The organism is Streptomyces sp. NPDC002886 (genome assembly GCF_042888445.1).
Classification (GTDB): domain Bacteria; phylum Actinomycetota; class Actinomycetes; order Streptomycetales; family Streptomycetaceae; genus Streptomyces.
In genome coordinates this window covers 924,336-1,008,141 of record NZ_JBIAPV010000003.1, presented here as the reverse complement: position 1 = coordinate 1,008,141, position 83,806 = coordinate 924,336, and the positions used below count along the sequence as shown (strand labels likewise).

Sequence of the window (83,806 nt, the reverse complement as noted above, 5' to 3'; positions counted from 1 at the left end):
GCGCGGGCGGCCCGCACAGCCCCCCCCCCCCCCCCCCCCCCCCCCCCCCCCCCCCCGGCACCGACCCCCACCCGCAGCAAGCCCCACACCGCCCCACCCCAGCCCCGCCGGAGCCACGGGATTTCGGGGCCTCGGGGATGCCCCGAGGGGCTCGAACAGGCTGCCAAGGCTGCGAAACCAGCGGCGCGTATTGGCACTCCGCTTGACCGAGTGCTAATCCCCGGAATAGTCTCGCGTCTGGCACTCGCCCCTGGTGAGTGCCAACACGGCGACAGACGGATCCGGCACCCGCGACGACGGATCGACATGGTCGCCACCTCAGACAATTAACCCCGGATCTCCGAAGCGGAAGGTCAGATCGTGACGACCACCAGCTCCAAGGTTGCCATCAAGCCGCTCGAGGACCGCATTGTGGTCCAGCCGCTCGACGCCGAGCAGACCACGGCCTCTGGCCTGGTCATCCCGGACACCGCGAAGGAGAAGCCCCAGGAGGGCGTCGTCCTCGCCGTGGGTCCGGGTCGCTTCGAGGACGGCCAGCGTCTCCCGCTGGACGTCACCGTCGGCGACGTCGTCCTGTACTCCAAGTACGGCGGCACCGAAGTGAAGTACAACGGCGAGGAGTACCTCGTCCTCTCGGCCCGCGACGTGCTCGCGATCGTCGAGAAGTAATCACTTCTCCAGTTTTGCTTTGAGCTACGCCCCTGGTCACCCCTGCTGATGCCGGGCGGCGAGGGGCGTAGTTCGTTCTAGACAGGCGGTCGCGGTGAGCGGCCGGGGATAGCAACGAGAGGGCTGAACCGCTCCCATGCCGAAGATTCTCAAGTTTGACGAGGACGCCCGTCGCGCCCTTGAGCGTGGCGTCAACAAGCTCGCCGACACCGTCAAGGTGACGATCGGCCCCAAGGGCCGCAACGTCGTCATCGACAAGAAGTTCGGCGCTCCCACCATCACGAACGACGGCGTCACCATCGCCCGTGAGGTCGAGCTCGACGACCCGTACGAGAACCTTGGCGCGCAGCTCGTCAAGGAGGTCGCGACCAAGACCAACGACGTCGCGGGTGACGGCACCACCACCGCCACCGTCCTGGCGCAGGCGCTGGTCCGCGAGGGTCTGCGCAACGTCGCCGCGGGTGCTTCCCCGGCCGCCCTGAAGAAGGGCATCGACGCCGCGGTCAAGGCCGTGTCCGAGGAGCTCCTCGCGACCGCCCGTCCGATCGAGGACAAGTCCGACATCGCCGCCGTGGCCGCGCTCTCCGCGCAGGACCAGCAGGTCGGTGACCTCATCGCCGAGGCGATGGACAAGGTCGGCAAGGACGGTGTCATCACCGTCGAGGAGTCCAACGCCTTCGGCCTGGAGCTCGAGTTCACCGAGGGCATGGCCTTCGACAAGGGCTACCTGTCCCCGTACATGGTCTCCGACCAGGAGCGTATGGAGGCCATCCTCGATGACCCGTACATCCTGATCAACCAGGGCAAGATCTCCTCCATCCAGGACCTCCTGCCGCTGCTCGAGAAGGTCATCCAGGCCGGCGCCTCCAAGCCGCTCCTGATCATCGCCGAGGACGTCGAGGGCGAGGCGCTCTCCACCCTCGTCGTCAACAAGATCCGTGGCACCTTCAACGCCGTCGCCGTCAAGGCGCCCGGCTTCGGTGACCGCCGCAAGGCGATGCTCCAGGACATGGCCACCCTCACCGGTGCCACCGTCATCGCCGAGGAGGTCGGCCTCAAGCTCGACCAGGCCGGTCTGGACGTACTGGGCTCCGCCCGCCGCGTCACGATCTCCAAGGACAGCACCACCATCGTCGACGGTGGCGGCTCTTCCGACGAGGTCCTCGGCCGCGTCAACCAGATCAAGGCCGAGATCGAGTCGACCGACTCGGACTGGGACCGCGAGAAGCTGCAGGAGCGCCTGGCGAAGCTCGCCGGCGGCGTCTGCGTCATCAAGGTCGGCGCCGCCACCGAGGTGGAGCTCAAGGAGAAGAAGCACCGTCTCGAGGACGCCATCTCGGCGACCCGCGCCGCGGTCGAGGAGGGCATCGTCTCCGGCGGTGGCTCCGCTCTCGTCCACGCCGTGAAGGTGCTGGAAGGCAACCTCGGCCTGTCGGGCGACGAGGCCACCGGTGTCGCGGTCGTGCGCCGCGCCGCCGTCGAGCCGCTGCGCTGGATCGCGGAGAACGCCGGCCTCGAGGGCTACGTCATCACCGCGAAGGTCGCCGAGCTCGAGAAGGGCCAGGGCTTCAACGCCGCCACCGGCGAGTACGGCGACCTGGTCAAGGCCGGCGTCATCGACCCGGTCAAGGTCACCCGCTCCGCGCTGGAGAACGCCGCTTCCATCGCGTCGCTGCTGCTCACGACCGAGACCCTGGTCGTCGAGAAGCCGGCCGACGACGAGGGCGACGCCGGTCACGGCCACGGTGGCCACGGCCACAGCCACTGACCTCGTCAGTGAGCGCGGCCGGTAAGAACGGTCGGTAAGTACGGGAAAGCCCCGGTCACCACTGCCAAGCGGTGGTGACCGGGGCTTTCCCGTCTGCTGTCCGGGGCTGTCCGCTGCTATCCGGGCATCATGCCCATCTGGCGCATCAGGCCCGGTGCGTCGTAGTACCACCAGTCCTCGGCGATCTGGCCGTTCTCGATCCGGCAGGTCGTACAACCCGACATGGTGAATTCCTTGCCGGTCGGCGCGACCCCCATGAACTCGCCCTTGTGGGTGCCCTTCCAGTCCCACAGGGTGGTGACGCAGTCGCCTTCGGCGACCTGGCGCGTCATGTCGAAGGTCATGTCGAAGGCGCTCCGCCACATGCCGACGGTCTTGCGGATGCCCTCGCGGCCGCCGCCCTCGCCCGCCTTCTCCATGATGTCGTGGGTCATGTAGTCGGCGGCGATGCACTCCTCGATGACGTCGAAGTTGCCCTTGCCCACGACCTCCTCGAGGAAGCGGTTCACGACGAGCTTGTTGAGGTACTCGTCACGGACCACGTCGAGGTTCATGAACTTCGGCATGCCTTCGCAGAGCGCCACCATCTCCTGGAACATCCGGTCGGTTTCCGGGAGCGAGGAGTTCCTCATGGCCTCTTCGTACGAGGGGAATTCGACGAGGTCCACGTAGTGGGTCTTGGAGTCGCGATCCCTGCCGATGAGCGTGTGGGTGACCGTGCGCTTGCCGGCGGTCTGCTCGGCATAGCGGTCGATGAGACTGTTCATCTCGTCGAAGCGCTTGGTCTCGTAGTCGATCACTTGTACGAATGTCATCGCGTCGCCTCCCGCGCTGGATGGGACACATCCAGTCTAGGGAGATTTCACCCATATGCCCCGTTTACCCACAGGTCACCACGGGATGCGGGATTCGCGCCCCGACTATTGCGGCCCGTATTTGCGCCCCGTGCGCGAGGACACCCCGCCCAGCAGCCCCCGCGGGGTCAGCTTCACCACGCCCATCAGCGCCTTGTACCGCGGATCCGGGATCGACACCGTCTTGCCCCGCGCCAGATCGGCCAGCGCCGCGGCCACCAGCTTGTCGGCGTCGAGCCACATCCAGCCGGGGATGTTGTCCGTGCCCATGCCGGCCCGCTCGTGGAACTCGGTGCGCACGAAGCCCGGGCACAGCGCCATCATCCGTACGCCCGAGCCCGTCAGGTCCTTGGCCGCGCCCTGGGTGAACTGCACGACCCAGGCCTTGCTCGCCCCGTACGTGCCGCGCGGCAGGAAGGCGGCCACCGAGGCCACGTTGATCACGCCGCCGCGCCCGCGCGAGCGCATCGGCTCCACGGCCGCCGAGGTCAGCCGCAGCACGGCCTCGATGTGGACCTTCAGCATGGTCAGCTCGTCGGCCATGGACACTTCGAGGTAGCGGCCCTTGTTGCCGAAGCCCGCGTTGTTCACCAGCAGGTCCACGGGGTGCTTGCGGTCGGCGAGGCGCTCCTCGACCGCCGCGATGCCCTCCTCGGTGGAGAGGTCGGCGGCCAGCACCTCGGCCTCGATGCCGTGCCGGTCGTGCAGCTCGGTGGCCTGCTCCCCGAGGCGCTTGGTGTCCCGCGCCACCAGGACGAGGTTGTTCCCCTGGGCGGCGAGCCGCCGGGCGAAGGCGGCGCCGATGCCCGCCGTGGATCCCGTAATCAACGCAGTCGTCATAGGCGCAACCTAGTCGCCCGGCTTCCCGTACTTCTCCACGTGGGCCAGCGCCTTGTCCCGGGCTCCCGGCTCCAGCGCGTCACCCGCCGCCAGCGTGTGCGGCAGCAGCTCCCGCTGGGTGGTGAAGGCGCGGAACCAGAACGCCACCGTCACCTCGTGGTCGGGGCGGTGCACGACCTCGATGGTGTCCCCGGGGGAGACCGAGCCTTCCCGCAGGACCCGCAGGTAGGCGCCCGGCCGGGCCTCCTGGGTGAACCGCTTGACCCAGGCCCTCTCGCCGAGGATCCCCTGGAAGGTCCGGCACGGGATGCGGGCCGAGGCCACCTCCAGGATCAGGTCGGGGCCGACCCGCCAGCGCTCGCCGAGCAGCGCGCCGTTCACGTCGAGTCCGGAGGTGGTGAAGTTCTCGCCGAAGGTCCCGCCGGGCAGTTCGCGGCCGAGCTCCCGCTCCCACCATTCCAGGTCCTCGCGGGCGTACGCGTACACGGCCTGGTGGTCACCGCCGTGATGGCGCAGGTGACAGACGTCGTCCCCTTCGACGCCGCTCGCGCCGACGCCCTTGGGGCCCGGAGCGAAGACCCGTACGGGGCCCGGCGCGGGGATCTTGCCGTGACCGGTCAGCCCGTCCGGGGCGTCGGTGTAGTCGACGGCCGTCGCGCGGCCGAGGTTCACGGAGATCAGATGCATGGCACCACGCTAGCCGATCACCTCAAAGGCGGCCGGGGGTATTCGCGCCGAGATCAAAGCACCCCTTATGCTCGAAGGGTGATCGAGGCACGTCATCTCCGAGTTCTGCGCGCTGTCGCCGGAACCGGGTCCTTCTCCGCCGCCGCCCGCGAGCTCGGCTGCACCCAGCCGGCCGTCTCCCAGCAGATGAAGGCGCTGGAGCAGTCCGCCGGCACCCCGCTGCTGATCCGCACCGGGCGCGAGATGCGCCTCACCCAGGCCGGTGAGGCGCTGGTCCGGCATGCCGCCGGGATCCTCGCCGGACTGACGGCCGCGGAGGAGGAGGTGGCGGCCATCGCCGGGCTGCGCGCCGGGCGGGTCCGGCTGGTCTCCTTCCCCAGCGGCAGTTCCACGCTGGTGCCGACCGCCCTCGCGGCGATGCGCGCCGAGCATCCGGGGACCCGGATCTCGCTGGTCGAGGCGGAGCCGCCGCGCTCGGTGGAGATGCTGCGCGAGGGGGACTGCGATCTGGCGCTGGCCTTCCGCTACGGCGGCGCCTCGGGATCGGCGGCCGAGTGGGAGGACCTCGTGGTCCGACCGCTGCTGACCGACCGGCTCGTCGGACTGGTTCCCGAAGGGCACCGGCTGGCGGGAGCGGAGCGGGTGGGCATGGCGGAGCTGGCCGACGAGCCCTGGATCGCGGGCTGTCCGCGCTGCCGCCGCCATCTGGTGGAGGTGTGCGAGGCGGTCGGTTTCACCCCGCGCATCGACTTCGCCACCGACGACTACCCGGCCGTGGTCGGCCTGGTCGGGGCCGGGCTCGGGGTCGCGGTGCTGCCGGAGCTCGCGGTGGAGTCCGTACGGGCCAAGGGCGTGAGCACCCTCGTCGTGGAACCGGCCGTCGAGCGGGAGGTCGTCGCGCTGACCCTGCCCGATCTGGCCAGGGTGCCGGCGGTGGCCGCGACCCTGGTCCAGCTGGAGCGGGCCGCCCGGCGCTGACGGCCGGGCACGCTCGGTCCGGGCGCCCGCGGCCGGCCGGCCCGGGCGCCGATGGGCCGGGTGGCCGGATCCCGCGGCGGACGGGGCCGCCACGCGAAGGACCGTACGGCGGTACGGCCGGTCGGGTGGCAGCCCGGTCCGGTGCGCGGCACACCCGTGCGCGTCGGTGCTGCGTGTGCCGGTGCTGCGTGTGCCGATCAGATCGGCGAAACGTTCCTTCGGTCGTTTCGTGTGGAGCCCGGTCAGTGCGGGGCGATCGGCGCGCTCGGCCCGATCGCGGTGGTCGCCGGGATCAGGCGATGGCGGGCGCGGCCCATCAGTTCTTCGCGTTCGTCCTCGGTGAGGCCGCCCCACACCCCGTAGGGCTCACGGACGGCGAGTGCGTGCGCGGCGCATTCAGAACGCACCGGGCATCGCATGCAGACCTCTTTAGCCGAGGTCTCGCGCGCGCTCCTGGCCGCGCCCCGCTCGCCTTCCGGGTGGAAGAAGAGGGAGCTGTCGACCCCGCGGCAGGCAGCCAGCAGCTGCCAGTCCCAGAGGTCGGCGTTCGGTCCGGGGAGGCGGGAGAAATCTGCCATTGGTAGTCCTCTTGGTGCCGGTACTGAGGCGGATACGGTCCATGTCTCCACACCTACTGTCGTAGTAGATGTAAATATGACTCATTGGGAATCTAGCCTCAGACATGCGCCAAACGGAAGGAAAGCCGCCAAATAGGGCATACCGTCATCTGGAGGACACGCGGCGAGTGGCTCCTGCCTTGTGTTCGCTTCCTCACGTAGAGTGCCGAAGGTGTCCGTCCGACCCGTAACTCTTTCGAGTGACCATCGTTGAGAGTGCGAAGGCGGTTGAACCAAGAAGTTCTCGGACATGTGTCCGGGGGCATCGACCGCACAGGTGACGATACGTACCAGCCTGGAGGCTCAAGGTGACGCGCATCAGCAGCTGCGGAGGGCGGTCATGACATCCGTCCTCGTCTGCGACGACTCCCCGCTTGCCCGAGAGGCGCTCCGTCGCGCGGTTGCCACCGTGCCCGGCGTCGAGCGTGTGACGACGGCTGCCAACGGCGAGGAAGTCCTCCGCCGCTGGGGTGCCGACCGTTCCGACCTGATTCTGATGGATGTACGGATGCCCGGGCTCGGCGGTGTGGAGACGGTGCGCCGGCTGCTCTCGGCCGATCCCGGGGCCCGCATCATCATGCTGACGGTCGCCGAGGACCTGGACGGCGTGGCCCTCGCGGTCGCCGCCGGCGCCCGGGGCTACCTGCACAAGGACGCCTCGCGCGCCGAACTGCGGGCCACGGTCACCCAGGCCCTCGCCGACCCGACCTGGAGGCTGGCCCCGCGCCGGCTCCGTTCGGCCGAGATGGGCGCCGCGCCCACGCTCACCGCACGCGAGATCCAGGTGCTGGAGGGCATGAGTCACGGCCGGTCCAACGCGGAGATCGGGCGCGAGCTCTTCCTCTCCGAGGACACGGTCAAGACCCACGCCCGCCGGTTGTTCAAGAAGCTGGGTGCGTCCGACCGGGCGCACGCCGTGGCGCTCGGGTTCCGCTGGGGCCTGGTCCGCTGACCGCAGGTCCGCCGGCCCTCACCGGCCGGCGGTGCCGCCGGCGGCCGGCCCGTCCGGCCCCCGGCCCACCCCGGACCCGCGGTCCCGGCCGCCCTCCGGAATCTCCCGCCGTCCGATCCGCCGCACCCTGGTGCGCGCGGGGGATTGACGGTGCACAATCCGGGGGACGTGTCGCTTCGGGCGCGATGCCGCATGCTTGAGGGTGTGGCGCATCCTGGAGATGTCGCCGCGGGGACGATTCGGCCGAGCGGGAGGGGAGGGCCAGACCATGAGTTCCGGTGCACCCACCCCGCACGACCCGTCGACGCATAACGCTTCGACGCACAACACGGGCCGCGGTGCCGCGAATGCCCCGGCGCCAAGGCACCATGGATTGATGCGCGACGACGAGGCCCCGGGGTCACCCGCGACCACAGGGGGCCGCGGCGCCTCCCGGAACAGCGGCGACGGCACCGTGAGCGCGCTCGTACGCCGTGCGGTGGAGGGCGACGAGCAGGCCACCCACGATCTGCTGGCCTTCGTGCACCCCCTCGCCATCCGCTACTGCCGCTCCCGCCTGTCGCGACTTCCGGGTGACGCTCGTCACTTCGTGGAGGACCTGGCGCAGGAGGTCTGCGTCGCCGTCCTGATGGCCCTGCCGCGCTACCGCGACACCGGACGCCCCTTCGAGGCCTTCGTCTTCGCCATCGCCGCGCACAAGGTCGCCGATCTCCAGCGGGCCGCCATGCGCCATCCGGGCAGTACGGCCGTGCCCTCCGACGAGATGCCGGAGCGGCCCGACGACTCCCTGGGGCCGGAGGAGCGCGCACTGCTGAGCAGTGACGCCGCCTGGGCCAAGAAGCTGCTCGCCAACCTTCCGGAGAACCAGCGCGAGCTCCTCGTCCTGCGCGTGGCCGTAGGGCTGACCGCCGAAGAGACCGGGCAGATGCTCGGAATGTCCCCCGGGGCGGTGCGCGTCGCCCAGCACCGGGCGCTGAGCCGGCTCCGCGCGCTCGCCGAGCAGTAGGCCGTACGGGTCTTCTCGTAGGCGCTGCGAGGTTTTCCCGTAGGCCGTACGGGCCTTTCCTCGTAGGAAGATACGAATCTTGGCATCGATCTTCGTCGTGGAATGAGAGGCGTCGGGATCCCGTTAGCATGGACATCCGCGCTGAGCAAGACCATCTTGGAAGGTGTCATGACTGTGAACGCCGACGGAGTGCCCGACAAATTCGCCACGCTCGGCCTCACTTATGACGACGTGCTCCTGCTCCCGGGCTCCTCGGACATGTCACCGGACGCCATTGACACGTCCTCGCTCATCTCCCGCAACGTGCGCGTGAACGTCCCGCTGCTCTCCGCCGCCATGGACAAGGTCACCGAGGCCCGGATGGCCATCGCGATGGCCCGCCAGGGCGGCGTCGGCGTCCTGCACCGCAACCTCTCCATCGCCGACCAGGCCAACCAGGTCGACCTGGTCAAGCGCTCCGAGTCCGGCATGGTCACCGACCCCATCACGGTGCACCCGGACGCGACCCTGCGCGAAGCCGACGAGCTCTGCGCGAAGTTCCGCATCTCCGGCGTCCCGGTCACGGACCCGGCGGGCAAGCTGCTCGGCATCGTCACCAACCGCGACATGGCCTTCGAGTCGGACCGCAGCCGCCAGGTGCGCGAGGTCATGACCCCGATGCCGCTGGTCACGGGCAAGGTGGGCATCTCCGGCGTGGACGCCATGGAGCTGCTGCGCCGCCACAAGATCGAGAAGCTGCCGCTCGTCGACGAGGCCGGCCTGCTCAAGGGCCTCATCACGGTCAAGGACTTCGTCAAGGCCGAGAAGTACCCGAACGCCGCCAAGGACAAGGACGGCCGGCTGCTCGTCGGCGCGGCCGTCGGCGTCGCGGGCGACGCGTACGAGCGGGCCCAGGCCCTGATCGAGGCGGGCGCCGACTTCATCGTCGTCGACACCGCCCACGGTCACTCCCGCCTCGTCGGCGACATGGTCTCCAAGATCAAGTCGAACTCGACGGTCGACGTCATCGGCGGCAACATCGCCACCCGCGACGGTGCCCAGGCCCTCATCGACGCCGGCTGCGACGGCATCAAGGTCGGCGTCGGCCCCGGCTCCATCTGCACCACCCGCGTCGTCGCCGGCATCGGCGTCCCACAGGTCACCGCCATCTACGAGGCCTCGCTCGCCGCCAAGGCGGCCGGAGTGCCGGTCATCGGCGACGGCGGCCTGCAGTACTCCGGCGACATCGCCAAGGCCCTCGTGGCGGGCGCCGACACCGTGATGCTCGGCTCGCTGCTCGCGGGCTGCGAGGAGTCCCCGGGCGAGCTGCTCTTCATCAACGGCAAGCAGTTCAAGTCGTACCGCGGCATGGGCTCGCTCGGCGCGATGCAGTCCCGCGGAGACCGCAAGTCCTTCTCCAAGGACCGCTACTTCCAGGAGGGCGTGGGCGGCGACGACAAGCTCATCCCCGAGGGCATCGAGGGCCAGGTCCCGTACCGAGGTCCGCTCTCCGCGGTCGTGCACCAGCTCGTCGGCGGCCTGCGCCAGTCGATGTTCTACGTCGGCGGCCGTACGGTGCCGGAGCTCCAGGACCGGGGCCGGTTCGTCCGGATCACCTCGGCGGGGCTCAAGGAGAGCCACCCGCACGACATCCAGATGACGGTCGAGGCGCCGAACTACAGCCGCAAGGGCTGATCGGAGCGGCATCCACGCAGTACCGGAGGGGCGGGCCCGCGCGGGCCCGCCCCTCCGGCGTGCCCGGTGCGTGCGTCCGTACAGCGGTCACCGGAACGCGGCGCGCCGGGGTTCGGGGATACTGGACGGGCAGACCCACAGGAAAGGCCACCACACGTGACTGAGATCGAGATCGGGCGCGGCAAGCGCGGCCGCAGGGCGTACGCGTTCGATGACATCGCCATCGTCCCCAGCCGCCGTACCCGGGACCCGAAGGAGGTCTCGATCGCCTGGCAGATCGACGCCTACCGCTTCGAGCTCCCGTTCCTGGCCGCCCCCATGGACTCGGTCGTCTCCCCGCAGACCGCCATCCGCATCGGCGAGCTCGGCGGCCTCGGCGTGCTGAACCTCGAAGGTCTGTGGACCCGGTACGAGGACCCGCAGCCGCTGCTCGACGAGATCGCGGAGCTGGACGAGGAGACCGCCACCCGCCGTCTCCAGGAGATCTACTCCGCTCCCATCCAGGCGGACCTGATCCGTCAGCGGATCAAGGAGGTGCGCGACTCCGGAGTCGTCACCGCCGCCGCCCTCTCCCCGCAGCGCACGGCCGAGTTCTCCAAGGCCGTCGTCGACGCGGGCGTGGACATCTTCGTGATCCGCGGCACCACCGTGTCGGCGGAGCACGTCTCCGGCGCCGCCGAGCCGCTGAACCTCAAGCAGTTCATCTACGAGCTCGACGTCCCGGTCATCGTGGGCGGCTGCGCCACCTACACCGCGGCCCTGCACCTGATGCGCACCGGCGCGGCCGGTGTCCTGGTCGGCTTCGGCGGCGGCGCCGCGCACACCACGCGCAACGTGCTCGGCATCCAGGTCCCGATGGCCACCGCCGTCGCCGACGTGGCCGCGGCCCGCCGCGACTACATGGACGAGTCCGGCGGCCGCTACGTGCACGTCATCGCCGACGGCGGCGTGGGCTGGTCCGGCGACATCCCGAAGGCCGTCGCCTGCGGCGCCGACGCCGTGATGATGGGCTCCCCGCTGGCCCGTGCCACGGACGCGCCCGGCAAGGGCTTCCACTGGGGCATGGAGGCCGTCCACGAGGACGTGCCGCGCGGCAAGAAGGTCGACCTCGGTACGGTCGGCACCACCGAGGAGATCCTCACCGGCCCGTCGCACTCCCCGGACGGCTCCATGAACATCTTCGGCGCGCTGCGCCGCTCGATGGCCACCACCGGCTACAGCGAGCTCAAGGAGTTCCAGCGGGTCGAGGTCACCATCGCGGACTCGCAGCACAGCCGCTGAGGCCCGTCTCGTACCGCACGCGCCTGAGGCCCGGCTCCCCTTCGGGGGAGCCGGGCCTCAGGCGTTGCGTGGGGAGCCCCGGTGGGTACGGGGAACCGGGGGTCGCCTCAGCCGGCGATCTTCTTGGCGGCGCTGAACCCGGTGAAGGCGCCGAGGGCCAGGACGAGGATGCCCTTGACGTCGGTCCCCTCCTTCCAGACGTCGACCAGGCCGGAGACGCCGAGCGTGTCCAGCACGTCGCCCAGGCCGATGCCGGTGGCCCCGGCGAGCGCGAGCGCGTAGTAGAAGAGCTCGCCCAGGAAGACGGAGACGACCGCGAGGACCGCGCCGACGACCGGCAGGATCGGGTTGCGGCCACCGAGCTTGCCCGCGGCGAAGCCGACCAGCGCGCCGACGCCGACCGCGGCGTAGATGAGCTCGCGCCCGATGGCGTTCATGATGCCGCCGTACGCGGCGGCGGCGGCCAGGGCGGCGACGAGCGCCGCGGCGATCCCGAGGCCCACGTTGGCGGGGCGCGCCGGGGCCGGTGCCTGGGCCTGGAGGAAGTCGGCGCCGGACGGGCCCGGGTAGCGGTGGTCGGCCGGTGCGGCGGTGCTGTCGGCCGCGGGCGTCGAGGCGTCGGGTGCGGGCGGCTGGGACTGCTGGCTCATGGAGAAATCCCCCCCAGGGATTTTGGGCACACGAGGCCCGCACGGCTGACGTGGGGGTGTATGCGCGAGATAAGTCGCCGCAGGCTAGCAGCAGGCTGCGACATCCGCGGAGGGGTTTGTGAGGGGGCGGCCCGGCCCTACAGGCGGTGCGCCGCGCCCGCCGGGCTGGCTCCCCGGGTGTCCAGGAGCAACTGGGCCTTCACCGCGAGGCCTTGCAGGTCATAGGTGCGGTGGTGCTGGAGCAGGATCGTCAGATCGGCGTTGGCGGCGGCCTCGTACAACGATTCGGCGCGGGGGATCGGCTGGTCCCTGACGCGCCATCCGGCGATGTACGGGTCGTGGTAGCTGATCAGGGCGCCGAGGTCGAGGAGGCGGCTGGCGATCTCGCGGGCCGGGGAGCCCTCCTGGTCGGCGAGGTCCGGCTTGTAGGTGACGCCCAGGAGGAGGACGCGGGCGCCGCGCGCGGACTTGCCGTGCTCGTTGAGCAGGGTGGCGCTGCGCTGGATGACGTACTGCGGCATCCGGTCGTTGATCTCCTGCGCCAGACCGATCATGCGCAGCGGGTGGCCCGGGGTGCGGGTGGTGTGGGGGAGGTAGTTGGGGTCGAGGGGGACTCCGTGGCCGCCGACTCCGGGGCCGGGGCGGAAGGCCTGGAACCCGTACGGCTTGGTCTCGGCGCACCGGATGACGTCCCACAGGTCCACGCCCAGGTCGTGGCAGAGCACGGCCATCTCGTTCATGAGGGCGATGTTGACGTGCCGGTAGTTCGTTTCGAGGAGCTGGACCGTCTCGGCCTCGCGCAGGCCGCGGGCACGGACCACCTTGTCGGTGAGCCGGGCGTAGAAGGCGTGCGCGGACTCGGTGCAGGCGGGGGTGAGGCCGCCGATGACCTTGGGGGTGTTGGCGATGCCGTGCGTGCGGTTGCCGGGGTCGAGGCGGCTGGGGGAGTAGGCCAGGTGGAAGTCCCGGCCGGCGCGCAGGCGGGAGCCCGATTCGAGGATCGGGCGCAGGTAGTCCTCGGTGACGCCGGGGTGGACCGCCGATTCGAGGATGACGGTGGTGTGCGGACGCAGCCGGGCGGCGAGCGTGCGGCCCGCCTCGCCGATCGCGGACAGGTCGAGCGCGCGGTCGGCCCCGAGCTGGGTGGGGGCGCAGATGACGGCCGTGCGGACCCGGCCCAGTTCGGCGGAGTTGGTGGTGACCCGGAAGCCGGCCGCCGACATGCGGCGGATCTCGGCGGCGGTGAGGGTGGAGTCCGTCGCCGGACCGCTGTCGTAGCCGACCGTCTCGATCCCGGCGGCCACGGCTGCCTGGGCGAGCGGGAGGCCGAGATGGCCGAGTCCGATGACGGCGAGATCTGCGGGCATGGGGGTGCCGTCCCTTCCCTTCCCTGACATGCATGAGGGGGCGGAGCGCGCAAGTCCTGTGGAGGAGGAGAGCTGGCGCAATGTCAGACTAGGCGTATATATGACAGATATGTCGTATTCAGGGGTCTTGGTCGCCTCCGTGTTATCCACAGGCGGTGGCTGATGTGGGTGCGGCCGGTGAGAATCATGAACGGGCGATGTGAGCGGGATCACCCACGACAGGTGGGATGGCCGCACAGGACGGACGGGGCGACCCGCGTCAACGGGAGGCAGGCAGCCGTGAGCACTGGGACAGGGGCAGGGACGGGCGCAGGGGCGGGTGCGGGGACGGGAGCCAGGACGGCTGCCGGGACGGGGGCGGGGATGGGTGCCGGGATGGGCGGAGGTGGTGGGCGGGCCTCGCTGGGGCCCGTGCAGCGCGCCGAGGCGCTTGCCCGGATGGCCGAGCGGGAGCTGGACGTGCTGGTGGTCGGTGCGGGCGTGGTGGGCGCCGGTACCGCCCTCGACGCCGTGACCAGGGGCCTGGCGACCGGGCTGGTGGAGGCGAGGGACTGGGCCTCGGGCACCTCCAGCCGTTCCAGCAAGCTCATCCACGGCGGGCTCAGATACCTGGAGATGCTCGACTTCGCCCTCGTGCGGGAGGCGCTCAAGGAGCGCGGCCTGCTGCTGGGGCGGCTCGCCCCGCACCTGGTGAAGCCGGTGCCGTTCCTCTACCCGTTGCAGCACAAGGGATGGGAGCGGTTCTATGCCGGCTCCGGCGTCGCGCTCTACGACGCCATGTCGCTCTCCAGCGGCCACGGGCGCGGGCTGCCCACCCACCGCCACCTCTCGCGTAAGCGCGCCCTGCGGATCGCGCCGGCGCTGCGCAAGGACGCGCTGGTGGGCGCCCTGCAGTACTACGACGCCCAGATGGACGACGCGCGGTACGTGGCCACCTTGGTCCGGACGGCCGCCGCGTACGGGGCACAGTGCGCCAACCGGGCGAGGGTCGTCGGCTTCCTGCGGGAGGGCGAGCGGGTCGTGGGTGCGCGGGTCCAGGACGTGGAGGGCGGCGGGGAGTACGAGATCCGGGCGAAGCAGATCGTCAATGCCACGGGGGTGTGGACGGACGACACCCAGGCGCTGATCGGGGAGCGCGGCCAGTTCCACGTACGGGCCTCGAAGGGCATCCACCTCGTCGTTCCCAAGGACCGGATCCACTCCTCGACCGGGCTGATCCTGCGGACCGAGAAGTCGGTGCTCTTCGTCATCCCGTGGGGCCGGCACTGGATCGTGGGCACCACCGACACCGACTGGGACCTCGACAAGGCGCACCCGGCTGCGTCGAGCGCGGACATCGACTACCTGCTGGAGCACGTCAACTCGGTGCTGGCGGTCCCGCTCACCCGGGACGACGTCCAGGGTGTCTACGCGGGCCTGCGGCCGCTGCTGGCCGGGGAGTCGGACGCGACGAGCAAGCTCTCGCGCGAACACACGGTGGCGCACCCGGTGCCGGGGCTGGTGGTCGTGGCCGGCGGCAAGTACACGACGTACCGGGTGATGGCCAAGGACGCGGTGGACGAGGCGGTGCACGGCCTCGACCAGCGGGTCGCGCCGTGCGTGACGGAGGACGTGCCGCTGGTCGGGGCCGAGGGGTACCGGGCCCTGTGGAACGGCCGGGCGCGGATCGCCGCGCGGACCGGACTCCATGTGGTGCGGGTGGAGCACCTTTTGAACCGGTACGGCTCGCTGACGGAGGAACTGCTGGCCCTGATCGCGGAGGACCCCTCGCTCGGGGAGCCGCTGACGGGAGCCGACGACTACCTCCGCGCCGAGGTGGTCTACGCGGCCTCGCACGAGGGGGCGCGACACCTGGACGACGTGCTGACCCGGCGGACGCGGATCTCGATCGAGACCTTCGATCGGGGGACGCGATCGGCGCGCGAATGCGCGGAGTTGATGGCTCCGGTGCTGGGCTGGGACGAGCAGCAGATCGAGAAGGAAGTGGAGCACTACGAGAAGAGGGTGCAGGCGGAACGGGAATCGCAGCGCCAGCCGGACGACCAGACGGCGGACGCCGCACGGCTGGGGGCGCCGGACATCGTCCCGTTGTAACTCCGTCACTTCGCGGGCGGAACCGTGGACCCGGGGCTCCCGTCCGTTGCGGAGTAAGGGACAATGAGGGTTCTGCCGGGGCGGGTTACCGGGCACCCCGGCCGCTGCCAGGGCAACCGGAGCAGGCGGCACGAACGCAGAGGGGACGCATGTCGAAGCCGGAGCACACCGAGTCGCCGGAGCCGTCTGTCGGGACGGGATCGCCGGTGCCTCCGGCCGCACCCCCGACGGACCCGAAGCCGCCGGCCGAGCCGCCCGCGGCGGGAGCCGCGAAGCGGGCCGCCGCGGCGAAGCCCGCCGGGGCGGGGTCCGCGAAGGCCGCGCCGGCCGCCGTGGACGCGGTGTCCCCGGCCGCGGCCGAGGCCGCCGAGGAGGCCGGGCCGCAGGACGCGAAGCCCGGCGCTTCCGCGGCGAAGGCGAAGCCCGAGCTGCGGAAGGCGGAGCTCCGGAAGCCGGCTGCGGCGAAGGCCGCCGCCGTGGCCGTGGCCGAGCCCGAGGACGCGAAGCCCGCGGCTGAGGGCGCCGGTCCCGAGGACGCGAAGCCTGTCGGTGTGAAGGGCGGTCCCGAGGACGCGAAGCCTGTCGGTGTGAAGGGCGGTCCCGAGGACGCGAAGCCCGTCGGTGTGAAGGGCGAGCCCGAGGACGCCAAGCCGGGTGTGCCCGAGGAGGCGAAGCCTGTCCGCGGGGCGTCCGCGTCCGAGGGCGCGAAGCCCGTTGGTGTGAAGGGCGAGCCCGCGGACGCGCCGAAGTCCGCCGTGGTGAGCAAGGCCGACGAGGTGGCCGCCGCCGTCAAGGCCGCCGCGGCCAAGGCGGAAGAGGGCCCGCACGACGAGGGCCGGCTGCTCGCGGGCCGGTACCGGCTCGGCGACGTCCTCGGCAAGGGCGGCATGGGCACCGTCTGGCGCGCCGAGGACGAGACCCTCGGCCGCACCGTCGCCGTCAAGGAACTCCGCTTCGGCAGCGGCGTCGACGACGACGAGAAGCGCCGCCTCATCACCCGCACCCTGCGCGAGGCCAAGGCCATCGCCCGGATCCGCAGCGGCGGCGCCGTGACCGTCTACGACGTCGTCGACGAGGACGGCCGGCCCTGGATCGTCATGGAGCTCATCGAGGGCCCCTCGCTCGCGGAGTTCATCCGTGAAAGCGGCCCGCTGACGCCCCGCCGCGCCGCGGAAGTCGGCCTCGCCGTGCTCGACGTCCTGCGTGCCGCCCACCGCCAGGGCATCCTGCACCGGGACGTGAAGCCCTCCAACGTGCTGCTCGCCGACCATGGCAACGGCCGCGTGATCCTCACCGACTTCGGCATCGCCCAGGTCGAGGGCGACCCCTCCGTCACCTCCACCGGCATGCTCGTCGGCGCGCCCTCGTACATCTCGCCCGAGCGGGCCCGCGGCCAGCGGCCCGGCCCGCCGGCGGACATGTGGTCGCTCGGCGGCCTGCTGTACGCCGCCGTCGAGGGTGTTCCCCCGTACGACAAGGGGTCGGCCCTCGCGACGCTGACCGCCGTGATGACCGAGCCCGTCGAACCGCCGAAGAACGCGGGTCCGCTGACCGAGGTCATCTACGGACTCCTCGTCAAGGACCCCGCCCACCGGCTCGACGACGACCGCGCGCGGGCCCTGCTCACCGCCGTGATCGACGCGCCCGAGCCGCCGGCCCCCGTAGTCGGTCCGAGCCCCGAGGAAACCCGGCAGATATCGCTCGCCGAGGCCCATGACGCCGCCGAGCAGGCGGCGGCCGACAAGGCGGCCAAGGCCGCGGAGAAGGCGGAGAAGAAGGAACGCGAGCGCCGTGAGCGCGAGCAGCGGGAGCGTGCCCGCGCGGCGTTGAAGTCGGCCCGCAAGGCGGCGGCCGCCAGCGCCGCCGCCGCGGCCGCCACGGCCGCGACCGCCGCCGAGGCCCCGTCGCCGCGCCCGTCTCCCGTCGCGGCCCCGATCACCGACGTCCTGCCGCGCCGCACCATCGCGCTCGCGATAGCCGGCGTGGTCGTGGCGCTCGCGGTCATCGGCTCGGTCATCGCGTACGTCGTCAACGGTGACGACGACAAGGGCGGCTCCCCGAAGGACGGCAAGGGCGGCGGCAAGACCGCCGCGTCGAGCCCCGCGCCCGGTTCGTCGACCCCTCCTCCGGCTTCGCCCACGCCCTCGCCCTCTCCTTCGCCGAAGAGCGGCGAGTCGCCCGGCTCGGGGGCGGTTTCGCCGGACCCGGGCCAGTCGCCCGGCTCGGGGACCAATCCCGGCCAGGGTCAGGGCGCCACGCCCGGAGGAGCCCTGCCCGGGCTGCCGCCGGGGTACGCCCAGGTCAACGACCCCGGCTTCCACTTCGCGATGGGCATGCCCGAGGGCTTCAAGCAGACCGGAGTGATAGGGAAGAAGAACGGCGTCATCTACAGCCGGGACGGCGGATTCCCGCGGATCCAGATCGACTTCAACAGTTCGCCGAGGGACGACGCCCGCGCCGCCTGGCTGGAACTGGCTCCGAGCGTGGCGGGCAGCAGCAGCAACTACAAGCTGCTGCGCCTCGAAAAGGTCGAGTACCGCGGGTACCCGACCGTCGCGGACTGGGAGTTCGAGCGGGACCAGAAGGGCTCGCGGGTCCGGGTGCTCGACCGCGGGTTCCGGATGGACGCGACGCACGGCTACGCCATCATGATCACCTGCCTCGCGGACCAGTGGGACGCGCCGGAGTGCACGCAGCTGCGCACCACGGCGTTCGACACGTTTCAGCCACTGGGCTGACCCGCGTACCCAGCGGGCTCGGGTCAGCCTCGCCAGGGCCGGGACGCGGGCGCCCTGGGCGTCGTATCGTGTCAGCGGGGCCTGGGGGACGGGTCCGCAGCTCTCGGGGGAGGCGATGTGGAGGACTACGCGGGCCGGATCCTGGCCGAGCGCTACCGTCTGCCGTTGCCGCCGTCCGACGCCTACGAACTGATCGAGACCCGGGCCTTCGACACGCGCAGCGGCCAGGAAGTCCTCGTACGGCAGGTGCCGTTGCCCGAGGTCGTCGACGCGGAGCTGCTGGACGGCACGCGGGGCGGTCCGCCGCCCGTGGCCGGGGGCCGGCGCGTCCCGCACGGTGAACTGCCCGCCGTGCGCCGGGCGATCGAGGCCGCGCAGGCGGCGGCGTCCGTGCCGGACCATCCGCGGCTGGACCAGGTCTTCGACGTGTTCGCGGAGGGCGGGTCGCTGTGGATCGTGAGCGAACTCGTCCCGGCCCGACCGCTGGCGGCGCTGATCGCCGACGAACCGCTGAGCCCGTACCGGGCGGCGGAGGTGGCGGCGGACGTGCTGACCGCGCTGCGGGTGCTGCACGCCCACGGGTGGACGCACCGGAACATCACCATGCGGACGGTGCTGATCTGCGAGGACGGGCGGGTCGTCCTGACGGGACTGGCGGCGGGGGCGGCGGAGGACGCCCTGTGCGGGTACGACCCGGTCCCGCCGCAGGACGGTACGGACCCTTCCGCGGAGCCCTGGCCCTGGCCGGGCGCTGAACCGGGCGGCCCGGGGTTCGCGGCGGGTCCGCCCGGGAACGCCGGCGGGTACGGGCGCGCCGCCCTGGCCGGGCCGGAGGCGGGTGCGGACGCGGGCTACGGCGCTGCCCCGGGGGGCTCCTGGAGCGGGCCGGGGACGGACGCGGGGTACCAGCCGGGGGCCGGGCACGGTGCGGGCCTCGCCGGCGGGCAGCGGGGCGGGGAGCTCGGGGAGCTCGGCGACCGGTACGACGGCCTGTACGGGGGCGGGCCCGGGGAGCGTTCCGGGCGCGACCACGGCGGGGCCGGTGCGGGCACGGCCGGCGTCCAGCGGGGCGGGGACGCGGCGCAGTACGCGCCGCTCGTGGCTCCGGGCTACGACACCGGGCCGCGCTACCGGGACCACATAAGCCCCGGTACCGGGAGCGGCCCCGACGGCGCCGGTAGGTCCGGTACCCCCGGTGGCCCTGACGCGGCCGGTCCCTATGGCGTGCCCGGAGGCCCTGGCGCGGCCGACACCCCTGGCGCCCCCGGCGCCCTCGCACCGGCCGGTAGCCCCGGCACCCCCGGCACCCCGGGGACTTCCTCCACCCCGGGCGGCGCCGGGGAGCGGCCCGATCTGAAGGCCGCCGCGCGGGCCGGGGCCATCGCCGCGTACCGGGCCGGGGCCCAGGCCGCCGCGCGGATCACCGAGCAGCGCAAGGCCGGGGCCGAGCCCGCGCCGGAGCCCGCGCCCGAGGCGGAGCCGAGGCCGGAGGGGTCGAAGCTGCCGCAGGGGTACTCGTACCCGTACGGCGGCCCGGACAGCGGAGCGACCTGGCACGGCGCCACCCCGCGCCGCCAGGCCCTGCCGCCGGCCGAAGCGGAGCCGTCGGCCCGTGCGGCGCTGCCGGCGCAGCTTGCTCTTCCCCAGGGCTACCACCAGGCGGACACCCCGGACGACGGCACGCCCCGGCTCTCGCCCGACGGCCAGGCGCATCCGCAGGAGGGCGGGGAGCACGGGCCGGGCCACGGGCCGACCCAGCCGGGACCGGGCCACTCGGGACCGGGCCACCCGGCCCAGGATCAGGCGGGCCTCGGCCGGCCCGTCGCCGGGTACGCCGGGCAACTCCAGCTCGAGCCGGGCCGCCCCGATCCGGCGGGCCCGGACCAGGGCGGCCCCCAGAGCACCGCCGGGTACGCGGCAGCTTCGGGGGCCGGTGGCTACGGGCAGCCCGGCCCGCAGACCGGCGCCGGGTACGCGACGGATCCCGCGGCCCACGAGTACGGCCAGGCCCGCCCGCAGTCCGGTCCGCACGGCGGCGCCGGGTATCCGGTGGTGCCCGGCGCCCGTGGCCCCGGCCAGGCGGGTCCGCAGGGCGGGCCGCAGGGGGCTCCCGGGTACGCGGTCGCCCCCGGGGCCGGGCAGCGCGCGGGTTCGGCCGTCGGGTGGGGGAGCGGGCCCCGGAGCGGGCTCGATGCCGAGCGGGCCCGGCAGACGCGGATGGCCGTCGTCGGGGCCGTCACCGAGCGGTGGGCTCCCGAGCAGGCGCAGGCCGTGCACGGGCCGTGGCAGTTGGCCGCGCCCGTCGGGCCGGCCACCGACCTCTGGGGGCTCGGCGCACTGCTGTACCGGGCCGTACAGGGCCATGCCCCGTACCCCGAGGACAGCGTCGCCGAGCTCGTGGAGATGGTCTGCTCGGAGCCTCCCGCCTTCGCCGAGGAGTGTGGCCCGCTGCGCCCGATCGTGGAGTCCCTGCTCCGTCAGGACCCGACCGAGCGCCCCGACTTCGAGGAGCTCCGCGGCTGGCTCCGCTCCCTCGTGCGCTCCGCCCCGGAGCCCGACGGCGGCTTCGCCATGCTGCCGCCGGTGGTGGAGGATCCGGCCAGGCTCCCCGTCGCCCGGCGGCGAGCCGACCTGCACGGCCGGCACCGCAGCGCCGAGCATCCCCGCAAGCCGCGCTCGCTGGGCCGTTCCCTGTTACTGGGGATCCTCGTCCTGCTCTCGGGAGCCGTGGCCTACGCCCTGTTCTTCATGCCCCGCTCCGCCGATCCGCAGGGCGGCGGGCAGAAGGCGGCCGGAATGAAGCCGCCCGCCGCGACCCAGCCGCAGAACCCGAAGCAGAGCCCGAAGCCGAGCCCGAAGCCGAGCGGGTCCGGCCAGGGCCCGAGCCCCTCCGCGAACCCGAGCCCGCCCGAGTCCAAGCCGGCCCCGCAGCCGGGCGTCTCCGCTCCGTCCGGGTACACCGCCCAGCAGGACGCCGAGCACTTCTCGATCAACGTTCCGAACGGCTGGGAGCGCCGCGGAATGAACGAGTCCGGTCAGGTCCGCTACACGGAGGGGGACTTCGTCCTGACCGTCGTCCCCGGCCGGGACAAGGTCCAGGGCAACCCCGACCCGGCCACCTACCAGAAGGACAAGGAGCCCGAGCTGGCTCCGTACCGCTCCTCCACCTGGTCCAGCGTGAGCGACATCAGGTCCACGAAGGTCGGCAACCAGCTCCGCGTCACCGGCCGGTACACCTGGATCGACGGCAACGGCCGTTCCGTCGTGGCCCGCAACTTCGTCGTGGCGCTCGGAGGTTCCTACCACGTCGTGATGGTCACCGGCCCGCAGGACCAGGAGGGCAAGGTCACCGAGACCTTCGAGCAGGCGACGGCGAGCTACAGGAGCGGCGGCTGACGCGCTATCAGTACGGCGATTGCGTCACAGTGCGGCCGAACCGCCTCCGAGTGGTTCCGTCGTCACCCGCGATCTCCGTAGTCTGACCGGAAGTGCACAGAGCGGCGGCGGGGATTCGTGGAACAGCAGACAGGTGCGGGTGCGGTGCTCGCGGGCCGGTACCGGCTCGTGGAGCCCATCGGCAGGGGCGGCATGGGCAAGGTGTGGCGCGCGCACGATGAGCTGCTGCACCGGACGGTCGCCGTCAAGGAACTGACGGCGGGGCTGTACGTCGCCCAGGCGGACCGGGACGTCCTGCACCAGCGGACGCAGAAGGAGGCCCGGGCCGCGGCCCGGATCCAGCATCCGGCGGTCGTCACGGTCCACGACGTACTGGAACACGACGACCGGCCCTGGATCGTCATGGAGTACATCGACGGTCCCTCCCTCGCGGACGCGGCGAAGACGGCGGGCCGCATCGAGCCGCGGGAGGCGGCCCGGATCGGGCTGCACGTGCTCGGCGCGCTGCGCGCCGCGCACGCGGTCGGGGTACTGCACCGGGACGTGAAGCCGGGCAACGTGATGCTCGCCAAGGACGGGCGGGTGATGCTCGCCGACTTCGGCATCGCCGCGATCGAGGGCGACTCCTCCATCACGCGCACCGGTGAACTCATCGGCTCCATCGACTACCTGGCCCCCGAACGGGTCACCGGCGGTTCCCCTGATCCGGCCTCCGACCTGTGGTCGCTCGGCGCGACCCTGTACACGGCCGTCGAGGCCCGCTCGCCCTTCCGCCGCACCTCGCCCATCTCCAGCCTGCAGGCCGTGGTGAACGAGGAGCCGCCCGCCCCGACGCACGCGGGCGCCCTGGCCCCGGTCATCACGGCGCTGCTGCGCAAGGACCCGGCGCAGCGGCCGTCGGCGGACGAGGCCGAGCAGATGCTGCTGCAGGCGATGGAGGGCCGGGAGCCGAAGTCGGCGCAGGCGTACGTACCCACGCGCGCGATGGGCTCCGAGGAGCTGGGCGCCGCCCGGAGCGAGCCGGCGGACGGTGCGGTGCCGCCCGGTGAAGGGGACCAGGGGCGGAGCCGGGAGGCGGAGCCGGCGCCGCAGCCGGTGTTCGCCACGCGTTCCGAGGCCGGACCGGGCGGGCGGGGCGGCCGTGACACCGGAGCCCCCGGCCGGATCAGGCGGGTCGCGGCCGTGGCGGTGGTGGCGGCGCTGCTCGGCGGCGGCGGGGTGTTCGGGATCCTGAAGTACACCAGCGACTCGACCACGGACGGCGGGATCCCGGGCCGGACGGCCGGTACGCAGGACGCGTCGGCCGGTGGTTCGTCCTCAGGTGCCTCGTCCGGCTCCGGGGACACCAAGGGGCAGGCGCAGAAGGCTCCGCCGGCGGGCTGGGTGAAGGCGGTCGACAAGGAGGGCTTCTCCCTCTTCGTCCCGGACGGCTGGAAGCGCCGCGAGGACGGGACGCAGATCGACTACACCCGGGACGACGGCAAGCACTTCATCCGGATCGCGGTGGACCGCGACCCGAAGTTCAAGGACCCGTACGCGCACCTGCTCGATCTGGAGAAGCAGGTGCAGAAGCGCTCCGACTACGTGCGCCTGACCCTGCACCCGAACACCTTCCGGGGGCAGGTCAAGGCCGCCCTGTGGGAGTTCGTCTGGACGGAGAAGACGGGGGCCTTCACCGGGCCGCGCAAGGCCATCGAGCAGATGTACTACGCGCCGGACGGCACCGAGTACGCGGTGTACATGTCGGGTCCGGTCGCGGACTGGGACACCACCCGGGAACAGTTCGACATCGTGCTCAGCGGCTGGCAGCCGGCCCCGGCCTCCTGAGGCAGCCGGCCCCGCAAGGCGCTCGAGGCTTTCCGGTGCCGCCCCGAGACCCCCCGGTGCCCGGATTTCCGCCATCCCGCCAGTGATCACTGGCAGAAATGGCAAAATCCGGTTACCGGCGGGTACCCAAAGCACCCCCGGGCGGAATACGCTCACGCCCATGACGGACACGCAGGCCCCGGCCCCCCTCCGCAGCGCCCCGCAGCCCACCAACCCGGTCGCCCCCGCCCCGGCCGGCGCCCGGAGCGCCGCCGACGTGGTGACCCCCGAACTGGTCGCCCGGCTGACCCGCGGAGTGGCCGGCTCCGGCCGCACCGCCAACCACAGCCCCTTCACCGGGGACCGGCTCGCGGAGCTTCCCGAGGCCACCCCCGAGGACGTGGAGGCGGCCTTCGCCGCCGCCCGCGCCGCGCAGCCCGCCTGGGCCGCCGTGCCCGTCCGCGCGCGGGCCGCCGTACTGCTGCGCTTCCACGACCTGGTCCTGTCCCGGCAGGCCGAGGTGCTCGACTTGATCCAGCTGGAGACCGGCAAGGCCCGTCTGCACGCCCACGAGGAGGTCCAGGCCGTCTCGATCGCGGCCCGGCACTACGGCCGCAAGGCCCCCTCGTACCTGCGCCCCAAGGGCCACACGGGCGCCATGCCCACCCTCACCAAGGTCACCGAGCTGCGCCAGCCGCGCGGGGTCATCGGCCAGATCGCCCCCTGGAACTACCCCCTCGAACTGTCCATCGGGGACGCCCTGCCCGCCTTCGTCGCGGGCAACGCCGTCGTGATGAAGCCCGACACCGAGACCGCGCTGACCGCCCTGTGGGCCCGCGACCTGATGATCGAGGCGGGTCTGCCGGCCGAGGTGTTCCAGATCGTGCTCGGCGAGGGCCCGGTCGTCGGCCCCGAGCTGGTCCGCCGCGCCGACTACGTTTCGTTCACCGGCTCCACGCGTACCGGCCGCGAGGTCGCCCAGGGCGCGGCCGCCCGCCTGATCGGGGTCTCCCTCGAGCTCGGCGGCAAGAACGCCATGCTCGTCCTGCGCGACGCCGACGTGGAGAAGGCCGCCGCCGGCGCCGTCCGCGCCTGCTTCTCCTCCGCGGGCCAGCTCTGCATCTCCATCGAGCGGCTCTACGTGCACGCCTCGATCGCCGACGAGTTCGTCGCCCGGTTCGCCGCCCGTACGAAGGCCATGCGCCTCGGTGCCTCCCTCGCCTACGGCGCCGACATGGGCTCCCTGGCCGGCGAGCGCCAGCTGGAGGCCGTCCAGCGCCACGTGGACGACGCCGTCGCCAAGGGCGCCACCCTCGTCACCGGCGGCATCGCCCGCCCCGACATCGGCCCGCTGTTCTACGAGCCGACCATCCTCGACGGCGTCGAGTCCGCGATGGCGGTGTGCGGGGAGGAGACCTTCGGTCCGGTCGTCTCCATCTACCGCTTCACCGACGAGGACGAGGTCATCGAGGAGGCCAACGGCACCGCCTACGGCCTGAACTCCAGCGTGTGGACGAAGGACGCCCGCCGCGGCCACGCCGTCTCGGCCCGCCTGCGCACCGGCACCGTCAACATCAACGAGGGTTACGCCCCGGCCTACGGCAGCGCCCAGGCCCCCATGGGCGGCATGAAGGAATCCGGCCTCGGGCGCCGCCACGGCTCCGAGGGCATCCTCAAGTACACCGAGGCCCAGACCGTCGCCCACCAGCGGCTGCTGCCGATGGGCCCCTCGCTGGGGATGGACGACGAGAAGTACGCGGCGTTCATGACCCGCAGCCTCCAGGTCATGAAGGCGTTCCGACTCCGCTAGTCAGTTGCGTCCCATCCGTTCCATCCGTTCCATCCGTTCTGTTCTGTTCGGGGAGGCACCGCAGTGTCGTACGACCACGACTTCGACTACGACGTCATCGTCATCGGATCGGGTTTCGGAGGGTCGGTCTCGGCGCTGCGGCTCTCCGAGAAGGGGTACCGGGTCGGCGTCCTGGAGGCGGGGCGCCGCTTCACCCGCGAGAGCCTGCCGAAGAACAGCTGGGACCTGCGCAACTACCTGTGGGCCCCGGCCCTCGGGCTGTACGGGATCCAGCGCATCCACCTCCTCGGCAACGTGATGGTCCTCGCGGGCGCCGGCGTCGGCGGCGGCTCCCTCAACTACGCCAACACCCTCTACGTGCCGCCCACCGCCTTCTTCGAGGACCGGCAGTGGGCGTCCATCACGGACTGGCGGGACGAGCTCGCCCCCTACTACGACCAGGCCAAGCGCATGCTCGGGGTCCGGCTCAACCCGACGACGACCCCCTCCGACGTCCACCTCAAGGCGGCCGCCGCCAAGATGGGCGTCGCGGACTCCTTCCACATGGCCCCGGTCGGCGTCTTCTTCGGGGACGGGGAGGATGCGGCCGGCCAGGGAAAGGTCCGCCCCGGTGACGAGGTCGCCGACCCGTACTTCGGTGGCGCCGGCCCCTCCCGCAAGGCCTGCACCGAGTGCGGCGAGTGCATGACCGGCTGCCGGCACGGCGCGAAGAACACCCTGAACGAGAACTACCTGCACCTCGCCGAGCGGGCCGGCGCCGTCATCCACCCCATGACCACGGTCACGGCCCTCTCCGACCACCCCGAGGGCGGCTACCGCGTCCGCACCGTCCCCACCGAGGGCCGCCGCCGCGCCGAGGCCAAGGTCCTGCGCGCCCGCTACGTGGTCGTCGCGGCGGGTACCTACGGCACCCAGACCCTCCTGCACACGATGAAGGACCTCGGAGAGCTGCCCCGCCTCTCGGACCGCCTCGGCGATCTGACCCGGACCAACTCCGAAGGCCTCGTAGGGGCTCAGACCGATGACCGCCGCTACCGCAAGCGGCACGGCAAGGACAAGCGCGCGGACTTCACGCGGGGCGTGGCCATCACCTCCTCGGTGCACCCGAACGCCGACACGCACATCGAGCCGGTGCGCTACGGCAAGGGCTCCAACGCGATGGGGTTCATGACGATCCTCCAGGTGCCCTACTCCGCCCACCGGGTCCGCGCCTGGCTCGGGCGCACCGCCCGTCACCCGGTCCAGCTGCTGCGGTCCCTCTCCAACCGGCGCTGGTCGGAGCGGACCATCATCGGCCTGGTCATGCAGTCCCTCGACAACTCCCTGACCACCTACCGCAAGCCCGGCGGCTTGGGGAAGGGGCTGCTCACCGCCCGGCAGGGCCACGGCGCGCCCAACCCCGTGCAGATCGCCGAGGCCACGCGGGCGGCGACCCTGCTGGCCGAGGAGATCAACGGGTTCCCGGGCAGCAACATCGGCGAGCTGATGGGCACCCCGCTGACGGCGCACTTCCTCGGCGGCTGCCCGATCGGCGCCTCGCCCGAGGAGGGCGTGGTCGACCCGTACCACCGGCTCTACGGGCACCCGGGCATCTCGGTGGTCGACGGCTCGGCGGTCTCCGCGAACCTCGGGGTCAACCCGTCGCTGACGATCACCGCGCAGGCGGAACGGGCTATGTCCTACTGGCCGAACAACGGCGAGCGCGACCCGCGCCCGGAGCAGGGGGCGGCCTACACCCGCCTGGCGGCCGTGGAACCGGCCCGTCCGGCGGTGCCGAAGGAGGCCTTCGGGGCGCTGCGCCTGCCGTTCCTGGCGGTACCGGAGGTCCCGCCGCGGGCGGCGTCGCCCGCCGAATAGCCGCCGGCAGCCGAAGTCGGCCGGCACGGCACCGCCGCCGAACGACTTCGGCGGGCACCGCACTCCCCCTCCGAGCGCGGTACCCGCCGAACTACATAGATGACAGCCGTGGGGCCCGGATGGTTGTAGCCGAATCCGGTGACGTACGTGTGGTGTGCGTCACAGGGTGAGGGGAGCAACCAGGGAGGGTCCTCGGTGGTCAAGGACGGCATGAGAAAGCGCATCTCCCTGCTGGCGGCAGCCGGCCTGGTGGCCGTCGGCCTGGCCGCCACCCCCGCGAACGCGGCGGACCCGGTATTCACGCTCACCAGCCCGGAGGAGATCGGCCTGCACCCGCACCCGGGGGACGCCGGGAAGGCGCGGGCGACCACGGTCGGATTCGTCGTCGAGAACGAGACGGGCAAGGACTTCGGCGAGCACGCCACCTACACGATCGACCTGACCCCCCTCAAGGGCGTCGCCGACGTGAAGCTCACCCCGGAGCGTTCCAACGACTGCACCCTCACGGCGACGAAGGTCACCTGCACGGACTGGGCGGTCTGGACGTTCGGCAGCGAGGTCGTGTCCCTGGACCTCACCGCCGCCAAGGGCAGCAAGAACGGCACGGTCGCCGACCTGACGATGACCGGCGCGGCGCAGGGCGCCACCTTCAAGCCCACCACCACCAAGGTCCGGGTCGGCGGCCCGGACCTGGTCCTGGAAAAGGCCAAGCTGAAGTCGAAGCTGGTCCCGGGTGAGACCCAGCCGCTCCCGGTCGTCTTCGCCAACGCGGGCACCGAGCCGGTCGAGGGCGTGGCGCTGGAGATGATCACCACGCACGGCATGGGCCTGGTCGAGCAGTACGACAACTGCGCCTTCAACCAGGACGACGGCACAGGCCAGCCCTGGAACGTGGGCTGGGGCGTGACGGTCTGCACCTTCGACAACGAGATCAAGCCGGGCGAGGTCTGGGAGATCGCCGGCGCGCTGACCCTCAAGGCCGCTCCGCACGCCTTCATGGACGAGCTGATCTACGGGGTGCACGAGGCCGGCTCCCAGCCGAAGTCCACGCAGAAGTTCAGCACGCCCCGCACGGGCAAGAAGCTGGGCCTCAAGACGCGCTCGGCCAAGGCCACGCCGCGCGGGGTGGACCTGGACCCGTGGAACAACCAGCACGAGTTCGGCTTCTCGGTGAAGAACACCGCCGACCTGGTGGCCGAGCCCCTCTCCGTGAAGGGCAAGGCGGGCGAGACGGTCAAGGCCGCCATCGGCTTCCGCAACGACGGCCCCGCGTGGGTCGCCTACCTCCGCTCGGGCGAGGACGTCGCCATGGCGGACATCGTGATCCCGGCGGGCGCGAAGGTCACCAAGGCGCCCAAGTTCTGCAGGGCCGTCACGGCCTCGGGGGGCTACCGCGAGGGTCTGCTGGGCGCACCGCGCTACTTCTGCCCGACCTCGCACGTCATCGGGGAGAAGGAGAAGTTCAGCTTCCCGTTCGAGCTGAAGATCGAGAAGGTCATCGCGGAGGCCACCGGGTCCGTCACCGTCGGCAGCTGGTCGCCCGACGGCGCCGCGCCGATCAGCTGGGACCCGAAGCACGCCAACGACAAGGCCGCCTTCGTGATCAACGGCAGGGTCACGCCCACGCCGACCCCGACCACGACCACGCCCGGCCCGAAGCCGACGTCTTCCACGAGCCCGACGGCCACGCCGAGCACGAGCGCCACGCCGAGCCCGGGCGCCAGTACCGGCAACGGCAAGACGCCGAACGGCGGCCTCGCCGAGACCGGCGTCACCGCCGGGCCGATCCTGCTCGCCGGCGCGGTCCTCGTGGCCGCGGGCGGCGCCGTGTTCCTGGCGTTCCGGCGCCGGACCACCGGCCGCGCGTAACGGCGTAGCCGGCGGAACGAACGGGGGACCCGCGGGGGGAAGCAACGGGGGAAACAGAAGAACGGCCGGTCCGGGGCGTCCCCCGGGCCGGCCGTCCTTTGTGTGGTGACCGGGCTGCTGTCCCCTGCCGTCCGGTCACATAGAAGGAGCGAGGTCCCACGACGCACGCCCCGCAGGGGTACGTCTCATCGCTCCAGCGGATCCACGCGTGGTGCTGCGGTCCGCACCTGGCTGGCACGGTCATCCGCATCAACGAAGGGCCGTGGGGGCGGTCACGGTCCGGACGGGTGACGAACAGGCGTCACGGGCACTGCGCCCGCCTACGGTCAGACCCGGCCGCGGCACAGCTCCAGCAAGGTCATCGCGAGCGTGGTGCCGGGCTTGCCGAGGGCGTCGCTCCAGTGGGTCAGGACCTCCATCTCCCGCGACAGGTGCACCCGGCGCCCGCCCGAGCCGATCCGGGCCTCCTGGATGACGGTCGAGACGGCCATCCGTTCCTGGATCAGGCCGATGATCCGGTCGTCGATGGCGTCGATCCGCTCGCGGGATCCGGCGATCAGCTGCTCGGGGGTGACGGTGGCGGCGGTGGTGGTCGTGGCGATCGTGGTCGTGCTCATGGTCGGTCTCCTGGGGGTGGGGGCCCGACCGGAGAGGGAACGCCAGAGCGCCCCGGTCCTGTCGGACCGGGGCGCTCTGGGAAGTCAGTGGCTCAAGCGAGCATCACGATGACCCATGGCGACCGGACCGGCCGGTGCCATAGGTAAAGAGGAAGCTCAGCTGCTTGCGCATGGAGGGATTATTACCCTCTGTCCCGCTCCGTGCCAAGCCGGTTCGGACACTGAGACGAAGAGGGGTATCCGTCCCCCGTTAGAATCGACAAAACAACCCCCTCTTCCGCCGGAAGGCCTGCCCCGTGCCAGAAGCCACCTTCGCCACCCACGACAGCGCCCCGGACACGGTGCTCGTCGTCGACTTCGGCGCCCAGTACGCGCAGCTGATCGCCCGCCGCGTCCGCGAGGCACGGGTCTACTCCGAGGTCGTGCCCAGCACGATGCCCGTGGCCGAGATGCTCGCCAAGAACCCGAAGGCGATCATCCTCTCCGGTGGCCCGTCCTCCGTGTACGAGGAGGGCGCCCCCCAGCTCGACGGCGCGATCTTCGAGGCCGGCGTCCCCGTCTTCGGCATGTGTTACGGCTTCCAGCTCATGGCGGTCACCCTCGGCGGCACCGTGGACAACACCGGCTCGCGCGAGTACGGCCGTACCCCGCTGGCCGTCTCCAAGGCCGGATCCACCCTCTTCGAGGGCACCCCCGAGAACCAGTCGGTGTGGATGTCCCACGGCGACGCCTGCTCCGCCGCTCCCGAGGGCTTCACCGTCACCGCGTCCACCGACGTGGTCCCGGTCGCGGCCTTCGAGAACGACGAGAAGAAGCTCTACGGCGTGCAGTACCACCCCGAGGTGATGCACTCCACGCACGGCCAGCAGATCCTGGAGCACTTCCTCTACCGCGGCGCCGGCCTCCAGCCCACCTGGACCCCCGGCAACATCGTCGAGGAGCAGGTCGCCCTCATCCGCGAGCAGGTCGGCGACAAGCGCGCCATCTGCGGCCTGTCCGGCGGCGTGGACTCGGCGGTCGCCGCGGCCCTCGTGCAGAAGGCCATCGGCTCCCAGCTCACCTGCGTGTACGTGGACCACGGCCTGATGCGCAAGGGCGAGACCGAGCAGGTCGAGAAGGACTTCGTCGCCGCCACCGGCGTGCAGCTGAAGGTCGTCGACGCCCAGGAGCGGTTCCTGAACGCGCTGGCCGGCGTCTCCGACCCCGAGACCAAGCGCAAGATCATCGGCCGCGAGTTCATCCGCGTCTTCGAGGCGGCGCAGCTGGAGATCCTCCAGGAGGACGGCCCTGCGGTGGCCTTCCTGGTCCAGGGCACCCTGTACCCGGACGTCGTCGAGTCCGGCGGCGGCACCGGCACCGCCAACATCAAGTCCCACCACAACGTGGGCGGGCTCCCCGACGACATCGAGTTCGAGCTCGTCGAGCCGCTGCGCCAGCTGTTCAAGGACGAGGTCCGGATGGTCGGCCAGGAGCTCGGCCTGCCCGCCGAGATCGTCCAGCGCCAGCCGTTCCCCGGCCCCGGCCTCGGCATCCGCATCGTCGGCGAGGTCACCAAGGAGCGTCTGGACCTGCTCCGCGAGGCCGACGCCATCGCCCGTCACGAGCTCACGGCGGCCGGCCTGGACCGCGAGATCTGGCAGTGCCCGGTCGTCCTGCTGGCGGATGTCCGCAGCGTCGGCGTCCAGGGTGACGGCCGTACCTACGGCCACCCGATCGTGCTGCGCCCCGTCTCCTCCGAGGACGCGATGACCGCGGACTGGACGCGCATGCCGTACGAGGTGCTCGCGCGGATCTCCACCCGCATCACCAACGAGGTACCGGACGTCAACCGCGTGGTCCTGGACTGCACGAGCAAGCCCCCGGGCACCATCGAGTGGGAGTAGTCCCACCCGCCCGCACGTAGGTGACGAGGCCGCCGCTCCCCGCCGGGGAGCGGCGGCCTCGTCGCGTGTATGGCCTCTTGGGCCGCCCGCCGGTACCTTGCGCGCGACCTTGGAGGAGGAGCCATGTCCGAGCATCCGGCCGGCGTATCCGCACCCGCACCCGTGCCCGTCGAGCGGTTGGGCTTCGAGATGCCGCCGGTGTTCGCCACCGCCGAGGAGGAGCGCGCGCACCGCAAGGAGCGGCTCGCCGGGGTACTGCGGCTGCTGGGGCGGCTCGGCTACGAGGACGGGGTGGGCGGGCACGTCAGCGCCCGGGACCCGGAGTTCGAGGACTGCTACTGGGTGAACCCCTTCGGCCGGGCCTTCGCCGCGATCGGCCCCGAGGACCTGCTGCTCGTCGACGGGGAGGGGCGGGTCAGGCAGGGCGGGCGCAGGGTCAACCAGCTGGCCTTCGCCGTGCACGCGGCCGTCCACCGGGCCCGGCCCGGCGTGGTGGCCGTCGTGCGCACGCAGGCCCCGTACGGCAGGGCGCTCGCCGCGCTCGGCGAACTGCTGGCCCCCGTCACCCAGGAGGCCTGCGCCTTCTACGAGGACCACGCGCTGCTCGACGAATATGCCGGCGGTGGGGACGCGGACCCCGAGCGGATCGCCGGCGGACTCGGCCCCTACAAGGCGCTGGTCCTGCGGAACCTCGGGCTGCTGACGGTCGGTGACTCGGTGGAGGCCGCCGCTTGGTGGTTCATCGCGGCGGAGCGGGCCGCGCAGGTCCAGCTGATCGCGCGGGCGGCCGGGAAAGCGGTGCTCATCAGCCACCACAGCGCGCTCGCGACCCGGGAACGGTTCGGTTCCGATCTCGCTGCCTGGGCGAACTGCCAGCCGCTGCTGGAGGCCGCCGGAGCGGGTGCGTCAACATCATGAACGGTTAATCACCTGCTCTGACATCGTGCGCAATCCGGAACACTGCCGCAGTGGTGCACAATTCGCTGGCATCGCACCGGAGTTCAGAGAGGCGGCACGTTCGTGGCTGTCCAAGAGATGTCCAGAAGCACCCATACCGCGGCTTGTGCCTGCGAGGACTGCACACGAGAGGGGCACCGTCGCGCCGTGGCGGCGTTCCTGGAGAAGCGCGACGAGTTCGCCTCGGGGCACGGGGTGCCGGATGCCGTCGCGCACTCCCTGGGGGCCTCCCGCCAGTGGGTCTCCGACGAGCTGACCCTGTCGGCCCGGACGGTCGCCGACCGGGGCCGGGAGGCGGGCAGCTCCTGGCTCTACCTGTTCTCCCGGCGGGCCGTCCTCGCCGTGTGGATCGCCGCGGGGGTGCTGCTCCTGGTCCAGGTCGGCACCGCGCTCGGCACCGGCTGGTCCACGACGCGCACCGCCGGGCTGCTGGCCGCGCTCGTGCTGGCCGCGCTGCTGACGGTGGCGGCCCGCGCGCAGACGCTCCGGGGAGGCCTGCTGGCCCCGCTCGTCGGCGAGGACAACCGGCTGTCCACCTCGAAGGTGGTGCCGAGCGCCTGGCTGGTGCTCACCGCCTTCGCGACGCTGCTGCCCGCGCTGCGGCTCGCGGCCTCCTCGCCGGGACCCGAGCGCCAGGCGCTGTACGAGGGGCTCGCCTTCGACCGGGCGCTGCCGCTGCTGGCGGTGCTCGGGCTGACCTCGGGCGTCGCGGTGCTCGTGCGCCGGGTGGTCTCCGTACGGATCATGGGGCAGCGGCTGCAGAAGCTGCCGGCGGACCGCCCGACCGGGGCGGACCTGCTGACGGACGACGCGGGCCGGGGCTCCTTCCCGGACGCCCAATACGTGCTGGTCTCCACGGTGGTGCTGGCCTTCGCGGGGGTCTCGCTGGCCCGGTTCCCGGACCGGTTGCCGGCGCTGCCGTGGGCGCTGGCGCTGCTGGTGGCACTGTCGGCGGCCGTGTACCTGGCGGCGAAGTACGCGGAGGGCAGCCGCCCGCTGGTCCTGTCGGTGGTGCGCAGACGCGAGCCGGGGGATCTGGACGCGGCGATCCGCCCCGGGGACGACATCGAGATCCGCGGAGTGGGCTTCGTCCCGCCGGGGGCGCAGACGCCGGAGATGCTGGCCCGGCTGGTGGTCCGGGTGGGCGCGGTCCATGTGCACGTACCGCTGGTCCCGGTGGCGGGCGGTTTCACCAACCCGTCCGACGCCGTACTGACCGTGCCGGTCCCGGCGGAAGTGGAGCCGGGGCGGATCGAGATCCAGGTCGTCACCGCTGCGGGGGTGGAATCAAACCGGTGCACCATCGACGTGGCCGAGTGAAGCGGGTACACATGACGCGTGACCCGAACTGACGTCCCCTCCGGCGCCCCTGACGCACCCACCGGACCGACCGGCCCGAGCGGCCCGCACGGTCTGCGCGAACTCGCCGCCCGCCACGCGCTCCTGCCCCTGCGGATCTTCCTCGGCGTGACCTTCGTCTACGCGGGCCTGGACAAGCTGACCGACTCGGCGTTCCTCTCCGCCACCGGCAGCGGCTCCATCGGCGAACTGATGCGCGGGGTGCGCGACACCTCGGCGATCCCGGCCATGGTGGACCTGGCCCTGAAGGCGCCCGTCGGCTTCGCCGTGGCCCTGGCCATCGGGGAGCTCCTGGTCGGCCTGGGGGTCCTGGCCGGACTGCTGACCCGGATCGCGTCCGTCGGCGGGGCGCTGATCTCGCTCAGCCTGTGGCTCACCGTGTCCTGGGCGGTGACCCCGTACTACTACGGCAACGACCTGATCTACCTGATGGCCTGGACCCCGCTGATCCTCGCCGGGGCACCCCTGTGGTCACTGGACGCCCTGATCAGGGGCCGGCGGCGGCCCGCCGGCTGAGGGACAGGTCCGCCGGTCCGGGGAGCGGTCCGGGGCGAGCGGTCCGCCGATCCGGGACGAGCGGGACGTCACCTCCCGCCGGACCCGCGGGTCTCCCCGATCCGCTCGCGCCGGTCGCGGCGCACGGCGTAGGTCACCAGCCCGGTGACGGCGGCGAAGGCGAGGCCGCCCGCGGTCATCATGAGGACGAAGAACCAGGGTGGATCCGCCTCGCCCGCCGCGCCGAGGAGATAGAGGACCCCGGCCGCCATCAGGACCAGTCCCGCGATCAGCCGTCCCGGCTGGAACTCATGACGCCGCACGGGTTACCTCCACCTGTCCCACACCCGCGCTGAGGTGCAGCTCGATCGTGCCGCCGGCCTGGGTGCCCGAGGCGGGGGGCAGCGTCGCCTCCCGGGTCTCGGTGCGGTTGCGCACGCGTATGTCCTCGCTGGTGTCGCCGGGCATCTGGATGTCGCCCAGCCTGACCGTCGCCTCCGTCCTCGCGGTGACCTCCCTCGGGAGGATCACCCGCAGCCGGCCGGCGTCGATGGAGGCGCGGACGGGCACGGTGGTGCCCTTGGGCACGTCCACGTGGCTGAGGTCCAGGGTGGCGAGCCCGGTACCCGCCTCGTAGACCGGGGCCACCTCGGCCACCGCGGTCGGATGCCAGTCCACGACGCGCCAGTCGGTACTGATGTCCTTGGGCAGTGCGACCGACGCGGCCAGCAGGCCGGCCGTGATCACCGAGAGCAGGATGGTGCCGAAGCCCGTGCGGCCCTTGACGGAGCTCACCGCGAGCCCCAGGCCGAAGACGGCGAGGCCGGCGGCGAAGCCGACCTGCAGGGCGTGACTCAGGGTGCTGCCCTCCCAGACCGCGGCCGTGGCGATGCTCCCGGCCAGCGCGGCGAGGACGAACACCCGGCCGCCGATGCCGCCGCGGGGCTCCCAGGGGAGGTCATCCCCGGACGGCGGAGCCGCCGCCGGACCGCCGCCGGGACCGGCGGGCACCGAGTCCTCGGGCCCCCACAGGTACCCGGTCGAGCCGACCGGCCCGGTGGTGCCGTCCTTGACCAGCGGATCCCGCCACCACGACGGGCCGCCGGGCGTGGGCGGCGCCTGGGTCTCGGGCGGCGCCGGACTGTGCGCCGTGCGGTGCCCGGTGCGGGTGGCCGCCGGGTACTCGAACTCGGCGCCCGGCGCGGCCTTCTCCTCGGGAGCCCCGCCGGGTCCGCTCCGCCGCCGCTGCGACCAGTAGGCCGCGGCTCCCAGCGCGAGGACGGCCAGGACGGAGAAGACCGCCAGCCCGCCGTTGTCCAGCATCGACAGGAACAGGGCGCAGCCCACCAGCGCGGCGAACACCGCCGCCAGCGTCGAGCCCTCGACCCGGCCGGTCAGCAGCTTCTTCACCTCGCTGTCCTCCTCGCCCTCCTGGGGCAGCAGCAGCCAGGCGAAACCGTAGAAGATCAGACCGACGCCGCCGGTGACGGCGAGGACGCCGAGCACGATCCGGAATATCACCGGGTCGAGACCGAAGTACCGGCCCAGCCCGCCGCACACGCCCGCGAGCACCTTGTCGCGCTTGCCGCGGCGCAGGGGAGGGCGCTCGGCGGGCGTCGAAGCGGAGCCGGCGCCCGCGCCGGCCGTGCTCCTGCCGGCGCCTGCGTCCGGCGGCGGGGAATCGTGTACTTCGGTCATGCGTACATGGTGACGGTCCGGGGTCGCCACGGGCATCCGGATCTACCCTGGCGCAACCCTGATATCCCCCCGAGAGAACTGGGGGGCTGCCCTGATGTCACGGGCACCGCAGGCGTGTGACCATCGGTGACATGCCCGTAGCAGCCGCCCCCCGCCCGCCGTACGCACCGGACTCCGACGAGACGCCGCAGCGCAAGCTCTACCGCAGCGCCGACGGCCGGATGCTCGGCGGAGTCGCGCGCGGCCTCGCCGGGCACCTGGGCCTGCCCGTCGTCTGGGTCCGGCTCACCTTCCTCGGCCTGTTCATGTGGGGCGACGGACTCGGCGTGCTGCTCTACGCCGCGTTCTGGGTCTTCGTACCGCTGGGCGTCGGCGGCCGCAGCGGCCACCGCTCCTACTTCGACACCCTCCCCGACGGCACCCGGCGGCTGCGCAAGCCCGAGCGGGGCCAGATCATCGCGCTGATCGCGCTGTGCGTCGGCGCGGGCATCTTCATCTCCCAGGTCCAGGTCGGCGGCAGTTCCGGACGGTACGTGTGGCCGACCCTGCTCGTCGGAGCCGGCGTGGTCCTGGTCTGGCGCCAGGCCGACAACGCCCGCCGCGCCCACTGGAACGCGGCAGCCGGCCGGCACGCCCGGCTGCTGCAGGCCGCCCGCGCGCTCGCCGGCGTGGCCCTGGTCGGCGTGGGCCTGACCGTCTTCATCGTGGTCCGCGGCTCCGCCGCCCAGCTGGGCAACGTCCTGACCGCCACCCTCGCCGTCCTCGTCGGCGTCGCCCTCCTGGCAGGCCCCTGGCTGATCCGGATGACCCAGGACCTCTCCGAGGAGCGCCTGATGCGCATCCGCGCCCAGGAGCGCGCCGAGGTGGCCGCGCACGTCCACGACTCCGTGCTGCACACCCTCACCCTGATCCAGCGCAACGCCGAGGACGTCGGCGAGGTGCGCCGCCTCGCCCGCGCCCAGGAGCGGGAGCTGCGCAACTGGCTGTACAAGCCGGAGGGCACCGGCAAGGACGAGGGCGAGGAGCCGACGACGCTGGCCGAGGCCGTGAAGAAGACCGCCGCCGAGGTGGAGGACCACCACGGGGTGCAGATCGAGGTGGTCGTCGTCGGCGACTGCCCCCTCGACGAGAAGCTGGCCGCACAGATGCAGGCCGCGCGCGAGGCGATGGTCAATGCCGCCAAGTACGGTGGCGACGGCGGCCCCGTCCAGGTGTACGCCGAGGTGGAGGGCCAGACGGTGTTCGTGTCCGTACGGGACCGCGGACCCGGCTTCGACATGGACGCGGTACCGGACGACCGCATGGGCGTACGAGAATCGATCATCGGCCGGATGCAGCGCAACGGCGGGACCGCGCGACTGCGGTCCGTGCCCGACGGCGGCACGGAAGTCGAGCTGGAGATGGAGAGGGCGGCGAAGGCAGCATGACCGAGGACAGCGCGAGCACCGGCGGCGCGACCAGGAGGGTCCGGGTGGTGCTCGTCGACGACCACCGGATGTTCCGCACCGGGGTACAGGCCGAGATCGGCGAGACCGAGCGGACCGGGGTCGAGGTCGTCGGCGAGGCCGCCGACGTGGACCAGGCCGTCACCGTCATCACCGCCACCCGCCCCGAGGTGGTGCTCCTCGACGTGCACCTGCCCGGCGGCGGCGGCGTCGAGGTACTGCGCCGCTGCGCCCCGCTGATGGGCGCCGTCGAGGACCCGGTACGGTTCCTGGCCCTGTCGGTGTCCGACGCGGCCGAGGACGTCATCGGAGTCATCCGGGGCGGCGCCCGCGGCTACGTCACCAAGACGATCACCGGCACCGACCTGGTGGACTCGGTCTTCCGCGTCCAGGACGGGGACGCGGTGTTCTCGCCGCGCCTCGCGGGCTTCGTGCTCGACGCCTTCGCCTCGACGGACGCCCCGCCGGTCGACGAGGACCTGGACCGCCTCACCCAGCGCGAGCGCGAGGTGCTGCGGCTGATCGCCCGCGGGTACGCGTACAAGGAGATCGCCAAGCAGCTGTTCATCTCGGTCAAGACGGTGGAATCCCACGTCTCGGCCGTGCTGCGCAAGCTCCAGCTCTCCAACCGCCACGAGCTGACCCGCTGGGCGACGGCCCGCCGGCTGATCTGAGCCCGGCAGGGCACCCACCCGGAGCTCACGCGGGGCGGGAGGCTCCGGCCCAGGGCATCGAGTCGATCGGCGCGACGCGGACCGTGGAGCCGGGGCGCGGGGCGTGGATCATCTGGCCGTTGCCGATGTACATGCCGACGTGCGTGACACCGGAGTAGAAGAACACCAGGTCACCGGGGGCCAGCGCGTCGCGCGAGACCCGCTGTCCCGCGTTGATCTGCGTGTAGGTGGTGCGCGGCAGCGACACCCCGGCCGCGCGCCACGCCGCCTGGGTCAGGCCGGAGCAGTCGAACGAGCCCGGTCCCGTCGCCCCCCACACGTACGGCTTGCCGATCGCCCCGTACGCGAAGGCCACCGCGCGGGCCGCGCGGGAGCTGTCGGCGGGCAGCGGAGCCCGGGTGGCGGGGGCGCTCGGGGCGGGGCCGGCCGAGCGGGCCTCGTAGGACGCGCGCTCCTCGGCCGTCAGCTTGGCCAGCAGCCGCTGCGCGGCGGTCAGCTTCTCCTCGATCTCCGCCTTGTGGCCCGCGAGTTCGCGCTGCTGGGTCCGCAGGTCGGCGAGGCGTCCGGCGGCCTGCTCCTTGAGCTGTCCGACCTCGTCGAGCCCCCGCCGCACGGCCGAGATCTCGGCGGCTTTGCGGTTTCCGGCGCGGGTGATGAGCGCGACCCGGTCCAGGTACTCCTGCGGATCGTCGGACATCGCGAGCTGTACGGCGGCGCCCAGCGTGCCGCTGCGGTACTGCGTCGCGGCCAGCGAACCGAGGGCGCTGCGCGCCGTGTTGAGCCGGTCGGTCTTGAGGGCGGTCTGGTCCCGCAGCCCGTCGAGCGCGCGCTGCGCCTCGTCGGCCTTCTCCTTCGCCCCGTTGTACCGGTCCGTCGCGGCCTCGGCCTCCTCGTAGAGCCGGTCCATCTCCGCCTTGACCTGTGAGGGCGTCTGCTGCGGATCGGCCTGGGACGTGCCTTCGAACGCGGTGGCGGTGGCAGCGCCCGCGAGGGCGAGGGTGGCGGCGGTGGTGCGTACGGTGCTCCGTGCCGTGCCGCCGTTGAGCGGGCGCTGCCTGGGCTTTCGATGACTGGCCACGAGGGCCTCACGTCCTTCCTCCGTCGGTGCTTGGGGGAGGACGCTAGACCCGAAGGTAACGGCCGGATGACGAGATGATCGGAAGTGGCCGTACGTGACCGGACCTGGTGGCTCGGGTGTCCGTACCGGGGTCGGCTCTATCCGCGGATCTCCGTCAGGCGGGCGAAGACGACCACGTTGCCGTCGTAGCCCTCCTTCTTCGAGAAGCCGCCGCCGCAGGTGATCACGCGGAGCTCCGGAGCACCCTTGGGGCCGTAGATCCGGGCCGCCGGGAAGCCCTTCTTGCCGACGACCTCGATCCCGTACACCGTGAACACGGCGGTACGGCCGTCCCGTCGGTCCACCTCGATGTGCCGGCCCCGCTCGAGCGAGCCGAGGGTGTAGAAGACGGCCGGACCCTGCCCGTTGTCCACGTGCCCGTCGATCACCGCCGTGCCCTGGGCGCCCGGAGCGGGGGAACCCCCGTACCAGCCCGCCAGGTTCCCGTCCTGCGGCGGCGGCGCGTCCACCCAGCCCTCGGCGTCGAGTCCGACACGGGTGACGGGGGCGTCGACCTGTACCGCCGGAATCCGGATCCGGGTCGGCGGGGAGGACTTCAGCGGCTTCGGGGCCGGCGGGAGGCGGCGGGCGGCCTCGTCGTGGGCCGGGTCGCTGACCAGCGAGGCGGCCTGCGCGGGCTGCGGCGGACCGCCGTTCGGGTCGAGGCCGTTGGTGAGGAGGAACGTGCCGCTGAGGGCGACCACGGCGACGACGCCCCAGCCGCCGCGAGGCTTCGTACGCTCCTGGGGGCGGGGCATGATGCGTGCTCCTTCGGTGATGCGGTGGCGCCGGGGGCCGTGGTGCGGGTGCTGGACCGGGTCCGTCCGGTGGCCAGGGGCGGGTCGGACGGGCCCGGCGGTCTGAGGGCCGGCGGTCAGGCGTTGCCGTCGGCCCGACGGCGCATCAGGTACACGCCACCGCCGAGCGCACCGGCCAGCAGCGCGGAACCGGCCGCGATCTCGGTGCCGTTCAGCCCGCCGGCGCCGCCGCCGAGGCCGGCCTTGACGCCCTTGGAGGGAGTGGTCGTTCCGGTCCCGGTGCCGGTCGAGTGGCCCGCGACCGTGAGGGTGGTCGTGCCCTTCTCGCCCTTGCAGTCGAAGGTGACCTCGTACTGGGCCCCCGCCTTGGCGTCCGCGTCCACCGTGACGGTGGCGGACTTGCCCTCGTTGAGCTCGACCGCGTCGAAGACGCCGGAGGAGACCTTGACCAGGGGCTCCTGGCATTCGGTGGCGTTCAGCGTGACGGTGCCGCCCGGGGCGACCGTGGCGGGGGAGACGGTGAAGCCGAAGGACGTGACGTTGGGCGTGGTCCCGCCGTCGTTGGCCGAGGCCGACGGTGCGGTGAGCGCGAAGACGGCGGTGGACAGCAGGGTGACGGATGCGACGCGTATCGCACGCATGGTGGATCCTCCGGGTCCCCGAGGTGCAGCCCCGAACACTTTGTCCGCAAAAGGCAGTAAATGCTCCTCGACGTGCTAGACGCTAGGTCCGGTTGGCGGAACCTGCGAATCGAGCGGCACGAACGGACCAACGGGGAGAGTGAGTTGGCGGGCGCCCCGCCAACTCCTCTGATACGGACGGTGAGCGCCGCGCCGGAGGCCCCGCCGAACGGTGGCGCTGAGTGACGGACACGCCGGGGCGCGCTCACCCCGGCCGGACGCTCCCGTAGATCGGCTGGTAGAAGACCGACTCCTCGCGGACGGACGACCCCGGCCTCGGGGCGTGGATCATGCGGCCGCCGCCGATGTAGATCCCGACGTGGCTGATGTCGGCGTAGAAGAAGACCAGGTCCCCCGGCCGCAGATCCTTCGTCGCGATCCGCGGAGCCGCCTTCACCTGGTCCCAAGTGGTGCGCGGCAGCGTGATCCCCGCCGCCCGCCAGGCGGCCTGGGTCAGGCCGGAGCAGTCGTACGAGCGCGGGCCGGTCGCGCCCCAGACGTACGGTTTCCCCAGCTGGGCCCGGGCGAAGGCCACCGCCCTGACGCCGGCCGCCGACGCGGGGGCGTCCCCCGGCCGCGGTCCCGAGGCGGCCGGGGCCCGGGGGGCCAGGGCCCGCGCCCGCTCCGTCGCGGTGAGCTGCGCGAGCAGCGCGTTCGCCTCCGAGAGCCGGGACTGCACCTCCTGCTTGCGCCCGCGCAGCTGCTCCTGCGCCCGCTCCAGCTCCGAGACCACGACGGCCGCCTCCCGGCGCTTGCCGGCCGTCTCCGCCCTGGCCCGGGTGTACCGGGTGAGCAGTGCGTCCTCACGGCCGCCGAGCCGGTTCAGCAGGTGTGTCTGGGCGAAGAAGGCCTGCGGATCGTCGCCGAGCAGCAGGGTCGCGGTCCCGCCGAGCCCGCCGGTCCCGCGGTACCGGTCGGCGGCGTAGCTGCCGAGCAGCCGCCGGGCCTCGTTCAGCTTCAGCGTGGTGGCGGCCACCTGGTCCATGAGCGCCGACAGCAGGGCCCGCTGTTCCTCGGTCCGCCCGGCCGCCGCGTCGTAGGCCTGGGTGGCCGTGCCCGCCTGCCGGTGTAACTCGTCCACGCGGGTCCGTACCTCCTCCACCGAGGGGCGGGGCGCCGGAGCCGCCGCGGCCTGGTGGGGGAGGAGCAGGCCCAAGGAGGAAAGGGCCGCGGTCGTGACGACCGCGGCGGGGGCGTTCGGATGTCTTCGGGTGCGCGGCTTGCGGTGGTGGGGGGAGGGTTGGGACGAGGGGAATCCGTACGTGTACACGGGCCGGCACCTCCTTCCGGTTGGCGGAGCACGCTAGCGGCGGAGGGAGCGACTCGGAAGGGGGCGGGAGGGGTCCGCAGGGCATATGCCGCCGAATTTTCCGTGGGGGGACCGGGATTTTCCGGGGGCGGGACCGACTGTCGGTCCCGCCCCCTAAACTCGGAAGGCGATGAGCAGCCTCTTTGACGACAGCTTCCTGGCCGACCTCTCCCTCTCCGAAGAGGTCCCCCCGCCGCCCGAAGACCACGCCGCCCCCGAGGCGGGCGCGGACGATCTCTTCGGGGGCCGGTTCGACGCGCCCATGCACGGGGACGCGTACTACCGGGACGGAGCCCCCAGGCCCGTCATCGACCCGGCGGCCCTCCTGGAGGGGCTGAACGCGGAGCAGCGCGCCGCCGTGGTGCACGCGGGCTCCCCGCTGCTCATCGTGGCCGGCGCCGGCTCCGGCAAGACGCGCGTGCTGACGCACCGCATCGGCCACCTGCTGGGCGCGCGCGGGGTCCACCCCGGCCAGATCCTGGCGATCACCTTCACCAACAAGGCCGCCGGTGAGATGAAGGAGCGCGTCGAGGGCCTGGTGGGTCCGCGCGCGAACGCCATGTGGGTCTCCACCTTCCACAGCGCGTGCGTGCGCATCCTGCGCCGCGAGTCCAAGCGGCTGGGTTTCACCTCCTCCTTCTCGATCTACGACGCGGCCGACTCGAAGCGCCTGATGGCGCTCGTCTGCCGCGACCTGGACCTGGACCCGAAGAAGTTCCCGCCGAAGACCTTCAGCGCCAAGATCTCGAACCTCAAGAACGAGCTCATCGACGCGGACGCCTTCGCCGGGCAGGCCGCGGACGGTTTCGAGAAGACCCTCGCCCAGGCGTACGCGATGTACCAGGGGCGCCTCGGCGAGGCCAACGCGCTCGACTTCGACGACATCATCATGACCACCGTCCACCTGCTCCAGGCCTTCCCGGACGTGGCCGAGCACTACCGGCGCCGCTTCCGGCACGTGCTGGTCGACGAGTACCAGGACACCAACCACGCCCAGTACACGCTCGTGCGCGAGCTGGTCGGCACCGGCTACCCGGACCTGCCGCCCGCCGAGCTGTGCGTGGTGGGTGACGCCGACCAGTCGATCTACGCCTTCCGCGGCGCGACCATCCGCAACATCCTCCAGTTCGAAGAGGACTACGCGGACGCGACCACGATCCTGCTGGAGCAGAACTACCGCTCCACCCAGACGATCCTGTCCGCCGCCAACGCGGTCATCGAGCGCAACGAGAACCGCCGCGCGAAGAACCTGTGGACCGAGGCCGGCAGCGGCGCCGTCATCACCGGCTACGTCGCCGACACCGAGCACGACGAGGCGCAGTTCATCGCCGACGAGATCGACCGCCTGACGGACGCGGGCGACGCGAAGGCCGGCGACGTCGCGATCTTCTACCGGACCAACGCGCAGTCCCGCGTGTTCGAGGAGATCTTCATCCGCGTCGGACTGCCCTACAAGGTCGTCGGCGGCGTCCGGTTCTACGAGCGCAAGGAGGTCCGCGACGTCCTCGCGTACCTGCGCGTCCTGTCGAATCCCGAGGACAACGTCCCGCTCCGCCGGATCCTCAACGTGCCCAAGCGCGGCATCGGCGAGCGCGCCGAGGCGATGATCGACGCGCTCGCGATGCGCGAGAAGATCACCTTCCCGCAGGCGCTGCGCCGGGTCGACGAGGCCTTCGGCATGGCCGCCCGCTCGACCAACGCCGTCAAGCGCTTCAACGTGCTGATGGAGGAGCTCCGCACCATCGTCGACTCGGGGGCCGGCCCCGCGGTGGTCCTGGAGGCGGTCCTGGAGCGTACGGGCTACCTCGCCGAACTCCAGGCCTCGACCGACCCGCAGGACGAGACGCGCATCGAGAACCTCCAGGAGCTCGCCGCCGTGGCGCTCGAATTCGAGCAGGCACGGGTGGCGGCGGCGGCCGAGGCCGCCGAGAACGGCGCCCCGCCGGTGGGCCCGGGCACCCTCGCGGAGTTCCTGGAGCAGGTCGCGCTGGTCGCCGACTCGGACCAGATCCCGGACGAGGACACCGACGGCAACGGGGTCATCACCCTCATGACCCTGCACACCGCCAAGGGCCTCGAGTTCCCGGTGGTCTTCCTGACCGGCATGGAGGACGGGGTCTTCCCGCACATGCGCGCGCTGGGCCAGACCAAGGAACTGGAGGAGGAGCGCCGCCTCGCCTACGTCGGCATCACGCGGGCGCGCGAGCGGCTGTACCTGACGCGGTCGAGCATGCGCAGCGCCTGGGGCACCCCCTCGTACAACCCGCCGTCGCGGTTCCTGGAAGAGATCCCGGCCGAGTACCTGCAGTGGAAGCGGACGGGCGCGGCGCAGAAGCCGGCGGGCCCGATGCGCAGCTCCGGGTACGGATCCTCGGGCTCGGGCGGAGGCGGGTCGAAGGCCACCTTCGGCACCTCGCCGGAGGCCTTCCTGTCCTCGTCGCGTACGAAGTCGGGCCCGTCGGGGTTCGCGACGCGGCGGGCCACCGACAAGCCGGTCATCGCGCTGGTGGTCGGGGACCGGGTCACGCACGACCAGTTTGGGCTGGGCACCGTCATGGAGGTCAAGGGAGCGGGCGCGGACGCGCAGGCCACCATCGACTTCGGGGACGAGAAGCCGAAGCGGCTGCTGCTGCGGTACGCGCCGGTGCAGAAGCTCTAGCGGGCGGGCGGCACGGTTCCGTAGCCGAGTAGCCGAGCAGCCGACGTGGAAGGGCCCGGCCCCCCTGAGGGGGGCGGGCCCTTCCACGTTCCGCGTCGTGCAGTGCCTCAGTTCGGGTTCAGGCCCTTGGCGCGCAGCCATGCCTGCGGGTCGACCGGGGAGCCGCCGCCCGGCCTCACCTCGAAGTGGAGGTGCGGGCCGGTGGAGTTGCCGGTGTCGCCGGAGTACGCGATGACGTCGCCGGCCTTGACCTTGCCGGACCGGATCTTGGCGCTGCTGAGGTGGCAGTACCAGGTCTCGGTGCCGTCGGGCGCGGTGAGTATCACCATGTTGCCGTAGGCGCTGTTGAACTGGCTGCGCACGGTGCCGTCGGTGGCGGCCATGACCGAAGTCCCGTAGCCCACCGGGAAGTCGATGCCGGTGTGCACGGACATCCAGTTGACGCCGGCCTGGCCGAAGCCGGCGCTCAGGCCGTGCCGTGCGACGGGGAGCGCGAACTTGGGGCGGGCCGCTTCCTTGGCCGCCGCCTCCTCCGCCTTCCGCTTCTTCTCCTCGTCCTGGCGCAGGCGCAGGTCGATGCGTTCCTGGGTGCGGCTCGCGCGGTCCGCGAAGTCGCCGGCGTCGGCGCTGAGGGCGGTGAGCTGTGTGTCGAGCTTGCTGTTCGCCGCGACCGGCTTGATGGAGGCCGGGTCGGGCGCGGCCAGGGTGGTGGTCTCCTCGGACGGCTTCTCCGTACCGGTGAGCCCGCCCACGGAGGCGGCGGCCACACCCGCGACACCCATCACGCAGGCCGAGGGAACGGCCACGGTCAGCAGCGCGGACCGCTTGGCCGGGGTGCGACGGCGGTTGTTGGCACCGGCCTTGGCGGTACTCGCCTTGCCCGTCTTGGCGACGGGCTTCGAGCCGGGCTTGGAGCCGGCGCGGCGCGAGGGACGCGGACCGTCCGGCGCGGCCGGGGTGACGGGCATGGCCTGGGTGGGGAGATCGTGCACCTGGGCGTCCAGGTCGAGGTCCGCGTCCCCATCCGTATCCGTGTCCGCGGTCTCGATGTTCGCGGTCTCGATGTTCGCCTCGAGGCCGGCACCGGCGGGGAGGAACTCGAAGACGGCGGTCTCGGTGTAGGCCGTCTCGCCCTCGGGTGAGGGGGCGGCGGTGTAGGCCTCGTACCCGTAGTCGTAGGCGTACTGCTGCTCATCGGGTTGGGCGTAGGCCTGGGTGTAGGCCTGATCCTGCGTCGGCTCCGGGACTTGCTGCTGCGGCTGTTGCTGCTCGTAACCGCTGTAGCCGTAGGTCTGCTCGGAGGCCGTGTTCCAGGCGGTGGCGTCGTAGGTACCGGTCTCGGTGCCGTAGCCGGGGACCGACCAGTGCCCGGTCTGCTCGGCGGAGGTGTCGTAGCCGAAAGCGGTGGACTGATAGTCCAGGGAGACGCCGCCCTGCGTGGGGACGGTCGAGAGGTAGCCGTCGTGGGCGGGGTAGCCGCCGTATCCGTCGGCGGACTGCTGTGTGTAGCCGTTCTGGGGGGCGGCCCATGCCGTGGTGTCGTACGAGCCGGTGTCGTAGGAACCGTAGGTGGCGCCGTAGTTGTAGCCCTGGCCCTGCGTTTCATAGGGCGTGAACGCTGAATCGCCAGCGAAGGTGGTGGTGGAAAGGCCGTCGTACCCGAAATCGGGGTACTGGCCCGACGAGGGGCGGTCGTTCACCAACTTCTCTTTCGCCTCGGCAGCGGGGGGCCTGGGTGGCCGAGGAATGTGGGGTCCTCGGAGGAGAGCAGTGGCGTGACTGTACCCGGCGGTTACTCGCAACGACAATCTTCGGAGGGATTTGTGCTCGGCGGAACCGGGCATTCGGCCGCCTTTCGGTCGGCTGAAGACCCACCCTTGGCCTTGAGTTCGAAAAGCGTTCGACTGGAGGTCGTTATTCGCTCCCGTGGTCGAGGTCGCGGGCATGGTCGCGGTCGAGGTCGCGGTGGGGCGTTCGGCCGGTCGGGCCGGTCAGGCGACGGAGGCGGCGCCGGGGTGCGGGAGGGCGGTCGGCCTGGGCCCGTCGAGTGCGCGCCGGACCGCCGCGATGACGGTGGGGTGCGCGGGCAGGGCGAGATGCCCGATGCCGGTGACCTGCACGTTTTCCACGAGCAAGTCCGGGTGCTCGATACGGGCCGTGTCGGTCGGGTCCATCAGTTCGTCGAACTCGCTCCAGAACGCCACGTACCGGGTCCGGCCGCCGGGCGCGGGTGCGCGCAGTTCGGCGAGCACCTCGGAATCCGGGCGCATCTGCCGGACCAGGGGGTGCGCGTCCATGAAGGGCGCCACGCGGGTGCCGGAATGCGGGGTGCCGAGCGTGACGAGCGTGCGGACGCGCGCGTCGCCGCCGAGGCGCTGGGCGTAGTACCGCCCGACCAGTCCGCCGAGACTGTGCCCCACCAGGTCCACCCGGTCCTGACCCGTGCGCTCGCACAGCTCCTCGACGCGACGGGCGAGGTGCCGGGCCGTGACGCGCAGGTCGCGGGTGAAGGGGGAGTAGTTGTACGCCTCCACCTGCCGCAGGCCGTCTGCCCCGAGGGCGCGGCGCAGCAGGACGAAGACGGAGCGGTTGTCGGTGAAACCGTGGAGCAGCACCACCGGTGGGCGGTCGTGGGTGGTGGTGGTTGTTGTGGTTGTCGTCGTCGGGGCGGCGGGTCGCTCCGGTAGGACCCCGGTGGGATAGAGCAGGATGTGCCCGCCGAGCACGATCGCTTCCAGTACGCCGGCCCGCAGCGCGGCCCCGGACATGGTCAGCCCCATGGACGACCCCCCCGTAGGTCCTGGTGACTCGGGACCGGGGCGTCCGACCGCCCCGTGCCGTGCGGCTGTCGGCGCGGAGCGGTGGTACGCCATCCCACGTGTGATTTCCCCCTCGTGGTTGACCGCGAAACGGGGGTGTGCGCAATGCTGTACTTAACGTTCGTTCACTCGGGAGGCAGTGCGATGGGTGTGACCGGTCCGATCCGTGTGGTGGTGGCCAAGCCGGGCCTCGACGGCCACGACCGAGGCGCCAAGGTGATCGCGCGGGCCCTGCGGGACGCGGGCATGGAGGTCATCTACACCGGCCTCCACCAGACCCCCGAACAGATCGTCGACACGGCGATCCAGGAGGACGCCGACGCGATCGGTCTGTCGATCCTGTCGGGCGCGCACAACACGCTGTTCGCGCGCGTGCTGGAACTCCTCGCGGAGCGCGATGCGGAGGACATCAAGGTCTTCGGTGGCGGGATCATTCCGGAGGCGGACATCGCTCCGCTGAAGGAGAAGGGCGTGGCCGAGATCTTCACTCCGGGGGCGACGACCACGGCCATCGTGGAGTGGGTGCGCGCGCACGTCCGCCAGCCGGTGTAGCTGGGGCTGGCCCGGATGCGGGCTGGCTGCGGGTGGGGGTCGGTGCCGGGGGCGGGGTGGGGTGTTGGCCTGGACTGCATGATTTAGGCGCCCTGCCCCTTACTCCGACAGGGCGCGGCTTGCTCTAGCGCCACAAATCACGTTTTACGTCCAGGCCAACACCCCACCCCGCCCCCGTCCCCGACCCGGCACGCAGCCTGGGCCCTTTCAGCCGTCCGGCGTTTGAGGACCGGGGTCTGGGGCGGAGCCCCAGGGGTCCGGGCGCAGCCCGGGACCCTTGCTCTTCAGCCCGTCCGGCGTTTGAGGACCGGGGTCCGGGCAGCGCCCGGGGAACGGTGGAAGGGCGGGCAGGGGACTTCCGCCCCGCGCAGCGGCAACGGGCCGCAGCGGGGAACTCCGCCCCGCGCAGCGGCAAGGTGCGGCAAGGGACTCTCGGCCCCGCGCAGTGGTTCGTGCTGGGGTCAGTGGGGTGGGGCTAGTTCCGTGTGGAGTGCGGCACGCAGGTGCAGGGTGGCGACCAGGCGTTGGAAGGCTTCCGACCAGTACGCCGCCGCGCCCCCCTCCTCCACCGGCTCCGCCGCCAGCGCATCCAGCCGCCCAGCCTCCGCAGGGTCAAGGCACCGCTCGGCCAGTCCCATCACCCCGCTGAAGCTCCACGGGTAGCCGCCCGCCTCCCGCGCGGAGTCCAGCGCCTCGATCACCGCTCTCCCCAGCGCCCCCGCCCACGGCACCACGCACACCCCGAGCAGTTGGAAGGCCTCCGACAGCCCGTGTGTGCGTATGAACTCCGCTACCCAGGCGGCTCGTTCCTCCTCCCCGAGGATCGACAGGAGCTTCGCCCGTTCCGCAAGCGACGCCGTCGCCGGGCCCGCCGCGGGTGGTGCGGACGCCGAGCCGAGCAGGGCCTGGGACCATGCGGGGTCGCCCTGGCGGACCGCGGCCCGGCACCAGGCCGCGTGGAGTTCCTCCGCCCAGCCCTCGGCGACCGGCAGGGCCACGATCTCCGCCGGGCCCAGCCCCCCGAACCGTTCCCGCCAGCACGCCAGCGGCGCCGACTCCACCAGTTGCCCCAGCCACCAGGCCCGCTCCCCGCGACCGGCCGGCGGCCGTTTGACCACGCCGTCGCGCAGCATCCCCGCATCGCATTCGGCCGGCGGTGTCACTCCCTCCGGGCCGACGCAGGCCAGCGCGCGCTCCGCCATCCGTCCGGCCAGCGCCGAGGTCGGCAGCGCGGACAGCAGCTCGGCGGCGGTCGCCCGGACATTGCGGCTGCGGTCGCCGAGCGCCGCCTCCAGAAACGGTTCGTCGCCCGCCGACAGCCCCACCCGCAAGGAGTCGAGGAACATCAGCCGGTCCTCCGCCCGTTCGGAGCTCCACGTGGTCTCCAGCAGCCGTGGTCCCGCGGCCGCCTCGTGGGCCCGTACGAGACCGAGCAGCGCCACCCGCTCCGCGAACAGCCCCTCCTGCCACAGCCGCTCCACCGCCACCGCGTCCTCGGCGTCGGGCAGCTCGCCGGCACCTCCGGATCCCCCGCGCAGCGCGAACCGCCAGTCCGGATTGAGCCGGGCCAGCCACAGCCCGCGGGGCCCGGTCAGGGCCAGCGCCTGCGGGCGGAGGTCGCTCCGGGCCCGGGCCACGTCCAGGAGCGCGGGCACCAGCGAGGCCGGTGCCCGGTACCCGTGCTGTCCGGCGGCGGCCAGCCACTGGGGCAGCAGCTCCGTCAGGTCGGGGGCGGCACCCCGCCGCCCGCTGCCGCTGCCCGCTCCGGCCCGGCCCGCCAGCAGCTGCGCGAGCCGCCGCCGGGCCGGTTCCGGCGGCTCCGGGCGCGGGTCGTGCGGCGCGGGCTCGGGCCGGGGCCCCGCCTCGGCGGGTCTCAGCCCGGCCCGGCGCCGTAGCGTCTGCACGGCCGCGGCCCCGAGCAGGGCGCCGGGACTGCCCCGGCGCCGCTCGGTACCCAGCAGCGCGGCGCCCACCAGCTCGTCCCAACTCCCGTCCGCGTAGGCCGTGTCCGTCGAATCGCCGGTCGTGTGCGTCGTCGTGTTCACCGGTTCCCCTCCCCATTCCTTCGCGTGCCGTGCCCGGCTCCGGTCCCGCCCCCTCCGCGGGACCGGAGCAGCTTGATTTCCTGTGGCACGGACAGGCAGACGGTCGTGCCTATGGCCTCAGCTGGCGTGGTTGTCGTCCATGAAAGCCCCCCGGCTCACTCGTTTCGAATACGTCGGCGCCCCCGCGCCGCCGCCTTCCCCCTGGCGCCCGCTCAGCCCAGTACCACCGGCTCCGAGGAGCCCGGCTGCCAGGCCGTCAGCGGGGTGAATCCGCGGTGTCCGCATTCGCCGAACACCGTCAACGGGCCGCCCCCCGAGAGCGCGGCCAGCTGCCACAGCCCGGTCCCGGGCCGGCTCCCGGCCCCGGTCAGGGGCACGGGCAAGGCGGATGCCCCCTCCGCGTCCGCCAACTGCCATGTTTTATGGGGCTGTTGTGGCCCTTCTCGGTCGTCTTGCCCTCCTTCCCGTTGTCCCCCTTGTGGTCCTCCCGGTATCGGCACCACCGGGCCGAGCACCACCGGCCAGGACTCCAGCCAGGGGTCCTCGCGCAGTGCCGTGCCGTACGCCTCCAGTGCCGCGGCCGTGCTCACGCCGGTCGGCGCGGTCCGGCACGGCGCGGCCGGCCCGAACCTCTCCCCGAGATCCGCGCGCAGCCCCGCGGAGCCGGGCCGGAAGCGGGCTTCCGCCTCCAGCACCAAGCCGACCGGGAGCGCCAGCCCCGGCGGTCGCCCGGGCGGGCCGAAGTCCAGGACCAGAGCCGGCCGCCCGCTCGCCAGCCCGCGCAGCCATATCCGGCGGGTGGTGAGACGGCCGTCCGGTGACGCCGTGTCGTACTGGGCCAGCACCAGCCAGTGGTCCCGTACGGCCTCGCCTTCCGCCCGGGGCTGCAGTCCCAGACGGCTGCGGACCGTCGCGGCCAGCGGCTCCGGCAATCCGGAAACGCCGAGCCAGGCCCGGTCCAGCAGGTGCAGCAGCGCGGCCTCCTCCAGCATCCGGGCGGGCCAGCCGGTGCCGCAACTGGGTATCGTCCCCAACTCCCGCACCCGCGCCGCCAGTCCGGGTGCCTGGGCGTCGACCATCCGGGCGGCCGTCTCCTCCCAGGCCGCGTATCCCGCCCGCTCCTGACCGGCGAGGCCGCCGCGCACCAGGTCCGCGAGCCGCTGTTCCAGCTCGGTGACGCCCGCGCCGACCCGGGCCGCCCGCCGCTCGGCCCGCTTGCGGGCCCCTTCGGCGTCGGCCGGACCGGCCCGGTCCGAGCGGTCGGCGGCGGGGCGCGCGGCCTTGGCCGCCCGCTCCGCGAGCCACTCGTCCGCCCAGTCCGGAGCCCCGGTCGAGGTTCCGGCCGAGGTGTCGGCGGGGCGGCCGGCAGAGGTGCCGGCCGCGTCTTCGAGCCCCTCCGCGGCCCAAAGCAGCAGCAGGCCCAGTGCGTGCTTGCACGGGAACTTCCGGCTCGGGCAGGAGCACTTGTACGCCGGCCCGGACAGGTCGACGACCGTCCGGTACGGCTTGCTGCCGCTGCCCTTGCACAACCCCCACACCGCGCCGGAAGCGGAACCTCCGGTTTGTGACCACGGCCCCGCGCCGCCGAGTCTGGCCCCCGCCTTGCGTGAGGCGTCGTCGGGAGCCAGAGCCAGTACCTGTTCCGCCGTCCAGCGGACCCCCTGCTCAGTCATGTGTTCCACCGTAGAGACCCCCACTGACAATCGCTCTGACCTGCAACGACTCATCTCCTGGGGGGCGTTGTCAGTGGTCGGGTGCATCGTGGTTCCAGCAGTCGTCGAGCGGCTGCGGAGCATTGGAGGGGGACCATGGCCACGACCGGGAACGAGACCACCGCAGAGGCGCTGCGACCGCACGCCGAAGACGCCTTCGCGCACGAACTGAAAGCCTTGGAGGCCGCCGACGACCGGCCCCGCCCGGCCCGTTGGAAGCTCTCCCCGTGGGCCGTGGCGACGTACCTGCAGGGCGGCACGCTCGAGGACGGCACCGTCATCACACCCAAGTACGTCGGCCCGCGCCGGATCGTCGAAGTCGCCGTCAGCACCCTCGCCACCGACCGCGCGCTGCTGCTCCTCGGCGTGCCCGGAACCGCCAAGACCTGGGTGTCCGAGCACCTCGCCGCGGCCGTCAGCGGAGACTCCACCCTCCTCGTCCAGGGCACCGCCGGCACCCCGGAGGAGGCCATCCGCTACGGCTGGAACTACGCCCGCCTCCTCGCCCACGGCCCGAGCCGCGAAGCACTCGTACCGAGCCCGGTCATGCGGGCCATGGCGGAGGGCATGACCGCCCGCGTCGAGGAGCTCACCCGGATCCCCGCCGACGTCCAGGACACCCTCATCACCGTCCTGTCCGAGAAGACGCTCCCGATACCGGAGCTCGGCCAGGAGGTGCAGGCCGTGCGCGGCTTCAACCTCATCGCCACCGCCAACGACCGCGACCGCGGGGTCAACGAGCTCTCCAGCGCGCTGCGCCGGCGCTTCAACACCGTCGTCCTGCCGCTGCCCGCCACCGCCGACGCCGAGGTCGACATCGTGGCCCGCCGCGTCGACCAGATGGGCCGCGCCCTCGACCTGCCCGCCGCCCCGGAGGGGCTGGAGGAGATCCGGCGCGTGGTCACCGTCTTCCGCGAGTTGCGCGGCGGAGTCACCGTCGACGGGCGCACGAAGGTCAAGTCGCCCAGCGGCACCCTGTCCACCGCCGAGGCCATCTCCGTGGTCACGGGCGGCCTCGCCCTGGCGGCCCACTTCGGAGACGGCGTCCTGCGTCCCTCCGACGTGGCCGCGGGGATCCTCGGGGCCGTCGTCCGGGACCCGGCCGCCGACCAAGTCGTCTGGCAGGAGTACCTGGAGGCCGTGGTCCGCGAGCGCGACGGCTGGAAGGACTTCTACCGGGCCTGCCGGGAGGTGACGGCGTGACGGGGCGGACGGCGGGTCCGCTGCTGTTGGGCGTACGGCACCACGGGCCCGGCTCGGCCCGTGCGGTGCGGGCCGCCCTGGACGCGGCCCGGCCCGCGGCGGTGCTGATCGAGGGCCCGCCGGAGGGGGACGCCCTGCTCCCGCTGGCCGCGGACCCGGGGATGCGGCCGCCCGTCGCGCTCCTCGCCCACGCGGCCGACGATCCCGGCCGGGCCGCGTTCTGGCCGCTGGCCGACTTCTCCCCCGAATGGGCCGCCATCCGGTGGGCGCAGGAGGGTGAGGTGCCGGTCCGGTTCATCGACCTCCCGGCCGCGCACTCCCTGGCCGTGCCGGAGAGCGGGGAGGGAGCCGCGGGCGGGGGAGAGGGCGGGGACCGGGACGGGGAGGGGCCCGGAGAGGGGCACGGGGCGGCGCCCGGCTCCGTACGGCTGGACCCACTGGGCATGCTGGCGGAGACCGCCGGGTACGACGACCCCGAGCGGTGGTGGGAGGACGTGGTCGAGCACCGCGGCGGGTCCAGGCCGACGGCCGACCCGCTGGGCGTGTTCGAGGCTCTGGGCGAGGCCATGGGTGCCCTGCGCGAGGAGTACGGGGCGGGCGGTCACCACCGGGACCTGGTGCGCGAGGCGTACATGCGGCAGCGGATGCGGGCCGCGCGCCGGGAGTTCGGCGACGACTACGCCGTGGTCTGCGGGGCCTGGCACGTCCCGGCCCTGCGGGAGAAGACCACCGCGGCCGCGGACAAGGCCCTCCTCACCGGGCTGCCCAAGGTCAAGGTGGAGACCACCTGGGTGCCCTGGACCCACCGGCGCCTCGCCCGGGCCGGGGGGTACGGCGCGGGCATCACCTCGCCCGGCTGGTACGCACACCTCTTCGCGGCCCGGGACCGGCCCGTCGAGCGCTGGCTGACCAAGGTCGCGGGCCTGCTCCGCGAGGAGGACCGGCACGTGTCCCCGGCCCACGTCATCGAAGCGGTCCGGCTCGCCGACACCCTGGCCGCCATGCGGGGCCGGCCGGTGCCGGGGCTCACGGAGACCCTGGAAGCGGTCCGGGCCGTGATGTGCGACGGCTCCGACATACCGCTCGCGCTGATCGAGGACCGGCTCGTCGTCGGGGACGTGCTCGGCGAAGTCCCCGACGCGGCGCCCGTCGTACCGCTCCAGCGCGACCTGACCCGGCAGCAGCGCTCGCTGCGGATCAAGCCCGAGGCGCAGGACAGGGAACTGGAGCTCGACCTGCGCAAGGACACCGACGCGGCGAAGTCCCTGCTGCTGCACCGGCTGCGGCTGCTCGGCATCGACTGGGGCGTCCCGACGGCCTCCCGGGGGAGCACGGGCACCTTCCGCGAGACCTGGCGCCTGCGCTGGGAGCCGGAGCTCGCGGTACGGGTCGCCGAAGCCGGCATCTGGGGAACCACCGTCCTCGGGGCGGCCACCGCTAGGGCCGAGGCCGACGCGGCGGGCGCCGGGGAGCTGGGCGAGGTCACCGCCCTGGCGGAGCGGTGCCTGCTGGCCGGGCTCTCCGGGGCGCTGCCCGCCGTCCTGCGGGCCCTCGCCGACCGGGCCGCGCTGGACACCGATGTGGCGGGCCTGGCCAAGGCCCTGCCCGCGCTGGCGCGTTCGCTGCGCTACGGGGACGTACGGGGCACCGACGCGGCGGCGCTGGGGACGGTGGCGGCCGGGCTCGCGGAGCGGATATGCGTGGCCCTGCCGCCGGCCTGCGCGGCGGGGCTGGACGCCGACGCGGCGCAGGAGCTGCGCGGGCACGTGGACGGCGTGCACGGCGCGATCGGGCTGCTGGAAGTGGTGGACGCGGACGGGCTGCGGGAGCGCTGGGCGGCGGTGCTGCGGACGCTGGCCGGGCGGGACACCGTTCCCGGGCTGATACGAGGGCGGGCGGCGCGGCTGCTGCTCGACGACGGGCGGCTGCCGCCGGAGGAGACCGCACGGCTGATGGGGCTCTCGCTGTCCCCGGCGTGCGCGCCGGCCGAAGCGGCGGGCTGGATCGAGGGGTTCGCGGGCGGGGGCTCGGGCGGCGGCACGCTGCTCGTGCACGACGAGCGGCTGCTGGGGCTGATCGACGGCTGGCTGGTGTCGGTGCCGGAGCGGGCGTTCGTCGATGTGCTGCCGTTGCTGCGGAGGACCTTCGGCGGGTACGAGGCGGGGGTGCGGCGGAGCCTGGGGGAGCTGGTGCGGCGGGGGCCGGGCGGGGGGCCGGCCGGGGTGAGTGCCGGGGCGGCGCCGGCCGGCTTCGGGTCGGAGCTGGACCCGGTCCGGGCGGACGCGGTGGTGGACCTGGTCCACCTGTTGCTGGCGGGGGCGCGGGGCTGACCGCCCCGGCGGGGCGGGGCCCCAGCGGCCGGGGCCGGGGTCGCAGCGGTCCGGGCCGGCCCGGACCCGGCGGGGCGGCGGCGGTATCGGTCGGGGGACGGCCCGCGCCGGCCGACGCAGGTTGATGGGCGTGACCAGAGCGAGGGGTGGGACCGATGGAGATGGCTGGTGCGGAAGTGAGTGGCGGCGACGCGGAGCGCTTGCGGCGGTGGCGGATGGTGCTCGGTGGCGGAGAGGGGGACGGGACCGGGTGTGCGCTGAGCGGGGCGGATGCCGGGATGGACGCCGCGCTCGGGGCGCTCTACGGGGCTGAGGGCGGCGGCCGCAAGCGGGCGGGGGAGCGGTCGGCCGGGCTCGGGGGGTCCGCGCCCCGGGTGGCGCGCTGGCTCGGGGACATCCGGACCTACTTCCCCACCTCCGTGGTGCAGGTCATGCAGCGGGACGCGATCCAGCGCCTCGGCCTGTCCGCGCTGCTGCTGGAGCCCGAGATGCTGGAGGCGGTGGAGCCGGACGTGCACCTCGTCGGCACCCTGCTCTCCCTCAACAAGGCCATGCCCGAGACCACGCGGGAGACCGCCCGCGCCGTCGTCCGCAAGGTGGTCGAGCAGCTGGAGAAGCGGCTGGGCAGCCGGACGCGGGCCACGCTGACCGGCGCGCTCGACCGGTCCGCGCGGATCAGCCGGCCTCGGCACGCGGACATCGACTGGGACCGGACCATCCGGGCGAACCTGAAGAACTACCTGCCCGAGCACCGGACCGTCGTTCCCGAGCGGCTCGTCGGGTACGGCCGCGCCGCTCGGGCGGTGAAGAAGGAGGTCGTGCTGTGCATCGACCAGTCGGGTTCGATGGCGGCGTCCGTCGTCTACGCCTCCGTCTTCGGGGCGGTGCTGGCCTCGATGCGGTCGATCGCGACCCGGCTGGTCGTCTTCGACACCGCGGTGGTCGATCTGACCGACCAGCTCGACGATCCCGTCGACGTGCTCTTCGGTACCCAGCTCGGCGGCGGCACCGACATCAACCGCGCGCTCGCCTACTGCCAGTCGAAGATCACCCGCCCCGCCGACACCGTCGTCGTCCTCATCAGTGATCTCTATGAGGGCGGCATCCGCGACGAGATGCTGAAGCGGGTTGCGGCGATGAAGGCGGCGGGGGTGGAGTTCGTGACGCTGCTCGCGCTGTCCGACGAGGGCGCGCCCGCCTACGACCGGGACCACGCCGCGGCCCTCGCCGCGCTCGGCGCCCCGGCCTTCGCCTGCACTCCCGACCTGTTCCCGGAGGTGATGGCCGCGGCCCTGGAGAAGCGGCCCCTGCCCGTCCCGTGACGCCCGCGGACCGCCTTCGTACCGCCCGCCGACCGCCCTCGTAGGGCTCTCGTACCGCCGGTGCGGGGGTCCGTAGGGGGCGCCCCGTCGTGGCGGATCATCGGCGGATCGCACGAAGACGCAGTTCAACCGTGAGGCGATCTGTGACAGGTATCACCGCTCAGGTGTGATCTGCGATTTAGGGACCTACGTCCCACGGGGATAACCTGCGGGACGGACATGCCGCGTCCACGGTCACCGTGTGCGCCTTCCTTGTGACAGCGCCGTCACGTTGCCCTCCGCGGCACGCCCACGCAGATAGCAGACAACCGCGAATCACTGCGAATCTTTAAAAAAGACAAGGGACGGACGCGCGTGGACCTGTTCGAGTACCAGGCGAGGGACCTCTTCGCCAAGCACGGTGTACCGGTGCTGGCCGGTGAAGTCATCGACACGCCTGAGGCAGCCCGCGAGGCCACCGAGCGCATGGGTGGCAAGTCGGTCGTCAAGGCTCAGGTGAAGGTCGGCGGCCGAGGCAAGGCCGGCGGCGTGAAGCTCGCCGCCACCCCGGACGAGGCCGTCGCCCGTGCGACGGACATCCTCGGGATGGACATCAAGGGCCACACGGTCCACAAGGTGATGATCGCCGAGACCGCTCCGGAGATCCTGGAGGAGTACTACGTCTCGTACCTCCTCGACCGCACCAACCGCACCTTCCTGGCCATGGCCTCGGTCGCGGGCGGCATGGACATCGAGCAGGTCGCCGAGGAGACCCCGGAGAAGCTCGCCAAGGTCCCGGTGAACGCCAACGAAGGCGTGACCATCGAGAAGGCCCGCGAGATCGTCGCGCTGGCGCAGTTCCCGGCCGAGGTCGCCGAGAAGGTCGCCGAGGTCCTCGTGACCCTGTGGGCGACCTTCATCGCCGAGGACGCGCTCCTCGTCGAGGTCAACCCGCTCGCGAAGGTCGCCAACGGCGACGTCATCGCGCTCGACGGCAAGGTCTCGCTCGACGAGAACGCCGAGTTCCGCCAGCCGGGCCACGAGGAGTTCGTGGACCACGCTGCCGCGAACCCGCTCGAGGCCGCCGCCAAGGCGAAGAACCTCAACTACGTGAAGCTCGACGGCGAGGTCGGCATCATCGGCAACGGCGCGGGTCTCGTCATGAGCACCCTCGACGTCGTCGCCTACGCCGGCGAGAACCACGGTGGGGTCAAGCCCGCCAACTTCCTGGACATCGGCGGTGGCGCCTCCGCCGCCGTCATGGCCAACGGTCTCGAGATCATCCTCGGCGACCCGGACGTCAAGTCCGTGTTCGTCAACGTCTTCGGTGGCATCACCGCGTGTGACGAGGTCGCCAACGGCATCGTCCAGGCGCTGGCCCTGCTGGAGGAGAAGGGCGAGGCGGTCACCAAGCCGCTCGTCGTCCGTCTCGACGGCAACAACGCCGAGCTGGGTCGCAAGATCCTCTCGGACGCCAACCACCCGCTGGTTCAGCGCGTGGACACCATGGACGGCGCGGCCGACAAGGCCGCCGAGCTCGCGGCTGCGAAGTAAGGGCAGAGGTCACAGACTCACATGGCTATCTTCCTCAACAAGGACAGCAAGGTCATCGTCCAGGGCATGACCGGTGCCACGGGCATGAAGCACACCAAGCTGATGCTGGCTGACGGCACCAACATCGTCGGCGGCGTGAACCCGCGCAAGGCCGGCACGACCGTCGACTTCGACGGCACCGAGGTCCCGGTCTTCGGCTCCGTCGCCGAGGCGATGGAGAAGACGGGCGCCAACGTCTCCGTCCTCTTCGTCCCGCCGGCGTTCGCCAAGTCCGCCGTGGTCGAGGCGATCGACGCCGAGATCCCGCTGGCCGTCGTCATCACCGAGGGCATCGCGGTGCACGACTCCGCCGCCTTCTGGTCGTACGCCTCCAGCAAGGGCAACAAGACGCGGATCATCGGCCCGAACTGCCCGGGTCTGATCACCCCCGGCCAGTCCAACGCCGGCATCATCCCGGGCGACATCACCAAGCCCGGCCGCATCGGTCTCGTGTCCAAGTCGGGCACGCTGACCTACCAGATGATGTACGAGCTCCGTGACATCGGCTTCTCCTCCGCCGTCGGCATCGGTGGCGACCCGGTCATCGGCACCACGCACATCGACGCCCTCGAGGCGTTCGAGGCGGACCCCGACACCGACCTGATCGTCATGATCGGCGAGATCGGCGGCGACGCCGAGGAGCGTGCGGCGGACTTCATCGCGAAGAACGTCACCAAGCCGGTCGTCGGCTACGTCGCGGGCTTCACCGCCCCCGAGGGCAAGACCATGGGTCACGCCGGTGCGATCGTCTCCGGCTCTTCTGGCACCGCACAGGCCAAGAAGGAAGCCCTGGAAGCCGCGGGCGTGAAGGTCGGCAAGACGCCGACCGAGACCGCGAAGCTGGCGCGCGAGATCCTGAACGCCGCGCAGAAGTAGTAGGAGCAGCCGCCTTCGGCTGTACGTGCAGACGGGCGTGGCCCGCACCCTGTGAGGGGTGCGGGCCACGCCCGTTTCCGCATGCGAGGTACGCGAGGCACTACGCGAGTGATGTCTGCCGCGCAGCTATTCGAGGCTCGGCGAGATCCGGGAGGGTCCGGCCGACGGATCGGACAGCAGCTTGTCGTGGAGCTGGCGGCCCTCGTCCGTGAGCTGCTGCGGGCCGCTGTGCGGGGGCACGCCCGACACGCTCGCGCCGGGGGCGCGCGGAGGTTCGTACTCCGTTGGAGCGGTCACCCAGGTGTAGGCCGTCGCCGCCGCGATGACCGCGGACACCCCGACCACCGCACGCGTCCACAGCCGGGTCCGGTGCTCGCCGGACAGTCGTACGACGGCTGCCGCGCGCGGCTCCAGCCGCCCGGGCGGCCTCAGCGTGCCGAGCCGCTCGCGCAGCACCGCGGACTGCTTCGCGGGCGCTACGCCGTCCAGCTCGGGGAGCACGTCGGCGAGGTCGGCGTGCGCGTTGACGAGCCGGCTGCCCGCGGTCGGCGTGGACGCCTCGGTCTCGGCGGCGGTGTCGGGGAGGTCGAGCCCGACGCCGTCGTAGAGCAGCACGGTGCGGCGGTGTGCCGGGGGCAGCTCGAGCATCGCGTCCAGGAGGACGCGGTCCGCGGGGTCGGCCGGGGGCTCGTCCGGGTGCCGGTGGGACCGGCGGAACCGGTGCCAGGGGGAGAGCGCGTACTCGTACGTGGCCGCGCGCACCCACCCCACCGGATCGGGATCGGTGGCGACCTCGGGCCAGCGGTCCCAGGCCAGCTGGAAGGCGCGCTCCACGGCTTCGCAGGCGAGGGCGTGGCGGCCGGTGAGGAGGTAGGCCTGGCGGGCCAGGGCGGGGGCGGTGCGGTCGTAGAGGGCGTCGAAGGCGGAGGTCGGGGTGGCCTTCGGCGGGGCCTCGGGGGCCTCGGCAGGGTCGGCGTCGGCCGCGGCGGCCGGGGGACCCGCCTTGGTGGCGCCTTCCCCGGGTGCGGAGGGATGCGCGGAGTCGGGTGCCGAGCCAGACGCAGAGTCAGGCGGGGCATCCAGCGCGGAGCCAGACGCGGAGTCAGGCTCGGAGGCCCGCTCGGAGTCCGGTCTGGTGGCCGTACCGGAGCCCGGCCCGGTGACCGCAGCGGTGTCGGGGCCGGTGGTGCTCGTGCGGGCGGCGGCTTCGGTGCCCGGTCCTGCGGGGTTCCCCCCGCCCGGGCCGGCGGCCTTTCCTGAGCGGGGCTCGGAGTCGCCTCCGGTGGCTGAGTCGGTGTCAGGGGGCGTGCCCGTACCGGTGTTCGTGGCCGTGCTCGGGAGGGCGGGGCCGCCGGGGCGGAGGGTCGCACGGCCGCCTCCGCCATGGCCGCCGCCCGTGCCGGCTCCCGCCCTGACCGGGGACTTGGACTCGTGCCGGGGCGTCCCGACGGGGGGCTTCGAGGCACGCTTGACCGCGGCCTTGGGCCGGGTCTGCGCGCCGACGGGCCGGGTGAGCCCGCGCATCATGCGCAGCCCGAACCGCCCCTCGGGGGCCTCTGCGGCAGCCGCCGTGTCCGAGTCCACATCTGAATCCGCGTCGGATTCCGCCTCCGAGCCCGAGCCCAAGCCCGAGCCCGCGTCGGCGAGAGCGGCGCTGCCGAGCGTGCTGCCGGGGGTGGCACCCGGAGCTGACGCCGCGTCCGTGTCCGTTCCGTCGGGGCCGGTTGTGGCGGAGCCGGCTGCGGTGGTGGACCCGGTGGCGGATGCCCCCGGAGCCCCGGCGGGGTTCGCGCCGCTCTGCGGCGTGGCCGTGCCGTTGGCCCAGGCGGGGTGCGGCGTGGGCCGGTTGGACGTACCGGTGGCGGCGGCCGCTGTCCCGGTGCTGTCCGCCCGGCCCCGCGTGCGGTCGGTGGCGGAGCCCGCCTCCGGGGCGTCGGCCTGGTCCGGGCGCGCTGCGGCAGCGGTCCCCCGGTCCGAGTTCCGGCCCGAGCCTGGGCCTGAGTTCCGGTCAGACTCCCGCTCCGGGCCCTGGTCAGACCCCCGGTCCGGGCTCTGGTCCGAGCCCTGGTCCGGGCTCCGGTCCGAGTTCCGGTCAGACCCCCGCTCCGGGCTCTGGTCCGAGCCCCGGTCCGACCCCCGGTCCGGCCCCCTGTCCGAGCTCCGGTCCGGGCTCCGGCCCGAGTTCCGGTCCGAGTTCCGGTCAGACCCCCGCTCCGGGCTCCGGTCCGGTCCCTGGTCCGGCCCGCGGCCCGACCCCCCGCCCGATCCGTCCCGGGCGGCCGAGCCCTCGCCCCGGGCCGTGGGGCCCGCGGGGGCGGGGTCCCGGGAGGCTTCGGCCGCCAGGCGGGTCAGGAGCTTGGAGTAGGCCTCGAGCTTCCGGCCCCGGGGGTGGGTGCGGCCGGTCTCCCAGGAGCGGACCGTGTTCGAGGTGACGCCCACCGCCGCCGCGACCTCTTCGTGCGTCAGGTCGGCCGCTTCGCGCAGGCGTCGGCGTTCCTTCGGGGTGGGGAGGCCCAGCTCCGCGACGCTTTGTGTCATGCCACACTCCCCGCGACCCGGACGCCCTGAGCGAAAAAGTACATAAACGTATATTGAGCGACACCACGGTCATTCGCCTGTTACCCGCCCATAGCGCGTGTCGTTGGCACCATGGCGGGGTGACCCAAGTGACCGAACGCGGGACCTCGTTGCCCACGCCCCCACGGGCCCCCGTACGGCGCCGTTCACCGGCGGCCGCCGCGTGTGTCGTGGGTGGCGCCGTCGCCGCGGTGCTGGGGCTCGGCTTCCTCGCCGTGCTCGTCATCGTGCTGTGGATCAGCTCCCCCTACCCCGACAGCGGCCCCGGCGGCGCCCTGCACCTCGCCGCGGGCCTCTGGCTGCTCGCCCACGGGACCGACCTCGTCCGCTACGAGACCCTCTCCGGGGTGCCCGCCCCCGTCGGCCTGACCCCGTTGCTCCTGGTGGCCCTGCCCGCGCTGCTCATCCGGCGCGCCGCCCGGCTGGGCAGCGCCGCGCAGGAGGACCGGGGCGCGGAGCCGCTGCCCGCGGCCGTGGTGTTCTCCGCGGTGCTCTGCGGCTACCTCGGGGTCGGCGCCCTCGCCGTCGTGTACGCCGCCGCCGGGCCGATGCCCGCCGACCCCCTCAGTGCGGCCTGGCACCTGCCGGTCGTCGCCGCCCTGGCCGCCGCGGGCGGGGTCTGGGAGTCCCGGGGGAGGCCGCTCGGCCAGCTGACCGGGTCGCTGCCCGGCCGGCTGACCCGGCCCCGCTACGCCCTGGCGCTACGGGCCGGCGCCGGCGGGGTGCTGGTGCTCCTCGGCGGCGGAGCCCTGCTGGTCGGCGCCTCGCTGGCCTGGCACGGGGCGGAGGTGCAGGGCTCCTTCGCGGCGCTGACCGGGGTCTGGTCGGGCCGCTTCGCGGTGCTGCTCCTCGCCCTCGCGCTGATCCCGAACGCCGTCGTCTGGGGCGCCGCCTACGCCCTCGGCCCCGGCTTCGCGCTGGGCACCGGAGCCGCCGCGACCCCGCTCGGCTTCGGCGGCTCGCCCGCGCTGCCGGACTTCCCGCTGCTCGCGGCGCTGCCCGGGGCGGGTCCCGGCACGCCGCTGACCTGGGCCGTCGGCGTGGTGCCGGTGGTGGCCGGGCTGGCGGTGGGCTGGTTCGCGGTACGCCGGGCGCGCGAGGTCTCGTACGGGGAGACCGCGCTCACGGCGGCGCTGGGCGCGCTGGTGTGCGCCCTGCTGACGACCGCCCTCACCGCGGCCTCGGCCGGGCCGCTCGGATCCCGGGAGCTGGCCGTCTTCGGCCCCGTGTGGTGGCAGACGGGCGGAGCGGCCCTGGGCTGGACCCTGCTCCTCGCGGTGCCGCTGGCCGTCACCGTGCACGCCTGGCGGAACCGGCCCGCGAGGGGCCTGGCCGGTGAGGGCTCCGGGGACGGCTGGCACGACAGCGGCGTCCGCGAGGTCCGCTGGGCGGCCCTGCGCCGTGCGGCGGGGACTTTGATCCCGGACTTCTCCGGTACGCCGTCGGAGGGTGACGGGCCGCACCCGGCCCAGGTTGCGAACGAGGGGCCGGAACGGGGGACGGCGGCGGGAGTCCGGCCGGCGCCCGCACCGCCGAAGCGCCCCGTGCTGGTCATGCCCGGCCTCAAGCTGGACCTGACCCCGATCCCGCTCCCCGCGCTCCCCGCGGAGCCGCCGGAGAGAGCGGCCGCGCCCGCGGCCGAAGCGCTCGTAGCGGCGGCCGGAGCGCCCCTTCCGGCGCCCCCGGCGCCGCTCCTGCCGCCGGTGACCGGAGTCCGCGTACTGACCCGCCGGAAGCCGCCGGAGGCCATGGGTGACGGAGCGGAAACCGACCCCGGACAGGCCCTGCGGGATCCGACGGAGACGACCTAGCTAGCGCTGGACCTCGAGCATCTTGCCGATGAAGTTGTCCGGCAGCAGGTCGTTGCACTGCAGCTCGGCCGCCTTGGTGAGGGCGTCCTGCTTGCAGACGTAGAAGTCCTTGTACGTGAGCTGCACCGCGTACGAGGACAGGGCCAGCAGGATCGCCAGCGAGGCGGTGACCAGGCCGCTCGTGGCCGCCGTCCGCTGGGGGCGGGCGGCGGCGCCCATCGCCGCCAGTCCGCCCCGGGCCGCTCCGGGCGCCGCACCGTCGGCGGCGTCCGTGTCCGGGGCCGCGCCCCGGCCCGTACCCGTACCGATGTCCGCCGCCGAGGCGCGCGGGCCGGTCGGGCCCGAGGCGCCCTGCGCCCCGTCCCCGGACGGCTTCGCCTTCGCAGGGACCCCGCGCAGCGCGCTGATGCCCCAGTACAGGGCGAGCGCGCCCAGCAGCAGCCCCATCGACGGGATGCCGAAGACCCCGAAGAAGAAGCCCCACATTCCGGCCAGCAGGGCGTACCGCGCCCGTCGCTGGATCGGGTCCGTGGGGTCCCAGCGCGCCGGTCCCGACCCTGGGTCCGCGCCCGGTCCCGACCCTGGGTTCTGCCGGTCGCGGCCGTCACCGCCGGCGCGCGGCTCCCAGAGCTGGTCGGGCCGCCCTTCCGGGGGCGCCGCGAAGGGGTTGTCGTCGGTGGAGCGGTCGGGCTGGGGGCGGTCCGGCATCGGGTGTGTTTCATCCCCTGTGTCGTGGACGCCCGCTGGGACGTCCGAGGCCTGTTTACGGCGTGTACGCCAGACGCTACCGCCCGCCCGTCCCCCCGTCCCTCGGGGGCCGTCCGGTGTGCCGGTATCGTTGCAGGCGGTCGGTGGCTTCGTAGGGTCCCCCGTATATCGGTGACCCCGAGTTTCATGCGATCGCACAAGACGAACGACGCGCCCCCGGTTCACGCCGGGAGGCGCCCCCGCTCGACGAGAAAGGGCCTCCCATGGCCGCCTCCCGCCTGGTCGTGCTGGTCTCCGGATCCGGCACCAACCTCCAGGCCCTGCTCGACGCCATCGACGCCCACCCCGGCGGATCCGAGGGCTTCGGTGCCGAAGTCGTCGCCGTGGGAGCCGACCGCGAGAACATCGCCGGCCTGGAGCGTGCCGAGAAGGCCGGGATCCCCACCTTCGTGTGCCCGGTCAAGGCGTACGCGACCCGCGCGGAGTGGGACGCGGCGCTGACGGAGGCCACGGACGCGCACGCGCCGGACCTCGTGGTCTCGGCGGGGTTCATGAAGATCGTCGGGCCGGAGTTCATCGGCCGCTTCGGCGGCCGGTTCGTCAACACCCACCCCGCACTCCTCCCGGCCTTCCCGGGCGCCCACGGCGTTCGGGACGCCCTCGCCTACGGCGCGAAGGTCACCGGCTGCACCGTCCACTTCGTGGACGCGGGCGTGGACACCGGTCCGATCATCGCCCAGGGTGTGGTCGAGGTTCGGGACGAAGAGGACGAAGCCGCTCTCCATGAGCGGATCAAGGAAGTCGAGCGCGAACTGCTCGTCGACGTCGTGGGGCGCCTGGCCCGGCACGGCTACCGCATCGAGGGACGAAAGGTAACAATCCAGTGACCGCCGCAGAGGCCGCAGGGACCGTAGAGACCGTGACCGCAGAGGGCGAGGACCTCGCCGCGTCGAAGCGCCCGATCCGGCGCGCGCTCATCAGCGTGTACGACAAGACGGGCCTGGAAGAGCTGGCCCGCGGTCTGCACGAGGCGGGTGTCGCCCTCGTCTCGACCGGCTCCACCGCCTCGAAGATCGCCGCCGCCGGGGTGCCCGTCACCAAGGTCGAGGAGCTGACCGGCTTCCCCGAGTGCCTCGACGGCCGGGTCAAGACCCTGCACCCGCGCGTGCACGCCGGCATCCTCGCCGACCTGCGCCTGGAGGACCACCGCAACCAGCTCGCCGAGCTGGGCGTCGAGCCCTTCGACCTGGTGATCGTCAACCTCTACCCCTTCCTCGCGACCGTCCGGTCGGGTGCGACCGAGGACGAGTGCGTGGAGCAGATCGACATCGGCGGCCCCTCGATGGTCCGCGCCGCCGCCAAGAACCACCCCTCGGTGGCCGTGGTCACCAGCCCGGCGCGCTACGACGCCGTCATCGCCGCCGCCCAGGGCGGCGGCTTCGACCTCACCGCCCGCAAGCGGCTCGCGGCCGAGGCCTTCCAGCACACCGCCGCGTACGACGTCGCCGTGGCCTCCTGGTTCACGAACGCGTACGCCCCGGAGCCGGAAGCCGTACTGCCCGAGTTCCTGGCCGGCGCCTGGGAGCGCAAGTCCACCTTGCGCTACGGCGAGAACCCGCACCAGGCGGCCGCGCTGTACACGGACGGGCAGCCGGGCGGGCTCGCCAACGCCGAGCAGCTGCACGGCAAGGAGATGTCCTACAACAACTACGTGGACACCGACGCGGCCCGCCGCGCCGCCTACGACCACGAAGAGCCCTGCGTCGCGATCATCAAGCACGCCAACCCGTGCGGCATCGCGGTGGGCAAGGACGTCGCCGAGGCCCACCGCAAGGCCCACGCCTGCGACCCGGTCTCCGCCTTCGGCGGGGTCATCGCCGTCAACCGCCCGGTGAGCGTCGAGCTCGCCGAGCAGGTCGCGGAGATCTTCACCGAGGTCATCGTCGCCCCCGACTTCGAGCCGGGCGCCGTCGAGGTCCTCGCGAAGAAGAAGAACATCCGCGTCCTGAAGGTGGCGGGCACCCCGCACCAGCCGGCCGAGCTCAAGCCGATCTCCGGCGGCGTGCTGCTCCAGCAGAGCGACCTGGTCCGCGCCGAGGGCGACGACCCGGCGAACTGGACGCTCGCCACCGGCGATGCCCTCTCCGCCGACGAGCTCGCCGACCTCGCCTTCGCGTGGAAGGCCTGCCGCGCGGTGAAGTCCAACGCGATCCTGCTCGCCAAGGACGGCGCCTCGGTCGGCGTCGGCATGGGCCAGGTCAACCGCGTCGACTCCGCGAAGCTGGCCGTCGAGCGGGCGGGCGCCGAGCGCGCGCAGGGCTCGTACGCCGCCTCCGACGCCTTCTTCCCCTTCGCGGACGGCCTGGAGATCCTGACGGCCGCCGGCATCAAGGCCGTGGTCCAGCCGGGCGGTTCGATGCGCGACGAGCTGGTGATCGAGGCCGCGAAGGCGGCGGGCGTGACGATGTACCTCACCGGGACCCGTCACTTCTTCCACTGACCCGGACGCCTCACCCGGCAGACATGCGGCGAAGGCCGCGACCCGCGGCAGTGCGGGTCGCGGCCTTCGCCGCAGCCTGGGAACGGCCCGGACACGGGGCTGGCGGAACCCCCTCACCAGGCCGTGGCCCGTTCCTTGATCTAATGACCGCGATGACCGCGATGACCGCACGGAGCGGGGCAACCTGAGCAGGGCAGCCTGAGCAGGGCATGCGGCAGGTCGACGGGGGAGGGGTCGTGGTGCAGTCGGACCAGGGGAACAGCAGGGCCGAGCTCGGCGCCTTCCTGCGCTCCCGGCGGGCACGGCTGCGTCCCGAGGACGCGGGGCTGCGGTCCTTCGGCGAGCGCCGCCGCGTACCGGGCCTGCGCCGGGAGGAGCTGGCCCAGCTCGCCGGTGTGAGCGTCGACTACTACGTGCGCTTCGAGCAGGGCCGCGCCGCCAACGTCTCGGACTCCGTGGTGGGGGCCGTGGCCGCCGCGCTGCGCCTGGACGAGACCGAGACGGGTCATCTGCACCGCCTCGTGCGCACGGCCTCCGGGGCCTCCGGCGCGCCGGCCGGGCCGGCCGCGCAGCGGGTTCGTCCGGGCCTGCTCCAGCTGCTGGGGTCGATGCCCGGGACGCCCGCCTTCATCGTGGGCCGCCGCACCGACGTCCTGGCCTGGAACCCGCTGTTCGCCAGGCTGATCACCGACTTCTCGGCCGTGCCGGAGCGGCAGCGCAACAAGGCCTGGCTGGTCTTCCTGCACGAGGAGACCCGCGGCCGTTTCGTGAACTGGGAGACCAAGGCCCGCGATCTGGTCGGCTATCTCCGGCTGGACCGCGGCCGGCATCCGCAGGATCCGGAGTTCGCCCGCCTGGTGGTCGAACTCTCGGAGCGCAGTGCCGAGTTCAGGCGGCTGTGGGAGCTCCAGGAAGTGCGCGAGAAGACCCACGGCGGCTACCACCTGCGCCATCCGGAGGCCGGGGAGTTCACGCTCGCCTACGAGAGCCTCAGCCTGCCCGACGACCCCGACCAGACTCTGATCATGTACACCGCCGAGCCCGGTTCCCCCTCGGAGGCGGCCCTGCGGATCCTCGCCGCGGCCACGCGGGATCCGGCCACCGTGCTCACCGGGGCGCCTTCGTAGCGGTGCGCACCGGTGAGCGGGCCGTACGGCCCGGCAGGCCGTGCGCGGGTCAGTACTGCGGGCGGCGGAAGTACTCGCCGGCGGCCGAGTTGGCCAGGCCGAAGAGGATCCACAGACCCAGGCCGAGGGAGATCAGGGCGGGGATCAGCGCGATCAGCAGCGGGGCGCCGCCGGACTCGTGCAGGCCGTTGAGCGTCACGATGTTGATGATCAGGCTGGCGGCGGCGAAGAAGGTCTGCAGCGAGCCGTAGATGATGCCGGAGACCCGGACGCCGCCGCGGCCCTTGCCCAGCTTGGCGGCGGTCAGGATCGGCCACAGCGAGAAGCCGACGACGACGACGCCGGCGATGACGAAGCCGACGCTGAGGGCGGCGGCCGCGTCGCTCGACGAGGAGCTGCTGGAGTCGGTGAACTCGGAGGCGAAGACTGCCCCGAGGATGATGACGACCACGCCGCCGAGGGCCTGGAGGATCCCGAGGATCCAGAGGATGACCCGAGCCCCCTTGACCCCGCCGGGCATCGGCATCGGCGAGCCCGGGTAGCCGGGGACGCCCGGGTAGGCCTGCTGCGGGTAGGCGTAGCCGCCCTGGGCCGGGATGCCCTGGGGTGCCTGCGGGGGATAGCCGTAGGCGGGCTGGCCGCCCTGCGGCTGCTGCGCGTACGGGTTGTTCGGGTCGCCGAAGCTCATGTGGGGTGTTCCTCCGTGGAAGTGCGGGGACGCACGGCACGCACGGAGGAGTCACTGCAAGACGTGCGGCCCGCCCCCCGGCACTGCCCGCGGCACTACTTTCCCCGCATCGTCGTCGGGCCGGACCGGGCTTGTCCAGCCGGGACGCCGTCCGCCCGGCACTTGTTGTGCAAGTGCAACGAAGCCGGAACGAAGCCGGACAGGTCGTACGGGCCGGACAGGTCGTACGGGCCGTGCGGGCCGCGGGTGTCGTGCGGGCCGCAGGTGTCCTACGGGGCGAACAGGGCGTACGCGACCTCGTACGGGGCCCGCGACTGGATCCGCGACCGCTCCATCCGGGAGGATGGGTCCATGACTGCCCAGATTCTCGACGGCAAGGCCACCGCAGCCGCGATCAAGTCCGAACTGACCGCCCGCGTGGCGGCGCTCAAGGCCCGGGGCATCACCCCGGGCCTCGGCACCCTGCTGGTCGGCGACGACCCGGGCAGCCGCTGGTACGTCAACGGCAAGCACAAGGACTGCGCTGAGGTCGGCATCGCCTCCCTGCAGCGCGAACTGCCCGCGACGGCCTCCCAGGAGGACATCGAGGAGGTCGTGCGCGAGCTGAACGCCAACCCGGAGTGCACCGGCTACATCGTGCAGCTCCCGCTTCCCAAGGGCATCGACACGAACCGCGTCCTGGAGCTCATGGACCCGGCGAAGGACGCCGACGGCCTGCACCCGATGTCACTCGGCAGGCTGGTCCTGAACGAGCCGGGCCCGCTGCCCTGCACCCCGTACGGGATCGTCCAGCTGCTGCGCCACCACGGCGTCGAGATCAACGGCGCGCACGTGGTCGTCCTCGGCCGCGGGATCACCGTCGGCCGGTCCATCGGCCTGCTGCTCACCCGCAAGTCCGAGAACGCGACCGTGACCCTGTGCCACACCGGTACCCGCGACCTCTCCGGACTGCTGCGCCAGGCCGACATCGTCGTGGCGGCGGCCGGCGTGCCGCACCTGGTCAAGCCGGAGGACGTGAAGCCGGGCGCGGCCGTGCTCGACGTCGGCGTCAGCCGCGACGAGAACGGCAAGATCGTCGGGGACGTGCACCCCGGGGTCGCGGAGGTGGCCGGCTGGATCTCCCCGAACCCCGGCGGCGTCGGCCCGATGACCCGCGCGCAGCTGCTCGTCAACGTGGTCGAGGCGGCCGAGCGGGCGGTTCCCCGTGCCGGCTGAGGGCGAGCAGGCCGAGCGGGCGCGGGCCGAGGGCGGGCAGGCCGAGCGCGGGCCGGCGCCCGCCGACGTCGAGGAGTCGGAAGGGCCCAGGTCCCGCCGCTTCCCCTCCGTCACCCGGGACACCGCGCGTCCCGAGGGCGGCGGCCGGGCCGCGCCCGGCGACGCCCCGGCTCCGGCCCGGCAGTGGCCGATGCTGTCCGTCCTCGCGGCGACGGCGGCCGGACTGCTGCTCACCGCGATGGGCCATCCGCGCGGCGGTTGCCTGCTGATCGGCATCGCGCTGATCGCGGGCTCCGTGATGCGCCGGCTGCTGCCCTCCGTGGGCATGCTCGCGGTGCGCTCCCGCTTCACGGACATGGTCACGTACGGCCTGCTGGGCGTGGCGATCACGCTGCTCGCGCTCGTCATGGAGCCCAACGGGCTGAACATCCCCTTCCTGGAGACCGCGGTCCGTTTCACGGTCCGCTAGGCCTTCAGGGCCCCCCGGGGGCGGTCCCCGGGACCGCCCCGTGTGCCCCGCGCCACACGGGGCGGGGGATTGGGGTGCCCCAGGGTCGGATAGCCTGACGGCGGATGTCTCTTCACGTCAAGATTTACTGGGCCACGGAGCGGCGTCCTCCCAGCACATGGGGCAGGGACGCCCCACCGCCAGCTGTCTAACGGAGAAGGCCATGACCCGCACTCCCGTGAATGTCACCGTCACCGGCGCCGCCGGCCAGATCGGCTACGCGCTGCTCTTCCGCATCGCCTCCGGTCACCTGCTCGGCGCGGACGTGCCGGTCAAGCTCCGACTTCTGGAGATCCCTCAGGGCATGAAGGCCGCCGAGGGCACCGCCATGGAGCTCGACGACTGCGCCTTCCCGCTGCTCGCCGGCATCGACATCTTCGACGACCCGAACAAGGGTTTCGAGGGTGCCAACGTCGCGCTGCTGGTCGGCGCCCGCCCGCGCACCAAGGGCATGGAGCGCGGTGACCTGCTCTCCGCCAACGGCGGCATCTTCAAGCCGCAGGGCGCCGCGATCAACGCGAACGCCGCGGACGACATCAAGGTCCTGGTCGTGGGCAACCCGGCCAACACCAACGCGCTCATCGCGCAGGCCGCCGCCCCGGACGTACCGGCCGAGCGCTTCACCGCGATGACCCGCCTGGACCACAACCGCGCGATCTCGCAGCTGGCCGCCAAGACCGGCGCCGCCGTCTCCGACATCAAGCGCCTGACCATCTGGGGCAACCACTCGGCGACCCAGTACCCGGACATCTTCCACGCGGAGATCGCCGGCAAGAACGCGGCCGAACTGGTCAACGACCAGGCCTGGCTGTCGGACGACTTCATCCCGACCGTCGCCAAGCGCGGCGCGGCGATCATCGAGGCCCGCGGCGCGTCCTCGGCCGCCTCGGCCGCCAACGCCGCCATCGACCACGTGCACACGTGGGTCAACGGCACCGCGGCGGGCGACTGGACCTCCATGGGCATCCCGTCGGACGGCTCCTACGGCGTCCCGGAGGGCATCATCTCCTCCTTCCCGGTCACCACCAAGGACGGCCGCTACGAGATCGTCCAGGGCCTGGACATCAACGAGTTCTCCCGTGCGCGCATCGACGCGTCCGTGGCGGAGCTCGTCGAGGAGCGCGACGCGGTGCGCGAGCTCGGCCTGATCTGATCGTTCTCGTACGGCCCGGCCGCGCAGGCCCCCGTACGAGCGGGTGCGAACCCGTCTTCACACCGAAACGCCCCGGCCAAACCAGGCCGGGGCGTTTTGGCGTGAATCTTTCTGTCGCCGCTTGGAGGGGAACCCTAGGGTCGGTCGGTGACCGAGAACCCGATTCCCCGTCAGTCCAGCGGTAGTTGGCCCGGTCCCTCCGCGGGCCGCCCCCCGGTCCACCCCTCGCTCAGCGAGGCGGGCCGCTTCCTGTGCGCGGGTACGTACCTCGACGCCGGGTACCGCGACCGGGTCATCGACGAGCTGTACGTCCACGAGGAACGGATCGTCGCCCCTTCCTACGGCTACGACGCCTCCCGGGTCCTCGCCCACGCGCTCCGCGCCCGCCGCGCCGAACTCGGCTGGGCCGCGGGGGTCCTCGGGGCCTGGTTCGTCGGCTCCCTGCTCACGGGCGGCGCCCTCGCCGCGCTGATCGTGCCCTTCCTGCTCCTGAGCCTCGCCGACTGGCTGCGCGCCCGGAACGTCCCGGCACTGCGCGTGCTCTCCGTGGTCCTGCGGATCTACGCCTGGTGGGTCATGGTTCTCGTCCTGTTCGCCCTCGGCATCGGCGGGTTCGCACTGTTCAGCCTCCTGGACGAGGTGGGAGGCGGCGGCCTGCCGTTCACCCCGACGGGCGGGGACCTCGCGGCCACGGCCGTCCTGTGGTGGCTCCCGGTGGTCTTCGCCGGGGTGGTCACCGTCGTGGGGCTCCAGCGCGGACACGTCTACCGGACGATCGCCACCGACCTCACGGACCGCCGCTACGCCGACCACGCGAACGACCCGGCCGAAGCCGCCGACGGGGCCCGCTTCCAGCGCGTGCGCCAGCGCGTCCGGGCCGAGCAGCACGCACCGATGATCATGTACGACGTCAACGACCCGTTCTGCGGGGCGGGTGATCCCTTCCGGCCCTGGCAGCTGTCCGTGGAACTGCGCCCGCGCGAGGACCTCGGCCCCGACCGCAAGCCGGTCCCGGTCACCAACGCCCACATCCTGGCCCGGATCGTGCCGCTGCTGGAGGGCCTGCGCGTGCCCTCCCCGCACGGCTCCCCGGAACAGGCCGCCGCCGTGGGCGACCGGATGCGCGAACTGGTCCTGGACGAGTGCGTGTTCCTGCCCGCGGGCGGGCTGCCGCACCGGGACACCGCGCAGGTCGTGCACGGGCAGTTCGGCGAGCAGCGGGCCGCCGCCATCGAGGAGGGCGGCGAGCGCCGCCGGCACTTCCTGCGCGTGCGGGTGGGCGGCTGGGACGAGAACCTCGTCGTCACCGTCTTCGTACGGGTCCACACGCAGGGCGGGATGATGATGCTGGAGGTGGCCCCGCACGTGCTGCTGCCCGTGCGGACCGACTTCCACAACGCCGACGCGGACGCCCAGCGCTACCGCAACAACAACGCGTTCGGCAAGGCCGTCTGGGCCCTGCGCCACACCCCCGGCTCCCTCGCGGGCTCGGTGGCCACGCTGGCCCGCGGCCTGGCGAGCTGGTGGCGGATCGTCACCGGCGGCCACGGCGGGGCCCGGCCCGAGGGTCCGCGGATCTCGGTGCGCGAGCTGGCCTCGCAGGACAACGGCTCGCTGTTCCACCTGATGGACCTCGACCGCTTCCTGAAGACCATCCAGGACCGGGTCGTCGGGGGCGTCGTCCTCGCGCTGCACGAAGCGGGCTGGCACACGGAGGAGTTCGCGCAGCGCGCGGTCAACGTCGCCGAGGGCGGGGTGTTCATCCAGTCGGTGAACCACAGCGCCTTCAGCGTCGGCGGCGGCAACAACACCAACAGCACCAAGATCAAGAGGAGTACCGGTGGCAACTGAAGACGGCGTTACGGGTACGGGTACGGGCGCGGCCGGGCGGGAGCCCGCGGTCAGCATCGGCCGGGTCACCGGCAGCGCGTTCAGCATCGGCGGCGGAGACAACACCAACACCGTGCACCACGGGGGAGCGGGGGCGGACACCGTCGGGCCGCAGGCCCTCCTCGACGCCGTACTGGAGCTGCGCGCGGCCCTCGTACGGCTGCCGCGCGGTGAGGACAGGGCGGCGCTCGACGCCGAACTGGACGGGGTCGCGGAGGGACTGGAGGGCGCCGAGGAGATCCGGCCCGGCCTGGTCCCCCGGCTCCGCGGAGCCCTGGAACGCTGGGCCCCCCTCGTCGACTCGGTCAGCGCCGCCACCGCCCTGGCCGGACTCCTGACCAGCCTGGGAGGCTGACCCGTGCCCCCTGAGCCCACCCCCCGCTGGGACCCCGCGACCCAACGCTGGGTCACGAACGACCCGGCGGCGGCGCCGGAGCCTGCTCCGGGTCCGACCCCGGCTCCTGCTCCGGGCCCAGCCCCGACCCCGGCTCCGGACCCGGACCCCGCCTCGGGCCACGACCCGGCCCCGGCTCCGCCGGAGACCCCGGCCCGGGGCCACGACCCGGCCCCAGGGCAGCCCTCCGCGCCCGCTCCGGGCAGTGCCCCTGCCGCAGGTCCGGCCCCGGCCCCGGGCTACGTCCCGCCTCCCCTCCCGGGCTACGCCCCGGCTCCGGGGCCCGGGCCGGGCGGATACGGCCCGGGGACGTCGGCGCAGGATCCGCAGCCGTACCCGTACCCCGCGTATCCGTACCCGCAGCCCGGACAGCCGGTGTACCCCGAGCCGCCCCCGCCCGCGCGGGCCCCCCGGCGCCTGCTGACGCCGGCCACGGCGGCCGTGGCCGTGGCCGCGCTCGCCCTCGGCGCGGCCACCGTGTGGTTCGTGGCGCGGGACACCGGTGAGCAGCCCCCGCAGGCGGGACCGGCGGCCTCCGACGTCGCGCCGAGCGACGGGGGCACGGCCGGGCCCTCGGCCACGGACACCACCGGCTCCCCGTCGCCGACGGCCACGGACACGGCCACGGGCAGCCCCACCCCCAGCCCCAGCCCGAGCGGCAGCGACCCCGCCCACGAGACCGTGCGCGACGCGAAGGGGTTCACCATCGCCGTCCCCACCGGGTGGCTCCGGGAGGAGTCCGCCGCGGGGGTCTTCTACCGCTCGCCCGACCGCGCCGCCCTGGTCCAGGTCTTCCAGGTGAGCGAGCCCGAACTGACCCCGCTCGCGGCCGTCCGGGGCGCCTCCGCCTACCTGCGCGCCCAGACCACCGGCTACCAGGAGATCAGCGTGGGCCCCGCCCCGGACGCCCCCGGGGCGGGGGAGCTGGTCTACGAGTACGACAGCGCGGAATCGCACGGCCGGCGCCGCGGCGTGGAACGGGTCTTCGTCGCCGAGGACGGCAAGAAGTGGGCCGTCCTGACGGCCGGCCCGGCGCCCGACTGGACGCTCATCCAGACCCACCACAGGGCCGCCCTGACCGCCTTCCGCCCCACGGCCGGCTGACGGCGGAACGGCGGAGCGCCGGTCCGCACGGCTCGCATACTGGCCCGATGAGTTCGCTCCCATCCGGCCACCGGTTCCGGGACCCGCGCAGCACGGCGTACGACTTCCTCGCGTCGGTCCTCGTGCGCTGTCCCCGCTGCGAGAAGACCGCGCACGTCGTGCCGGGTCCGGAGCCGGCCGGAGCGCACGACCGGGACCACGGGCGGGACCTCTTCGTGCCCAGGCGTCTCGTCTGCCGGAACTGCGGGCTGGCGAAGGCCCGGAGCGGTGGAGGTGTGGCCCTGTACCGGGGCGGGGCCGGGCCGGCCACGGACCCGTACTTCGGAGTCCGCCTGTGGCTGCAGGCCGAGACCCGGCACGGCTGGGTGTGGGCCTACGGCCCCGAGCACCTGGATCTGATCCGGCGGTTCGTGCGGGCGCCGCTGCGCGAGGGGATTCCCTGGCACGACCACGGCCGGAAGATGACCGTGGTGGCCCGCCTGCCCGCGTGGATGCAGCGGGCCGAGAACCGGGACGAAGTGCTGCGGGCCATCGCCCGCATCCACTCAGGGGACGGGAACCGTCACTTGTACATGCCCGGGGTGTAGTGCCCCGGGGTCAGGCGGGTGGTGACGCCGATGCGGTTCCAGACGTTGATCGCGGCGATCAGGGCGATCAACTGGGCCAGTTCCTTCTCCTCGAAGTGCTTCGCGGCCCGCTCGTAGACCGCGTCGGGGACGAAACCGTCGGTCAGGACGGTCACGGCCTCCGTCAGCTCGATCGCGGCGAGCTCCTTCTCCGTGTAGAAGTGCCGCGACTCCTCCCAGGCGGCGAGCAGCAGCAGCCGCTCCACGTCCTCGCCCGCCGCGAGGGCGTCCTTGGAGTGCATGTCGATGCAGAAGGCGCAGTGGTTGATCTGCGAGGCGCGCAGTTTGACGAGCTCGACCAGCGCCGGGTCCAGCCCCTTGGCGGCGGCCGCGTCCAGGGCCACGGCGGCCTTGTAGAACTCCGGGGCGAGCTTCGCCAGCTGCATGCGGGGGGTGTGCTCGGTTGCCTTTTCCATGTGGTTCATGCCTTCACCCTAGGAGGTGGGCGGCCCGCCGATATGGTCCATATCCATGACGGAATCCTGGGCCACTTTCGGCGCCGACCTGCATCTGGAACCGGTCCCCGGGCGTGGTGTCCGGGCCGGTCTGACCGAGGCGCTGCGCGAGGCCGCGCGCAGCGGGCGGCTGGCCCCGGGGACCCGGCTGCCGTCCTCGCGGTCGCTCGCGGTGGACCTCGGGATCGCCCGCAACACCGTCGCCGAGGCCTACGCCGAGCTCGTCGCCGAAGGCTGGCTGACCGCCCGCCGGGGCTCCGGGACCCGGGTCGCGGAGCGGGCCCGGGTGGGAGGCGGCGCCGGGGCGGGCGCCGGTGTCCGGGCACGGCGTCCCGCGGCGGCCGTGCCCGTACGGCGCCCCGTGCGCGCGCAGACCTCGTACAGCCTGAAGCCCGGTTCCCCCGACCTCGGCGGCTTCCCGCGCGCCGCCTGGCTCGCGGCGGCCCGGCGGGCGCTGACCGGGGCCCCGAACGAGGCCTTCGGGTACCAGGACCCGCGCGGCCGGGTGGAGCTGCGCGAAGCGCTCGCCGGGTACCTGGCGCGGGCCCGCGGGGTGTACGCGGACCCCGAACGCATCGTGCTGTGCGCGGGCTTCGGCCAGGCCCTCCTGCTGCTCGCGAGGATGCTGCGGGCGCGCCGCGTCCGGGAGATCGCGGTGGAGGGGTACGGGCTGGACGTGCACCGGGACCTGCTGACCGGCGCCGGGCTGCGGACGCGGCCGCTGGCGGTGGACGGGGCGGGGGCCCGCACCACCGAGCTGGCCGGTTCCGGCGCGGGGGCGGTGCTGTTGACGCCGGCGCACCAGTTCCCCACGGGCGCCGCGCTGACGCCCGGGCGGCGGGCGGCGGCCGTGGACTGGGCCCGGTCCACGGGCGGGCTGATCCTGGAGGACGACTACGACGGCGAGTTCCGCTACGACCGCCAGCCGGTCGGCGCGCTCCAGGGACTGGACCCGGACCGGGTGGTCTACCTGGGCACGGCGAGCAAGTCCCTGGCACCGGGGCTGCGCATGGGCTGGATGGTGCTGCCCGGACCGCTGATGGAGGAGGTGCTCGCGGTGAAGGGCCACACCGACTGGAGCTCCAGCGTCCTGGACCAGCTGACCCTCGCGGAGTTCATCCGCTCGGGGGCGTACGACCGGCACGTGCGGGAGATGCGGCTGCGGTACCGGAGGCGGCGCGACGAGCTGGTGGCGGCCGTCGGGGACCGTGCGGAGATTTCCGGCATCTCGGCGGGGCTGCACGCGGTGCTGGACCTCCCGGCGGGCGGGGAACGGGCGGCCCTGCGGTCGGCCGCCTGGCAGGACCTGGGGCTGCTGCCGCTGTCCTTCTTCCGGCACCCGGCGGCGGTCATGCCTGCGCGCGAGGCCCTGGTCGTCGGCTTCGGGACTCCGTCCCAGAGTGCGTGGGCCCCGACGCTGGCCGCGCTGATCGCGGCCCTGCCGTGAGGACGCGGGGGCGCGGGGCTGTGCCGGTATGGGTTGGCCGGAGGCGGTGGCTGCGGGAACGCTGCCCTGCGGGGGCTGTCCCCTACCCGCCCTTCCACCGTTCCCCGGGCTGCGCCCGGCCCCCCTGGGGCTCCGCCCCAGACCCCGGTCCTCAGACGCCGGACGGCTGAACCGGCTCCGCCGGGGGTTCGCCGAAGCGGGCCAGGGCCAGGGCTCCGGCCACGGCGATCAGGAAGCCCGCCACCGCCAGCCAGGTCAGGCCCTCGCGGGTGCGGTCGCCCAGCCAGGCCACGCCCACCACCGCCGGGCCGATCGTCTCGCCCAGCACCAGCCCGGCGGTCGCCGCCGTCACCGAGCCGCGCTGGAGCGCCGAGGTGAGCAGCAGGAACGCGGAGCCGCCGCCGAGCAGCAACGCGTAGAACGCCGGGTTCGACAGGGCGGAGAGCGAGATGTCGTCGATGAGGCGGACGGCCACCTCCACCACCCCGAAGCCCGTCCCGGCGGCCAGACCGAGCGTCAGCGCCCGGCTGCGGTCCGGCAGCCCGCCCGCCACGGCCCCGACGACCAGCACCAGTCCGGCCACCGCCAGCAGCCCCAGCTTCAGCGCGAGCGTGCCCTTGCCGGAGCCCTCCTCCCCGGAGGCCAGCCCGAGCATCACCAGCCCCGCGCACACCACCGCGACCGCGCCCCACTCCGTCCCGCTCAGCCGCACCTTCAGCAGCCGCGCCGCGACCACCGCGGTCACCGCGAGGCTGGCGGCGAGGGCCGCGCCCACCGCGTAGATCGGGATGTGCCGCAGGGCGATGATCTGGAGGACGAAGCCGATCCCGTCCAGGCAGAGGCCGGCGAGATAGCGCCACTGGCGCAGCGCCCGCAGGAAGAGCGCGGTGTCCACCCCCGACCCCGTCCCCGGCACCGTCGCCCGCGTCGCCACGGCCTGCAGGACCGACGCCGTGCCGAAGCAGACCGCCGCACCGAGCGCGCAAATCATCCCAATGAGCACGAACCGACTCTAGGTCACGGATCCCGCGTCGGCCGGATTCCGTCGGCCGGGGCGGCCGTTCTAGTCTGTGCGCAGCCGGCCACCCCAGGGGGAGCGAACAGTCCATGGACAGCAGCAGCAGTAGCAGCAGCACCGACACCACGCGCACGCAACGCCGCATGCGCTCCGGCACCGTCGCGCTCGGCGGCATGGGCCTGCTCGCCGCGGCGCTGGTGGCGTGCGGAAGCAGCAGCGAGCCCGACAAGCGCTGCGCGGACCGCGCCACCCTGGAGAAGCTGAACTCCAAGGAGTGCAAGAGCGGCGGCCGCGGCGCCTACTACTACGGCGGCAGCGTCGCGAAGAACAGGGTCAGCGGCGGCAGCTTCGACAAGTCCGCCGTCACCCGCGGCGGCATCGGCGGCAGCCACAAGAGCTCCTCGGGCGGCTGATCCAGGGTGAAGCGCCACACCATCGAGCCCCGCCCCGACTGGCAGAAGACCGTCGAGGAACAGGGGCTGATCTACCCCCTGACCCGCTACCCCGACGACTCCCTGCGCCCCTACTGGGACGAGAGCGCGTACTACTCCTTCACCCTCCCCGAGGTCGAGGCGCTGGAGAACGTAGTCGAGGAGCTGCACGCCATGTGCCTGGCCGCGGCCCAGCACATAGTCGACCACGACCGCTTCGGCGACCTCGGCATCACCGACCCGAAGCTCGCCGCGCTGATCGCCGAGTCCTGGCGCCGCCGCGCCGAACAGCCCTCGCTCTACGGCCGCTTCGACCTGCGCTACGACGGCACCGGCAGCCCCGCCAAGATGCTGGAGTACAACGCGGACACCCCCACCTCCCTCGTGGAGGCGGCCAGTCCGCAGTGGTTCTGGATGGAGGAGCGCTTCCCCGGCGCCGACCAGTGGAACTCCCTCCACGAGCGGCTCGTCGAGGCCTGGCGCCGTCAGGCGGAGCTGCTGCCGCCCGGGCCGGTGCACTTCGCGCACTCCGAGACCGACGAACTCGGCGAGGACCTGATGACGGTCGCCTACCTCCAGGAGACCGCCGAGCAGGCCGGCATCGAGACCCGGGAGCTGTCGGTGGAGCGGATCGGCTGGGACAGCCTGTCCGGCCGGTTCGTGGACGAGAAGCTCGGCTTCATCCGCGCGATCTTCAAGCTCTACCCGTGGGAGTGGCTGGCCACCGACGAGTTCGCCCCGCAGGTCCTCGGGACGTACGACCACGGCGGCGGCTCCGGCACCACCGCCTGGATCGAGCCCCTGTGGAAGATGCTGCTCTCCAACAAGGCGCTGCTGGCGGTCCTGTGGGAGCTCTTCCCGGAGCACCCGAACCTGCTGCCCGCCTACCTGGACGGCCCGCGCGAGCTCGCCACGACCACCGGCTACGCGGCGAAGCCGCTGCTGGGGCGCGAGGGCGCGGGGGTTACCCTGCACCCGGTCGGCGGCGAGCCGTTCACGCCGGAGCAGGACGAGACGTACGTCTTCCAGGGCCTCGCCCCGCTGCCCGACTTCGACGGCAACCGGGTGGTGCTCGGCGCGTGGGTCGTCGAGGACGAGTCGGCGGGACTCGGCATCCGCGAATCGGCGGGGCCGGTCACGGACGAGTACGCCCGCTTCCTGCCCCACGTGATTCTTTGAGGCGTCGGGTCAGGCGCCGAGGACCGACCTGAGCTGGTCCAGCCCCCAGTCCAGGTCCTCCTTGGAGATCACCAGCGGCGGCGCGATCCGGATGGTCGATCCGTGGGTGTCCTTGACGAGCACCCCGAGCCCCATCAGCTTCTCGGAGATCTCGCGGCCGGTGCCGCGCGCCGGGTCGATGTCCACGCCCGCCCACAGCCCGCGGCCCCGTACGGCCGTCACGGCGCCGCCGCCGACCAGCAGGTTCAGCTCCCGGTGCAGGTGATCACCGAGCTCGGTGGCGCGCTGCTGGTACTCGCCGGTGTTCAGCATCGCGATGACCTCCAGGGCCACGGCGCAGGCCAGCGGGTTGCCGCCGAAGGTGGACCCGTGCTCGCCGGGCTTGAACACGCCGAGCACGTCGCGGTCGGCCACCACCGCCGACACCGGCACGACCCCGCCGCCCAGCGCCTTGCCGAGGATGTACACGTCGGGGACGACGTCCTCGTGCTCGCACGCGAAGGTCTTGCCGGTGCGGCCCAGGCCCGACTGGATCTCGTCGGCCATGAACAGGACGTTCCGCTCGCGCGTCAGTTCCCGTACGCCCCGCAGGTACCCGGCCGGCGGCACGAGCACCCCGGCCTCGCCCTGGATCGGCTCCAGGAGCACGGCGACGGTGTTGGAGGTGACGGCGGCGGCGAGCGCGGTGAGGTCCCCGTACGGGACGATCTCGAAGCCGGGGGTGTACGGGCCGAAGTGGTCGCGGGCCTCGTGGTCGGTGGAGAACGACACGATGGTCGTGGTCCGGCCGTGGAAGTTGTCGGCCGCCACCACGATCTTGGCGTGGCCGTCCGGGACGCCCTTGACCTCGTACCCCCACTTGCGGGCGGTCTTCACCGCCGTCTCCACGGCCTCCGCGCCGGTGTTCATCGGCAGGACGGCTTCCTTGCCGCACAGCGCCGCGAGCTCGGTACAGAAGTCCGCGAAGCGGTCGTGGTGGAAGGCGCGGGAGGTCAGGGTGACCCGCTCCAGCTGGGCGCGGGCGGCGTCGAGCAGCCGGCGGTTGCCGTGGCCGAAGTTCAGGGCGGAGTAGCCCGCGAGCATGTCGAGGTAGCGGCGGCCCTCCACGTCGGTCATCCACGCGCCCTCGGCGGTGGCGACGACGACGGGCAGGGGGTGGTAGTTGTGCGCGCTGTGCGCGTCGGCGGAGCGGATGGCATCAGCAGTTGTCGACACGGGGTCTCCGATCGTCCGTCAAGCCGGTGACGAGGGTGGCGTCACTGTCCATCCTCGCTCGAATACCGGACGGAGAAACCTTTCTCGCGGCGTGCCCGCTAAGGTGTCGGACACGCACGGCGACTGGCGCACGGAGAACCAACTCCGGGGGAGCCGTGCGCGCACGACCGCATACAGGGCCGCTCGCCTGGGCCTCGCGGGGACGAGATCCGACATCGACCCCGGAGGAACCGCCATGAGCGCGAACCACCACCCGTACCGCCACCCCGCCCTGCTCGCGACCGACCCCGAGCTGGCGTCCTTCGTCGCCGCCGAGGAAACCCTCCAGGCGGAGACCCTCCGCCTCATCCCGAGCGAGAACTACGTGTCCTCGGCCGTGCTGGAGGCCTCCGGCACGGTGCTGCAGAACAAGTACAGCGAGGGCTACCCGGGCCGCCGCTACTACGAGGGCCAGCAGAACATCGACCGCGTCGAGGCGCTGGCCGTCGAGCGGGCGAAGGGCCTCTTCGGCGTCGACCACGCCAACGTGCAGCCGTACTCCGGCTCGCCCGCCAACCTCGCCGTGTACCTGGCCTTCGCCAAGCCCGGCGACACGGTGATGGGCATGGCGCTGCCGATGGGCGGGCACCTGACGCACGGCTGGGGGGTCTCGGCGACGGGCTCCTGGTTCCGGGGCGTGCAGTACGGGGTCCAGGCGGAGACCGGTCTCATCGACTACGACGCCGTACGGGACCTCGCGCTGGCGGAGCGGCCCAAGCTGATCTTCTGCGGCGGTACGGCGCTGCCCCGCACGATCGACTTCGAGGCCTTCGCCTCGATCGCGAAGGAGGCGGGCTCGGTGCTCGTCGCCGACGTGGCCCACATCGCCGGCCTGATCGCGGGCGGGGCGCACCCCTCCCCGGCGGGTCACGTGGACGTGATCTCCACGACCACCCACAAGACCCTGCGCGGCCCGCGCGGCGCGATGCTGATGTGCCGCGAGGAGCACGCGAAGGCCATCGACAAGGCGGTCTTCCCCGGCCTCCAGGGCGGCCCGCACAACCAGACGACGGCCGGTATCGCGGTCGCGCTCCACGAGGCGGCGCAGCCCTCGTTCGTGTCGTACGCGCACGCGGTCGTGGCCAACGCGAAGGCGCTGGCCGCCGCGCTGCTGGAGCGGGGCTTCGACCTGGTCTCGGGCGGTACGGACAACCACCTGATCCTGATCGACCTCACGGGGAAGTCGGTGTCCGGAAAGATCGCGGCGAAGGCGCTGGACCGGGCGGGGATCGTCGTGAACTACAACACGGTGCCGTTCGACCCGCGCAAGCCGTTCGACCCGTCGGGGATCCGGATCGGCACGCCGTCGCTGACCTCGCGGGGGCTCGGCGTCGAGCACATGCCGGTGGTCGCCGACTGGATCTCGGACTCGGTCTCCGCGGCCGCCAAGGGTGACGAGGCGGCCCTCGGCGCCATCCGCACCCAGGTCGCGGACCTCATGGCCGCCTTCCCGGCCCCGGGCCTCCCGGTCGCCTGACCCGTCCCGGGTGGGGGCCGGTCCCTGCGGGGCCGTCCCCTGCCCGCCCATGCCCCCCGGGCCTCGGCGCGGGAGCAAGGGAAAGCGGTCGCTCGGCCGAGGCAAGATCCGGACGGGGCGCTACCGGGCGGTACCCGGGCGGATGCCGGGCGAGGGGGGTGGGACCCACCGGGTTCCGGCCAGTGGCGGGGCCGAGCCCGGTGTCACACCTGAGAGAATGGAGCCATGGCTTCTGATCGTCCTCGCGCGCTCTCCGGCATCCAGCCCACCTCCGGTTCGTTCCACCTCGGGAACTATCTCGGAGCCATCCGGCAGTACGTCGCCCTCCAGGAGACGCACGACGCCTTCTACATGGTCGTCGACCTGCACGCGATCACCATGCCGCAGGATCCGAAGGATCTGCGCGCCAATACCCGGCTGTCCGCCGCGCAGCTCCTCGCCGCCGGTCTCGACCCCGAGCGCTGCACGCTCTTCATCCAGAGCCACGTGCCCGAGCACGCGCAGCTCGGCTGGGTGATGAACTGCATCACCGGTTTCGGCGAGGCGAGCCGGATGACCCAGTTCAAGGACAAGTCCGCGAAGAACGGCGCCAACAACGCCACCGTCGGCCTGTTCACGTACCCGATCCTCCAGGTCGCCGACATCCTGCTCTACCAGGCGAACTCCGTCCCCGTCGGCGAGGACCAGCGTCAGCACATCGAGCTGACCCGGGACCTGGCCGAGCGCTTCAACCAGCGCTTCGGACAGACCTTCACCCTCCCCGCCGCGCACATCGTCAAGGAGGTCGCGAAGATCTACGACCTCCAGGACCCGGCGATCAAGATGTCGAAGTCGGCCTCCTCGCCCAAGGGCCTGATCAACCTCCTCGACGAGCCCAAGGCCACCGAGAAGAAGATCAAGAGCGCCGTGACCGACACGGAGGCCGTGGTCCGGTTCGACCCGGCCGAGAAGCCCGGCGTCAGCAATCTGCTCACGATCTACTCCACCCTCACGGGCGAGTCGATCCCCGCGCTGGAGGCCGCGTACGAGGGCAAGGGCTACGGCGCGCTCAAGACCGATCTGGCCGGCGTGATGGTCGATTTCGTCACACCCTTCAAGCAGCGCACCCAGGAGTACCTGGACGACCCGGAGACCCTGGATTCCTTGCTGGCCAAGGGCGCGGAGAAGGCCAGGGCGGTCGCCGCCGAGACCCTGGCACAGGCGTACGACCACCTCGGTTTCCTCCCCGCGAAGCACTGACGGGCACGGA

General features: G+C 72.8%; 66 protein-coding genes and 1 riboswitch. Of the genes, 43 read left to right on the top strand and 23 right to left on the bottom strand.

Annotation, left to right across the window (positions count from 1 at the left end):
• The first annotated feature begins 360 nt into the window (after positions 1-360).
• Both groES and groL read left to right on the top strand, forming a co-directional pair.
• On the top strand, positions 361-669 hold the full coding sequence (gene groES, locus ACFYYB_RS16845) for a co-chaperone GroES (protein ID WP_008739621.1): 309 nt from the start codon (positions 361-363) through the stop codon (positions 667-669).
• Between the two features lie 136 nt (positions 670-805).
• Positions 806-2,437, top strand: a complete 1,632-nt coding sequence (gene groL, locus ACFYYB_RS16840) for a chaperonin GroEL (protein WP_327254515.1) — start codon at positions 806-808, stop codon at positions 2,435-2,437.
• 116 nt (positions 2,438-2,553) lie between these two features.
• On the opposite strand, the gene ACFYYB_RS16835 is transcribed toward groL, so the two are convergent.
• The 3 genes from ACFYYB_RS16835 to ACFYYB_RS16825 form a co-directional block, all read right to left on the bottom strand.
• Complete coding sequence (locus ACFYYB_RS16835) at positions 2,554-3,252, bottom strand: ester cyclase (protein ID WP_389435947.1); 699 nt, start codon at positions 3,250-3,252, stop codon at positions 2,554-2,556.
• Positions 3,253-3,357: 105 nt separating this feature from the next.
• Positions 3,358-4,131, bottom strand: a complete 774-nt coding sequence (locus ACFYYB_RS16830) for an SDR family NAD(P)-dependent oxidoreductase (protein WP_389435946.1) — start codon at positions 4,129-4,131, stop codon at positions 3,358-3,360.
• Between the two features lie 9 nt (positions 4,132-4,140).
• Positions 4,141-4,818 carry an MOSC domain-containing protein gene (locus ACFYYB_RS16825; protein WP_389435945.1) on the bottom strand — a complete coding sequence of 226 codons (678 nt, stop codon included), beginning with the start codon at positions 4,816-4,818 and terminating at the stop codon, positions 4,141-4,143.
• 78 nt (positions 4,819-4,896) lie between these two features.
• Here ACFYYB_RS16825 and ACFYYB_RS16820 point away from each other — a divergent pair, with 78 nt between their 5' ends.
• Positions 4,897-5,796, top strand: a complete 900-nt coding sequence (locus tag ACFYYB_RS16820) for a LysR family transcriptional regulator (protein ID WP_389435944.1) — start codon at positions 4,897-4,899, stop codon at positions 5,794-5,796.
• Positions 5,797-6,038: 242 nt separating this feature from the next.
• Here the strand turns inward: ACFYYB_RS16820 and ACFYYB_RS16815 are convergent, their stop codons facing one another.
• The gene (locus ACFYYB_RS16815) at positions 6,039-6,374 is read right to left on the bottom strand and encodes a WhiB family transcriptional regulator (protein WP_327305055.1); all 336 of its coding nucleotides are present in this window, start codon (positions 6,372-6,374) and stop codon (positions 6,039-6,041) included.
• A 379-nt stretch (positions 6,375-6,753) separates the two neighbouring features.
• Between ACFYYB_RS16815 and ACFYYB_RS16810 the strand changes: the two genes are divergently transcribed.
• From ACFYYB_RS16810 to ACFYYB_RS16795, 4 genes are all read left to right on the top strand, one after another.
• The gene (locus tag ACFYYB_RS16810) at positions 6,754-7,365 is read left to right on the top strand and encodes a response regulator transcription factor (protein ID WP_003948568.1); all 612 of its coding nucleotides are present in this window, start codon (positions 6,754-6,756) and stop codon (positions 7,363-7,365) included.
• Between the two features lie 376 nt (positions 7,366-7,741).
• A complete protein-coding gene (locus ACFYYB_RS16805; protein WP_389435943.1) occupies positions 7,742-8,371 on the top strand; it encodes a sigma-70 family RNA polymerase sigma factor in 630 nt (209 codons plus the stop codon).
• 168 nt (positions 8,372-8,539) lie between these two features.
• Positions 8,540-10,045, top strand: coding sequence for an IMP dehydrogenase (guaB, locus tag ACFYYB_RS16800; RefSeq protein ID WP_250744118.1), 1,506 nt, complete (start codon positions 8,540-8,542; stop codon positions 10,043-10,045).
• A 156-nt stretch (positions 10,046-10,201) separates the two neighbouring features.
• On the top strand, positions 10,202-11,326 hold the full coding sequence (locus ACFYYB_RS16795) for a GuaB3 family IMP dehydrogenase-related protein (RefSeq protein WP_383952118.1): 1,125 nt from the start codon (positions 10,202-10,204) through the stop codon (positions 11,324-11,326).
• Positions 11,327-11,433: 107 nt separating this feature from the next.
• Here the strand turns inward: ACFYYB_RS16795 and ACFYYB_RS16790 are convergent, their stop codons facing one another.
• A complete protein-coding gene (locus ACFYYB_RS16790; RefSeq protein WP_389435942.1) occupies positions 11,434-11,976 on the bottom strand; it encodes a hypothetical protein in 543 nt (180 codons plus the stop codon).
• Positions 11,977-12,113: 137 nt separating this feature from the next.
• Complete coding sequence (locus ACFYYB_RS16785) at positions 12,114-13,343, bottom strand: nucleotide sugar dehydrogenase (RefSeq protein ID WP_389435941.1); 1,230 nt, start codon at positions 13,341-13,343, stop codon at positions 12,114-12,116.
• A gap of 375 nt (positions 13,344-13,718) precedes the next feature.
• Between ACFYYB_RS16785 and ACFYYB_RS16780 the strand changes: the two genes are divergently transcribed.
• From ACFYYB_RS16780 to ACFYYB_RS16750, 7 genes are all read left to right on the top strand, one after another.
• Positions 13,719-15,437 (top strand): glycerol-3-phosphate dehydrogenase/oxidase, encoded by a 1,719-nt coding sequence (locus ACFYYB_RS16780; protein WP_389435940.1) that lies wholly within the window; start codon positions 13,719-13,721, stop codon positions 15,435-15,437.
• Between the two features lie 149 nt (positions 15,438-15,586).
• Positions 15,587-18,175: a serine/threonine-protein kinase gene (locus ACFYYB_RS16775; protein ID WP_389435939.1), complete on the top strand. Its 2,589-nt coding sequence runs from the start codon at positions 15,587-15,589 to the stop codon at positions 18,173-18,175.
• A gap of 117 nt (positions 18,176-18,292) precedes the next feature.
• On the top strand, positions 18,293-21,571 hold the full coding sequence (locus ACFYYB_RS16770; protein ID WP_389435938.1) for a hypothetical protein: 3,279 nt from the start codon (positions 18,293-18,295) through the stop codon (positions 21,569-21,571).
• 117 nt (positions 21,572-21,688) lie between these two features.
• A complete protein-coding gene (locus tag ACFYYB_RS16765) occupies positions 21,689-23,398 on the top strand; it encodes a serine/threonine-protein kinase (protein WP_389435937.1) in 1,710 nt (569 codons plus the stop codon).
• 160 nt (positions 23,399-23,558) lie between these two features.
• Positions 23,559-25,187: a succinic semialdehyde dehydrogenase gene (locus tag ACFYYB_RS16760; RefSeq protein WP_389435936.1), complete on the top strand. Its 1,629-nt coding sequence runs from the start codon at positions 23,559-23,561 to the stop codon at positions 25,185-25,187.
• A gap of 63 nt (positions 25,188-25,250) precedes the next feature.
• The gene (locus ACFYYB_RS16755; RefSeq protein ID WP_389435935.1) at positions 25,251-27,044 is read left to right on the top strand and encodes a GMC oxidoreductase; all 1,794 of its coding nucleotides are present in this window, start codon (positions 25,251-25,253) and stop codon (positions 27,042-27,044) included.
• 210 nt (positions 27,045-27,254) lie between these two features.
• Positions 27,255-28,913 (top strand): peptidase, encoded by a 1,659-nt coding sequence (locus tag ACFYYB_RS16750; protein ID WP_389435934.1) that lies wholly within the window; start codon positions 27,255-27,257, stop codon positions 28,911-28,913.
• A gap of 326 nt (positions 28,914-29,239) precedes the next feature.
• Here the strand turns inward: ACFYYB_RS16750 and ACFYYB_RS16745 are convergent, their stop codons facing one another.
• Positions 29,240-29,530, bottom strand: coding sequence for a chorismate mutase (locus ACFYYB_RS16745; protein WP_389435933.1), 291 nt, complete (start codon positions 29,528-29,530; stop codon positions 29,240-29,242).
• A 296-nt stretch (positions 29,531-29,826) separates the two neighbouring features.
• On the opposite strand from ACFYYB_RS16745, the gene guaA reads away from it, so the two are divergent.
• The 4 genes from guaA (at position 29,827) to ACFYYB_RS16725 (ending at position 34,245) form a co-directional block, all read left to right on the top strand.
• Positions 29,827-31,413 (top strand): glutamine-hydrolyzing GMP synthase, encoded by a 1,587-nt coding sequence (gene guaA / locus ACFYYB_RS16740; protein ID WP_266905358.1) that lies wholly within the window; start codon positions 29,827-29,829, stop codon positions 31,411-31,413.
• 123 nt (positions 31,414-31,536) lie between these two features.
• Positions 31,537-32,331 carry a class II aldolase/adducin family protein gene (locus tag ACFYYB_RS16735; protein ID WP_389435932.1) on the top strand — a complete coding sequence of 265 codons (795 nt, stop codon included), beginning with the start codon at positions 31,537-31,539 and terminating at the stop codon, positions 32,329-32,331.
• A gap of 102 nt (positions 32,332-32,433) precedes the next feature.
• Positions 32,434-33,690, top strand: a complete 1,257-nt coding sequence (locus ACFYYB_RS16730) for a hypothetical protein (protein WP_389435931.1) — start codon at positions 32,434-32,436, stop codon at positions 33,688-33,690.
• A gap of 18 nt (positions 33,691-33,708) precedes the next feature.
• On the top strand, positions 33,709-34,245 hold the full coding sequence (locus ACFYYB_RS16725) for a DoxX family protein (protein ID WP_389435930.1): 537 nt from the start codon (positions 33,709-33,711) through the stop codon (positions 34,243-34,245).
• 68 nt (positions 34,246-34,313) lie between these two features.
• On the opposite strand, the gene ACFYYB_RS16720 is transcribed toward ACFYYB_RS16725, so the two are convergent.
• Together ACFYYB_RS16720 and ACFYYB_RS16715 are read right to left on the bottom strand one after the other, a co-directional pair.
• Positions 34,314-34,547, bottom strand: a complete 234-nt coding sequence (locus ACFYYB_RS16720) for a hypothetical protein (protein ID WP_389435929.1) — start codon at positions 34,545-34,547, stop codon at positions 34,314-34,316.
• Positions 34,534-35,922, bottom strand: a complete 1,389-nt coding sequence (locus ACFYYB_RS16715) for a PspC domain-containing protein (RefSeq protein WP_389435928.1) — start codon at positions 35,920-35,922, stop codon at positions 34,534-34,536. Before ACFYYB_RS16715 ends, ACFYYB_RS16720 begins: the two co-directional genes overlap by 14 nt.
• 131 nt (positions 35,923-36,053) lie before the next feature.
• Between ACFYYB_RS16715 and ACFYYB_RS16710 the strand changes: the two genes are divergently transcribed.
• Positions 36,054-37,349 carry a PspC domain-containing protein gene (locus ACFYYB_RS16710; RefSeq protein WP_389435927.1) on the top strand — a complete coding sequence of 432 codons (1,296 nt, stop codon included), beginning with the start codon at positions 36,054-36,056 and terminating at the stop codon, positions 37,347-37,349.
• A complete protein-coding gene (locus ACFYYB_RS16705; RefSeq protein WP_327305035.1) occupies positions 37,346-38,041 on the top strand; it encodes a response regulator transcription factor in 696 nt (231 codons plus the stop codon). Before ACFYYB_RS16710 ends, ACFYYB_RS16705 begins: the two co-directional genes overlap by 4 nt.
• Positions 38,042-38,066: 25 nt before the next feature.
• Here ACFYYB_RS16705 and ACFYYB_RS16700 read toward each other — a convergent pair whose 3' ends face one another.
• The 4 genes from ACFYYB_RS16700 to ACFYYB_RS16685 form a co-directional block, all read right to left on the bottom strand.
• Complete coding sequence (locus tag ACFYYB_RS16700; RefSeq protein ID WP_389435926.1) at positions 38,067-39,119, bottom strand: NlpC/P60 family protein; 1,053 nt, start codon at positions 39,117-39,119, stop codon at positions 38,067-38,069.
• A gap of 137 nt (positions 39,120-39,256) precedes the next feature.
• Complete coding sequence (locus tag ACFYYB_RS16695; RefSeq protein WP_389435925.1) at positions 39,257-39,916, bottom strand: class F sortase; 660 nt, start codon at positions 39,914-39,916, stop codon at positions 39,257-39,259.
• Positions 39,917-40,032: 116 nt separating this feature from the next.
• Positions 40,033-40,557 (bottom strand): hypothetical protein, encoded by a 525-nt coding sequence (locus tag ACFYYB_RS16690; RefSeq protein WP_389435924.1) that lies wholly within the window; start codon positions 40,555-40,557, stop codon positions 40,033-40,035.
• Between the two features lie 244 nt (positions 40,558-40,801).
• Positions 40,802-41,866: an NlpC/P60 family protein gene (locus ACFYYB_RS16685; RefSeq protein ID WP_389435923.1), complete on the bottom strand. Its 1,065-nt coding sequence runs from the start codon at positions 41,864-41,866 to the stop codon at positions 40,802-40,804.
• Between the two features lie 169 nt (positions 41,867-42,035).
• On the opposite strand from ACFYYB_RS16685, the gene pcrA reads away from it, so the two are divergent.
• Entirely contained in the window at positions 42,036-44,564 is a 2,529-nt protein-coding gene (gene pcrA, locus ACFYYB_RS16680; protein ID WP_389435922.1) for a DNA helicase PcrA, read from the top strand.
• A 107-nt stretch (positions 44,565-44,671) separates the two neighbouring features.
• On the opposite strand, the gene ACFYYB_RS16675 is transcribed toward pcrA, so the two are convergent.
• Both ACFYYB_RS16675 and ACFYYB_RS16670 read right to left on the bottom strand, forming a co-directional pair.
• Positions 44,672-46,408: a M23 family metallopeptidase gene (locus ACFYYB_RS16675; RefSeq protein WP_389435921.1), complete on the bottom strand. Its 1,737-nt coding sequence runs from the start codon at positions 46,406-46,408 to the stop codon at positions 44,672-44,674.
• Between the two features lie 147 nt (positions 46,409-46,555).
• Positions 46,556-47,344, bottom strand: coding sequence for an esterase/lipase family protein (locus ACFYYB_RS16670; protein WP_389435920.1), 789 nt, complete (start codon positions 47,342-47,344; stop codon positions 46,556-46,558).
• 183 nt (positions 47,345-47,527) lie between these two features.
• Here ACFYYB_RS16670 and ACFYYB_RS16665 point away from each other — a divergent pair, with 183 nt between their 5' ends.
• Entirely contained in the window at positions 47,528-47,935 is a 408-nt protein-coding gene (locus ACFYYB_RS16665) for a cobalamin B12-binding domain-containing protein (protein WP_327305027.1), read from the top strand.
• Between the two features lie 461 nt (positions 47,936-48,396).
• Here the strand turns inward: ACFYYB_RS16665 and ACFYYB_RS16660 are convergent, their stop codons facing one another.
• On the bottom strand, positions 48,397-49,980 hold the full coding sequence (locus ACFYYB_RS16660; RefSeq protein WP_389435919.1) for a DUF5691 domain-containing protein: 1,584 nt from the start codon (positions 49,978-49,980) through the stop codon (positions 48,397-48,399).
• Between the two features lie 212 nt (positions 49,981-50,192).
• A complete protein-coding gene (locus tag ACFYYB_RS16655) occupies positions 50,193-51,653 on the bottom strand; it encodes an SWIM zinc finger family protein (protein WP_389435918.1) in 1,461 nt (486 codons plus the stop codon).
• A 135-nt stretch (positions 51,654-51,788) separates the two neighbouring features.
• Here ACFYYB_RS16655 and ACFYYB_RS16650 point away from each other — a divergent pair, with 135 nt between their 5' ends.
• The 5 genes from ACFYYB_RS16650 to sucD all read left to right on the top strand — a co-directional run bounded on the left by ACFYYB_RS16650 (position 51,789) and on the right by sucD (position 58,995).
• Positions 51,789-52,895, top strand: a complete 1,107-nt coding sequence (locus ACFYYB_RS16650; protein ID WP_327305024.1) for an AAA family ATPase — start codon at positions 51,789-51,791, stop codon at positions 52,893-52,895.
• A complete protein-coding gene (locus tag ACFYYB_RS16645; RefSeq protein ID WP_389435917.1) occupies positions 52,892-55,225 on the top strand; it encodes a DUF5682 family protein in 2,334 nt (777 codons plus the stop codon). The genes ACFYYB_RS16650 and ACFYYB_RS16645 overlap by 4 nt, the downstream gene beginning before the upstream one ends.
• A gap of 161 nt (positions 55,226-55,386) precedes the next feature.
• Positions 55,387-56,547: a VWA domain-containing protein gene (locus ACFYYB_RS16640; RefSeq protein WP_389436230.1), complete on the top strand. Its 1,161-nt coding sequence runs from the start codon at positions 55,387-55,389 to the stop codon at positions 56,545-56,547.
• 354 nt (positions 56,548-56,901) lie between these two features.
• Positions 56,902-58,080, top strand: a complete 1,179-nt coding sequence (gene sucC / locus ACFYYB_RS16635) for an ADP-forming succinate--CoA ligase subunit beta (RefSeq protein ID WP_243630001.1) — start codon at positions 56,902-56,904, stop codon at positions 58,078-58,080.
• 21 nt (positions 58,081-58,101) lie between these two features.
• Positions 58,102-58,995 carry a succinate--CoA ligase subunit alpha gene (gene sucD / locus ACFYYB_RS16630; protein ID WP_327305020.1) on the top strand — a complete coding sequence of 298 codons (894 nt, stop codon included), beginning with the start codon at positions 58,102-58,104 and terminating at the stop codon, positions 58,993-58,995.
• 126 nt (positions 58,996-59,121) lie between these two features.
• Here sucD and ACFYYB_RS16625 read toward each other — a convergent pair whose 3' ends face one another.
• Positions 59,122-61,533: a helix-turn-helix domain-containing protein gene (locus tag ACFYYB_RS16625; protein WP_389435916.1), complete on the bottom strand. Its 2,412-nt coding sequence runs from the start codon at positions 61,531-61,533 to the stop codon at positions 59,122-59,124.
• A gap of 119 nt (positions 61,534-61,652) precedes the next feature.
• On the opposite strand from ACFYYB_RS16625, the gene ACFYYB_RS16620 reads away from it, so the two are divergent.
• Positions 61,653-63,383: a DUF6350 family protein gene (locus ACFYYB_RS16620; RefSeq protein WP_389435915.1), complete on the top strand. Its 1,731-nt coding sequence runs from the start codon at positions 61,653-61,655 to the stop codon at positions 63,381-63,383.
• On the opposite strand, the gene ACFYYB_RS16615 is transcribed toward ACFYYB_RS16620, so the two are convergent.
• On the bottom strand, positions 63,384-64,091 hold the full coding sequence (locus ACFYYB_RS16615; protein ID WP_389435914.1) for a hypothetical protein: 708 nt from the start codon (positions 64,089-64,091) through the stop codon (positions 63,384-63,386). It abuts the gene before it with no gap.
• Positions 64,092-64,354: 263 nt separating this feature from the next.
• Between ACFYYB_RS16615 and purN the strand changes: the two genes are divergently transcribed.
• The 3 genes from purN to ACFYYB_RS16600 all read left to right on the top strand — a co-directional run bounded on the left by purN (position 64,355) and on the right by ACFYYB_RS16600 (position 67,718).
• A complete protein-coding gene (gene purN / locus ACFYYB_RS16610) occupies positions 64,355-64,978 on the top strand; it encodes a phosphoribosylglycinamide formyltransferase (RefSeq protein WP_327305017.1) in 624 nt (207 codons plus the stop codon).
• A 32-nt stretch (positions 64,979-65,010) separates the two neighbouring features.
• Positions 65,011-66,591, top strand: coding sequence for a bifunctional phosphoribosylaminoimidazolecarboxamide formyltransferase/IMP cyclohydrolase (gene purH, locus ACFYYB_RS16605; RefSeq protein ID WP_389435913.1), 1,581 nt, complete (start codon positions 65,011-65,013; stop codon positions 66,589-66,591).
• 236 nt (positions 66,592-66,827) lie between these two features.
• The gene (locus ACFYYB_RS16600; protein ID WP_389435912.1) at positions 66,828-67,718 is read left to right on the top strand and encodes a helix-turn-helix transcriptional regulator; all 891 of its coding nucleotides are present in this window, start codon (positions 66,828-66,830) and stop codon (positions 67,716-67,718) included.
• Between the two features lie 49 nt (positions 67,719-67,767).
• Here the strand turns inward: ACFYYB_RS16600 and ACFYYB_RS16595 are convergent, their stop codons facing one another.
• Positions 67,768-68,406, bottom strand: coding sequence for a hypothetical protein (locus ACFYYB_RS16595; protein ID WP_389435911.1), 639 nt, complete (start codon positions 68,404-68,406; stop codon positions 67,768-67,770).
• 351 nt (positions 68,407-68,757) lie between these two features.
• Between ACFYYB_RS16595 and ACFYYB_RS16590 the strand changes: the two genes are divergently transcribed.
• From ACFYYB_RS16590 to ACFYYB_RS16560, 7 genes are all read left to right on the top strand, one after another.
• A complete protein-coding gene (locus ACFYYB_RS16590; RefSeq protein WP_327305014.1) occupies positions 68,758-69,621 on the top strand; it encodes a bifunctional methylenetetrahydrofolate dehydrogenase/methenyltetrahydrofolate cyclohydrolase in 864 nt (287 codons plus the stop codon).
• Complete coding sequence (locus ACFYYB_RS16585) at positions 69,611-70,090, top strand: DUF3017 domain-containing protein (protein ID WP_389435910.1); 480 nt, start codon at positions 69,611-69,613, stop codon at positions 70,088-70,090. Before ACFYYB_RS16590 ends, ACFYYB_RS16585 begins: the two co-directional genes overlap by 11 nt.
• 202 nt (positions 70,091-70,292) lie before the next feature.
• Positions 70,293-71,282: a malate dehydrogenase gene (locus tag ACFYYB_RS16580; protein ID WP_327254557.1), complete on the top strand. Its 990-nt coding sequence runs from the start codon at positions 70,293-70,295 to the stop codon at positions 71,280-71,282.
• A 147-nt stretch (positions 71,283-71,429) separates the two neighbouring features.
• Entirely contained in the window at positions 71,430-73,133 is a 1,704-nt protein-coding gene (locus tag ACFYYB_RS16575) for a hypothetical protein (RefSeq protein ID WP_389435909.1), read from the top strand.
• On the top strand, positions 73,123-73,527 hold the full coding sequence (locus ACFYYB_RS16570) for a hypothetical protein (protein ID WP_389435908.1): 405 nt from the start codon (positions 73,123-73,125) through the stop codon (positions 73,525-73,527). Before ACFYYB_RS16575 ends, ACFYYB_RS16570 begins: the two co-directional genes overlap by 11 nt.
• A gap of 3 nt (positions 73,528-73,530) precedes the next feature.
• The gene (locus tag ACFYYB_RS16565; protein ID WP_389435907.1) at positions 73,531-74,670 is read left to right on the top strand and encodes a hypothetical protein; all 1,140 of its coding nucleotides are present in this window, start codon (positions 73,531-73,533) and stop codon (positions 74,668-74,670) included.
• Positions 74,671-74,717: 47 nt separating this feature from the next.
• Complete coding sequence (locus ACFYYB_RS16560) at positions 74,718-75,257, top strand: hypothetical protein (protein WP_389435906.1); 540 nt, start codon at positions 74,718-74,720, stop codon at positions 75,255-75,257.
• On the opposite strand, the gene ACFYYB_RS16555 is transcribed toward ACFYYB_RS16560, so the two are convergent.
• On the bottom strand, positions 75,233-75,721 hold the full coding sequence (locus ACFYYB_RS16555; RefSeq protein WP_389435905.1) for a carboxymuconolactone decarboxylase family protein: 489 nt from the start codon (positions 75,719-75,721) through the stop codon (positions 75,233-75,235). The two genes, ACFYYB_RS16560 and ACFYYB_RS16555, sit on opposite strands and share 25 nt — an antisense overlap.
• A gap of 46 nt (positions 75,722-75,767) precedes the next feature.
• Here ACFYYB_RS16555 and ACFYYB_RS16550 point away from each other — a divergent pair, with 46 nt between their 5' ends.
• Positions 75,768-77,198, top strand: coding sequence for a PLP-dependent aminotransferase family protein (locus ACFYYB_RS16550; RefSeq protein ID WP_389435904.1), 1,431 nt, complete (start codon positions 75,768-75,770; stop codon positions 77,196-77,198).
• Between the two features lie 151 nt (positions 77,199-77,349).
• On the opposite strand, the gene ACFYYB_RS16545 is transcribed toward ACFYYB_RS16550, so the two are convergent.
• Positions 77,350-78,189 (bottom strand): hypothetical protein, encoded by an 840-nt coding sequence (locus ACFYYB_RS16545; protein ID WP_389436229.1) that lies wholly within the window; start codon positions 78,187-78,189, stop codon positions 77,350-77,352.
• Between the two features lie 116 nt (positions 78,190-78,305).
• Here ACFYYB_RS16545 and ACFYYB_RS16540 point away from each other — a divergent pair, with 116 nt between their 5' ends.
• Positions 78,306-78,629: a hypothetical protein gene (locus ACFYYB_RS16540; protein WP_389435903.1), complete on the top strand. Its 324-nt coding sequence runs from the start codon at positions 78,306-78,308 to the stop codon at positions 78,627-78,629.
• A gap of 6 nt (positions 78,630-78,635) precedes the next feature.
• Positions 78,636-79,826: a glutathionylspermidine synthase family protein gene (locus ACFYYB_RS16535; RefSeq protein WP_389435902.1), complete on the top strand. Its 1,191-nt coding sequence runs from the start codon at positions 78,636-78,638 to the stop codon at positions 79,824-79,826.
• Between the two features lie 9 nt (positions 79,827-79,835).
• Here ACFYYB_RS16535 and rocD read toward each other — a convergent pair whose 3' ends face one another.
• On the bottom strand, positions 79,836-81,041 hold the full coding sequence (rocD, locus tag ACFYYB_RS16530; RefSeq protein ID WP_327305002.1) for an ornithine--oxo-acid transaminase: 1,206 nt from the start codon (positions 81,039-81,041) through the stop codon (positions 79,836-79,838).
• 109 nt (positions 81,042-81,150) lie between these two features.
• Positions 81,151-81,241, top strand: a riboswitch (ZMP/ZTP riboswitch).
• Positions 81,242-81,276: 35 nt separating this feature from the next.
• Here rocD and glyA point away from each other — a divergent pair.
• Positions 81,277-82,557 carry a serine hydroxymethyltransferase gene (glyA, locus tag ACFYYB_RS16525; RefSeq protein ID WP_389435901.1) on the top strand — a complete coding sequence of 427 codons (1,281 nt, stop codon included), beginning with the start codon at positions 81,277-81,279 and terminating at the stop codon, positions 82,555-82,557.
• A 225-nt stretch (positions 82,558-82,782) separates the two neighbouring features.
• Positions 82,783-83,796 carry a tryptophan--tRNA ligase gene (trpS, locus tag ACFYYB_RS16520; protein ID WP_385374585.1) on the top strand — a complete coding sequence of 338 codons (1,014 nt, stop codon included), beginning with the start codon at positions 82,783-82,785 and terminating at the stop codon, positions 83,794-83,796.
• Positions 83,797-83,806: the final 10 nt, after the last annotated feature.

Bases quoted from the DNA above. Each gene is read 5' to 3' on its own strand.
- pcrA (WP_389435922.1), top strand. From the start codon at position 42,036: ATGAGCAGCCTCTTTGACGACAGCTTCCTGGCCGACCTCTCCCTCTCC.
- trpS (WP_385374585.1), top strand. From the start codon at position 82,783: ATGGCTTCTGATCGTCCTCGCGCGCTCTCCGGCATCCAGCCCACCTCC.
- ACFYYB_RS16805 (WP_389435943.1), top strand. From the start codon at position 7,742: ATGCGCGACGACGAGGCCCCGGGGTCACCCGCGACCACAGGGGGCCGC.
- ACFYYB_RS16580 (WP_327254557.1), top strand. From the start codon at position 70,293: ATGACCCGCACTCCCGTGAATGTCACCGTCACCGGCGCCGCCGGCCAG.
- ACFYYB_RS16675 (WP_389435921.1), bottom strand. From the start codon at position 46,408: ATGCCCGGTTCCGCCGAGCACAAATCCCTCCGAAGATTGTCGTTGCGA.
- ACFYYB_RS16665 (WP_327305027.1), top strand. From the start codon at position 47,528: ATGGGTGTGACCGGTCCGATCCGTGTGGTGGTGGCCAAGCCGGGCCTC.
- ACFYYB_RS16690 (WP_389435924.1), bottom strand. From the start codon at position 40,557: ATGCGTGCGATACGCGTCGCATCCGTCACCCTGCTGTCCACCGCCGTC.
- ACFYYB_RS16815 (WP_327305055.1), bottom strand. From the start codon at position 6,374: ATGGCAGATTTCTCCCGCCTCCCCGGACCGAACGCCGACCTCTGGGAC.
- ACFYYB_RS16785 (WP_389435941.1), bottom strand. From the start codon at position 13,343: ATGCCCGCAGATCTCGCCGTCATCGGACTCGGCCATCTCGGCCTCCCG.
- ACFYYB_RS16745 (WP_389435933.1), bottom strand. From the start codon at position 29,530: ATGAGCACGACCACGATCGCCACGACCACCACCGCCGCCACCGTCACC.
- ACFYYB_RS16590 (WP_327305014.1), top strand. From the start codon at position 68,758: ATGACTGCCCAGATTCTCGACGGCAAGGCCACCGCAGCCGCGATCAAG.
- glyA (WP_389435901.1), top strand. From the start codon at position 81,277: ATGAGCGCGAACCACCACCCGTACCGCCACCCCGCCCTGCTCGCGACC.
- ACFYYB_RS16835 (WP_389435947.1), bottom strand. From the start codon at position 3,252: ATGACATTCGTACAAGTGATCGACTACGAGACCAAGCGCTTCGACGAG.
- ACFYYB_RS16655 (WP_389435918.1), bottom strand. From the start codon at position 51,653: ATGACTGAGCAGGGGGTCCGCTGGACGGCGGAACAGGTACTGGCTCTG.
- ACFYYB_RS16705 (WP_327305035.1), top strand. From the start codon at position 37,346: ATGACCGAGGACAGCGCGAGCACCGGCGGCGCGACCAGGAGGGTCCGG.
- ACFYYB_RS16810 (WP_003948568.1), top strand. From the start codon at position 6,754: ATGACATCCGTCCTCGTCTGCGACGACTCCCCGCTTGCCCGAGAGGCG.
- ACFYYB_RS16695 (WP_389435925.1), bottom strand. From the start codon at position 39,916: ATGCCCCGCCCCCAGGAGCGTACGAAGCCTCGCGGCGGCTGGGGCGTC.
- ACFYYB_RS16830 (WP_389435946.1), bottom strand. From the start codon at position 4,131: ATGACGACTGCGTTGATTACGGGATCCACGGCGGGCATCGGCGCCGCC.
- groL (WP_327254515.1), top strand. From the start codon at position 806: ATGCCGAAGATTCTCAAGTTTGACGAGGACGCCCGTCGCGCCCTTGAG.
- ACFYYB_RS16640 (WP_389436230.1), top strand. From the start codon at position 55,387: ATGGCTGGTGCGGAAGTGAGTGGCGGCGACGCGGAGCGCTTGCGGCGG.
- ACFYYB_RS16775 (WP_389435939.1), top strand. From the start codon at position 15,587: ATGTCGAAGCCGGAGCACACCGAGTCGCCGGAGCCGTCTGTCGGGACG.
- ACFYYB_RS16595 (WP_389435911.1), bottom strand. From the start codon at position 68,406: ATGAGCTTCGGCGACCCGAACAACCCGTACGCGCAGCAGCCGCAGGGC.
- ACFYYB_RS16710 (WP_389435927.1), top strand. From the start codon at position 36,054: ATGCCCGTAGCAGCCGCCCCCCGCCCGCCGTACGCACCGGACTCCGAC.
- ACFYYB_RS16545 (WP_389436229.1), bottom strand. From the start codon at position 78,189: ATGATTTGCGCGCTCGGTGCGGCGGTCTGCTTCGGCACGGCGTCGGTC.
- ACFYYB_RS16790 (WP_389435942.1), bottom strand. From the start codon at position 11,976: ATGAGCCAGCAGTCCCAGCCGCCCGCACCCGACGCCTCGACGCCCGCG.
- ACFYYB_RS16615 (WP_389435914.1), bottom strand. From the start codon at position 64,091: ATGCCGGACCGCCCCCAGCCCGACCGCTCCACCGACGACAACCCCTTC.
- ACFYYB_RS16650 (WP_327305024.1), top strand. From the start codon at position 51,789: ATGGCCACGACCGGGAACGAGACCACCGCAGAGGCGCTGCGACCGCAC.
- ACFYYB_RS16670 (WP_389435920.1), bottom strand. From the start codon at position 47,344: ATGGGGCTGACCATGTCCGGGGCCGCGCTGCGGGCCGGCGTACTGGAA.
- sucD (WP_327305020.1), top strand. From the start codon at position 58,102: ATGGCTATCTTCCTCAACAAGGACAGCAAGGTCATCGTCCAGGGCATG.
- ACFYYB_RS16555 (WP_389435905.1), bottom strand. From the start codon at position 75,721: ATGAACCACATGGAAAAGGCAACCGAGCACACCCCCCGCATGCAGCTG.
- ACFYYB_RS16550 (WP_389435904.1), top strand. From the start codon at position 75,768: ATGACGGAATCCTGGGCCACTTTCGGCGCCGACCTGCATCTGGAACCG.
- ACFYYB_RS16825 (WP_389435945.1), bottom strand. From the start codon at position 4,818: ATGCATCTGATCTCCGTGAACCTCGGCCGCGCGACGGCCGTCGACTAC.
- purN (WP_327305017.1), top strand. From the start codon at position 64,355: ATGGCCGCCTCCCGCCTGGTCGTGCTGGTCTCCGGATCCGGCACCAAC.
- ACFYYB_RS16625 (WP_389435916.1), bottom strand. From the start codon at position 61,533: ATGACACAAAGCGTCGCGGAGCTGGGCCTCCCCACCCCGAAGGAACGC.
- ACFYYB_RS16735 (WP_389435932.1), top strand. From the start codon at position 31,537: ATGTCCGAGCATCCGGCCGGCGTATCCGCACCCGCACCCGTGCCCGTC.
- ACFYYB_RS16750 (WP_389435934.1), top strand. From the start codon at position 27,255: ATGAGAAAGCGCATCTCCCTGCTGGCGGCAGCCGGCCTGGTGGCCGTC.
- guaB (WP_250744118.1), top strand. From the start codon at position 8,540: ATGACTGTGAACGCCGACGGAGTGCCCGACAAATTCGCCACGCTCGGC.
- ACFYYB_RS16780 (WP_389435940.1), top strand. From the start codon at position 13,719: ATGGGCGGAGGTGGTGGGCGGGCCTCGCTGGGGCCCGTGCAGCGCGCC.
- ACFYYB_RS16540 (WP_389435903.1), top strand. From the start codon at position 78,306: ATGGACAGCAGCAGCAGTAGCAGCAGCACCGACACCACGCGCACGCAA.
- ACFYYB_RS16715 (WP_389435928.1), bottom strand. From the start codon at position 35,922: ATGACCGAAGTACACGATTCCCCGCCGCCGGACGCAGGCGCCGGCAGG.
- ACFYYB_RS16760 (WP_389435936.1), top strand. From the start codon at position 23,559: ATGACGGACACGCAGGCCCCGGCCCCCCTCCGCAGCGCCCCGCAGCCC.
- ACFYYB_RS16560 (WP_389435906.1), top strand. From the start codon at position 74,718: ATGAGTTCGCTCCCATCCGGCCACCGGTTCCGGGACCCGCGCAGCACG.